At 24.8% G+C, this 115343-nt stretch carries 98 protein-coding genes, 5 tRNA genes and 1 other RNA gene; 36 read left to right on the top strand and 68 right to left on the bottom strand.

Translation table 11 applies throughout. The features are described 5' to 3' along the window. Window positions 1-119: 119 nt before the first annotated feature. Window positions 120-1505 (top strand): class II fumarate hydratase, encoded by a 1386-nt coding sequence (gene fumC / locus H0H55_RS00515; RefSeq protein WP_185861361.1) that lies wholly within the window; start codon window positions 120-122, stop codon window positions 1503-1505. 5 nt (window positions 1506-1510) lie between these two features. On the opposite strand, the gene H0H55_RS00510 is transcribed toward fumC, so the two are convergent. Continuing rightward, on the bottom strand, window positions 1511-2284 hold the full coding sequence (locus H0H55_RS00510; protein ID WP_185861360.1) for a TatD family hydrolase: 774 nt from the start codon (window positions 2282-2284) through the stop codon (window positions 1511-1513). A gap of 44 nt (window positions 2285-2328) precedes the next feature. On the opposite strand from H0H55_RS00510, the gene fabD reads away from it, so the two are divergent. Genes fabD through H0H55_RS00495 form a run of 3 tightly spaced genes read left to right on the top strand, consistent with a single transcriptional unit; the run spans window position 2329 to window position 5446 of the window. Next, window positions 2329-3189, top strand: a complete 861-nt coding sequence (gene fabD, locus H0H55_RS00505; protein ID WP_185861359.1) for an ACP S-malonyltransferase — start codon at window positions 2329-2331, stop codon at window positions 3187-3189. Between the two features lie 19 nt (window positions 3190-3208). Continuing rightward, a complete protein-coding gene (locus H0H55_RS00500; protein ID WP_185861358.1) occupies window positions 3209-4138 on the top strand; it encodes a GYDIA family GHMP kinase in 930 nt (309 codons plus the stop codon). Window positions 4139-4183: 45 nt separating this feature from the next. Continuing rightward, a complete protein-coding gene (locus tag H0H55_RS00495) occupies window positions 4184-5446 on the top strand; it encodes a citrate synthase (RefSeq protein WP_185861357.1) in 1263 nt (420 codons plus the stop codon). On the opposite strand, the gene H0H55_RS00490 is transcribed toward H0H55_RS00495, so the two are convergent. The 3 genes from H0H55_RS00490 to H0H55_RS00480 all read right to left on the bottom strand — a co-directional run bounded on the left by H0H55_RS00490 (window position 5447) and on the right by H0H55_RS00480 (window position 7559). Then, window positions 5447-5530 (bottom strand) — tRNA-Leu (locus H0H55_RS00490). It lies immediately after the preceding gene. Window positions 5531-5551: 21 nt separating this feature from the next. Further along, entirely contained in the window at window positions 5552-7096 is a 1545-nt protein-coding gene (locus H0H55_RS00485) for an Rne/Rng family ribonuclease (RefSeq protein WP_185861356.1), read from the bottom strand. Window positions 7097-7265: 169 nt separating this feature from the next. After that, complete coding sequence (locus H0H55_RS00480; RefSeq protein ID WP_185861355.1) at window positions 7266-7559, bottom strand: HU family DNA-binding protein; 294 nt, start codon at window positions 7557-7559, stop codon at window positions 7266-7268. Between the two features lie 82 nt (window positions 7560-7641). Here H0H55_RS00480 and mutY point away from each other — a divergent pair, with 82 nt between their 5' ends. From mutY to H0H55_RS00450, 6 genes are all read left to right on the top strand, one after another. After that, the gene (gene mutY, locus H0H55_RS00475) at window positions 7642-8691 is read left to right on the top strand and encodes an A/G-specific adenine glycosylase (RefSeq protein ID WP_185861354.1); all 1050 of its coding nucleotides are present in this window, start codon (window positions 7642-7644) and stop codon (window positions 8689-8691) included. Between the two features lie 70 nt (window positions 8692-8761). After that, window positions 8762-10090 carry a gliding motility-associated protein GldE gene (gene gldE, locus H0H55_RS00470; RefSeq protein ID WP_185861353.1) on the top strand — a complete coding sequence of 443 codons (1329 nt, stop codon included), beginning with the start codon at window positions 8762-8764 and terminating at the stop codon, window positions 10088-10090. 177 nt (window positions 10091-10267) lie between these two features. Then, the gene (locus H0H55_RS00465; protein ID WP_238784170.1) at window positions 10268-10774 is read left to right on the top strand and encodes a tetratricopeptide repeat protein; all 507 of its coding nucleotides are present in this window, start codon (window positions 10268-10270) and stop codon (window positions 10772-10774) included. 12 nt (window positions 10775-10786) lie between these two features. Beyond that, window positions 10787-11269 carry a 6,7-dimethyl-8-ribityllumazine synthase gene (gene ribH / locus H0H55_RS00460; RefSeq protein ID WP_185861550.1) on the top strand — a complete coding sequence of 161 codons (483 nt, stop codon included), beginning with the start codon at window positions 10787-10789 and terminating at the stop codon, window positions 11267-11269. Further along, the gene (gene mutL, locus H0H55_RS00455) at window positions 11270-12991 is read left to right on the top strand and encodes a DNA mismatch repair endonuclease MutL (RefSeq protein WP_185861351.1); all 1722 of its coding nucleotides are present in this window, start codon (window positions 11270-11272) and stop codon (window positions 12989-12991) included. Window positions 12992-12994: 3 nt separating this feature from the next. Beyond that, window positions 12995-13693 (top strand): rhomboid family intramembrane serine protease, encoded by a 699-nt coding sequence (locus H0H55_RS00450; RefSeq protein WP_185861350.1) that lies wholly within the window; start codon window positions 12995-12997, stop codon window positions 13691-13693. A 2-nt stretch (window positions 13694-13695) separates the two neighbouring features. Here the strand turns inward: H0H55_RS00450 and lepB are convergent, their stop codons facing one another. Both lepB and dapB read right to left on the bottom strand, forming a co-directional pair. Next, window positions 13696-15177 carry a signal peptidase I gene (gene lepB, locus H0H55_RS00445; protein WP_185861349.1) on the bottom strand — a complete coding sequence of 494 codons (1482 nt, stop codon included), beginning with the start codon at window positions 15175-15177 and terminating at the stop codon, window positions 13696-13698. 10 nt (window positions 15178-15187) lie between these two features. Next, entirely contained in the window at window positions 15188-15898 is a 711-nt protein-coding gene (gene dapB, locus H0H55_RS00440; RefSeq protein ID WP_185861348.1) for a 4-hydroxy-tetrahydrodipicolinate reductase, read from the bottom strand. Between the two features lie 111 nt (window positions 15899-16009). Between dapB and H0H55_RS00435 the strand changes: the two genes are divergently transcribed. Then, a tRNA-Leu gene (locus H0H55_RS00435) sits at window positions 16010-16094 on the top strand. 13 nt (window positions 16095-16107) lie between these two features. On the opposite strand, the gene ilvA is transcribed toward H0H55_RS00435, so the two are convergent. From ilvA to atpB, 15 genes are all read right to left on the bottom strand, one after another. Further along, a complete protein-coding gene (ilvA, locus tag H0H55_RS00430; RefSeq protein WP_185861347.1) occupies window positions 16108-17376 on the bottom strand; it encodes a threonine ammonia-lyase in 1269 nt (422 codons plus the stop codon). A gap of 24 nt (window positions 17377-17400) precedes the next feature. Beyond that, window positions 17401-18453 (bottom strand): ketol-acid reductoisomerase, encoded by a 1053-nt coding sequence (gene ilvC, locus H0H55_RS00425; RefSeq protein ID WP_185861346.1) that lies wholly within the window; start codon window positions 18451-18453, stop codon window positions 17401-17403. Window positions 18454-18467: 14 nt separating this feature from the next. Beyond that, a complete protein-coding gene (locus H0H55_RS00420) occupies window positions 18468-18776 on the bottom strand; it encodes an ACT domain-containing protein (RefSeq protein ID WP_185861345.1) in 309 nt (102 codons plus the stop codon). Window positions 18777-18794: 18 nt separating this feature from the next. Beyond that, window positions 18795-20489, bottom strand: a complete 1695-nt coding sequence (gene ilvB, locus H0H55_RS00415; protein ID WP_185861344.1) for a biosynthetic-type acetolactate synthase large subunit — start codon at window positions 20487-20489, stop codon at window positions 18795-18797. A gap of 3 nt (window positions 20490-20492) precedes the next feature. Beyond that, on the bottom strand, window positions 20493-22178 hold the full coding sequence (ilvD, locus tag H0H55_RS00410; RefSeq protein ID WP_185861343.1) for a dihydroxy-acid dehydratase: 1686 nt from the start codon (window positions 22176-22178) through the stop codon (window positions 20493-20495). 313 nt (window positions 22179-22491) lie between these two features. Next, window positions 22492-23718 carry a tRNA 2-thiouridine(34) synthase MnmA gene (gene mnmA, locus H0H55_RS00405; protein ID WP_185861342.1) on the bottom strand — a complete coding sequence of 409 codons (1227 nt, stop codon included), beginning with the start codon at window positions 23716-23718 and terminating at the stop codon, window positions 22492-22494. A 67-nt stretch (window positions 23719-23785) separates the two neighbouring features. Then, the gene (dnaJ, locus tag H0H55_RS00400) at window positions 23786-24904 is read right to left on the bottom strand and encodes a molecular chaperone DnaJ (protein ID WP_185861341.1); all 1119 of its coding nucleotides are present in this window, start codon (window positions 24902-24904) and stop codon (window positions 23786-23788) included. Between the two features lie 11 nt (window positions 24905-24915). Further along, window positions 24916-25485, bottom strand: a complete 570-nt coding sequence (locus H0H55_RS00395; protein ID WP_185861340.1) for a nucleotide exchange factor GrpE — start codon at window positions 25483-25485, stop codon at window positions 24916-24918. A 92-nt stretch (window positions 25486-25577) separates the two neighbouring features. Next, complete coding sequence (gene trpS / locus H0H55_RS00390; protein WP_185861339.1) at window positions 25578-26570, bottom strand: tryptophan--tRNA ligase; 993 nt, start codon at window positions 26568-26570, stop codon at window positions 25578-25580. 84 nt (window positions 26571-26654) lie between these two features. Then, window positions 26655-27527: an ATP synthase F1 subunit gamma gene (gene atpG, locus H0H55_RS00385; protein ID WP_185861338.1), complete on the bottom strand. Its 873-nt coding sequence runs from the start codon at window positions 27525-27527 to the stop codon at window positions 26655-26657. Window positions 27528-27536: 9 nt separating this feature from the next. Next, on the bottom strand, window positions 27537-29117 hold the full coding sequence (atpA, locus tag H0H55_RS00380) for a F0F1 ATP synthase subunit alpha (RefSeq protein WP_185861337.1): 1581 nt from the start codon (window positions 29115-29117) through the stop codon (window positions 27537-27539). Between the two features lie 25 nt (window positions 29118-29142). Next, a complete protein-coding gene (gene atpH / locus H0H55_RS00375) occupies window positions 29143-29673 on the bottom strand; it encodes an ATP synthase F1 subunit delta (RefSeq protein WP_185861336.1) in 531 nt (176 codons plus the stop codon). A 22-nt stretch (window positions 29674-29695) separates the two neighbouring features. Then, the gene (gene atpF, locus H0H55_RS00370) at window positions 29696-30184 is read right to left on the bottom strand and encodes a F0F1 ATP synthase subunit B (RefSeq protein WP_185861335.1); all 489 of its coding nucleotides are present in this window, start codon (window positions 30182-30184) and stop codon (window positions 29696-29698) included. Between the two features lies 1 nt (window position 30185). Beyond that, complete coding sequence (gene atpE / locus H0H55_RS00365) at window positions 30186-30413, bottom strand: ATP synthase F0 subunit C (protein ID WP_185861334.1); 228 nt, start codon at window positions 30411-30413, stop codon at window positions 30186-30188. Between the two features lie 14 nt (window positions 30414-30427). Continuing rightward, window positions 30428-31504, bottom strand: a complete 1077-nt coding sequence (gene atpB / locus H0H55_RS00360) for a F0F1 ATP synthase subunit A (RefSeq protein WP_185861333.1) — start codon at window positions 31502-31504, stop codon at window positions 30428-30430. 131 nt (window positions 31505-31635) lie between these two features. Here atpB and H0H55_RS00355 point away from each other — a divergent pair, with 131 nt between their 5' ends. After that, window positions 31636-32781 carry a trans-sulfuration enzyme family protein gene (locus tag H0H55_RS00355; RefSeq protein WP_185861332.1) on the top strand — a complete coding sequence of 382 codons (1146 nt, stop codon included), beginning with the start codon at window positions 31636-31638 and terminating at the stop codon, window positions 32779-32781. On the opposite strand, the gene cysS is transcribed toward H0H55_RS00355, so the two are convergent. Genes cysS through nadE form a run of 3 tightly spaced genes read right to left on the bottom strand, consistent with a single transcriptional unit; the run spans window position 32776 to window position 35819 of the window. Continuing rightward, window positions 32776-34248, bottom strand: coding sequence for a cysteine--tRNA ligase (gene cysS, locus H0H55_RS00350; RefSeq protein ID WP_185861331.1), 1473 nt, complete (start codon window positions 34246-34248; stop codon window positions 32776-32778). The genes H0H55_RS00355 and cysS overlap by 6 nt on opposite strands. An 11-nt stretch (window positions 34249-34259) precedes the next feature. Continuing rightward, the gene (folE, locus tag H0H55_RS00345) at window positions 34260-34952 is read right to left on the bottom strand and encodes a GTP cyclohydrolase I FolE (RefSeq protein ID WP_238784179.1); all 693 of its coding nucleotides are present in this window, start codon (window positions 34950-34952) and stop codon (window positions 34260-34262) included. 57 nt (window positions 34953-35009) lie between these two features. Beyond that, window positions 35010-35819 carry an NAD(+) synthase gene (nadE, locus tag H0H55_RS00340; RefSeq protein ID WP_185861329.1) on the bottom strand — a complete coding sequence of 270 codons (810 nt, stop codon included), beginning with the start codon at window positions 35817-35819 and terminating at the stop codon, window positions 35010-35012. Window positions 35820-35841: 22 nt separating this feature from the next. Between nadE and tsaB the strand changes: the two genes are divergently transcribed. The 3 genes from tsaB (at window position 35842) to H0H55_RS00325 (ending at window position 39314) form a co-directional block, all read left to right on the top strand. Further along, window positions 35842-36483 carry a tRNA (adenosine(37)-N6)-threonylcarbamoyltransferase complex dimerization subunit type 1 TsaB gene (tsaB, locus tag H0H55_RS00335; RefSeq protein ID WP_185861328.1) on the top strand — a complete coding sequence of 214 codons (642 nt, stop codon included), beginning with the start codon at window positions 35842-35844 and terminating at the stop codon, window positions 36481-36483. Between the two features lie 390 nt (window positions 36484-36873). Continuing rightward, window positions 36874-38613, top strand: a complete 1740-nt coding sequence (locus tag H0H55_RS00330) for a TrkH family potassium uptake protein (RefSeq protein WP_185861327.1) — start codon at window positions 36874-36876, stop codon at window positions 38611-38613. An 8-nt stretch (window positions 38614-38621) separates the two neighbouring features. Then, window positions 38622-39314: a potassium channel family protein gene (locus tag H0H55_RS00325; protein WP_185861326.1), complete on the top strand. Its 693-nt coding sequence runs from the start codon at window positions 38622-38624 to the stop codon at window positions 39312-39314. Window positions 39315-39336: 22 nt separating this feature from the next. Here H0H55_RS00325 and H0H55_RS00320 read toward each other — a convergent pair whose 3' ends face one another. From H0H55_RS00320 to H0H55_RS00295, 6 genes are all read right to left on the bottom strand, one after another. Beyond that, the gene (locus H0H55_RS00320; protein WP_238784169.1) at window positions 39337-40458 is read right to left on the bottom strand and encodes a hypothetical protein; all 1122 of its coding nucleotides are present in this window, start codon (window positions 40456-40458) and stop codon (window positions 39337-39339) included. Between the two features lie 83 nt (window positions 40459-40541). Beyond that, on the bottom strand, window positions 40542-41141 hold the full coding sequence (locus H0H55_RS00315; RefSeq protein ID WP_185861549.1) for a c-type cytochrome: 600 nt from the start codon (window positions 41139-41141) through the stop codon (window positions 40542-40544). A gap of 21 nt (window positions 41142-41162) precedes the next feature. Continuing rightward, window positions 41163-41639: a DUF3341 domain-containing protein gene (locus H0H55_RS00310; RefSeq protein ID WP_394798763.1), complete on the bottom strand. Its 477-nt coding sequence runs from the start codon at window positions 41637-41639 to the stop codon at window positions 41163-41165. Between the two features lie 52 nt (window positions 41640-41691). Continuing rightward, window positions 41692-43056, bottom strand: a complete 1365-nt coding sequence (gene nrfD, locus H0H55_RS00305; RefSeq protein WP_185861323.1) for an NrfD/PsrC family molybdoenzyme membrane anchor subunit — start codon at window positions 43054-43056, stop codon at window positions 41692-41694. Between the two features lies 1 nt (window position 43057). Then, window positions 43058-46045 (bottom strand): 4Fe-4S dicluster domain-containing protein, encoded by a 2988-nt coding sequence (locus H0H55_RS00300; RefSeq protein WP_394798762.1) that lies wholly within the window; start codon window positions 46043-46045, stop codon window positions 43058-43060. 2 nt (window positions 46046-46047) lie between these two features. Further along, window positions 46048-47367, bottom strand: coding sequence for a c-type cytochrome (locus H0H55_RS00295; protein ID WP_185861322.1), 1320 nt, complete (start codon window positions 47365-47367; stop codon window positions 46048-46050). A gap of 174 nt (window positions 47368-47541) precedes the next feature. Here H0H55_RS00295 and H0H55_RS00290 point away from each other — a divergent pair, with 174 nt between their 5' ends. From H0H55_RS00290 to H0H55_RS00270, 5 genes are all read left to right on the top strand, one after another. Continuing rightward, window positions 47542-48843, top strand: a complete 1302-nt coding sequence (locus tag H0H55_RS00290) for a M16 family metallopeptidase (RefSeq protein ID WP_238784168.1) — start codon at window positions 47542-47544, stop codon at window positions 48841-48843. 61 nt (window positions 48844-48904) lie between these two features. Next, the gene (locus tag H0H55_RS00285; protein WP_185861320.1) at window positions 48905-50284 is read left to right on the top strand and encodes a M16 family metallopeptidase; all 1380 of its coding nucleotides are present in this window, start codon (window positions 48905-48907) and stop codon (window positions 50282-50284) included. Then, window positions 50281-50601: an iron-sulfur cluster assembly protein gene (locus H0H55_RS00280; protein WP_185861319.1), complete on the top strand. Its 321-nt coding sequence runs from the start codon at window positions 50281-50283 to the stop codon at window positions 50599-50601. The genes H0H55_RS00285 and H0H55_RS00280 overlap by 4 nt, the downstream gene beginning before the upstream one ends. Before the next feature lie 10 nt (window positions 50602-50611). After that, a complete protein-coding gene (locus H0H55_RS00275; protein ID WP_185861318.1) occupies window positions 50612-51547 on the top strand; it encodes an SPFH domain-containing protein in 936 nt (311 codons plus the stop codon). 12 nt (window positions 51548-51559) lie between these two features. Further along, window positions 51560-51922 carry a DUF3127 domain-containing protein gene (locus H0H55_RS00270; protein WP_185861317.1) on the top strand — a complete coding sequence of 121 codons (363 nt, stop codon included), beginning with the start codon at window positions 51560-51562 and terminating at the stop codon, window positions 51920-51922. Here H0H55_RS00270 and H0H55_RS00265 read toward each other — a convergent pair whose 3' ends face one another. The 5 genes from H0H55_RS00265 to sucC form a co-directional block, all read right to left on the bottom strand. After that, window positions 51923-52558 carry an endonuclease III domain-containing protein gene (locus tag H0H55_RS00265; protein WP_185861316.1) on the bottom strand — a complete coding sequence of 212 codons (636 nt, stop codon included), beginning with the start codon at window positions 52556-52558 and terminating at the stop codon, window positions 51923-51925. It lies immediately after the preceding gene. A gap of 4 nt (window positions 52559-52562) precedes the next feature. After that, window positions 52563-54680 (bottom strand): ATP-dependent Clp protease ATP-binding subunit, encoded by a 2118-nt coding sequence (locus tag H0H55_RS00260; RefSeq protein ID WP_185861315.1) that lies wholly within the window; start codon window positions 54678-54680, stop codon window positions 52563-52565. Continuing rightward, a complete protein-coding gene (locus H0H55_RS03090) occupies window positions 54677-55009 on the bottom strand; it encodes a hypothetical protein (RefSeq protein ID WP_238784167.1) in 333 nt (110 codons plus the stop codon). Before H0H55_RS03090 ends, H0H55_RS00260 begins: the two co-directional genes overlap by 4 nt. Window positions 55010-55073: 64 nt before the next feature. Next, a complete protein-coding gene (locus tag H0H55_RS00255; protein WP_238784166.1) occupies window positions 55074-56171 on the bottom strand; it encodes a hypothetical protein in 1098 nt (365 codons plus the stop codon). A 10-nt stretch (window positions 56172-56181) separates the two neighbouring features. Next, complete coding sequence (gene sucC / locus H0H55_RS00250) at window positions 56182-57387, bottom strand: ADP-forming succinate--CoA ligase subunit beta (protein WP_185861314.1); 1206 nt, start codon at window positions 57385-57387, stop codon at window positions 56182-56184. A 94-nt stretch (window positions 57388-57481) separates the two neighbouring features. Here sucC and H0H55_RS00245 point away from each other — a divergent pair, with 94 nt between their 5' ends. The 3 genes from H0H55_RS00245 to H0H55_RS00235 are packed head-to-tail and all read left to right on the top strand — an operon-like array spanning window position 57482 to window position 59401. After that, the gene (locus H0H55_RS00245; RefSeq protein WP_185861313.1) at window positions 57482-58159 is read left to right on the top strand and encodes an ABC transporter ATP-binding protein; all 678 of its coding nucleotides are present in this window, start codon (window positions 57482-57484) and stop codon (window positions 58157-58159) included. Window positions 58160-58168: 9 nt separating this feature from the next. Then, window positions 58169-58843 (top strand): alpha/beta hydrolase, encoded by a 675-nt coding sequence (locus H0H55_RS00240; RefSeq protein ID WP_185861312.1) that lies wholly within the window; start codon window positions 58169-58171, stop codon window positions 58841-58843. Window positions 58844-58846: 3 nt separating this feature from the next. After that, window positions 58847-59401, top strand: coding sequence for a tetratricopeptide repeat protein (locus H0H55_RS00235; RefSeq protein WP_185861311.1), 555 nt, complete (start codon window positions 58847-58849; stop codon window positions 59399-59401). Here H0H55_RS00235 and H0H55_RS00230 read toward each other — a convergent pair. The 13 genes from H0H55_RS00230 to H0H55_RS00170 all read right to left on the bottom strand — a co-directional run bounded on the left by H0H55_RS00230 (window position 59398) and on the right by H0H55_RS00170 (window position 77287). Beyond that, the gene (locus H0H55_RS00230; RefSeq protein ID WP_185861310.1) at window positions 59398-60525 is read right to left on the bottom strand and encodes a type 1 periplasmic-binding domain-containing protein; all 1128 of its coding nucleotides are present in this window, start codon (window positions 60523-60525) and stop codon (window positions 59398-59400) included. The genes H0H55_RS00235 and H0H55_RS00230 overlap by 4 nt on opposite strands. Window positions 60526-60538: 13 nt before the next feature. Next, window positions 60539-61732: a 2-oxoglutarate dehydrogenase complex dihydrolipoyllysine-residue succinyltransferase gene (gene odhB, locus H0H55_RS00225; protein WP_185861309.1), complete on the bottom strand. Its 1194-nt coding sequence runs from the start codon at window positions 61730-61732 to the stop codon at window positions 60539-60541. 19 nt (window positions 61733-61751) lie between these two features. After that, window positions 61752-64457: a 2-oxoglutarate dehydrogenase E1 component gene (locus H0H55_RS00220; protein WP_185861308.1), complete on the bottom strand. Its 2706-nt coding sequence runs from the start codon at window positions 64455-64457 to the stop codon at window positions 61752-61754. Between the two features lie 43 nt (window positions 64458-64500). After that, complete coding sequence (gene alaS, locus H0H55_RS00215; protein ID WP_185861307.1) at window positions 64501-67182, bottom strand: alanine--tRNA ligase; 2682 nt, start codon at window positions 67180-67182, stop codon at window positions 64501-64503. Next, window positions 67172-67948 carry a lysophospholipid acyltransferase family protein gene (locus H0H55_RS00210; RefSeq protein WP_185861547.1) on the bottom strand — a complete coding sequence of 259 codons (777 nt, stop codon included), beginning with the start codon at window positions 67946-67948 and terminating at the stop codon, window positions 67172-67174. The genes alaS and H0H55_RS00210 overlap by 11 nt, the downstream gene beginning before the upstream one ends. 29 nt (window positions 67949-67977) lie before the next feature. After that, a complete protein-coding gene (gene ccsA / locus H0H55_RS00205; RefSeq protein ID WP_185861306.1) occupies window positions 67978-71151 on the bottom strand; it encodes a cytochrome c biogenesis protein in 3174 nt (1057 codons plus the stop codon). 35 nt (window positions 71152-71186) lie between these two features. Then, on the bottom strand, window positions 71187-71966 hold the full coding sequence (locus H0H55_RS00200) for an MBL fold metallo-hydrolase (RefSeq protein ID WP_185861305.1): 780 nt from the start codon (window positions 71964-71966) through the stop codon (window positions 71187-71189). Further along, complete coding sequence (gene recA / locus H0H55_RS00195) at window positions 71963-72952, bottom strand: recombinase RecA (protein WP_185861304.1); 990 nt, start codon at window positions 72950-72952, stop codon at window positions 71963-71965. The genes H0H55_RS00200 and recA overlap by 4 nt, the downstream gene beginning before the upstream one ends. 28 nt (window positions 72953-72980) lie before the next feature. After that, window positions 72981-74036: a lytic transglycosylase domain-containing protein gene (locus H0H55_RS00190; RefSeq protein WP_238784165.1), complete on the bottom strand. Its 1056-nt coding sequence runs from the start codon at window positions 74034-74036 to the stop codon at window positions 72981-72983. Between the two features lie 109 nt (window positions 74037-74145). Beyond that, a complete protein-coding gene (locus H0H55_RS00185) occupies window positions 74146-74364 on the bottom strand; it encodes a Sec-independent protein translocase subunit TatA/TatB (RefSeq protein ID WP_394798761.1) in 219 nt (72 codons plus the stop codon). 45 nt (window positions 74365-74409) lie between these two features. Continuing rightward, a complete protein-coding gene (locus H0H55_RS00180; protein WP_185861301.1) occupies window positions 74410-75432 on the bottom strand; it encodes a sugar phosphate nucleotidyltransferase in 1023 nt (340 codons plus the stop codon). A gap of 10 nt (window positions 75433-75442) precedes the next feature. Further along, a complete protein-coding gene (locus H0H55_RS00175; protein ID WP_185861300.1) occupies window positions 75443-75832 on the bottom strand; it encodes a dUTP diphosphatase in 390 nt (129 codons plus the stop codon). A 3-nt stretch (window positions 75833-75835) separates the two neighbouring features. Next, a complete protein-coding gene (locus H0H55_RS00170) occupies window positions 75836-77287 on the bottom strand; it encodes a lipopolysaccharide biosynthesis protein (protein WP_185861299.1) in 1452 nt (483 codons plus the stop codon). A 115-nt stretch (window positions 77288-77402) separates the two neighbouring features. Between H0H55_RS00170 and clpP the strand changes: the two genes are divergently transcribed. Beyond that, window positions 77403-78074 (top strand): ATP-dependent Clp endopeptidase proteolytic subunit ClpP, encoded by a 672-nt coding sequence (gene clpP / locus H0H55_RS00165; protein ID WP_185861298.1) that lies wholly within the window; start codon window positions 77403-77405, stop codon window positions 78072-78074. On the opposite strand, the gene H0H55_RS00160 is transcribed toward clpP, so the two are convergent. The 6 genes from H0H55_RS00160 to H0H55_RS00135 all read right to left on the bottom strand — a co-directional run bounded on the left by H0H55_RS00160 (window position 78072) and on the right by H0H55_RS00135 (window position 82640). Continuing rightward, window positions 78072-78145: transfer RNA gene (locus H0H55_RS00160), tRNA-Arg, on the bottom strand. The genes clpP and H0H55_RS00160 overlap by 3 nt on opposite strands. 17 nt (window positions 78146-78162) lie before the next feature. Beyond that, window positions 78163-78237: transfer RNA gene (locus H0H55_RS00155), tRNA-Pro, on the bottom strand. Window positions 78238-78252: 15 nt separating this feature from the next. Continuing rightward, a tRNA-Ser gene (locus tag H0H55_RS00150) sits at window positions 78253-78337 on the bottom strand. 51 nt (window positions 78338-78388) lie between these two features. Beyond that, window positions 78389-80410 (bottom strand): HD family phosphohydrolase, encoded by a 2022-nt coding sequence (locus tag H0H55_RS00145; protein WP_185861297.1) that lies wholly within the window; start codon window positions 80408-80410, stop codon window positions 78389-78391. Between the two features lie 119 nt (window positions 80411-80529). Continuing rightward, window positions 80530-81048, bottom strand: a complete 519-nt coding sequence (locus H0H55_RS00140; protein WP_185861296.1) for an Lrp/AsnC family transcriptional regulator — start codon at window positions 81046-81048, stop codon at window positions 80530-80532. Window positions 81049-81590: 542 nt separating this feature from the next. Next, entirely contained in the window at window positions 81591-82640 is a 1050-nt protein-coding gene (locus H0H55_RS00135; RefSeq protein ID WP_185861295.1) for a hypothetical protein, read from the bottom strand. A gap of 31 nt (window positions 82641-82671) precedes the next feature. Between H0H55_RS00135 and tsaD the strand changes: the two genes are divergently transcribed. Further along, window positions 82672-83700 (top strand): tRNA (adenosine(37)-N6)-threonylcarbamoyltransferase complex transferase subunit TsaD, encoded by a 1029-nt coding sequence (gene tsaD, locus H0H55_RS00130; protein ID WP_185861294.1) that lies wholly within the window; start codon window positions 82672-82674, stop codon window positions 83698-83700. Between the two features lie 23 nt (window positions 83701-83723). On the opposite strand, the gene gcvP is transcribed toward tsaD, so the two are convergent. Next, complete coding sequence (gene gcvP / locus H0H55_RS00125) at window positions 83724-86603, bottom strand: aminomethyl-transferring glycine dehydrogenase (protein WP_185861293.1); 2880 nt, start codon at window positions 86601-86603, stop codon at window positions 83724-83726. A 61-nt stretch (window positions 86604-86664) separates the two neighbouring features. On the opposite strand from gcvP, the gene mdh reads away from it, so the two are divergent. Next, on the top strand, window positions 86665-87582 hold the full coding sequence (gene mdh / locus H0H55_RS00120; protein ID WP_185861292.1) for a malate dehydrogenase: 918 nt from the start codon (window positions 86665-86667) through the stop codon (window positions 87580-87582). Between the two features lie 16 nt (window positions 87583-87598). On the opposite strand, the gene H0H55_RS00115 is transcribed toward mdh, so the two are convergent. Further along, window positions 87599-88228, bottom strand: coding sequence for a thiamine diphosphokinase (locus tag H0H55_RS00115; protein WP_185861291.1), 630 nt, complete (start codon window positions 88226-88228; stop codon window positions 87599-87601). Continuing rightward, the gene (gene lptB / locus H0H55_RS00110) at window positions 88212-88958 is read right to left on the bottom strand and encodes an LPS export ABC transporter ATP-binding protein (protein ID WP_185861546.1); all 747 of its coding nucleotides are present in this window, start codon (window positions 88956-88958) and stop codon (window positions 88212-88214) included. Before lptB ends, H0H55_RS00115 begins: the two co-directional genes overlap by 17 nt. 34 nt (window positions 88959-88992) lie before the next feature. On the opposite strand from lptB, the gene H0H55_RS00105 reads away from it, so the two are divergent. Next, on the top strand, window positions 88993-90243 hold the full coding sequence (locus tag H0H55_RS00105) for a peptidylprolyl isomerase (protein WP_238784164.1): 1251 nt from the start codon (window positions 88993-88995) through the stop codon (window positions 90241-90243). On the opposite strand, the gene H0H55_RS00100 is transcribed toward H0H55_RS00105, so the two are convergent. From H0H55_RS00100 to folK, 7 genes are read right to left on the bottom strand one after another with little or no spacing between them, the layout of a single operon-like run. Then, window positions 90233-91990 carry an ABC transporter ATP-binding protein gene (locus tag H0H55_RS00100; protein ID WP_185861290.1) on the bottom strand — a complete coding sequence of 586 codons (1758 nt, stop codon included), beginning with the start codon at window positions 91988-91990 and terminating at the stop codon, window positions 90233-90235. The two genes, H0H55_RS00105 and H0H55_RS00100, sit on opposite strands and share 11 nt — an antisense overlap. Then, window positions 91987-92733, bottom strand: a complete 747-nt coding sequence (gene truA, locus H0H55_RS00095) for a tRNA pseudouridine(38-40) synthase TruA (RefSeq protein ID WP_185861289.1) — start codon at window positions 92731-92733, stop codon at window positions 91987-91989. The genes H0H55_RS00100 and truA overlap by 4 nt, the downstream gene beginning before the upstream one ends. Before the next feature lie 13 nt (window positions 92734-92746). Continuing rightward, window positions 92747-93925: an aspartate aminotransferase family protein gene (locus H0H55_RS00090; RefSeq protein ID WP_185861288.1), complete on the bottom strand. Its 1179-nt coding sequence runs from the start codon at window positions 93923-93925 to the stop codon at window positions 92747-92749. A gap of 18 nt (window positions 93926-93943) precedes the next feature. Then, window positions 93944-95605, bottom strand: coding sequence for an OstA-like protein (locus H0H55_RS00085; RefSeq protein WP_185861287.1), 1662 nt, complete (start codon window positions 95603-95605; stop codon window positions 93944-93946). A gap of 18 nt (window positions 95606-95623) precedes the next feature. Continuing rightward, window positions 95624-95995 carry a RidA family protein gene (locus H0H55_RS00080; protein WP_185861286.1) on the bottom strand — a complete coding sequence of 124 codons (372 nt, stop codon included), beginning with the start codon at window positions 95993-95995 and terminating at the stop codon, window positions 95624-95626. 6 nt (window positions 95996-96001) lie between these two features. Further along, window positions 96002-98146: a putative LPS assembly protein LptD gene (locus H0H55_RS00075; RefSeq protein ID WP_238784163.1), complete on the bottom strand. Its 2145-nt coding sequence runs from the start codon at window positions 98144-98146 to the stop codon at window positions 96002-96004. 29 nt (window positions 98147-98175) lie between these two features. Continuing rightward, window positions 98176-98682, bottom strand: coding sequence for a 2-amino-4-hydroxy-6-hydroxymethyldihydropteridine diphosphokinase (folK, locus tag H0H55_RS00070; protein WP_185861285.1), 507 nt, complete (start codon window positions 98680-98682; stop codon window positions 98176-98178). Window positions 98683-98754: 72 nt separating this feature from the next. On the opposite strand from folK, the gene H0H55_RS00065 reads away from it, so the two are divergent. The 7 genes from H0H55_RS00065 to lnt all read left to right on the top strand — a co-directional run bounded on the left by H0H55_RS00065 (window position 98755) and on the right by lnt (window position 106422). Then, window positions 98755-99795 (top strand): rod shape-determining protein, encoded by a 1041-nt coding sequence (locus H0H55_RS00065; protein ID WP_185861284.1) that lies wholly within the window; start codon window positions 98755-98757, stop codon window positions 99793-99795. Between the two features lie 11 nt (window positions 99796-99806). Further along, window positions 99807-100640, top strand: a complete 834-nt coding sequence (gene mreC / locus H0H55_RS00060; RefSeq protein WP_185861283.1) for a rod shape-determining protein MreC — start codon at window positions 99807-99809, stop codon at window positions 100638-100640. Between the two features lie 62 nt (window positions 100641-100702). Continuing rightward, the gene (locus tag H0H55_RS00055; RefSeq protein WP_238784162.1) at window positions 100703-101149 is read left to right on the top strand and encodes a hypothetical protein; all 447 of its coding nucleotides are present in this window, start codon (window positions 100703-100705) and stop codon (window positions 101147-101149) included. Next, entirely contained in the window at window positions 101146-103050 is a 1905-nt protein-coding gene (mrdA, locus tag H0H55_RS00050) for a penicillin-binding protein 2 (protein WP_185861281.1), read from the top strand. Before H0H55_RS00055 ends, mrdA begins: the two co-directional genes overlap by 4 nt. Beyond that, complete coding sequence (gene rodA, locus H0H55_RS00045; protein ID WP_185861280.1) at window positions 103034-104278, top strand: rod shape-determining protein RodA; 1245 nt, start codon at window positions 103034-103036, stop codon at window positions 104276-104278. The genes mrdA and rodA overlap by 17 nt, the downstream gene beginning before the upstream one ends. A gap of 43 nt (window positions 104279-104321) precedes the next feature. Next, window positions 104322-104723: a transfer-messenger RNA gene (gene ssrA, locus H0H55_RS00040) on the top strand. A 58-nt stretch (window positions 104724-104781) separates the two neighbouring features. Beyond that, complete coding sequence (lnt, locus tag H0H55_RS00035; RefSeq protein WP_185861279.1) at window positions 104782-106422, top strand: apolipoprotein N-acyltransferase; 1641 nt, start codon at window positions 104782-104784, stop codon at window positions 106420-106422. Here the strand turns inward: lnt and H0H55_RS00030 are convergent. Then, on the bottom strand, window positions 106401-107954 hold the full coding sequence (locus tag H0H55_RS00030; protein ID WP_185861278.1) for an NAD(P)H-hydrate dehydratase: 1554 nt from the start codon (window positions 107952-107954) through the stop codon (window positions 106401-106403). The genes lnt and H0H55_RS00030 overlap by 22 nt on opposite strands. Window positions 107955-108058: 104 nt before the next feature. Between H0H55_RS00030 and H0H55_RS00025 the strand changes: the two genes are divergently transcribed. After that, the gene (locus tag H0H55_RS00025; protein WP_185861277.1) at window positions 108059-109240 is read left to right on the top strand and encodes a dihydrolipoamide acetyltransferase family protein; all 1182 of its coding nucleotides are present in this window, start codon (window positions 108059-108061) and stop codon (window positions 109238-109240) included. Window positions 109241-109244: 4 nt separating this feature from the next. Continuing rightward, window positions 109245-109736, top strand: a complete 492-nt coding sequence (locus H0H55_RS00020; protein ID WP_185861276.1) for an inorganic diphosphatase — start codon at window positions 109245-109247, stop codon at window positions 109734-109736. Here the strand turns inward: H0H55_RS00020 and aspS are convergent. Genes aspS through nusA form a run of 3 tightly spaced genes read right to left on the bottom strand, consistent with a single transcriptional unit; the run spans window position 109728 to window position 115343 of the window. Beyond that, on the bottom strand, window positions 109728-111440 hold the full coding sequence (gene aspS, locus H0H55_RS00015; protein ID WP_185861275.1) for an aspartate--tRNA ligase: 1713 nt from the start codon (window positions 111438-111440) through the stop codon (window positions 109728-109730). The genes H0H55_RS00020 and aspS overlap by 9 nt on opposite strands. Before the next feature lie 11 nt (window positions 111441-111451). Further along, window positions 111452-114049, bottom strand: coding sequence for a translation initiation factor IF-2 (infB, locus tag H0H55_RS00010; protein ID WP_185861274.1), 2598 nt, complete (start codon window positions 114047-114049; stop codon window positions 111452-111454). A 40-nt stretch (window positions 114050-114089) separates the two neighbouring features. Then, window positions 114090-115343: a transcription termination factor NusA gene (nusA, locus tag H0H55_RS00005; protein ID WP_185861273.1), complete on the bottom strand. Its 1254-nt coding sequence runs from the start codon at window positions 115341-115343 to the stop codon at window positions 114090-114092.

Below are 115343 nucleotides of genomic sequence, written 5' to 3'. Positions count from 1 at the left end.
AAATAGTATACACCAAAAACCAGATACAGTTATAAATAAAAAAAATAAAAATCCTAAAAATTTAATAAGCATGATTACAATTTTTATATTTTATATAATTTCGTAAAAAAAATAGAATAATGACATATAGAATAGAAAAAGATACTTTAGGATTTGTTAAAGTTCCTATTAATAAATATTGGGGAGCACAAACAGAAAGATCTAGAAAGAATTTTAGAATCGGACCAGAAGCTTCTATGCCTATAGAAATTATTCATGCATTTGCTTTATTAAAAAAAGCAGCTGCTCATGTTAACTTTGAATTAGGTATTTTATCTAAAAAAAAGAAAGATATGATATCCTTAGTTTGTGACGAAATTATAGATAAAAAATTAAACGATCAATTTCCTTTAGTTATATGGCAAACTGGATCAGGAACTCATACCAACATGAATATTAATGAAGTTATATCCAATAGAGCTCATGTTTTAATGGGAAAGAAACTAGGAAATTCTAAATCTTTTATTCATCCTAATGATGATGTAAATATGTCACAATCATCTAATGATACTTTTTCTACGGCTATGCATATAGCCTCTTATCAAAAATTAGTCAAAAAAACTATTCCTTCTATTCAAGAATTAAAAAGGACTTTGGAAAAAAAATCAAAATCATTTCATAACATTATTAAAATAGGAAGAACACATCTGATGGATGCTGTCCCTATCACTCTAGAACAAGAATTTTCAGGATATATTACTCAAATAGATCATGGATTAAATGTTATAAAAAAAACTTTAAGTCATCTTTCTGAATTATCAATAGGAGGAACAGCTGTTGGAACAGGATTGAATGCTCCTAAAGAATATGATAGAAAAGTCACAGAATATATATGTCAATATACTGGATATCCTTTTCAAGTAGCAAAAAATAAATTTGAAGCATTATCATCTCATGATGCAATAGTGGAATCTCATAGTGCTCTTAAACAAATAGCAGTTTCTTTAATTAAAATATCAAATGATATTCGTCTTTTAGCTTCTGGACCACGTTCAGGAATTGGAGAAATTTTTCTTCCTGAAAATGAGCCTGGATCTTCTATCATGCCTGGAAAAGTCAATCCTACTCAATGCGAAGCTATTATTATGGTCTGTACTCAAATTATGGGGAATGACGTCACTATTTCTATAGCGGGATCTTCAGGAAATTTTCAATTGAATGTAGCTAAACCATTAATGGCATATAATTTTTTGCAATCTTCTCAATTAATTGCAGATGCTTGTAGTTCATTTTCCTCTTTTTGTGTAAAAGGAATAAAACCAAATCATCAAAGAATTAAAGACTTATTGGAAAGGTCTTTGATGTTAGTTACAGCACTCAATAGTCATATTGGATATGAAAAATCAGCAGAAATTGCAAAATTTGCTTATGCAAATAATACTACATTAAAAGAAGAAGCTATCCGATTAGGATATTTAACTCATGATGAATTTGAAAAATTAGTGAATCCATATAAAATGGTGTAGAAAAATTATTTTCTAAAAAATAATTTTTCTACATTCGAATGAATTATATTGGATATTATTTCTTCTGATGTAGAATAAATTTGTGACAATTTTTTTAAAATTATTCTTAAATTTTTTGGTTCATTTCTTTTTCCTCTAAAAGGATGTGGAGAAAGATAAGGTGAATCAGTTTCTAATACTATATGATTCAAACTTATTTGATGTAAAAATTGACTAACATGATTTTTTTTAAAAGTGATTATTCCTCCAATTCCTAATTGGATTCCCAAATCAATTATTTTTTTCGCCTGTTCTAAAGTTCCTGAAAAACAATGAAGAACTCCTCTTATATAAGAATTTTTTTCTTTTGATAAAATATGAAAAACTTGGTCAAAAGCTTCTCTGCAATGTATAACTATAGGTAATTTTTTTTGCTTTGCCCATTGTATTTGAGTCTGAAAAGCATATTTCTGCTCAGAAAAAAAATTTTTTTTCAAATGAAAATCCATTCCGATTTCTCCAATTGAGATAAAGGAATGTTTATATAACCATGTTTCAATATTTTTCAATTCTTTTTTTAAGTTATCTGGATTAACTTGATTAGGATGTAATCCTATCATAGAAAAACATATATTAGGATATTTTTTTTCTAATTCTAATATACGAGGAATAGTGGAACTATCTATAGAAGGAAGAAAAAATCTATTAATTCCTTTACGAAAAGCTTTTTGTATTACAGAATTAATATCTTCATCAAATTCTTTCATATATAAATGGGTATGTGTATCAGTAATTTTCATGTAAAAGTTAATTTTAAATTTTTATTTTTAAATCAAAAAATTTTATGAAAGCTTATTTATTTCCAGGTCAAGGATCTCAATTTGTAGGAATGGGAAAAAACTTATATAAAAATTCTCATATGGCAAAAAAATTATTTCAATTATCTGACGAAGTTTTAGGTTTTCGAATGACATCTATAATGTTTGAAGGATCTATAGATATTTTAAAAAATACGAAATATACACAACTATCAATTTATATATATTCAGTTATACTAGCAAAAACATTAAATAATTTTGAACCAGATATGGTAGCTGGACATTCTCTTGGAGAATTATCTGCTTTAGCTGCAATTAATGTATTTTCTTTTGAAGATGGATTAATATTAGTCAATCAAAGAGCTTCAATTATGCAAGATATTTGTGAATCTATTCATGGAGGAATGGCTGTTGTATTTGGACTAGAAGATAATATTATAGAAAATATTTGTAAAAATGATCATGGTATTATAGTCCCATCTAATTATAATAGTCCTAAACAACTAGTAATTTCTGGAGAAATTCAAGCTTTAAAAAGAGTTTGTTCTGATCTAAAAAAAATAGGAGCTAAGAAAATATTGGTTCTTCCTGTTCACGGAGCTTTTCATTCTCCAATTATGAAACCAGTTCAAAAAAAATTTCAAAAAATTGTTAATCAAATTTTTTTTCAAGATTCTAAGTGTCCAATATATCAAAATGTAACGGCTTTACCTGTAACAAAATCTGATGATATTAAAAAAAATATTGTAAAACAATTGACATTTCCAGTTAGATGGAAACAATCCATAAAAAATATGATGAATAATGGAGCAAGCTCATTTACAGAAATAGGTCCAGGAAATGTTTTACTAGGTTTAATTAAAAAAATTTCAAGAAGTTCTTCATAAAAAAAAATATAAATCTATAATGTATAGATATAAACATTTTTTTTATAGTCATGGAAAGCTGTTATTAACAGGAGAATATTTTATTATGCATGGAGCCAGTGGATTAGCTTTGCCTACAATTCAAGGACAATCACTCACTATTTTTGGAGATCATTTTTCATCCGTTTTACATTGGAAAAGTTACGATGAAATAAATCAACTTTGGTTTGAAGGAATATTTCAACTTCCTTCTTTAGATATTTGTTACGAAACAGAAAAAAATACTGCCATTAAATTGAGAGATTTATTATTGAAATCTAGAAAAATTCAAAAAAATTTTCTTCCTAATTCATTAGGAATATATGTTAAAACACAATTAGAATTTCCAAAAAATTGGGGATTAGGCAGTAGTTCCACTTTAATTAACAACATAGCGAAATGGGCTAAAATAAATCCTTCCATGCTATTAGGAAACTATTTTCCAGGTAGTGGATATGATATAGCTTGTGTTTCAATTTCAAAACCAATAATTTATAAATTATTGAATAAAAAACCACATATCCTACCTATAAAATTCGATCCTCCGTTCAAAGATAAACTTTTTTTTCTACATCTTAATAGAAAACAAAATACTTGTGATGAAATACAATATTTTCGTTCTAATATTTCTCATATATCTAATGATAATATTGAATCTATATCTTATATAACTCAAAAAATTCCTTATTGTAAAACATTGAAGGAATTCGAAGAATTATTATTACAACATGAAAATATTGTATCAAAAATACTTCAAATCCCTACTATTAAAGAAACATATTTTCCAGATTATCTAGGATTAGTAAAGAGTTTGGGTGCTTGGGGAGGAGATTTTGTTTTGATAAGTTTTAGAAAAGGAATGAAACATTATTTTTCTCAAAAAGGATTTCATACTCTGATTTCATTTGATGAAATGATTTTTAAAATATAAAAGTTATTTATATATAATTATATATATTTAAAAAAATTTATTATTATGTGCAGTTTCGTAAATTTTAATATCAATGGATATCATTATAAACTTCCTGTAATTTATGGAACTTTTTGTGATAAAGCTATTAATATTTCTCAATTGAGAGAAAATACAGGTTTTATTACATTTGATCCAGGATTTAAAAACACAGGAATTACTAAGAGTTCTATTAGTTTTATAGATGGTGAAAAAGGGGAACTTCTATATAGAGGATATCCTATTGAACAAATTATTAATAAGTGTTCATTTATAGAAACAAGTTATCTGATTCTGAATGGAGAACTTCCTGATACTGCACAATTAAAATATTTTTCTGAAAAAATAAAAAAATTGAATCATATTCATGTAAAAATCAATCAAATACTTGATCAAATTCCTAATTCTTATCATCCTATGGGAATTTTATCTTATTTGACTTATATTTTAGATACATTTATTAATTCTTTGGAAGAAAAAGAAGAAGAGATGTATCTTCATTTATTAGCTAAATTGCCTATGTTAGCTGCTTTAACTTATAGAAAAAAAATAGGATTACCTCCACTTCCTACTTATGCAGATTATCATCTTGATTATATATCTAATTTATTAAAGATGTTTTTTTCTATTCCTAACAAATCTTATAAACAAAATCCAATTATTGTAGATGCTTTGAATAAAGTTTTAATATTACATGCTGATCATGAACAAAATTGTTCCACAACTACTGTTCGTTTATTAGGTTCTGCTCATGCTGGTTTATTTTCATCTATATCTGCAGGGATGAGTGCTCTTTGGGGAAAACTACATGGGGGAGCGAATCAAGCTGTTATTGAAATGTTAGAAAACATTTTAAAAAGTGGAGGAAACATAAAAAAATGGATAGAAAAAGCAAAAAACAAGAAAGATCCATTCCGACTTATGGGATTTGGACATAGAATTTATAAAAATTTTGATCCTAGAGCGAGGATAGCTAAAAAAGTAGCAGAAAATGTAATTCAAAAATTGGGGATTTCTGATCCAATATTTGAATTAGCAAAAAATATTGAAGAAAATGCTCTTAAGGATTCTTATTTTGTAGAAAAAAAACTTTATCCTAATATTGATTTTTACTCAGGAATTATTTACCAAGCTATTGGTATTCCAAAAGATATGTTCACTGTTATGTTTGCTTTAGGTAGGTTATCAGGATGGATTGCTCATTGGAAAGAAATGAAATTTAATAGAGAACCTATAGCAAGACCTAGACAAATTTATATAGGATATAAGAAAAGAAATATAGAAAATTAGTGCGGGCGAAGGGATTCGAACCCTTATGCCTAAACAGGCATCAGATCCTAATTCTGACGTGTATACCGATTCCACCACGCCCACTTTTTTGAAAAGTATAATAAATTAATGAAAATAAAAAGAAGATGATATAATTTCTTTTTTTTTATTAAAAATTTGATATTCTGTGTATTCAAACGAATCTCTTGGAATTATTTTAATCCATTTTTTATATTTTAATAACCATTTTTGTTGAATAGAAGGAAGTCCTTTTTTTAAATAAGCTGCAACAAAAGAATGAATGTGTAATTGTATTCCTTTATGATTTTTAGTAATGGTTTTTAAAACAAATTCTAAATAATGAATATAATCTTCAGGAGAGTTTTTATACTTTTTATTATTAATATTCATTTTTTTTAATTCGGGTCTTACTCGATGACGAGTAAATTGAACTAACCCGAATTTATTAGGAGGTAAAATTTGATGTTTTGCTCTATCATTTTTCATTTTTTCTTTTAAATGTTCATATAGTTGTTTTTTTTGCATTGAATCAGACATATCTATAAAATCTACTACAATTATACCACCCATATCTCTCAATCTAAGTTGTCTTGCTATTTCTGTTGCTGCTGATAAATTAATTTTTAATATATTATCAATTCTTTCTGATTCTGTACAATTCTTCATCATATGATTATTCATTCCACTATTAACATCTATCACATGTAAAGCTTCAGTATGTTCTATAATGAGATAAGCTCCATTATCGAGAGGTACATTTTTTCCTAAAAAAATTTGTATTTTTTTCTCTATCCCATATTTTTTAAATATGGGAACATTTCCTTGATAATATTTAATTATACTAGTTTTTTTTGGAGCAATCAAAGATAAATATGAACGAATTTCTTGACAAATCAAACTGTTATTACAACAAATAGATTTAAAATTATCATTAAATATATCTCTTAATAAACAATAAATTTTACTAACTTCACTCAATACCCGAACAGGAGGTAAAAATTTCATTAAATTGTTTAATGTTTTTTTCCATTTATTAATTAAAAAAATCAATTCTTCATTCAAAATTTCTTCTATTTCATTAGAAGCAGCCGTACGAATAATAATTCCAAATTTATGTGGTATTATTTTTTTAATGTAAGAAATCAATCTATTTTTTTCTTTTATATTTTTTATTTTTTTAGAAATAAAAATTTTTTCTGAAAAAGGTATAAGAATTAAGTTTCTTCCTGGAAGACAAATTTTTGTAGTAAGTTTTGGCCCCTTATTAGAAATAGGCTCCTTAGAAATTTGAACTAATATTTTTTGTCCAATATGCAATATACAATCTATAGAGTTTTTTTTTTCTTGTATGTTTACATTATTATGATTAATAGATTTTTTTTTGATGTGATTTGTAGAAATCATATTGAGCATTTGATCTATTTGAAATCCAATATCATCATAATGTAAAAAAGCTCCCTTTGAATGTCCTATATCTATAATAGCAGCATTTAACCCATATAAAATTTTTTTAACTATTCCTAAATATATGTCTCCTACAGAGAATTTTTTATTAAAAATATCTCGATGAAGCTCCAATAATTTTCCTTCTTCTAATAGAGCTATTTTGATTTCTTGTTCTTCTGCATTTATAATTAACTCTTGATTCATACATAAAAACAAGGAAAAAAGTTTTAAAATTACAAAAAATTAATTTTTATTTCTTTTTATGCCTATTTTTTCTATTTCTTTTTTTCCTTTTATGGGTTGCGATCTTACGTCTTTTTCTTTTTTTTCCGTTTGGCATATTGGCATAATTTAAAATTAGTAATTTATGTATTTACTTTTTAATAGGAACATTTTTTTTCACTAATTCTGTGAAAGATTTTGCCGGTTTAAATGCTGGTATATTATGCGCAGGAATTACAATAGATATATCTTTGGATATATGACGTCCAAGTTTTTTCGCCCTATATTTAATGATAAATGATCCAAATCCTCTTAAATAAACATTTTCTCCCGATGTCAAACTTTGTTTTATTTTTTTCATAAATGTTTCTATCACCTTTTGTGTATCAATTCTCTCAGATCCAGTTTCTGATATGATTTCTGTTATTATATCTGCTTTTGTCATGTTAAATCATTATATCGAATAACAAAATTCGGTTTCCTAAATATACCAATTTTTTATAAAATTGCTCTAAAATTAAATTTATATGGATTTTTCTAAAAAAATAATAAATTGGTACAAAATAAATCATAGAAAACTTCCTTGGAGAGAAACTAAAAATCCATATTATATATTAGTTTCAGAGTTTATGTTGCAACAAACAAGAGTATCAAAAACAATAGAATATTATTTAAACTTTATAAAAAGATTTCCAAGTTTAAAAAAATTAGCTCAAGCAGAAGAAAAAGATGTATTGAAAAAATGGGAAGGATTAGGATATTATTCTAGAGCAAAATATTTACATTCTTTTGCGATCAAATTAAGTAATGATAAAAAATTTTTTCCAAAAAAATATCAAGAATTGATTAAATATAAAGGAATCGGTCCATACACAGGAGCAGCTATCGCATCTATATGTTTTCAAGAAGCTATACCTGCAGTAGATGGAAATACTTGCAGAGTATTTTCTAGATATTTAGGAATTTACAAAAATGTTGCATTGATTTCTACGAAAAATATGTTGCAAGTTATTATTTCAAAAATTATAGATACTGAACAGCCAGGAATTTTTAATCAAGCAATTATGGATTTAGGTTCAATTTTATGTACTCCAAAAAATCCTAAATGTTTTTTATGTCCAGTTAAAAATTCTTGTTTTTCTATTAAAAATAAAACTGTACATAAATTACCTATAAAAAAAATAAAAAAGTTTATAAAACATAGATTTTTTTATTATCTTTTTATATGTGATCAAAACAATAATATTTGTATAAATAAAAGATCAAATAAAGATATATGGAGGGGCCTTTACGATTTTCCTTTAATAGAATCGAAAGTAAATCTTTCCATTCATGAAGTAATTGATAAATTTTGTAAAAAAATTCGGGTTTTTGTTTCTATTTCTAATACTTTTAGTTATAATATTGAACACAAGCTCACCCATCAGATTTTATTAATTCGATTTTTAAATTGTAAAATATTACAAAATAAAAATATATTTTTTGATAATTTTTTTTTTATACCACATAATAAAATAAGTGAATACCCTTTTCCTAGTCCGGTTATTTTATTTTTAAAACATGAAAAAGTAATTTAGTTTTTATTTTCAATGAATTCTAGTATAAATTTTACATTTTTTCTAAAAATTATTATCAAAATTTAATCTCTTGGAAAAAGAATCTTCGACGAATATTTTTTTAGAAAAAACTTTATATTTAGTTTTTTATTTTGCAGTAATAATAATACTGTTATTATTTTCTGCATTAATATCTGGATCAGAGACTGCGTTTTTTTGTATTGAGAAAAAAACTATTGATAGAGAGAGAAGAAAAAACTCTTGTAGAGGAAATATCGTGTTTAAAATTTTACGCGAGAAAAAGAAACTCTTAGCAACAATATTAATATCTAATAATTTCTCTAATATTGGAATTGTCATATTAAGTTCCTACTTAATCACAGAATTTTTACAAGACAAATATTTAATTATATACAAACAATTTTATGTCCCTATTAATTTTATTTTAGAAGTGGGGTTTCTTACTTTTATTTTACTTTTATTTGGAGAAATAATTCCTAAAATATATGCTAGTAAAAATAATTTCCGTTTTGCTATTTTTATGGCAAAACCTTTAATGATTCTTAGTCAAATATTAAATCCAATCAGTAAAATTATAATTTTAATTTCAAAATCTATAGAAGAAAAAGTAAGAAGAAAAAAAAATACTATCTCTGTAGATCAACTTTCCAAAGCTTTAAAAATTACATCATCAAATAAAAAAAATATTAAAGAACGTCAATTTTTACAGAGAATTATTGATTTTGGAAATACAGAAACACATCAGATTATGACTCCAAGAATAGATATGTTTTCTTTAAATAGTAATACAAATTTTTCTGATGTTTTAGAATTAGTTCGTAATCAGGAATATTCTCGTATTCCTATTTATAAAGATAGTATTGATGATATAGAAGGAGTTCTTTTTGCTAAAGATCTACTTCCATTTGTTAATGATGAAAATTTTAAATGGAACAGATTAATTCATAGTCCTTTTTTTGTTCCGAAAAAAAAAAAGATAGACGATCTTCTAAGTGATTTTAAAAAAAGGAAAATACATTTAGCTATTGTAGTAGATGAATATGGAGGAACATGTGGATTAGTTACTCTTGAAGATGTGATAGAGGAAATAGTAGGAGATATTACTGATGAATTTGATGAAGAAGATATGTCTTATTCTAAATTAAATCAAAATAATTATTTATTTGATGGAAAAACATCTTTAATTAATTTTTATCGTATTATGAACATTAAAGAAGAAGTTTTTTTTGAGAATAAAAAAGGAGAGGCAGATACTTTAGGGGGGTTTATCATGGAAATAAACAAAGAATTTCCGAAAAAAAAACAGAAGATTAATTTTTTAAATTATTCTTTTATTATAAGAAGTATTGATCATAAAAGAATTAAAACTATAGAAGTAATAAGGAAAAAAATGAGTTAGATAATGTATATATTAAAATGAAAAAAATTAAATTTATATTTATTTATTACATAACAACATAAGTTTTGTGACATGATAAAAAACATGATTTTTTTTTCTATTATATTATTAATTATAGTAACTGGATCATATTTTTTTTTCAAAAAATTTTTTTTGTATTCATCAGAAAAAAAAGCGATGGAAGAGTTAAATTATGCTCAACAATATTTATCTCAAGGAGAAATAGATAAAGCTTTAAATAGGAAAAAAATTAAAATCAATTATTTAGGATTTTCAGGTATAGCTTCTCAATTTCCTTTGACTAAAGCAGGAAACATTTCAAAATTTTATGCAGGAATTTGCTATTACAAATTAGCTAATTACAAAGAATCCATAAAAATGATGAAAAGTTTTTCCGCAAAAGATGAAATTTTATCCTCTATGAAATACGGTATTATAGGAGATGCTTTTATTCAAATAAAAAATAAGAATGAAGCTTTAAAAAATTATATTATAGCAGCAAATGTAAGAGATAATAAAATTACGACTCCTCTTTATTATTACAAAGCAGCATTATTAAATTTTTCTATGAAAAAATATAAAAGTTCTAAATTTTTTCTTCAAAAAATAGAAAAAAAATATCCTCATTTTTTCTATAAAAAAAATGTTGAAAAATATCTTATGTTTATTGACAATAAGTTATAAATCATTATGTCTATGAAAACAGCTCCTTTTTATTCATTAGATAAAAAAAAAATAAAAAATGCAAACTTAAAATTTGCTATCGTTGTATCCTTATGGAATAGAGAAATCACGAGCAGATTATATAAAGGAGCTTATAATACTTTAATTCAATCAGGAGTATTAAAGGAAAAAATTCAAACTTGGGAAGTTCCTGGAAGTTATGAATTAATTTATTCTTCTAAAAAAATAGCTCATTCTTACAATTTTGATTCAATCATTGCAATAGGATCTTTAATAAAAGGAGAAACTCCTCATTTTGAATATCTATGTCAAGCTATTTCGCATGGAATTAAGGATATTAATATCATATATGATGTTCCTGTTATATTTTGTATTCTTTCTGATATAAATGAACAACAATCTTTTGATCGATCAGGTGGAAAAAATGGAAATAAAGGAATAGAATGTGCTAAAACAGCTATATATATGTCTTTATTTAAAAGATCTATAAAATAAATGAAAAATATTATTCAATTTTTACCTGAAAAAGTAATTCAACAAATAGCGGCTGGAGAGGTCATACAACGTCCTTCTTCTGTTTTAAAAGAACTTTTAGAAAATGCAATAGATGCAAATGCTAAAATAATTGATGTATTTATTAAAGATTCAGGAAAAACATTGATTCAATTGGTAGATGATGGAATAGGGATGAGTATTGATGATGCTAAAATGAGTATTCAAAAACATGCAACTTCTAAAATTAAAAAAACTGATGATATTTTCAAAATTAAAACAAAAGGTTTTAGAGGAGAAGCTTTAGCTGCTATAGCACTTGTTTCTCAATTAGAAATTCAAACTAAAAATAGAGAAGATTTGCTAGGAATTCATCTTTTTATAGAAGAAGGAAAAATAAAAAAACAAATTCCTACAAATATACTGAGAGGGACAAGAGTTTCAGTAAAAAATATTTTTTATAAAATTCCTGCTAGAAGACAATTTTTGAAATCTTCCAGAATAGAATTTCAACATATTATTTATGAATTCTATAAAATTGTTTTAGCTCACAGAGATATTACATATCGTTTTTATCACAATGATAAAATTATTTTTTATTTTAAAAAATCTTCTTTGATAGGAAGAATTAAAGAACTCTTTCAAACTAAAAATTTAGTTCCTATTTTTATAAATAAAAATAAAATTATAATAGAAGGATATGTTAGTGTTCCAGATATTTCTATAAAAAAAGGAGATCAATTTTTATTAGTCAATCAACGTTGTGTTACTCATTTATTTTTACATAAAAAAATAGTTCATGCTTATGATGGTTTTTTGAAAGATTTCAAAACAGCTTCTTATTTTATTTTTATTTTTATAAATACTCGTTTAGTAAATTGGAATATTCATCCAACAAAAAAAGAAGTAAAATTAGAAGAAGAAGAAAATATTGGAGAAATGATTCAACAAGAAATTAAAAATATTCTATTTTTTCAGTATAAAGTAAAAAAAAAAGAGTTAAAAAATTCTAATATTTTTTTATCTTGTCAATCACTCGAAAAAAACTATTTATTTGATAATTTTTTTTATAAACTTTCTGATAAAGAAAAAATTATTCAATTAGAAAACTTGTTTTATCAACTCAAGAAGTCTGATTTTGATTCATCTAATAATAATTTAAAAAATCAGTTATCTCATTACGTTAATCATAAAAAAAAAATAAAAACTTTACAGATTAATAAAAAATATATAGTTTTCGTATTCAATAATGAGTATATGATATTAGTAGATCAACACAGAGCACATCAAAATATATTATTTGAATTCTTTTTAAGAAAAAAATTTATTATCAGCCAACAATTTATTTTTCCTATACAAATAAAACTTTTGAAAATGGAATTTTTTTCTTTAAATAATATCAAAAATGATTTGATAAATTTTGGATTTCATTTATATATTTGTAATCAATCAGCTTATTTATATTCTTTACCTGAAAATATACAAAAAAATATGTTAGTTGAAATTATTAAAAATATTATAAAACATAATTTTATTAAAGGGGAAAAAAATAATAAAGAAAAACTAATTCAAATTATATCTCAATCTGCATCTATAAAATACGGAACACAGTTACATACTGAAAAAATGGAACGTATCATTAAAGATTTGTTTTCTTGTCGAAATCCAAATTCAACATATTCAGGTGATCCTATATTCTTTATATTAAATAAAAATCTTTTTTAAGAAGTGAATTTTTATACCAATTTTAATTCAGATGCTGTCAAACATTTAATTAGTATTAATATACTTGCGTATACAGCTGTTTTTGTTTTTTCACAATATAAAATAGAGAGTATTTTTTCTTTATATCATCCTTTAGATGAACGATTTGAGTTATATCAAATTTTGACTCATATGTTTATTCACTCTAAACGTCTTTTTTTGCACATAATTTTTAATATGTTAGCTTTATTTATGTTTGGTGGACAAATAGAAACTCTATTAGGAGTTAAAAAATTTATAATTTTATATTTTTTATCAGGTATTTTAGCTGCATTATTTCAAATTATTTTTAATACTGGTGTATTATATTATTTTGTTCAAACTTTAGACTTTTCACAAGCTAAAAAAACATTAGATTATTTAAATGAAGAACAAAAAATCAATCTTTATGCTTCTATGTATTCTCCTATGATGGGGGCTTCTGGAGCAGTAAGTGGAATAGTAGGTGCTTTTGCTAAATTTTTTCCTGAACATAAGATTTTTATCTTACCTTTTCCTTTTCCAATTGCGGTAAGAAAAGCTCTTATAATTTTTATTTTCGGAAGTTTTATATCTGCTGTTTTTAGTTTAGCTCCTGGAGTTGCTCATTTTGCTCATATTGGTGGAATTCTATCCGGTTATTTTATAGGAAGTTTTTTAATAAAAAATGAACATTATTATTGATTTTATGATTTTTCTTTTTTAAATAAAAAAGACATTAAATATGCAAATGAAAATAAAAAAAGTAAAGATAAATAAGAATGTTTATCATTTATTGTTCTCATAATACGGTTCCAACGAAATTTCCAATTAAATATATTTAAAGGATTTTTTCGATCCCAATCAATACTCATCCATATAAATATAGGTTTTCCTACTATATGATCTTCTGGTACAAAACCCCAATAACGAGAATCAGATGAATTATGTCTATTATCACCCATCATGAAATAATAATTATTTTTTACTCTATAATATTGTTTTGAAAACATATCGAATTGATCAACTTTTTCATAAGTAAAAATTTCATTATAAATATGAATGTTTTTTGAGTTTAATTTTATTAATTCTCCTTTTTTAGGAACGTGTAATGGTCCAAAAAAATCTCTATTCCAACCAGATTGATTTGGAAATATAGAATTTTCTTTAAAATGAATAGGAAGAATATATTTTTTTATAAAAACTATATTGTCAAATAAATTTTGTATTTGAGTGACTTTTTTATCGTTTAACATAATTTGATAAAAATATTCATCATTTTTTTCTTCGATACATTGAATATCTTCAATATCCATTTTATTATTAAGATATTCTATATTTAAAGGAATATTTACTGTTTTAACAAAATAAGCTTGTTGTTTTTCAAAAAAAGATTTTTCTTTTTTATGATTAACAAATAAAATACCTTCTTTAATAGAAATTAAATCTCCTGGTAAACCTACACAACGTTTGACATAATGATCTTTTCGATCTATTATTTTATGATTATAATCTTTAGGAAAATTAAAAACAACTATATCATTTCTTTTAATAGATTGTATGGCAGGAAAACGAAAGTAAGGAAATTGAAAAATAGAAACATAAGATTTTATATTTCCAATGATATTATTATGTGTAAAAGGTATAGAAATAGGAGATATAGGCATTCGTAATCCATAATGAATTTTACTGACTAGAATAAAATCTCCCACCAACAAAGTTCTTTCCATAGAAGAAGTCGGAATGACAAAAGGTTGAACTATATAAGTATGAATAATAAAAGAAAAAATAATAGCTAATAATATTCCCATATTATTTTCTTTTTTTTGAAAATTTTGATTTTCAATTTTTAGTGTATGAATATTTTTAAAATAATTTATATAAAAAATATATAGACCTGCAGATAATAAGAATAAAATGATATTTTTATTTGTTTTTTTATAAAAAGTGAAAATCAAATCCATCCATAAAATAAGAAATAACATTATGCTAGTTAATGGAATGAATAATAAAAAAATCCAAAAAATAGATCTTTTATAAATTTTTAAAAGAATAAAAATGTTGTATATAGGAATAAAAATTTTCCAACATTTTAACCCTAATTTTTTATAAAAACTCCATGTTCCTAAAATATGAATCAAATGTTCAAAAAATAAAAAAATTACACTTAAAATAAAATATTGGAACATACAAAGATATTTATATTCCTAAAACTTCTTTCATAGAAAAAATACCTTTTTTATTTTGAATCCATTCTGCAGCAATAACAGCACCTAAAGCAAATCCTTCTCTGTTATGAGCTTTATGTTTGATTTTGATCTCCTCTATTTTAGATTCATATTTTACAATATGTATTCCTGGTATATTATTGAATCTTTTTGATAAAATCAAAATTTGATTTTTTGTTTTTTTTTCATACAAACTCCATGTCTTTTTCATTTTATTATTAACTATATCTTTTGCTAAAGATATAGCTGTCCCACTAGGGATATCTATTTTTTCTTTGTGATGAATTTCTTCTATTGTTACTTCATAATCTCTAGAATATAAATGTAATAATTTTGATAATTTTTTATTAATTTCAAAGAAGATGTTCATTCCTATACTAAAATTTGAAGCATATAAAAAGGATCCATTTTTTTCCTTACATATTTCTTTAATAATTTCAAATTTTTTTAACCATCCTGTCGTTCCACTTACTATAGGAATATTATTTTCGATGCAAATTTTTATATTATTGAAAGCAGAATGAGGTTGACTAAATTCTATTGCTACATCTGAATTTGAATTTTTCAATAAGTTTATAGAAGGAGTTTCATCATGACATAATGAAATTTTATGATTTCTAATTTGAGCTATTTTTTCTACAGATTTTCCCATTTTTCCATATCCTATTATTGCTATATTCATATGATTTAATTTGAATAGAATTCATCCGAAGGGAAATTATATTTTTTTTGATGAAATATCAAATAAATTTTATATTTGAACTAATAAGCGACATAAATATTTTGATATGACGCCCACGTGGTGGAAATGGTAGACACGCCACTTTGAGGGGGTGGTATCCGATTCGGATGTGCTGGTTCAAATCCAGTCGTGGGTACAAAGTTTTTTTTTTATATAAGGATGCGAAATAAATCTGGATTTTTATTTAAATATTGAAAATGAACTTTATATTTTTTCATTCTTCCTATTAATCCAGAAAATTCATTTTTTTCTGACAATTCTATTCCAATCACGGCTGGTCCTTCTTCTTTTGAATTTTTTTTAGAATATTCAAAATAAGCAATATCATCTTTTGGACCTAAAATATTGTTCACAAATTCTTTTAAGGCCCCAGCTCTTTGTGGAAATTTGACAATAAAATAATGTTTTTTTTCTTCATATAAAAGAGATCTTTCTCTAATTTCTTCTGTTCTAGTGATATCATTATTTCCTCCACTTAAAATACATACAATAGTTTTTCCTTTTATTTCATTAGAATAAAAATCTAAAGCAGCTATTGAAAGAGCTCCAGCAGGTTCAGCGACAATAGCTTCTAAATTATATAAATCTAAAATTGTTGTACAAACTTTTCCTTCCGGAACTGTTATGATATCAAATAATATTTGATTGCATATGTTAAAATTTAATTTTCCCACTTTCTTTACTGAAGCTCCATCAATAAATCTATCTATTGTTTTTAATTCAACAATTTTTCCTTTTTTTAAAGAATAACTCATAGATGGAGCTCCTTTAGGTTCTACTCCTATAATTTTAGTTTTAGGACTTATTTCTTTAAAATAACTACCTACACCAGATACTAATCCACCTCCACCAATAGGAATAAAAACATAATCTATCCTATCTGAAATATTTTGTTTTAAAATTTCTAAACCTACAGTTGCTTGTCCTTCAATAATTTTAATATCATCGAAAGGATGAATAAAAATTTTTTCATTTTTTTTACAATCTTTCATTGCTTCACTACTAACTGCATCAAAAGTATCTCCAATAAGAATAATTTCTATATACTTTTTTCCAAACATTTTTACTCTTTCTACTTTTTGTTTAGGAGTAGTACTAGGCATATAAATTTTTCCCGATATTTTTAATATATTGCAAGAATATGCCACACCTTGAGCATGATTTCCAGCGCTAGCACAAACAATTCCTTTTTTCAGTTCTGAATAAGATAAACTTTTTATTTTATTATAAGCTCCTCTAATTTTATATGAACGTATGATTTGTAAGTCTTCTCTTTTTAGTAAAATATTAGCTTGATATTTTTCTGATAAAAGATAATTTTTTTGTAACGGAGTTTCATAAATGATATCTTTTAAAAGATTCTTAGCTTGAATTATTTCTTTATGAGAAGGAAAATATCCTTTAAATTTATTTTTCAATCTTTTAAAAATGAGTAAATTTATTTAATTCTGATCCTTTTTTTCCGGTCTAAGATTGCGAATCATAGATCCAACTTCCCATAATTCACTTTTTCTAAGATCTTGTAATTCTTTTTGCAATTTTTCTCTATAATTTATATGACTATTAGCTTGAATAATTCTTTTTGCTTCATGACCAGATAATACTTCATGATATAATTCTTGAAATACTGGAAAAGTAGCATCTCTAAATTTTTTCCACCAGTCTAAAGCTCCTCTTTGCGCAGTAGTAGAACAATTAGCGTACATCCAATCCATTCCTTTTTCTGATACTAATGGCATCAAACTTTGAGTTAATTCTTCTACAGTTTCGTTGAAAGATTCTGAAGGAGAATGTCCTTTTTCTCTTAATGTTTGATATTGTGCAGCAAAAATTCCTTGTATAGCTCCCATCAAAGTCCCTCTTTCTCCTACTAAATCGGAATATACCTCATTTTTAAAATTTGTTTTAAATAAATATCCAGATCCTATTCCTATTCCAATAGATAAAGTTTTTTCTAAACTATTCCCACTATAATCCTGATAAATAGCATAACTAGAATTAATTCCTTTTCCTTTTTTAAAAAGTCTTCTTAAACTAGTTCCTGATCCTTTAGGCGCTACTAAAAAAATATCTATATTTTTAGAAGGATATATTTTTGTTTGATTACAAAAAGTTAATCCAAATCCATGTGAAAAATATAAAGATTTTCCTTCAGTTAAATATTTACTAAGAGTAGGCCAAAAAGAGATTTGACCTGCATCTGATAATAAATACATAAGTATCGTACCTCTTTCAGCAGCTTCTTCTAAAGAAAAAAGATTTTCTCCTTCTATCCATTCATCTTGTAACGCTTTTTTCCAAGAATTAGAACATTTTCTTTGTCCTACTATTACTTGAAATCCATTATCCCTTAAATTTAGAGACTGTCCAGGACCTTGAACTCCATAACCTAAAACAGAAATAGTTTCTTTTTTCAAAATTTCTCTAGCTTTCCATAATGGAAATTCATCTCTTGTAATGATAGTTTCTTCTATAGATCCAAATTTAATTTTCATGATTTTTATTTTATTTAATATGTTGCTAGTGGTAAATCAATTTTTTTACATGAATTTTTTCTAGAATTTAGTTTCTCTAATTTAGAATAGTAAACATGAATAATTCCAATTAATTTTTCAATTAATTTTTTTATTTTAAACAATTGTTCTTCCTTACATTCTAAATCAATAATATATTGGATATTACTAATTGTTCCATTTTCATTATTCGATACATTAATGTGATTGGTTTTCAAATTTCTTCTATTTAATATAATAAGAATTCTGCTTAATAATCTTATTTCTTTTTCTCCTAAAATTATTATTCTGAATTTATGCTTCATAATGCTATATATTTAAAATTATGTTAAACGAATTTCATCTACAGATGCTCCTGCAGGAATCATAGGAAAAACATTATCTTCTTTTTTAATTACAATTTCTAGTAAGAAAGCTGTTTCATGATTTAATGCTTTCTTTATTGATTCTCCTAATTCCTCTCTTTCTTTCACCTTTTTTGCTTTTATATCATAAGCATTAGCTAATTTGATAAAATCTGGATTCACTAATTCTGTACACGAATAACGTTTATTGAAAAAAAGTTGTTGCCACTGACGTACCATTCCCAAGAAATTATTATTTAATAGTATAATTTTAACGGGAATACTATTTTGCAAAATAGTTCCCATTTCTTGTATTGTCATTTGGATTCCTCCATCTCCTACAACACAGATTACTTGTCTATTTTTGGATCCTAATTGAGCACCTATTGAAGCTGGTAAAGCAAAACCCATAGTTCCTAATCCTCCAGAAGTAATTTGACTTTTTTTGCAGGTAAAATTAAAATATCTTGAAGCTATCATTTGATGTTGTCCTACATCAGTTACAAGGATTGCGTTTTTTTGTTTATATTGGTTAATCCATTTAATTACTTCCCCCATCGTAATTTCTCCTTGTTTTGGATTGATATCTCTTTGTATAACTACGTTTTTTTCTTTTTCTTTAAGATGAAAAAATTGATCAATCCATTCTTTATGAATAGATTGATTAACGTAAGAAACCAGTTTTTTTAAAGAAATTTTACAATCTCCTAAAATTGGAATATGACATAAAATGTTTTTGTTTATTTCCGAAGAATCTATTTCTAAATGAATAATTTTAGCTCGTCTAGCATATTTTTTAACATCTCCAGTTACACGATCATCAAATCGCATTCCTACTGCAATGATTATATCACATTGATTAGTTAAAATATTTGGAGCATAATTTCCATGCATGCCTAACATGCCAACATACAAACGATGATCACTATCCAATGCTCCTAATCCTAACAGAGTACTCGCTACTGGAATTCCAGTTTTTTCAACAAATTCTTTAAATTCTTCTTCTGCTTCAGCTAAAATGACTCCTTGACCTACAAGAATTAAGGGTTTTTCCGCTAAGTTGATTAGATTTGCAGCTTCTATTATTTTTTTATCTTCTATACAAGGATATGGATGAAAATTTTTAATATGTTTACAACGTGTATAGTGGAATACAGCTTTTTGAAGCTGAGCATCTTTAGTAATATCTATTAAAACAGGTCCTGGTCTTCCTTTTTTAGCAATAAAAAAACCTTTTTTGATTGATTCACAAATATCTTCAGTTTTTAAAACTTGAATATTCCATTTGGTTACAGGGATAGAAATATCCATAATATTTGTTTCTTGAAAAGCATCAGTTCCTAATAAATGAGAAGAAACTTGTCCAGTAATACAAACAATAGGAGTACTATCTATCAAAGCATCGGCTAATCCAGTAATTAAATTGGTAGCTCCTGGGCCTGAAGTTGTAAAACACACACCAATTTGACCAGTAGCTCTAGCATATCCTTGTGCAGCATGAATTGAACCTTGTTCATGACGCATAAGAATATGCGAAATAGAACTTAAATAATCATGCAAAGAATCGTATATGGGCATAATAGCACCACCTGGATATCCAAAGATGTATTTTACCTTTTCATATAATAGGGTTTTTATTACGATTTCTGAACCATAGAAGAACTTTCTTTCCATATCCTAAAATTGATCTGTAACGCATCCTTCAGAAGCTTGGGATACCATTTTTGTATATTTATATAGATATCCTTTTTGTATTTTTAACAAAGGTGGACTCCATAATTTTCTCCTTTTTTGTATTTCTTCATATTCTACTTCAAGAGTAATAGTGTCATTTTCCGTATCTATTTTAATAAAATCATCATTTTGTACTAAAGCAATTAATCCTCCAGATTGTGCTTCTGGAGAAATATGTCCTACAACAAAACCATGTGATCCACCTGAGAATCTTCCATCTGTAATGAGTGCTACTTTTTTCCCTAAACCAGATCCCATAATATAAGATGTTGGTTTTAACATTTCTGGCATTCCTGGGCCACCCATAGGACCTACATATCGAATTACAATAACGATTCCAGGTAAAATTTTATTATTCAAAATAGCTTGATTTGCTTCTTTTTCAGAATTAAAAACATTAGCCTTTCCACGGAAAATTGTTCCTTCTTTTCCAGTTATTTTGGCAACAGCCCCTTCTGGAGATAAATTTCCATATAAAATTCTGATATGTCCATTTTTTTTGATTGGACGGGCTAAGGAATGAACTATTTTTTGATTAAAAGTTATATTGGGAATATTTTTCATATTTTCACATAATGTTTTTCCAGTAACGGTTAAACAATCTCCTGATAATATTCCTTCATTTAATAAATATTTTATAATAACAGGCATTCCTCCTATATACATATGTATATCTTCCATCAAAAAAATTCCACTAGGTTTTAGATTTCCAATGAGAGGGACTTGATTACTAATTTTATGAAAATCTTTTAAAGAAAAATCAATATTTGCTGATTTAGCAATGGCTAAAAAATGTAAAACTAAATTAGTAGACCCACCTAAACACATAGCTAATTTGACTCCATTTTCTATAGAAGTTTTTGTTACTATATCTTTAGGTTTGATTCCTTTTTCTAAAATATTTTTCATATATACAGAAATTTCTTCACATTCTTTTTTCTTGTTTTCACTAGTTGAAGGAGAAGATGAAGAATAAGGAAGCATCATCCCCATAGCTTCTAAAGCAGAAGCCATAGTATTTGCCGTATACATTCCTCCACAAGCTCCTGGACCAGGACAAGAATTCTTTACAATATTTCTATATTCATCTTCACTAATTTGATTCGTATTTTTTTTTCCTAAAGCTTCAAAAGAAGAAATAACATCTAATTTTTTTCCATTATAATAACCAGAAGAAATACTTCCTCCGTATACAATTATAGATGGTCTATTCAATCTTAACAAAGCTATCATAACTCCTGGTATATTTTTATCACATCCAGGTATAGCTATCACTCCATCATAATGATGAGAATTGACTACAGTTTCTATACTATCTGCTATTAATTCTCTAGAAGGTAATGAATACCTCATTCCTGATGTTCCCATAGTAATTCCATCACTTACTCCAATAGTAGTAAATTGAAATCCTACTAAATTTTTTTTTATAACCGATGATTTGATTCTTTTAGCTAATTTGTCTAAATGCATATTACAAGGATTCCCTTCGTACCAATTACTAACTATTCCTATTTGAGCTTTGCAAAAATCTGATTCTTTCATTCCTGCAGCATACAACATAGCATGTGCCGCTGGCAAATTAGGTTCTTTCGTGATTTTCTTACTAAAATCGTTAATTCTTTTTTTCATGAAAAATTTTAATAAATCAAAAAGCCCTACTTATCTATCAAGTAGGGATAAAAAAAATAACACCGAACTCGAATAGTTTTATGAAAAAAACTATACAAATTATGAATTATATAATGTGCAAAAATATGAAAAATATAGATTATATAAAAGCGTTTTTTATGGATTTATTTTTATAATATTATTATTATTTTGATGTATTAGTGAATATATTGTAAAGTTAATAATTAGAAATTACTTGAACAATACATTTTTAATTTTATATTAAAAAATCACGCTTTTTTTTGATAAAAAATTAAAAAATAAAAATTTATATTTATAAAATATATTCAATTTTTGAAAAAAATATAAAATATAAAATAATAGAAATTACTCCTGATCCTATCAATTCCTTTCCAATATACCAAGCGACAAATTGTCCTTCTGTTATAGCACATTGCATGGTTTCAAACTCAATAAACATTCCTTTTCTTATTTTATATAATTTTGATTTTTGTAATGGTTGTCTATAACGAATTCTACAAAATACATTCATTTTATCACCTTCCAAAAGAGTAAGATCTTTCCGTATCCAATGAATATTTTCTTCATGAATAAACAAAGATTTCCTATATAATCCTGGATGTTTTTTCCCCATACCTGTATAAACAATATTTTCTTTTACATCAGTATCTATAACAAAAAGAGCTTCCTGATAACCACCTAATGCTATCCCTTTACGTTGTCCCTTAGTAAAAGAATGAGCCCCTTGATGGTATCCAATTACTTTCCCATCTGATTTTCTATATTTTTTTTTTTTAGACAAAAAAAACAATTCTTCTTCTTTAGAAAGAAAATGTTTTTTTTCTTGATATATTGAGGAGTTAGAATTTATGAAAATTATTTTTCCTTTTTTTGGAATGATTTTTTTTTTAAGAAAATTGGGTAAATTAATTTTACCTACAAAACATAAACCTTGAGATTCTTTTTTATGAGCATTACGTAATCGATATATATCTGCTATTTTTCTAACTTGATTTTTAGTTAATAATCCTAATGGAAATAGTGATTTTTTCAATTGATATTGTGTTAATTGACATAAAAAATATGATTGATCTTTATTCAGATCTTTTCCAATTAAAAGACGATAAATTATTTTTCTATTTTTTACAATTTTTTCTTTATTCGCATAATGTCCTGTAGCAATGAAATCTGCTCCTAAATTAAGGGCTTTTTTCAAAAAAATTTTGAATTTTATTTCTTTATTACACAAGATATCTGGATTAGGAGTTTTTCCTAATCTATACTCGTTAAACATGTAATTAATGACATGTTTTTTATATTCATTTTTCATATCAACTACTTGAAAAGGTATATTTAATTGTTTAGCAACTAACATAGCATCAATGCTATCTTCTTTCCAAGTACATTTGTTAATATCTTCCTCTTCCCATTCCCAATTATGCATAAATAAGCCAATAACTTGATAACCTTTTTTTTTAAGAATTAATGCAGCAACACTTGAATCAACTCCGCCTGAAAGTCCAACTACTACTTTTTGCATAATGATAAAATTTATTATGTTATAGTTATGTGAATTGAAACAAAATTATTATAATCACGTTTAATATTTATGAGAACATTTCTCTGACTTTATCAAAAAAAGATTTTTCTGAATTTCCTGGATGAGGAATAAAATTTTCATTTTTTCTCATTTTTTCAAAAAATTTTCTTTGTTCTTCATTAATTTTTTTTGGAGTCCAAACATTCACATGAATTAAAAGACTTCCATATCCATATCCTTCAATATTAGGCAATCCTTTGTTTTTTAATCTAAGAGTTTTTCCTGACTGTGTTCCTGGATCTATTTTTATTCTCGCTTTCCCATTAATAGTGGGAACTTCTTTTATAGCGCCCAATATTGCATCTGAAAATGATATGTATAAATCATAATGAAGATTACTTCCTTCTCTTTTTAATTTTGCATGAGGGATTTCCTCAATTAACACAATCAAATCACCAGAAATTCCTCCAAATGGAGCTTCATTTCCTTTTTCAGAAACTTTCAATTGAATCCCTTCTGTTAATCCTTCGGGAATCTTTATAGTTACTAACTCCTCCTCTTTAATTAATCCATGTTTATTAGCTCCATAAGGAATATTTTCAATCACTTTTCCAGTTCCATAACATATTCCACATTGTGAAGTTGTTTGCATTCTCCCTAAAATAGTATTAGTGACTCGTGTTATCTGACCAGTCCCATTACAAGATGTACAATTTTTAAATTTTATGCCTTTAGCTGCTTTAAGTCTTTTAACTTTTACTTTTTTTTCAACTCCGTGAGCTATTTCTTCTAATGAAAGTTTGACTCTAATTCTTAAATCACTTCCTTTAATAGTTTTGTTTCTAGTTGATCTTCCAAATCCGAAATTGGAAAAACTTTCTCCAAATGCATCAGCGAAAATATCCCCAAAATTCGCAAAAATATCCTCCATGTTCATACCTGAACCTGATGCGCTTCCTTTTATTCCAGAATGTCCAAATTTATCATAACGTTGTCTTTTTTCTGTATTACTTAATACTTCATAAGCTTCAGCCGCTTCTTTGAATTTTTCTTCTGCTTTTTTTTTGTTATCTAAATTCTTATCTGGATGATATTTTATTGCTAGTTTTCGATAAGCCTTTTTAATTTCTTCTGGAGAAGCATTTTTAGAAACTCCTAATACTTCGTAATAATCTTTTTTCATCATGAAGATAAAAATTATTTTCCGGTAATAACTTTAGCATGTCGTATCACTTTTTCTTTTAAAATATATCCAGCTTCTATGATTTCTATAATTTTTCCTTTTAAATTTTCAGTTACAGCTGGTATTTGCGTTACAGCATCATGAAAATCCGTGTTAAAATCATCACCTTTTTTTATTTTGATTTTATTTAATCCTTTTTCTTTTAAAATTTTAATAAGTTTTTCCTGTATAAAAAAAATTCCTTTTACAAGATATTCATCTTTATCTTTATATTTTCTTAATTCTTTAATACATCGTTCAAAATCATCTAAAATCGGAATTAAATCTATAAGAATTTGCTCATGAACATTTCTAAAAATATCAAATCTTTCTTTTTGTATGCGTTTTTTAGAATTTTCAAATTCAGCAAAAAGACGTAAAAATTTATCTTTTTCTTTTTCTAACTCTTCTTTAAGAAATTGGATTTCTTTTTTTAATGAATCATCCACTTTTGTTTTTTCTTGACAAGAGGAAGACTCTACTTCCTCACATGAGGATGAGGATGAGGAGGACTGTTTGTCAGTGTTTATTTGATTGATATCCATAATATAAAAATATTTTCAACATAATTATATGGACTTTTTTTTGCAAAAGATTTGCCATAAATTATAATTATGTCATAATGACATTAAATAAATCAATTTATAGAATTGAATTTCAAATGTTTTCTAATGCAATTTAATCTTTCTTGAGCTATATTTTTTGCTTTTTTAGCTCCTAAAGCTAAAATATGATCCAAAAAAGATTTCTTTTTCATCAGAGAAAAAAATTTTTTTCTCTCATATGAGAATTTATGAATAATATATTCGTATAATGCAATTTTCGCTTCATAATATCCATATCCACCTTTTCTATATTTTTCTTTCATAATCTCTATCTTATCCAAAGGAGCTATTAAACTATATAACAACATAATATAATCAGTTTCAGGATTCTTTTTTTCTTCTACAGATTTATTATCTGTACGTATACCCATAATTTGTTTTTTTAAAATTTCATCTGAAGAAAAAATATCAATACAATTTTTTTTAGATTTACTCATTTTTTTACCGTCTGTTCCTAAAACAAACATATTTTTTTTTTGCAAAAAAGCATTAGGGATAACAAATAATTTTTTTCCTATTTTTTTATTAAAATAATTCGCTATTCGACGAGCGATTTCTATATGTTGTAATTGATCTTTTCCTACTGGAATAATTTCTGCATTATAAAGTAAAATATCAGCTGCCATTAAAATAGGATAAGTAAATAAACCTACACTTATTTTACCATGATCTATTTCCTTCATTTCTTTTTTAAAAGCATGAGCTAACACAAGTCTTTTATATGGATAAAAACAATTGAAATACCAGGCCAATTCAGTTACTAATGAAACATCAGATTGTCTATAAAATAAACAATTATCTATATTCAATCCAAAAGCTAACCATGCAGCTGCAATTTCATAAGTATTATTTTTGATTGTTTTTATATTTTCTATGTGAATCATAGAATGCAAATCCGCTATAAATATGAATGAAGAATGTTTTGTACTTTTATTAGCTATGGATACAGACGGAATAATCACACTTAAAATATTTCCCAAATGAGGGGAACCTGTACTTCTAATTCCTGTTAACATTTTTTCCATAATTATATTATTTTTTTTTGAAAAAAAATCAAAATGATTTGATTTATTTATATGAATTATGAATCTTGATCAGATCATTTTCTTTCATTTTAAAGATTCTGATCCACTAATAATTTCAAGTATTTCTTTTGTAATTGCAGTTTGTCTTTCTTTATTATAATTTAATATTAAATCATGTTTAATATCATAAGCATTTTCTGTAGCTTTATGCATAGATATCATTCGAGATGTATGTTCTGCTGTAGTAGATTCCAAAAAAGTTTTTAACAATTTCGTATTTAAAAATTTTGGAATTAATAAATTTAATATTTTCTTTTGATCAGGTTCTAAAATAGAGTAAATTTTCGATGTTTTTTTTTTCAGATTTTTAATAGAAATTGGAAGAAATTTTTCTATAATTGTTTCTTGAAGCAAAGATTTTTTTAAATGATTATATATTAAATAAATTGCAGAAAATTTTTTTTGAATAAAATCAGAAATTAACTCTGATGTTAAAGATTGTATTTTTTTATTCAAAAAATTATTTTCGATCAAATCTTGATTATACATATTATATTTTCCACATAAAAAATCAAATCCTTTTTTTCCAACAGATAAAAATACACATTCATTCTCATTGTACCCTTTTTTATGAAAAATAAAATTAATTTTTTCAAAAATAGAAGAATTAAAAGAACCACATAAACCACGATCAGAAGTAAATACAATAAATAATTTCATTTTTTCTTTTCCTATTTTTGTAAAATATTGATTGTTTGATAAATTTTCTTTATACTTTTCCATAAATAAGAGATCTAAGAGAATTGTTTCTATATAATCCAAATAAATTTTAATTTGAATAAGTAAATTTTTTATTTTCCGTAATTTCACTATAGAAATCATTTTCATTGCTTCTGTAGTTTTTATAACTGATTCTATAGATAATATTCTTCTTTTAATTTCTTTTGGATTAGACATAATAAAAATTTAGGAAAGGTATTTATCACTTAATTCTAAAACTGCTGTTTCTAATATATCAGATATTTTTTTGTCAAAAATTCCATTTCTTAAAGAGTCTAAAACATTTTCATGTTTTTCTTTCAAATAGAAAAGATATTCTTTTTCGAAATCTGAAATTTTATCAATAGGAATTTTTTGAAGCAAATTTCTAGTTCCAGCATAAATAATTGCTATTTGATCTGCTACATCATAAGGTCTATGAGGAGTTTGTTTTAATATCTCTATATTAATTCTTCCTTTTTTTAGTATATTCATAGTAGATGAATCCAGTTCAGAACCAAATTTTGAAAAAGATTCCAATTCTCTGAATTGAGCTTGATCCAATTTGAGAGTTCCAGATATTTTTCTCATAGACTGAATTTGTGCAGATCCTCCTACACGAGAAACAGATATGCTTTCATTAATTGCAGGACGAATTCCAGAATGGAATAAATCTTTTTCTAAAAAAATCTGTCCATCTGTAATAGAAATAACATTGGTAGGAATGTAAGAAGATATATCCCCTGACTGAGTTTCAATAATAGGTAATGCAGTTAAAGAACCTCCTCCTTTAATTTCTTTTCTAATAGAAAATGGAATATCATTCATTTTTTCAGCCATTTTTTGATCTTTTATAATTTTGGCTGCTCGTTCTAAAAGACGAGAATGTAAATAAAAAACATCTCCTGGATAAGCTTCTCGACCAGGAGGTCTTCGTAATAAAAGAGATATTTCTCTATAAGAAATTGCTTGTTTTGATAGATCATCATATATCACTAAAGAAGAACGACCTGTATCCCTAAAATATTCTCCTATTGCTGTTCCAGAAAAAGGGGCAAAAACTTGCATAGAAGCTGGATCAGAAGGAGTAGACGATACTATAATTGTATAAGGCATCGCTTCTTTCTTTTCTAAAATTTTTTGAATTCTTGCTATTGTAGAACCTTTTTGACTAATAGCTACATAAATACAATAAACAGGTTTGTTTTTGTCAAAAAATCTTTTTTGATTAATTATCGTATCAATAGCTATAGTTGTTTTTCCAGTTTGTCTGTCTCCAATAATTAATTCTCTTTGTCCTTTTCCTATAGGAATCATAGAATCTATAAATTTTATACCAGTTTGAAGAGGTTCTTGAACAGGTTCTCTGTAAATAACGCCTGGAGCTTTTCTTTCTAAAGGCATTTCAAATAATTTTCCTTTTATAGGACCTTTTCCATCTATAGGATTTCCTAAAACATTAACTACTCGACCCAACATATTTTCTCCTACTTTTATGGAAAAAATTTTTCCAGTTCTTTTTACTATATCTCCCTCTTTTAAATTTTTTGATGGATTGAGTAAAACGATACTTACATGATCTTCTTCAAGATTTAAAACCATGCCTTGGGTTCCATCATGGAATTCGACCAATTCTCCATAAAAAGCTGAATTTAATCCTAAAGACCTCACAACACCATCTCCTATTTGAACAACCACACCAGATTCTGATAATTTTGATTCAAATTGAAAATTTGATAATTCCTCTTTAATAATTGATGATATTTCAGAATATTTTAAATCTGACATATGTAAATGTAATAAAAGCTTTTTTTTAAAATATTTTTTTAATACGGGATAATTGTTTCCGAATACTAAAGTCCCATTCTTTATATCCTACACGAAATAGAAAACCTCCAATAATAGATTTATCAATTTTATTGATGATATGAAATTTTTTTTTATTAGATATTATTTTTTTTGCAATAAGATTCTGTACATCCGTTTTTAAAGGAAAAGCAGATGTAATAACAGATATTACGATTTTTTTTTGATCTTTTTCATATATTTCCTGATATCTTAAAAAGATTTCTTCTATAAGAGATTCTCTTTTTTTTATAATGAGTAAATTCATAAATTTAAAAAGCAAAACATCAAAAACATAAAATATCTTTTTAAATATTTTTATTTTTTTTTCAGAATTTAATAAAGAAGTATAAAGAATCTGATTTAGAATTATGTTCTTTTTCAATAAAAAAGATGTTTTCTTTACTTTTTGATAGAAAATTTCATGATCTTTCCTAGTAACAGAATATTCAAAAAGGATTCTAGCATAATGTTGAATAATTTTTTGATTTGAAAACATTTTATTCTACTAAACTCTTAATTTAATACAGTTTATCTACTAATTCTTTTATAAATTGATCTTGTTTATTTTTTTGATCCAACTCTTTTTTTAATATTTTTTCGGCTATTTGAATAGAAATATCTCCTATTTTATTTTTGAATTCTCGAATTGCAATTTCTTTTTCTATTTTTATATTTTTATTTGTTTCTTCTATAATTTTTTTCTTTTCTATTATGCCTTCCTCTTGAGCTCTTAATTGTATTTTCTCTTTTATCTGAATAGCTTCTTTCAAAATCATATCTCTTTTTATGCGAGTTTCTTTTAAAATTTTATTTTTTTTATTTTCTACATTTTTTAATTCTTCTTTTATTTCATCAGCTTTTTCAATAGACATTTTAATTTTTTTCTCTCTTTGATCAATAAAATTCATAATAGGTTTCCAAGCAAATTTTGAAAGAAAGAACATGAGTATTATAAATATTATTGTATGCCAAACAATTAAACCAATAGAAGGAGTTATTAAATCCATTTTATTTAAATACAGCTAATAATGTCGTAACAATTCCAAATAATGCTGCTCCTTCGATTAATGCAGATGCTATAATCATAGCATTTTGTATTTTATCTGAAGCTTCAGGTTGTCTAGAAATTGCATCCATTGCAGAACTACCAATTTTCCCAATTCCTAATCCTGCTCCTATCACTGCAAGACCGGATCCTAAAGCAGCTAAACCTGAGTAAGTTAAATCTATATCCATATTATTAATATTTTTTAATGCGTTTTATTATCAAAGTCATAATTCTTGACAGACATTCCTATAAGTAAAGCAGATAAAGTTGTAAAAATAAAAGCTTGTAAAAAGGCTACCATAATCTCTAACATGGAAATAAAAAAACCAAAAATTATGGAAAAACCAGCTATGAAAAAATTTTTAAAAATAAAAATAAGACAAATAAAACTTAAAATAATTATATGTCCAGCAGTAATATTAGCAAATAATCGAATGCACAAAGTTAATGGACGAATAAAAATTCCAAAAAATTCAATTGGAGCTAATAAAAATCTAATACCTATTGGAACATCTTTTGTCCAAAAAATGTGTTTCCAATAACTCATATTTGAATTTATATTGGTTACAATAAATGTCATCATAGCCAATCCTAATGTAATATTTATATTACCTGTTACATTTGGAAATCCTGGAACAATACCCATTAAATTATTAATTAATATAAAAAAAAAGGATGTTAACAAAAAAGGAAGAAAAATTTTATACTTTTTATTTCCAATATTAGGAATTGCGATTTCATCTCGTATAAATAGAATTAAATATTCTAAAAAAATTCCTAAACTCCATTTGTTAATTTGATAGTTTCGATAACTACGTCTCATTCGTATAAAAAGATAAAACAACAAAAAAGAAGAAATCAAAATAGATACTACATTTTTTGTGATAGAAAAGTCCCAAGGTTTATCATTATTTAATACTCCTATTCCTCTAGAACTAGAATAAGATAAAGATCCAACACTATCAGTTTGATAAATCGTTCCTCTAAACATCTTATAATACCCATATTTCCCCTTCACCACATTTCCACATGAAAATTGAGATGAAGAAAAAATTTCTAATCCATGATTCCACAATATAACTGGTAAATGAAGAACAATTCCATGTTTATGAGTTCCTGCGACATGCCATTCATGAGAATCACTGATATGATTCAAAATAGTACTAGCTACATCCATTTTATCTTCTTTCATATGATTAAAATCAGAAGATTCAGAAGATTCAACGAAAAAGGAAAAAAATAAAAATAAAAAAAAGAATATCGAATTTCTTGAAATCATTCACATTTAAAATAGAAAGATAGGAAACAAATTTATATTTTTTTCCTTTTTATAAAAAAATTTTTTTATAAAAATTGAATTTTCATTTTTAGTACATTTGTATACAATATTGATAATAAAATAACATAACGATGAAGGAAGAAACAAGGCTTATTCAAAATATTTTATCTGATCCTCTTACAGGTGCAATATCTACTCCAATATATCAAACATCAACATACGTACAGAAAGCTCCTGGAATTCATAAAGGATTTGATTACACTAGAACTAATAATCCTACAAGAAAGATATTAGAAAACTTAATAACAGACTTAGAATATGGTCATGCTAGTTTGGCATTTTCATCTGGACTAGCATCTGTGGATGCTGTATTAAAATTATTAAAAAATGGAAGTGAAGTAGTAGCTGTAGACGATATTTATGGAGGAACGTTTCGTATATTAAATTTGTATAAAAAATTTGGTATTCACACTAAATTTGTAGATACAACAGATGCAGAAAAAACAATTTCTTACATATCTGATAAAACAAAATTAGTTTGGTTAGAATCACCAACTAATCCTACATTAAAGATATCTGATATAGAATATATCAGCAAAGAATCAAAAAGAAAAAATCCAACAATCTTAATTGTTGTAGATAATACTTTTGCTTCTCCAGCTATTCAAAATCCTTTAAAATTAGGATCAGATATAGTTGTTCATAGTGCAACAAAATATTTAGCAGGACATTCAGATGTATTAGCTGGATTAATTACAGTAAAAGATATAGATTTATATGAAAAATTAAAATATATTCAAAACGCAACGGGAGGTGTTTTATCTCCTATTGATTGTTGGTTGACAATCAGAGGATGCCAAACATTATACTTACGCATAAAAAAACAATCTGAAAATGCCTTTCAAATTGCTTCTTTTTTAAAGAAAAATAATAAAATAGATAAAATTTATTATCCTGGATTGGGTCATCATAAAAATCATTTGATAGCAGGAAAGCAACAACGATATTTTGGAGGAATTGTTTCTTTTAGTCTGAAAAAAGATACAATAGAATCAGCTAAAAAAATTGTAACCTCCACCAACTTATTCAAGTTGGCAGAAAGTTTAGGAGGGACTAAAAGTTTAATTTGTCATCCTGCAACTATGACTCACAAATCGACTCCTTTAGAGGTTAGAATTCATGCTGGTATACAAAATTCTCTTATTCGTTTGTCTCTGGGAATAGAAAATGTAGAAGATCTGATAGAAGATATTGATCAGGCTTTAAAATCATTATAAAATTTTTTCATCATGTAATGAAACCCCTATGCAAGACAGTTCTTCTCTAATTTTATCTGAAATGATCCAATTTTTTTGTTTTCTTTCTTCTGTACGAAACTTGATTAATCTTTCTACAAGTATTTTTAGTTTTTTTGAATTTTCTTCGTGATCATTAATTTTTTGAAATCCTAAAATATCAAAAACAAAATAAATCATATATTTTTTTAATAAATTAATATGATCAATATTGTCAAGAGAATCATTAATAATACGAGAAGCTTGAAATAAATAAGTAATTAATAAAGGAATGTTAAAATCATCGTTAATGGCTTGATAACAATCATTGATCCAATTACATATGTCAAAAATATTGTGATCTTTAAATCTATTTTTTTTAGGATGAGGTTCAATATTATTTAATTTTTTCATAGCTGTCATGATACGATCATATCCTTTTTCAGCATCCATTAGTCCTTTATTGGAAAAATCCATAACATTTCTATAATGGGATTGTAGCATGTAAAATCTCAAAATACTAGGAAAGAAAGTTTTTTTCTTATCGAAAAGAATATCTTGAAACTCTAATAAATTTCCTGTAGATTTACTCATTTTCTTTCCATTTAAAGTTAACATATTAGTATGCATCCAATAGTGTGCAAAAGAGTTTGTGTTGTTGTAAATACCTATAGCTTGTGCTAACTCGCATTCATGATGAGGAAATTTAAGATCTATTCCTCCACCATGAATATCAAAATTTTCTCCTAAATATTTTGTACTCATAGTGGTACATTCTATATGCCAACCAGGAAATCCTTTTCCCCATGGAGAGGTCCAATTCATAATATGATTGTCAGGAGCTTTTTTCCAAAGAGAAAAATCCTGAAATTCATGTTTTTCATATAAATATTTTAATTTTTTATGAAGAAGCTGATCAATTTTATTTCTACTAAGAATGCCATAAGGATAAAATTTTCTGTAATTTCTTAAATTAAAATATACAGATCCATTTATTTCGTATGCTAGTTCTTTTTTAATTAACTCTTGAATCATATCTATTTGTTCTATAATATGACCTGTAGCTGTTGGTTCTATACTTGGAGGCAGCACATTTAGAATATTTAATAAATTGTGAAAAGAACGGGTATATTTTTGAACAATTTCCATTGGTTCAAGTCCTTCTATATAAGACCTTTTAGAAATTTTATCTTTCACCTCATTATTTTCATTTTCTAAATGTCCAACATCAGTAATATTTCTGACATAACGAACTTGATATCCTAAATGTTTTAAATAACGAAAAACAATATCAAATGATATAAAAGTTCTACAATTACCTAAATGTAGGTGATTATAAACCGTAGGTCCACATACATAAATTCCAACATATTTTTTATGAATGGGTTTAAAAAATTCTTTTTTTCCTGTTAAAGAATTATATATTTTGAGATGATTTCGATTTTCTCGTTGACAATTTTTTTGATCCATTTTCATTTCATTTAAGAAATTCCAATATGATGTAAAAATTCTTTTCTAATTTCTGAATTTTCTTTAAAAGATCCTGTTAATTCGGTCGTAACAGTGCGACTATCTATATCTCTGATTCCACGAGAATTTACGCATAAATGTTTTGCTTCTATAACACAGGCAACGTCTTGTGTCCCTAACATTTTTTTTAGATATTGAACTATCTGTATAGTTAAACGTTCTTGAACTTGTGGTCTTTTTGCATAAAAATTCACAATTCTATTAATTTTAGATAATCCTACAACTTTTCCATTAGAAATATAACCTACATGAGCTTTTCCCACAATCGGAAGAAAATGATGTTCACAAGTAGAATAAACTGTTATATTTTTTTCTATTAACATTTGTCTATATTTATATTTATTTTCGAAAATGGAAAGATGGGGCATATTTTTAGGGTTTAACCCACTAAATATTTCTTTTACAAACATTTGAGCAACCCGTTGAGGGGTCATACATAAACTATCATCATTCATATCTAAACCTAAAATTTTCATGATTTGAAAAAAATGTTGTTTGATTTTTTCAATCTTGTCTTCATCATTCATTAAATATACTTTTTCATGTAAAGTAGTTTCCGTATTGGTTGAGTTATTTAAAACAGAATTAGATTTTTGAGTCAATTTTTTTTTCTTTAAAATTTTTTTGTGTTTTTCTTCCATTATTTATAGAACATTATAGAATGAACTTAAGAAAAAAAAAGTTACAAATTTAATAAACAGTTAAATTTTATCAAGTTTTTTTATAATATCAGGTATTTTGCATTTAGGAATAGAAATCATTTTGTGTCTATTTTTTTCGTGTAAAATTTGATATTGTTTTAAAATTTTATTTTCCTTTTCAGAAAACGTATAATTTTTTTTTTCTATCATTTCCATAGCCCATTCTAATTCCTCATAAGTAGCACCTAATTGATCTTCATCAGATCGATGATCTTCCCATAGTCCGTCTGTTGGTTCTGCTTTTTGTATTTCATCAATAATATTTAATTTTCTAGCTAAAATACGAATTTCACTTTTATTCAAATCTGCTATAGGATTTAAATCTACACCTCCATCTCCATATTTTGTAAAAAAACCTACACCAAAATCTTCTACCTTATTTCCAGTTCCAACAACAAGATAATTTTTTACATTAGCATAATAATATAAAGTAAGCATACGAATTCGAGATTTAATATTTGCTAATGCGAGTGATAAAAAATATTTCTTTTTATTTTCAACATCATTATCATTAATTATATGACAAAAACTTGTAAATAAAGTAGACAAATCTTTTTTTAAATAATGAACGTTTTCAAATTTTTTTTTTAAAAATTTTGCATGTTTTATGGATAAATAATTTTCTTTTTTTTCCAAAATAGGCATTTCTAATATAATAGTCGGAAATTTTGTCATGGCTACCAAAAAAGACGTTACTGAGGAATCAATTCCTCCAGATATTCCAATAATAAAACCATTAGATTGAGATTTTTGAATATATTTTTTCAACCAATAAACAATATATCTAATGATTTTTTCCGATTTTATCATTTTATTTTTTATTTTTAATAATATGTCTTTAATTCTAAACTTAGAAACTTCTACCAAAAATTGTTCAGTCAGTATTGCTAAAAATGGAATTTGTTTAACTTCTGTAGAAGAATGTTTTCAAGAATATTCTCATTCAGAAAAATTACATACGTTTATAGAATATGCTATAAACATTTCTGGATTTCAGATTAAAGATTTAAAATCTATTTGTGTTAGCAAGGGCCCAGGATCTTATACATCTTTAAGAATAGGAGTGTCGGCTGCGAAAGGGTTATGTTCAGCTTTAGACATTCCTTTATTATCTATAGACACATTGACTATAATGATATCAAAAATCAATATAAAAGATGCTTTTTTTGTCCCCATGATACATGCTAAATCTGATTTTTTTTATACTTCATTATTTGATAAGTCAAAAAAAAGATTGGATCCTATTAGAATAAGAAAATTTGATTACGATTTTTTTCAAAATTTATTTTTAAAATATAAAAAAGTATATTTTATAGGAAATATACCTGTAATATATGAAAAAAAATTTCTATTTTCAAAAAATAGATTTTTGTATAAAATGCCATCTGCAATAGATATGGTTCTAGTTTCTTATAAAAAATTTTGTAAAAAAAAATTTAATAATATCGAAAAATTTATTCCTTTTTACTTATGAAAATAAGAATGTTTTACTCTTTTTATTTCAGATTTTATTTCAAATAAAAAACTCGTGTAAAACGAGAAAAAAATACAATCAATCTACTAATCTACTTTAATACAGTTAATTCACATAATTATTCAAAAATATTATGATTTATAAACTAGATTCTATATGAGTATAGAATATCAATTTTTATCCACTCTATAGAGTGGATATCATACACTATGATACTGTAATTAAAAATAAAATTGTTTATTTTACTGTCATGTTACTGAGTTTATACGAAATACATCAAATCAAAAAAAAAATCGGACACAATTATGATCCAATTGGATTTCAATATGCTAAAAAAATCTTAAGAGTAAAGAAAAATAGAAATATTACAAAATATTTTTTTTAAAAATCATGATCCAAATTAGATTACGAAGTTTTTTGGATATGATTACTCCAATCATATTTATTTATATAATTCTTTCTTTAGGGTGGAAAACTTTTCTATTTTTTAACGTAGAAATCCTTCTATCTATTATACTCATAATAAGTATTTTACATTTTTTAATCTTTTTCGATAAAAATATTGAAAAAGGTTATAAATCCATGATTTTTTTATCCTTTTTAATATTAATACTTCCTATTATTTTTTTATTTGTAAAAATCTTATTCTATAGTAGAAGAATAGATGAAAATTTAAAAATTCCTGCACTTATTAGTTTAATTATATATGTGTTGATTCGTATTACTTATTTCATGAGAATAATATATGTTAAAATTCATAATCCTGCTTTTATATTGATTACAAGTTTCATTTTTTTATCTATTTTAGGATCTATTTTGTTAATGCTTCCCGCATCCACAATCAAAACAATATCATTTATAGATGCTTTGTTCACTTCGACTAGTGCAGTATGTGTAACAGGATTAGTCGTATTAGATACAGCTAAAGATTTTACATATTTAGGAAAAATTTTTATACTTATCCTAATAGAATTAGGAGGATTAGGGATTTTAACTATAACTTCTTTTTTTAGTTATTTTTTTAGAGATGGTTTCTCTTTTAAAGAAGCTATTTTTGTTAGTAATTTTTTAAATACAAAAGCAACAAGTAACGTTCTTAGTTTAGCTGTCAAAGTAGTTATGTTTACCTTAACAGTAGAATTTATAGGGACAATTTTTATTTATTTGTCTATCAAGAATCAATCGGAAATGGAATCTGATAACCTTTTATTTTTTTCGATTTTTCATTCAATCTCCGCTTTTTGCAATAGTGGATTTTCTACCTTGAGTCAAGGATTGTATTCCCAATCTGTGAGATTTAATTATTTTTTTCAACTGATTATTGCTTTTTTACTCATATTGGGAGGAATAGGTTTTAATATTTTATTTAATTTTTTTACATATATATGGCTAACCATAAAAAAATATTTCTTAAAAATTTTTACAGATGAAAACTTTCGACGTCCTGCACATGTAGTTACTTTAAATACAAAGATTGTAATTTTGACTACTTTTTTTTTACTTTTTTTTGGAACTTTTTTTTATTATATAAGTGAATATCATTATTCTCTTTCAGAACATTCTTCATTTCATGGAAAATGGATTGTCTCATTTTTTTCTTCAGCTACATCTAGAACGGCAGGGTTTCATGTTTTGAATATGAACACTTTTACGACAGTTACTATTTTAGTAACTATTTTTTTAATGTGGATAGGAGCTTCTCCAGCTTCTACTGGTGGTGGAATCAAAACAAGCACTTTTGCATTAGCATTAATGAATATTATTTCTTTATCTAGAGGAAAAAATAGATTAGAAATACAAAGAAGAGAAATATCTTCTGAGTCTATTCGTTTGTCATTTTCAATTATTATGTTATCTATAATAATAACATATACAAGTATTTTAATCATAATTTTTTTAGATCCAAAAGAAGATATTTTATCTGTTTCTTTTGAGGTATTTTCGGCTTTTTCAACAGCAGGATTATCTTTAGGCATTACTTCAAATTTATCAAACGGAAGTAAATTAGTTTTAATATTTTTAATGTTATTAGGAAGAATAGGAGTTTTGAATGTCATGATTGGTATATTAAGAAAAAATTTTTATTATCATTATTATAGATATCCTAAAGGAAATATTCTTATTAATTAAATTTTAATATGAAAATTATAATTGTTGGGTTAGGAAATTTTGGAAGATCTTTAGCTCTTAATTTAACAGATAATGGACATGAAGTATTTGGTATAGATCATAAAATGGAAAAAGTAGATTTATTAAAAGATCACATTGCTAATGTCGTATGTATGGATGCAAATAATGAAGCAGCTTACAAAGTTTTGCCAATTCAACAAGCAGATTTAGGAATTGTAGCTATTGGAGAGAACGAAGGCTCTTCAATAGTCACTACAGCTATACTTAAAAAGTATAAAAATTTGAGAATTGTAAGTAGATCTTTATCTAAAATACATGATACAATATTAGAAGCTATGGGAATTAGTGATGTGATTCATCCAGAACAGGATGCTGCATTTCGACTAACCAAACAAATATCTTTTAATTATGCTTTAGATTATTTGAGAATAGATAATAAACATTCTATAGCAGAAGTATTTTCTCCATATTCTTTTAGCGGAAAATCTGTTAAAAGTTTAAAATTAACACAAAAATATTCTGTTTCTTTAATTACTGTGATACGAGACATAAATAATCCTATGTCATCTAAAGGAACTCCTACAAGAAAAGTTATTGGATTAGTTACAGGAGATACTATTTTACAAAAAGGAGATATATTAACTCTTTTTGGGTCAAACAAATCTATTATGAATTTCGTGAAAGATAAAAATAATAATTAATTATAAATAAAATTTATAAAAATCATATATAAGGATACTTATAATTTTTACTTTCCTTAAAAAAAGGGTTTCCTTCAGAAGAAAGAAATTTTCTTCTTTTAAAATTTAAAAATAAAATATAAATAAAAAATCCTCCTATTGTTAATAAAGAACCTATGATTTCTAGTATACAAAAATTGAATCCATTATTCACATCTGGAGCTATTAAATTATATATATCAATGTAATGGCCAATGAGTAATAATAAAGAAACTGAAAATACGATTTTATAATTTGATTTATTTTTACTGCTAATTAATACAAAAAAAGGAATGATAAAATTAGGAATTAGCATCCAAAAATGAATAGAATGATAAATTTTTTCTCTTTTTATGAAATATATAACTTCTTCTGGAATATTTCCATACCAATAAAGTAAAAATTGTGAAAACCAAAAGTAAGTCCATAATAAACTACCAGAAAATAGATATTTACTTAAATCATGCAGATGATTTTTATTAAAAAAAGTCAAATATCCTTTCTTATGAAGATAAATAGATGTAATTGTAATAAAACTTATACCTGTTATAATCCAACTGCTCAAAACATACCAACTAAATAAAGTGCTAAACCAATGTGGATTTAAAGACATAATCCAATCCCATATCATGAATATAGAAATGAAAGAGAAAAATATAATAAAAGCAACGGATTTAGAATATAATTTTTTATAATCATTTAAAGAATGTGATATATATAATTTATGAGATATTTTTTTAATACTTAAATAAAAAAAAATACATCCTAATACATAAATCATACTTCTTAATAAAAAAAATGGAATATTCAAAAATAATTTTTTGTTTACAAAAATTTTATCATATTTTGAAGAAATAGGATCAGATAAATGAGAATTCATCCAATGAAATATATGGACTATATCCATTGCATTTAATAACAAAACGATAAAAATCATCAAAATTCCATATGGAATAAAAGAAGATATTTCTTCCATAACGGGATGAAGAATCACGGACCAACCTGATTTAGAAATATTTTGTATTCCTAAAAATAATAATGCACCCAAAGATATAGATGTAAAATAAAAAATTGCAATATAGAATACTGTACAAGGATTATGATTTTTTATATATATTTTTTTCAAAAAATTATCTAAAAAAATAAAAATCAAACCTAGTATTATTATAAAAAAAATTTTTTTATTTATTTTTGATAATTGATACATGCTTACTTATTTTTTAAAAACATAACATATTCTGATACTCTCCATCTATCTATTTCATTTAATTGTGAAACATAAGAGTTCATGTTATTTTTACCATAGGTAACAACATAGTAAATACTACCAATAGTAATATCTCTATCTTTATAATTAGGAATTCCAAAAATTTTTTCATTTTTTACCAATTCTCCATTTCCATCTCCATTTTTTCCATGACATATAGAACAATTGATTTGATATAATTTTTCTCCTTTTTTTATTGAAATTTCTTTTTTTTCTTTGTTGTATATGTACAGTGGATTTTGAGTTATATTTTTGAAATCATTAAATCCTTTATTTTTGACATCTATTAAATTAGAAAATGAATGATTTCTAGATACAGTTCCTTTTACTGGTAATAATGAAGAAGTCTTTCCTTTTGAAAAAAAGGGTATTTCAATCTTTTTGATTTCTTTATTATGATTGAAATTAGGATCTGAATAAGGTTCATACGCATCTGAGTAATACATATCAGGCATATACACAATATTAGGTTGGGTTTTATCAAACCAACACGATTCCAAAAAAAACATTAATATTAAAATATATAAATATCTATTTATAATCATAATAATACATAATTAGATTTAACATTTTTTTATTAAAACCTCTGTCGCTCCATTTTCTTTTAATAGATTTACTAATTTTTTATCATTAGTTTTAGTCATAATCTCTATTAAAAACATATGATCAGTAGTTCTTGGATCCGGATTTTTTTGTTTTCGTCCTGGAAATAATCTACATTGAATTAAATAATTTATACACATAAAATGTGCAGAAAAAAAAATTGATAATTCAAATATAACAGGAATGAAAGAAGGAACATTTCTAATCCAAGAAAAAGAAGGTTTTCCTCCAATATTTTGAGGCCAATCAAAAATCATAGTATACCAAGTTAATACACAAGCTATAAAAAAACCTAACAATCCATATATAAAAGATAAAAAAGATAAATTTGTTTTTTTTAGTTTTAATACTTTAGTCAAAGTGTGAATAGGAAAAGGAGAATAAACTTCATGTATGTTATAATTATGATACTGTATAGTTTTAATACTATTGATCATCGTCTTATCATTATTATATAATGCATGGATACAATACATATTATTCATTTCATTATTTTTTATCAGATTTCAAGATTGTTTTTAATTCAGATTGTGAAATAACAGGAAAAACACGTATATATAATAAATACAGAATAAAAAATAATCCAATAGTTCCTACAAATATTCCTACATCTACAAATGAAGGGAGAAAACCAGTCCAAGAAGAAGGGAGATAATCATGGCTGAGATTCAAAACAATAATATCAAATCTTTCAAACCACATTCCAATATTGATGATTATGGCGATAACATAAGACCAAAAAAAACTTCTTCGCACAGATTTAATCCATAAAAATTGAGGAATAATAATATTACAAATAATCAAAGCCCAAAAAGCCCACCAAAATGGACCCTTAGATGCTTCTATAGAAAAATAAATAAATTTTTCGAAAGGATTTCCTGAGTACCAAGCAAGAATAAATTCTGAAATATAAGCTAATAAAACAATTCCTCCTGTTAATAATATAATCATATTCATGTATTCTATATGAGTTCTTGTAATATAATTCTCTAAAGAAAGAACTTTTCTCGCGACGCCTAATAAAGTTTGTACCATAGCAAAACCAGAAAATATAGCTCCTGCTACAAAATAAGGAGGAAATATTGTACTATGCCAACCTTTAATTACAGAAGTAGAAAAATCAAAAGAAACTATGGTATGAACAGAGAAGACCAATGGAGTACATAAACCTGCTAAAATTAAGGAAATTTCTTCAAATCTTTGCCAGTCTTTTGATGTCCCTCCCCATCCAAAACTAAGAATACTATAAATTTTTTTTTGAAAAGGATCTGAAATACGGTCTCGTATCATTGCAAAGTCTGGAATCAATCCCATGAACCAAAAAATTGTAGACACTGAAAAATAAGTACTTATCGCAAAAACATCCCACAATAATGGAGAATTAAAATTTGGCCATAGAGTTCCAAACTGATTTGGAATAGGCAAAACCCAATGGGCATTCCATGGTCTTCCCATATGAATTATGGGAAATAATCCAGCTTGGATTACTGCAAAAATAGTCATTGCTTCTGCTGAACGATTAATAGATAAACGCCATTTTTGACGGAAAAGCAATAATACAGCTGAAATTAAAGTTCCAGCATGACCAATTCCAACCCACCAAACAAAATTTGTAATATCCCAAGCCCAATTAATTGTTCTATTTAAACCCCATACACCTATACCTGTCATAATTGTGTATAGAATACATCCTAATCCCCATAAAAAAGCTAAAATAGAAATAAATAAAGAGAACCACCATAGGTTTCCAGCTTTATTTTTTATAGGATTGAATATATCATCCGTGATATTTTTTAATGTTTTTTTTCCTAAAATTAAGGGTTTTCTTATAGGTGATTCATAATGATTTAACATACTATTTCAGTTTGTCTATTTCATTTTTTTTATTATTTCTCACTTTTAATTGATAAGATACATTAGGTCTGATTCCTATAAAATCTAAAAGTTTGTAAGATCTATTATTATTGATTTTTTTGAAAATCAGACTATTATTATCATTAATATCACCGAAAGTGATAGCTTTTGTTGGACAAGAAATACTGCAAGCCGTTTCAAATTCTTCATCTTTGACTTTTCTGTTTTCTTTTTTTGCTATTCCTATCACATATTGTGTTCTCTGAATGCATAAAGAACATTTTTCCATTATACCTCTGCTTCTCACAACCACGTCTGGATTGAGTACCATTTTTCCTAAAGTATTATTCATATTAAAATCAAATTTTTGATTATTAGCATAATTAAACCAATTAAATCGTCTGACTTTATAAGGACAGTTATTTGCACAATAACGAGTTCCTATACACCGATTGTAAACCATCATATTTTGACCTTGTTTTCCATGAGAAGTTGCTCCAACTGGACATACGGTTTCACAAGGTGCATGTTCACAATGCTGACACATGATTGGTTGAAAAACAACCTTTGGATTTTCATAAATGTCTTTTTCTTCTTCATTGTTTTTTTTATTTGAAGAATAATACCTATCTATACGTAACCAATGCATGTCTCTGGATTTTTCTATTTCATTTTTTCCAACTACAGGAACGTTATTTTCAGAATGACATGCTACAATACAAGCTCCACATCCAATACAAGCATTTAAATCTATAGATAAATTAAAATGGTGACCGTTTTTTTCTTCTTTATTATTTTTTTTATTCCAAATCGAAATTTCTTCTGAAGAAAGAGTCCCCTCAATTTTTTCTTCTTTATTCCAAATTTCTTTAGAATTATTTAGAAATATGTTTAAATCTGTTTCTTTTACTAAATCTCTTCCTACTGTTGTGTGATGTAGTTGTATACAAGAGAATTTATGAATTTTACTTCCTTTTCTTATTTCTATATTTTTTTGTATAAGAATGAAATTATCATATATTCTATATGCATTTTTTCCGTTAACTATTTTATGTATTTTTCCTTTTTTTTGACCATAACCAAAAGCTAATCCTACGGAGCCAATAGCTTGTCCAGGTTGAATTAAAACAGGAACGTTTCTAATTATTATTTCATTATTTTTAATTAAATCAACGCAGTTTCCATTTAAGGATCCATCTACAGAATTCCAATTTTTTAATCCCATTTTATTTGCATCAAAATATGATATCGTTAAATAATTATCCCATGTTGTACGCGTAATTGGATCAGGAAGTTCTTGTAGCCAAGGATTATTATGTTGATATCCGTCTCCCATGCTGATTTTTGTGTATAATCTAAGTTCAAAATTATTTTCTATTTTTTTCTTTTCAATTATTTTTTTTCCATATTCTTGTATTTTATTCTGATTATTTTTTATTGGAAAATTATTAATTTTGTTTTTTTTTGTTTTTACCACTCCATAAAATAAAGCTTCATTAAAAGAAGAAACATTAGATTTTGGTATAATATTTTTCTCCCAAGTTTTTTTCAAATATTCGTAATAATTCTTTTCTTTCATTTCACTCCAAATCATTAAAGAATCTTGAAATTGCCTTGTATTGAAAATACATTGAATAGTAGGTTGAATTAATGTGTAAACGTTAGAAATAGGATAAGTATCGCCCCAACTTTCTAACCAATGAGGAATAGGAGCTAGTACATTTATTATTTCATTGGTTTCATCTTTATTCATAGAAAAAGAAACAGTTAAAGGTATTTTTTTTATAATTCTTTTTATTTTTTCTGAAATAGAGAATGGAAGACTGTAAATGGGATTTACATTGTGAATAAATAAACCTCCAATATGACCTCTTTCTAAATCTATCAAAAAATTTTTAAATTCATTATCATTACTTTCTTTCGAAAAAATATACTTGTCTTTTTGTAAAGCCAGACTATTAATTTTTTTGTTGATTAGAAAAGATAATTCATAAGACTCTTGATCTCCATCTGCAAGAATAACGCTTTTAGATCCCATTTTTGTTATTAGTGAAGCTATTTTTTCAGATATTTTATTTTTTGGATTTTTACCAAAAAAAATTTTTTGAAAAACTTCAAGCAACAGTTTTTTTATATCAGAAGGTTTTTTAGAAATACGAACATCTGCATTTGCTCCAGTTATCGTCATATTACTTTCTATTTGAATATGTTGCATCATTCCTTTTTTAGGGACTCTGTTTGAAACATAAGATTTAGCCATATTTTCTGGACTCCAATCTCCTAAAAAATCAGCATCGAATGAAACTATTAATTCTGATTTTTCTAAATGAAAAATGGGAAATCCACGAATTCCAAATATTTCTTTTGAAGCATCTAATGTTTTGGAGTATGAAATAGGATCATATGTGATCCATTTTGTATAAGGAAATTTTTTTTTAAAATCAAGAATCAATTTTTTTGTAGAAAAACTTGGAAAAGAACAAGAGAGAATAACTATATTTTTTTTTGTTTGAGATAAATATTTTAAATTTTGAATAATATAATTGTCTATTTCTTTCCAGGAACTTTTTTTTCCTTTTAAAAAAGGACTCTTTAATCTTTCCTCATCATAAAGAGATAATAAAGAAGATTGTATTCTAGCAGAGGTTTTATTAAAATATTTAGAATAAGAATTAGGTTCTATTTTTATAGGACGACCTTCTCTTGTTTTCACCAATACACTTCCTATATCAAAAGAATCAATCATAGTTGATGCATAATAATTAGGGATTCCTGGAGTAATTTCATCTGGTTTAACCACATAAGGAATAGATTTGATAACTGGACCTTTACAAGCTGCTAAAGTTACTGAAGCCGTGCTAAACCCTATCCACTTAAGGAAATCCCGTCTAGATGTTTTTCCTTTCATAAGATATTTGACGGGATTATAATTATCTAATGTTTTTTTTTCTTTATTTGATTTCATAATAGTTTTATTAATCTCTTTCATTTTCAATAATGACATTTTGCACATTCAGTCCCTCCAATCATATCAACAGTTATTTTATTTTTTCTTTTTTTAAAATATTCTTTATAATATTGATTTTTATTATTGATTTCCACTTCTTTATGACAAGATATACACCATTCCATGGTAAAATCATTAGACATTTCTACTGTATCCATTTTTTGAACTTCTCCATGACAAGCATTACAAACTAAATCTACTTTCCTTAATTTCTTAATTTTTTCTTCTCCTGTGATAATATGTTGAGAATGATCAAAATAGACGAAATCAGGCATATTATGAATACGTATCCATTGAATAGGATGAATTTTTTTAGAGTATTTTCTCGTTTCTGGATTCCATCCTACAGAATGATATATTTTTTGTATTTCTCTATTATATTCATCTCTACTTTTTCCTTTTTCCAAATAATCTCCATTATACTCGTTAATAGTAATATGACAATTCATGCAAACATTAGCTGAAGGAATACCAGATACTTTCCCATATTTTGCAGAAAAATGACAATATTGACAATCAATTTTATTAATTTCAGAATGAATTTTGTGAGAAAAATAAATAGGTTGATCAGGTTTATATCCTTTATTAACATCTATTTTCATTAAAAAATCCCATATTCCATATATACTTGATAGTAAAAAAAATCCTGTGAAACAAGAAAACAAGTACCATTTTCTTTTTTTATTTCCTAATATTTTATTATATAAAACATTTGTTATAAAATTTTTTTTACTAAAAATAGAAATTTTAGTCTCGTTTTCATTTGTATTTATTAACTTAATTAAAATTTGTATTTTATATAGAATCCAAAATAAAATAAAAGATAGAATGACAAGAAAAAAAATAATTAGTTTGATTAAGAATTGTTTTTCTTCTTTATCATTTTCATGATCATAATTATTGATTTCATGATTTTCCTTATTTTCTTTTTTTTTTATTAAATCTGGATTTTGTATGAAAAATAATATATCATCTATCTGTTGATCTGATAAATGTGGAAATGAATTCATTTCCACATTTCCATATTCTTTATAAATAGCTAGAGCTTCTTGATCTCCACTTTTTCTTAGAGATTTATTATTTTTAATCCATTGATGTAACCATTTACGACTTCTCTTTTCAGTAACTCCTTGTAAAGGAGGTCCTATCATTTTTTTTTCTAATTCTATAGAATGGCATGCTGTGCAATTTTTTTTAAAAAGTTGGATTCCATTTTCAACATCTCCTTTTATATTAGCAGATTTGAGAAATTTTACATTTCCTAAAAAAGAAAAGATGAAAATAAAAAACAAAATTTTTCTCATACTCCTAAATCTAATTATTTATAATGAATTCATAATTATTTATACAACAAAAATAGAATAAAAGAAAAAAATACCGTTTTTTTGGATAAAAAAAATTCGTAAATTTCTTCTGTTAATTTTTAACTAACTTTGTTGCATTACATGAATAGAATTTATTTTTTTTTATTAATAATTATGGTATTAAATTTTTCGAGTTCTAAAAACTCTGATTATAAAATTAAATTTTTCGAAGAAAAATTATCAAATGGATTGCATGTGATTTTGCATCAAGATCAGACTCATCCTTTAGTTTCTATTTCAGTTTTATACCATGTAGGTAGTAAAAACGAAACACCTGGTAAATCTGGATTTGCTCATTTTTTCGAACATCTTATGTTTGAAGGATCAAAAAATGTGAAAAAAGGAGAATATTTTAAATATATAGCTTCCAATGGAGGTAAAAATAATGCTTATACAAATCATGATGAAACTTGTTACTATGAGATATTACCATCTGATCGTCTACCACTAGCTTTGTGGTTAGAGTCAGAAAGAATGCTTCATGCTAAGGTGGATGAAGAAAGTATTAATATACAAAGAGAAGTAGTAAAAGAAGAAAAGAAAATGCGAGTAGATAATCAGCCATATGTAAAAGCAATTACTGAAATTATTCCTTCTTTATTATTTAAAAAACATCCATATAAATATCCAATTATTGGATTTGATCAAGATTTAGATAACGCTACAGAAAAAGATTATAAAGAATTTTATAAAACTTACTATGTTCCTAATAATGCTGTTTTAGTTATATCAGGTGATTTCGATATGAATGAAGCTAGAAGATTGATTAGACAATATTTTTCACCTATTCCTAAAGGGAAAATGAATTTTGGAATGAAAAAGATAGAAGAAGAACCTATCAAGAAAGAAATATTTTTTACTTATGTAGATAAAAATACTAAAGTACCTGGAGTATTTTTATCTTATAGAGTACCAAAACTAACAAGCAAAGATTCTTATATATTAAAATTCATTGATCACGTATTATCTTCTGGAGAAAGTTCTAGAATTATGAGAAATATTGTAAACAAAAGACAAATAGCTTCTTATGCAGGATCATTCTTAGACACAATGGAAGATTATGGTATTTTTATTATATATGGATTAGTAAATCCTGGAGTCACATTAGATGAATTAACAAAAATAATTGATGAAGAAATAGACCTTCTAAAAAAGGAAGGAATTACACCATATGAATTAGAAAAACAAAGAAATTATTTTGAAAAAAAATTTATTTCAGATAATTATTCTATGAGTGGAATAACAGCAAATTTGTCTCATTATTATTTGTATTATCATCATGCTAATTTAATTAATACTGATCTAGAAGTATATAAGAAAATAACGATAGAAGATATAAAAAGAGTTGCTAATAAATATTTAAATAAAAATAATAGAGTTCGTTTATATGATATTCCAGAAAACGATAAAAAATAACTTTAATAAGTTTTTAACAAAAATAGTCTTTACTGTAATAATTTTATTTCATACAATAATTATGTTCGCTTATACATTTAATAGGAATATACCGCCTAAATCTCTAAAAAGAAAAACCACAATCAATATTGAAAAACCTAAATTTTTTCAAATGAAAAATGGATTAAAAGTTTTAGTAGTAGAAAATCATAAACTTCCTTTGGTTAGAATTGGTTTAGAATTAGATTGTAAACCTTTTTTAGAGAAAAATAAGGCTGGAACAAAAAAAGTTTTTGGTCAAATGATTCGTTCCGGAACGAAAAATTATTCTAAAGAAAAATTAGACGATATGATTGATTACATGGGATGTAGTTTATATACTTCTTTCTCAGAAATATCTATCTTCACGATGAAAAAATATTTGGATAAATCTGTATCTATAATGAGCGATATTTTAATGAATAGCAAATTTGATAATTCTAAAGAATTAGATAAAATAATTAAACAAAGAATTACAGATATTGATCTTTCTGAAAAAGATTCAAATGCTATTTTACAACGAGTACGCAATGTTTTATATTTTGGTAAAAATCATCCTTATGGAGAATACGAAACTCGTGATACAATTAAAAATATTACTCTTTATGATTTGAAAAAATTGTATGATAAATATTATATACCAAATAAATCCTATCTTTCTTTCATAGGAGATATATCTCAAAAAGAAGCAGAAAAGTTGTGTGATCTTTATTTTTCTAAGTGGGAAAAAAAATATGAGATAGATGATCCTATTGTAAAAGAATATGTGATTCCATCTAAAATAGAAATAGATATAGTGGATATTCCTTCTTTAACTCAATCTACTATTTGTTTTGGAGGACCAGTTTGTTTTAAAAAAAGTGATCCTGAATATTTTTCTTCCATATTAGCAAATGGTATCTTAGGAGGAGGGCCTCAAAGTCGTTTGTTTTTAAATCTTAGAGAAAAAAAAGCTTATACATATGGAGCTTATTCTATTTTGAAATCTGATAAAAATATTGGGTACTTCTCAGTTTATACTCAGGTCAGAAATGAAGTAACAGAAAAAGTTATAAAAGACATTATAAAAGAAATTGTGAAAATAACGGAAAATAAAATTTCTTTAGAAGAATTAAATATTAAGAAAAAAGAAATCAGTGGGCAGTTTATACTCGATTTTGAAGATCCTAATCGAATTAGTGATCTTTTCATATGTGAATTAAAAAACAATCTTCCAAATGGATTTTATAAAAATTATTTAAATAAAATCGAATCAGTTACTATAAATGATATTTATGAATCATGCAGAAAATTTTTTTTCACAAAAAATGGTAGAATAATAATTGTTGGAAAAGCTAGTGATGTGGTACCTAAAATAAAAAAGTTAGGATATCCTATCCGTTATTTTGATCAATTTGGTTCTTTAATAAAGAAAGAAAAATGAATCAAGATTATTCTTCTTCGTTGGAAGAACGTATTATTTCTGTATTAAAAAGTATATATGATCCAGAAATTTCAGTAGATATTTATGAATTAGGTCTGATTTACGATGTGAAAGTTTTTGGAAAAAATAAAGTTAAAATCATAATGACTTTAACTACACCTAATTGTCCTGTAGCAGAAAGTTTACCATTGGAAGTAAAAGAAAAAGTCCAATCTATACAAGAAGTAAAAGAAGTAGATGTAATTTTAACGTTTGATCCACCTTGGTGTAAAGAATTTATGAGTGAAGAAGCTCGTTTAGAATTAGGATTATTATAAATTTTTTTATATGGATATTTTAAGTTTTTTATTTTATGGAATATTGGTTCTTTTAATTTTATCTTTTCTTTCTAGTTTTATTTTTATAGTGAATCAAGAAACGGCAGCTATTATTGAAAGAATGGGAAAATTTCATAGTATTCGTTATGCTGGATTAAATTTTAAGTTTCCTTATATAGATAATATAATAGGGAAGCTTACATTAAAAATTCAACAACTAGATGTATTAGTAGATACAAAAACAAAAGATAATGTTTTTGTTAAAGTAAAAGTATCAGTTCAATTTCAAGTCATTAAAGATAAAGTATATGAAGCTTTTTATAAATTAGATAATTCTCATGCTCAGATCAATTCTTATATATTTGATGTAGTTAGAGCAGAAGTTCCAAAAATGCGTTTAGATGATGTTTTCGAACGAAAAGATCATATAGCTCTTGCTGTTAAAGGAGAATTGGAAGGATCTATGTTAGATTATGGATATTCAATAATTAAAGCATTGGTTACAGATCTTGATCCAGATGAACAAGTTAAGCAAGCTATGAATCGTATCAATACAGCTGAAAGAGAAAAAGTTGCAGCTGAATATCAAGCAGAAGCTGAAAGAATTAAGATTGTAGCTAAAGCAAAAGCAGAAGCTGAAAGTAAAAAATTACAAGGAAAAGGAACAGCAGATCAACGTAGAGAAATAGCAAGAGGTATTTTAGAATCTGTTGAAGTTTTAAATAATGTAGGAATTAATTCACAAGAGGCATCTGCTTTAATTGTGGTAACACAACATTATGATACTATTCAATCTATGGGAGAAAGTGGGAATACTAATTTAATTTTATTACCTAATTCCCCAGGATTGGCTAGCGAAATGTTAAATAATATGATCACTTCTTTTAGTGTTTCTAATCAAATTGGAGAAAGTCTTAAAAAAAAGAACAATAATAAAAAAAAATAAATTTTAAATTTCATGGAAATCATAGGAATAGTTAAAAAACTTTTTGATATTCAAAAATTTGATAGCGGATTTCAAAAAAGAGAAATAGTTTTAACAACTGAAGAGCCTTATTCTCAAAATATATTGATTGAATTTGTTCAATCTAAAGTAGATTTATTAGAGAATATAAAACCAAAAGATAAAATAAAAATTTTTATCAATATTAGAGGTAGAGAATGGACAAATTCTGAAGGAAAAATCAGATATTTTAATTCTATTCAAGGTTGGAAAATAGAACATTATTCTAATTTAACAAAAACTCCAGAAACTTCAAATAAAAACCCTATTTCTTCTTCCTCTTTATCTTCTGATGATTTTGATGATTTACCTTTTTAATTATAACAAATTATTATTGAATAATTCTTGATATATAATATCTTTTTTTGGATCCCATTTTTTAGAAGGAGAATATTCTTTAGCATAAGAAATAATTTGAAAATGTAATTTTTTCCAATTCTTTTTTTTAAAAGCACGTTTTGCATCTTTTTCTGTTTGTTTTACATTTTTTCCATTACTTATTTTCCAACGAAACATCATTCGATGAATATGAGTATCTACTGGAAATACAAATTCATTAGATACATGAGATAAAAAAACAGATGCGGTTTTATGTCCTACTCCTGGTAAAGATTCTAATTCCGAAATAGTTTTCGGAATTATTCCGTTATATTTTTTTATTAATAAAAGGGATAAATTATAAATATTCTTAGATTTGATATTATAAAGTCCAATGTTTTTTATAAAATTTTTTATTTTTTCAATGGAAAAGTGAACTACATCTATAGGTGTTTTTATTTTTTTAAATAAAATTTTCGTTATTTTATTGACTCTTTCTTCTTTACTTTGAGATGTTAATATTATGGATATAAGCAAAGTATATTCGTTAATATAATACAGAGAGCTGTTCGCATTAGGATATAAAAAATTTAATATTTTTTCAATAATTTTTATTTTATTTGAAATAAGATTCATTTACTTATTCGGAAATAAATGCTTCAACATCATCATTATTTTTATTCATTTTTAATGAAATTTTATCTTTTTTTTTCAATTTTTCATGAATTATATATTCTGATATAGGATTTTTTATAAATCTTTCTATTACTCTTTTTAAAGGACGTGCTCCATGTTCTTGATCAAATCCTTTCTCTTTAATAAAATCTATAACTTCAGGAAATAATACCAATTCATACCCTAAATTCTTCATATGAAAAACTATTTTTTTTAATTCAATACAAGTGATTTTCGATATATCTTCTTTTGTTAAAGAATTAAAAATAATAATGTCATCTATTCTATTTAAAAATTCAGGAGAAAAGGTTCGTTTCAAAGATTGTTCTAATACATTTTTAATGTAATTATTTAATTTTCTTGCTTTAGTGTGAAAACCTATTCCTTGACCAAATTCTTTTAATCGTTGTGTTCCCGTATTTGAAGTACAAATAATTACGGTATTTTTAAAATTTATTTTTCTTCCAACACTATCTGTTACACATCCATAATCTAACATTTGTAGTAAAATATTAAATACTTCATGATGAGCTTTTTCTATTTCATCTAATAATATTACGGAATAAGGTTTACGACGTATAATTTCCGTTAACTGTCCTCCTTCTTCATAGCCAACATAACCTGGAGGTGCACCTATCAATCTAGATACAGAAAATTTTTCCATGTATTCACTCATATCTATACGAATTAATGATTCTTCTGAATCGAATAATTCCTGAGCAAAAATTTTTGCCAAATAAGTTTTTCCTACTCCTGTTTGTCCTAAAAAGATGAAAGAACCTATAGGTGAATTAGGATCTTTTAAACCAGTTTTATTTCTTTGAACTGCTTTGACGATTTTTTCTATAGCTTCATCTTGTCCTACTATTTTTTCTTTTAATCTATCTATCATTTTGCTCAATTTTTTCATTTCAGCTTGAGCTATTTTATTGACTGGAACTCCACTCATCATAGAGACTACTTCTTCAACATTTTCTTCAGATACAATTTCTTTATTTTTCTTTGAAGATTCTTCCCATTCTTTTTGAGCTTTAATTAATTTTTTCTCTATACGTTTTTCTGTATCACGTAAACGTGCCGCTTCTTCATATTTTTGACTTTTTACAACTTTAGATTTCTCTTTTCGAATACTTTCTAATTCTTTTTCTAAGATGACGATTTCTTGTGGAACTTTTATGTTTTTAATATGAACACGGGATCCTGATTCATCTAATGCATCTATTGCTTTATCCGGTAAGAAACGATCTACAATATATCGAACACTAAGATATACACAAGCTTTTATCGCTTCTTCTGTATAAATAACGTTATGATGACTTTCATATTTTCCTTTTATTTTTTTTAAAATTTCTATAGTTTCTTTTTCAGAAGAAGGTTGTACTATAATTTTTTGAAATCTTCTTTCCAAAGCTCCATCTTTTTCTATATACTGTCTATATTCGTTGAGCGTTGTTGCTCCAATACATTGAATATCACCTTTTGCTAAAGCTGGTTTAAATATGTTAGAAGCATCTAATGAACCTGTAGTACCTCCTGCTCCAATCATGGTATGAATTTCATCTATAAATAAAATTAAACCTGAATTTTTTTCTGATTCATTTATAATGGCTTTTATTCTTTCTTCAAACTGTCCTCTATATTTAGTTCCAGCAACTAAACTTGCTAAATCTAATACAATTACTCTTTTATTGTATAATACTCTAGAGACTTTTTTTTGTACAATACGTAATGCTAATCCCTCCGCAATAGCTGATTTTCCTACACCAGGTTCTCCTATAAGAAGAGGATTATTTTTTTTTCTTCTACTCAATATTTGAGATACACGTTCAACCTCCTTATCTCTACCTACTACTGGATCTAATTTTCCTTCCATAGCTATAGAATTTAAATCTCTTCCAAAGTTATCTAAAATAGGAGTTCTACTTTTTTGAGTGCCCCCTCCCCCTCCATAATAACTAGAACCTGTTCCACTTCCTCCAGATCCATAAGAAGAAGTAGAACTATCATTTTCAATATCTTCATCGGAATAAGTAGAAGAGAAAAAAAATTTTTTTCTATTGTTTGACGAATAATTATAAATCATAAATTAAAATCATTAAAAATATTTTTTGTTATTTCAGAACAAGAATTTTTCAAGTTCAATCGTTCTATTAATGTTTCTATTAATTTATTTTTTTTATATAAAAGATTATATTTTTTTATTGTATTTGAATTTCTTTTCACTATTTCAAGTTTTATATATAATTTTTTTTTAAAATATTTTACAAAATTTGTTTGAATTATTAAAAAATCACGATTTTTTAATTCATATGGAATAACAAAAAAAATTTTATTTTTTTCTATACTAAATTTGATTTCATTTTTAAAAAAATATAAATCAACAGGATTTAAATTTTTAGAAAATTTATGCACAAATTTTATCCAACTTTTATGTAAAAATTGAATTTTTTCATGATCCTGATAATTGAAAAATTTTTCATTTTTTTTTTTCTTCCACTTTAGTAGAAATAAAATTTTTATTTTTATAAATATCAAGTAAATAAGCCAATCTTATTAGGTAAATTTCGATTATTAATTTATGATTTTTATTGAATTTTTCACATTCGTTTTTCAAACGAAGACAAATGCTTAAAGCATTCATCAAAAAAATGATAGATATTTTTTTTGATTGTGCAATATAAGAATAGATTATATCTTTTTTAAATTTTAAGATAGAAATTGTTTCATGATTTTTAGATAGAAATAAATTTCTGAAATGTTTAGTTAAACCTATTATTAGGTCACAATAATTAATTTTTTCTTTTAAAATTTTATTTAAAAAAATAAATATTTTGTGTATCTTTTTTTCTAAAAGATAATCAACTATTTTAAAATAATATTGAATATCAATAATTCTTAACTTTTTGATAAGAAGTTCTTTTGATATTTTTTTTTCATTATGTATAATTAATTTATCAAATAAATAAAGAGCTTGACTGATAGATCCTCTAGCATGTTTGGATAAAATAAATAATGTTTCATTTTCTATTTCTATATTTTCTTTTTCTGCAATCATTTTTAAATGGAAAAAGATTTCTTTTGTACAAATACTTTGAAATTCATAAACTTGACAACGTGATAAAATCAATTTAGGAATTTCTTTTTCTTCAGAACCACAAAAAATAAATAATATGTGTGGGTATTTATTTTTTGTAAATTTGATAAAAAACTCAAAAAAATATTTTAAGAATATATGTATATTGTGAATTATGAGCACATAATATTTCCCAATTTTAGGAGTAAAACGAAATTTATTAGTAATTTTATAAATATATTCTAATGAAAAAAATCCATTAATCTCAAATCTGTTCGAAGAATCATCTTCAAATTCTGAAAAAGAATTTAATTCATTTGATAAAATTTGTGCACATGTATTTTTTCCTACACCTTTTGGGCCAAGAAAAAACAAAATTTGAGATAAACGATTTTCTTTGATTGCTTTTTTTAAGATAAAAATTGTATCTTTTTGCCCTATTATTTCGTTCCACTTTATAGGTTTATATTTTTCAGAAAGCAAAGAAAAAATTTTATCCATAAAACAAATCTTATCTCAAATGCAGCAGAATTTCTTGAATTTTTTCAGCGGCTTCTCTTAAAGAATCAGTTGAATAAATAGGCAACGAACTTTTTTTAATCAATTGTTTCGCAATTTCTTCATTTGTTCCTTGCAAACGAACAACCACAGGGATTTCAATATCCTGTTTAATTTTAGAACAATAATTTATGATTCCCTCAGCTACCGTATCACAACGTACAATTCCTCCAAATATATTGATTAATATTGTTTTTACAGATTTATCCTTTAATATTAAACGAAAAGCTTTTTCCACACGTTCTGTATCAGCAGAACCTCCTATATCTAGAAAATTAGCTGGTATACCTCCACAAGATTTAATCATATCCATAGTAGCCATTGCTAATCCAGCCCCATTCACCATACATCCAACATTTCCTTCTAATTTTAGAAAATTTAATTTAGCTTCATAAGCTTCTTTTTCAATCGTATTCATATCATTTCGATCATGCATTGAATTGTATTTTTTATGACGAAACAAAGCATTATTATCCAAAATTATTTTGATATCAACTGGTATAATTTTATTATCATATGTTTTTATTAAAGGATTTATTTCCAGTAATAAAGCATCATGAGATATATAAGCTTTGTAAAGTGAGGATAAAAAAATACAAAAATTTTTCAAAGAACTATTATTGTGCATTCCTAAATTAAATCCTATTTTTCTTATTTGAAACAATTGAAGTCCTAATATCGGATCTATTGTTTCTGTATAGATTTTATCTGGATTTTTTTTGGAAAAATCTTCTATATTGATTCCTCCTTCTTTAGAATAAAGAATTATATTTTTTTCTATCTCTCGATTTAATAAGATGGATAAATAATATTCTGCAGGAAGACTTAATTCTGAAAAATAAACATCTTCAGATAACAATATTTTTTTAACTAATTTTCCTTCTTTAGAAGTTTGTGGAGTTATTAAATATTTTCCTAAAATTTTTTTCGATTTTTCGTATACTTCATTCAAATTTTTTGCTATTTGAATACCTCCAGCCTTTCCTCTTCCTCCAGCATGAATTTGAGCTTTAATAACTAAAGATTTTTTTTTAGTTTTTTTAAAAATCATTTTAGCAACATTTACAGCCTCTTCTGGAGAAGTAGCAAGCATTCCATAAGGAACTTGAATAGAGAAAAGATTCAATATTTCTCGACCTTGGTATTCATATAAATTCATTGAAAATAATTTTAAAAATCAATTCTTAACTAAAATTCGTTTATTTTTGATTTTAGTTTTTGATTTTATGAGAATTTTATAAATTTACGAAAAAATGATTCAGGCTAAAAATATTTACAAAAATTTTGGAAAAGACGAAATTTTAAAAGGGGTGAACATAATGGTAAAAAAAGGTAGTATGGTTTGTATTTTAGGTGAATCTGGAGCAGGTAAAAGTACTTTGTTGCATATTTTAGGAACTTTAGAAAAACCGACTACCAAGAAAAAAATAAAAACGATTTTAAAGATTAATGAAAAGGATGTGTTGTCTATGACAGATGGAGAACTTTCTATTTTAAGAAATCAAAAAATAGGTTTTATATTTCAAACTCCTCAACTTTTTCCAGAATTCACTGCACTAGAAAATATTTGTTTACCAGGTTTTATAAATAACAAAAATAAAGAATATGTGAAAAAAAAAGCTAAGAATTTATTAAAAAAATTAAATATATATAAATATGAAAATTCAAAAATAGACGAATTGTCTGGAGGACAAAAACAGAGATTATCTGTAGCAAGAGCTTTGATTAATGATCCAAAAATTATTTTTGCAGATGAGCCTTCCGGAAATTTAGATGAAAAAAATGCGGATAAATTACATAATTTTTTTTCTTTACTTAATTATAAATTTAAACAAACTTTTTTAATTGTTACTCACAATTTGCAATTAGCAAATATGGCTGATGAAAAAATCAAAATAGAAAATGGAAAAGTGCAAAAAATGAATAGATAAAAATATTTTATGCTTTTAAAAAAACAACTTTCTATTAAACATATAATAAAAAAATCCGTAAACACAAGTAAAAATAAACAGGAGAATACATTATTCTTAATGATTCATGGATATGGAAGTAATGAAAAGGATCTTTTTTCTTTTGAAAAAGATCTTCCTGAGGATTTCTTTATAATTAGTATTCAAGGCTTTCATTGTCTTGGAGAAGACAAGTATTCTTGGTATGATATAGATTTCGATGATAAAAAAAAATTTATTAATTTAATACAAGCCAAAAATACCATCGAAAAAATATCATTTTTTATAGATGAAGCCATAAAAGAATATCAACTTAAAAAAAATCCAGTATGGATATGTGGGTTCAGCCAAGGAGCTATTTTAAGCTATGCCATTGCTTTGAAAAATTCTGATAAAATAAAAAAAGTAATTGCTTTAAGTGGATATTTAGAAAATAATCTTTTACCAGAAAAAATAGATCATTATACAGATTTGGACTTCTTTATATCTCATGGAAAATATGATCCTATAATTCCTATTAATTGGGTAAAAAAAGGCCTGAAATTTTTAAAACATAAAAAAATACTTTCTTTATATTACAAAGAATATGAATGTGGACATACTTTGAATGATTTAAACTATCAAGATTTAATTAACTGGATTGAAGAAAAACATATGAAAATTTGAACCATGAGTAAATATTCAAAAATGATATTATTTTTATTTATTTTTTTTGTATCTATTTTTTCATTTTTTCACAGGAATTATTTATGTGGATATATTTCTCTTTTATTAAGTTTTTTTCCTATTTTTTTCATTTTTAAAAATGAGTTTTTATTATTAGCTTTTTTTAAAATACAAAAAAAAGATATGAAAGGATTCAAAAAATATTTAAGATGCGTCAAGAATCCTAAATTGCAATTAACTAAAAATCAAATGGCTTATTATTATTTTTTAAATGGAATTTTGTATTCAGAAAATAATATTTTTCAATCAGAAAATTATATGCAAAAAGCTTTAGATTTAGGACTCAAATTCAAGCAAAACATAGCTATTGCCAAATTGAATTTGGCAATAGCATCTTTATCAAAGGGAAATAAGAAAAGAGCTGAGTTTTTATTATCAGAAGCAAAAAAAATGGATATTTCCGGTTTATTGCATGATCAAATTCAAATTATAAAAATACAAATGAAAAAAATAGGAAATGTAAACAGAACTAATCCTTACATTAGAAAGGAATTTTAATGCAAACGAATAATCCATAATCCTTTATTAATATATCCTTCTTGATCAGAGATTTTTTCGTACTGATATTTACTTATTAATCCTGAAAAATTTTTTTTATCTATAATTTTCAACAAATTCTTATTCTCAATAAGTCTACACAATATATCATAAGATAAATCAAATCCTAGTAATTGATATTTATTTAAATGAGACCCAAGTTTTTTCTTAAGTAAAAAGAACATTTTTCTTTTATTTTCATCATCATTGTTAAAATGATATTTTGTTGTAAATAAAAATTTATATTCCTTCAATAAGGAAATATTTTTATAATAAACGTTATTATAACCGATGCCAAAAGGAATAATTTTTTTATTTGTAAATTTTTTAATAAAATCAATAAATTTTTTTCCTAAAGAAAAATTTTCTCCTAAAAAAATGACAAAAAAAGGTGTTTTTTTTATAAAAGTATGAGAAAAATCATTCTTAAAATGAAAAACTTGGAAATTAAGATTCCATTGTAATAATTTTTTTTGTATAAAGCTTATTATTTTTTTTGATGGATCTTCTCCGAAAATATACAGAGTTTTTATTTTTTTCTTTTTATAACCAATCTTTATTTCTTCCAAAATAGGTTCTGCTAAATGAATATCTTTTACTTCTGCTTGAACAATATTAGGATAAGAATTTAAAGAATCAGAAGATATAAAAGGAGAAATAATGGGTATTTTTTTATTATTTATAGCAAGTTCTTCTAAAGAAGAACGAAAAAAAGGGCCTATAATCGCATGAATTTTAGATAAATTATATGAATGTATAAAATTTATGATTCTTTTCTTTTCATTTTTTGTATCAAATATTTTCATATTGATTTTTTGCTGTGGGTTCAAAAAATCAACAGCAATTTTAGCTCCAGAATAAAAGGATAAAGCTTGATCGCTAAGTCTCTTATTGTTTATATCTGTATAACTAAAAAATAAAGGTAACATAAAAATAACATTAATAGGAATAGGTGATTTTATAGAATCAGATTCATTTTCTTTTTCTTTTTTTTTTAATTTTTCTTTATTAAAATTAGGTTCTTGGTTATTCAGCCCTTCTAATAAAAGAATAAAGGAGAAAAAAATAATAACAATTTTCCTCATATTCAATTTTACCTTACAATTCTAATATTTTAGAAATATTTTCTTCATTTCCTTCCATAAAGAATTTGATAGGATCTTCTATTGCTTCTTTTACAGAAACTAAAAAACCTACAGATTCTTTTCCATCAATTATTCTATGATCATAAGATAAAGCCAAATACATCATTGGCTGTATTTCAATAGATCCATTAACAACAACAGGTCTTTCCATAATTTTATGCATTCCTAATATTGCGCTTTGTGGTGGGTTTATAATCGGAGTGGATAACATTGAACCAAAAACACCTCCATTAGTAATAGTAAAAGTTCCACCTGTCATATCATCTATAGATATTGTTCCATTATGAACTCGTGTGGATAATTTATATATTTCTTGTTCTATTCCACGAAATGATAAATGTTCAGCATTTCTAATTACAGGCACCATTAATCCTTTAGGACCAGATATAGCAATACTAATATCATAATATTCAAAATTAATTTTTTCTTCTCCATTGATCATAGCATTAATATCTGGATAAAGCTTAAGAGCTCTTACACAGGAAAGAGTAAAAAAAGACATAAAACCTAAGTTAACTCCATGTTTCTTCTTAAAAATATCTTTGTATTTTTTTCTGATCATAAGAATTTCTAGCATATTTACTTCATTAAATGTAGTAAGAGAAGCAGTTTGATTTTTTACATAAACTAATCTTTCTGAAATTTTTCTTCTTAAAGAAGAAAGAGGTGTTATTTTTTTTGATCTATACATTGTTGTTGTAACAGACCTATTCACATTAGAAATAAAAGGAGTTTTTTTTTCCTCTAAATGTAAAATGCAATCTTTTTTTGTAATTCTCCCATGTTTTCCAGTCCCTTGAATAGATTCGATAGAAATATTTTTTTCTTTCAAAATTTTTTTTGAAGCTGGAGAAGGTATCTTTTCAATATGATGTTCATGATCGATTTTTTCTTTTATTTCTTTTTTTTCTTGAGAAGAATCGATTAAACATAAAACATCTCCAATTTTGATTTTTTCACCTTTTTCCACCATTAAAGTTATTTTTCCACTTTCTTTTGCAGAAATTTCCAAAGTAGCTTTATCTGAATCTATTTCTGCTATTATTTGACCTTTATTAACATAATCTCCATTTTTTACAAGCCATGCAGAAATTTCAACTTCTGTAATTGATTCTCCTGGAGACGGAACTTTGATCTTTGTTATCATTTTAAATAATTATAATTTTTCAAAAAAAAGCTTTTTTTAAAATTTTTTTTTGGATCATTAAAAAATCCAGATAAGATCCTGTAGATGGACTAGAACTTTCAGATGGAGATATTAAATTAAATGAGATGACTTTTCCTAATTTTCTCAAAATAAAACTCCATAATCCCATATTTTCTGGTTCTTCTTGTACCCAAAAAATTTTTTTTTGATTCTTATATTTTTCTATAATTCTTTGTATTTTTTCTGTTTTCAATGGATAAATTTGTTCTATGCGAATTAATGCAGTTTTTTCATCTTTAATAGATTCTTTTTGATTTAACAAATCATAATATATTTTACCAGAACAAAAAATTAATTTTGTAATTCTTTTTACATCTTTTACATAAGGATCATCTAATATTTCCTGAAATAAACCTGTAGAAAGATCTTTTATTGTAGATAAACATTTAGGATTTCTAAGTAAACTTTTAGGAGTAAAAATTATAAGAGGCTTTCTATATTTTAATTTCATTTGTCTTCTAATTAGATGATAAAAATTACTTGGAGTACTGCAATTAACTACGAACAAATTATTATTAGCACAAAGTTGTAAATATCGTTCAATACGTGCAGAAGAATGTTCTGGTCCTTGTCCTTCATATCCATGAGGCAATAGTAAGACAATTCCATTTCTAATTTTCCATTTTTCTTCTCCAGAAGAAATATATTGATCTATTATAATTTGTCCTCCATTAACAAAATCTCCGAATTGAGCTTCCCATAAAGTTAAAACATGAGGGGAATACATAGCATATCCATAATCAAAACCCAAAACTCCATATTCTGAAAGAGGAGAATTAAAAATTTGAATTTTCCCTTGTTTTGTACAGATTTGATTAAGAAGAATAATTTCTTCTTCTTCTTCTGTTTTTATTACAGCATGACGTTGAGAAAATGTACCTCTTGCTACATCTTCTCCTGATAAACGAATATGAATTCCTTCATATAAAAGCGTTCCATAAGACAGTAATTCTGCCATACTCCAGTCCACCAATTCCTTTTTAATCATATCTAATCTCTTTTGAAAAATAAATTCTGTTTTTTTAAAAAATTTTTTATTCTTAGGAAGAGAAAAAATTTGATTAGATATTCTTATAATTTTTTCAAAAGAAAATCGCGTATCTATTTCTTCCAAAACTTTTTCTTTGATTATAGGAAAATCTTTCCATTCTTCTTCTAAAAAAGAATTTAATACGTTCCACTTAATATTATTTGATTCACGATATTTCGTATCAAGAATATTTTCATATTCTTTTTCCATATTTTTTACATCATTATTATTAATAATTTTTTCTTTTTCTAATTTTTTTCTGTATAAATTGTAGGAATTAGGATGTTTCGATATAGTTTTATATAAAGAAGGTTGAGTAAATCTAGGTTCGTCTCCTTCATTATGTCCATATTTTCTATATCCCAATAGATCTATGAATACATCTTCATGATAATGCATTCTAAAATCTACCGCAAAATAGATTGCGCGTACAACAGATTCTACATCATCTGCATTAACATGTAATACTGGGGCCATAATAGTTTTAGCTACATCAGTACAATATATACTAGAACGACCTTCAGTGTAATTCGTGGTAAATCCTATTTGGTTATTTATTACAATATGAATTGTTCCTCCTGTTTTATATCCTTTTAATTTAGATAACTGAAGCACTTCATACACAATTCCTTGACCGGACAATGCTGCGTCTCCATGAATCAGAATAGGAATAATTTTTTCAGAATTAACGTTTCTATTATAAACAATATCTATTTTAGCACGTGTGATTCCTTCTACAATGGCATCAACAGATTCCAAATGAGAAGGATTAGGAACTAAATTCATTTTAACATATTTTCCTTTTCTAGTTTTTCTTTTTTTAGAAAATCCTAAATGATATTTCACATCGCCAGAAAAATTTTTTTCTTTATATTTTTTTCCTTGGAACTCGATAAATATTTGAGAATAATTTTTTTTAAAGAAATTAGAAAGGATGTTAATACGACCTCTATGTGACATTCCAATTATAAAATCTTCAGTTAGATATTTTTCAGATGCATATGCTATCATTTCTTCCAATGCAGGTAATGCAGATTCATTTCCTTCTATAGAAAATCTTTTTTGTCCTACAAACCTATTGTGAATAAAATTTTCAAATGCAATAGCCTCATTTAATTTTTTCAAAAAAAATTTTTTCTCTTCTGTAGAAAATTCGATTTTTTCTTCATAAAACCATTTTTCAATCCATTGAATTTTTTCTGGATTAGAAATGTACATATATTCGATTCCTATCGATCCACAATAAATTTTTTCTAAACGATTAATTATATTTTTTAATGAAGTTTTTCCTAATCCTATTATCTTTCCAATTTCAAAATATATATCTAATTCTTTTTCAGATAATCCAAAATTTTTTAAATCTAAAGAAGGAAAATGTTTTTTTTTCTTTTTTATAGGATTTGTATTCGTGAAAAAATGACCTCTTTTTCTATAATTGTGAATTAAATTATATACTAAAAATTCTTTTTTATTAATTTCATTTTTTATTTTATAGTTTTCTTTTCCAAAATCAAATCCATGAAAAAAAGCACTCCAACTTGATTCTATTGAATTAGGATCTTCTTTGTATTTTTTGTATAGGAATTCTATATGTTTAAAATGGAAGGTATTTAGAAAAGAATATCTATCATTCATACACTATCTTTTTATTTCAAATTTAAACATTTTAAATATCTATCTAAAGTTTATTTTTTTTTAAAAAACTTTTATATGCTAATGCTTCTTTTAAAACTAAATTTAATCCATTTTTTTTTACCCCCATAGCTGTAGCAAAAGAAGAATTTCCCCAATGTTTTCCATGTATATAAGAAGCCATTGTACATATGATTTTATGAGCATGAATATTATGATTTCTAATAATAGATTCAGAAATAGATATAAAAACAATTACTTTTTCATTTGTCAAAAATCCTACAATCATAAATAAGTTATGAATTTCATGTTTTAAATCTAAAACTATTTTCTTCATAATATTTATTTCCTTTCTTTTATGAGGATCTATATCAATTTCGCATATATATTTTATAGATGCTATTTCTATAGTTTTTAAAACGTATTCTTTTTTTAACAGATTAATTTTTTGTAAAGAAATTTTTGATATTTCTTGTTTTAATTTTTCATTATGACTTTTTAAAAGTGAAAAACTTTTTATCGGAGATTCTGGATATTTCATTATCTTTTTTAAAGATTGAAATTGATCACGAATATATTTTAAATATTGAATTGCTTTTTTTGAAGTTATAGCCTTAATTCTACGTATTCCATGCGATATAGAATATTCTGATAATATTTCAAAAACCTGAATTAATCCAGTATGTTTAACATGTGTTCCAATACATAATTCAGAACATTCTCCAAATGTAATAACTCGAACTTCCTTTTTATATTTATTTTCAAACATTTCATTCATTTTATCAAAATGAGTATTTTTTCTAGCTTCTTGTAAAGAATGATATATTTTTTCTTTTAATAAAAAATCAGAGAAAATTAATTCTTGAACTAAATTTTCTATCTTTTGCAATTCCTGTATGGTTATTTTTTTATAATGAGAAAAGTCAAATCTTAAATATTCATATCCTATATAAGAACCTTTTTGTTGAACATGACTTCCTAAAATTTTTTTCAAAGAAAAGTGTAATAAATGAGTAGCAGTATGATTTTTTTCAATTTTTGATCTTATATTTTTATTTACTATGGCTTTAAAAGAAGAAAAAATATCTGAAGGTAATTTTAGAACACAATGTATAATAATAGAATTTTCTATTTTAGTGTCAAAAATATCAATTCTTTCAATTTTATTTTCTATAATGCCTATATCTCCCACTTGTCCTCCACCTTCAGGATAAAAAGGGGTTTTAGAAAAAACCAATTCATAATAATGAGTTTTTTTTAATTTATTCTCTATTTTTCTATATTTAGATATAAAAACATCGCATTCCATAGAATTATATCCTACGAAAATTGGATCTTTATCGAAATGATTATGTACTTCTATCCAATCTTTTTTTATAACTGAATTTTTTTCTTTTTTTGATCTTTCTTGTTGTTCTAACAACTTATTTTGAAATGATTTTTCATCAATAAATAAATTATTTTTTTCAACAAAAATTTTAGATAATTCTACTGGAAATCCATAACTATCATATAACTGAAAAATTTTTTTTCCATCAATAATTTTTTTATTTTTTTCTTTATGTTCAGAAATTATATATTGAATTTTCTTACTTCCTTTTTCAATTACATTAAAAAATGATAATTCCTCTTCTTTAATAATCTCTTGTATATATATCTTTTTCTTTTCTAATTCTGGGAAAGAATTTTTCATTCCTTTTACTAAAGAATCTACAAATTTATAAATAAAAGGTTCCTTTTTGGATAAAAAACGTGTTGCAAAAATAATAGCTCTTCTGAGTATTCTTCTTATTACATAACCTGCTCCGTTATTTGATGGCAATAATCCATCAGAAATAGAAAAAACAATAGCTCTCAAATGATCTGCTATAATTTGTATAGATACTTTTTGATAGAAATTTTTTTGATTATAAATATTTCCTAAATAATATTCTATATCCTGAATAATAGGATAAAAAATATCAGTTTCATAACTAGATATTTTTTCTTGTAAAATCATACACAATCTTTCTAATCCCATTCCTGTATCTACATGTTTCGTATAGAGTTTCTCTAATGTTCCATCTGATTTACGCGTAAATTCTATAAAAACAAGATTCCAAATTTCTATAACTTGAGGATGTTTTTTGTTAATCAGGAACCTTCCAGGTAATAGTTTTTTTTCTTTTTCGTTTCGAAAATCTACATGAATTTCTGAAGAAGGACCACAAGGTCCTGTTGATCCCATTTCCCAAAAATTTTCTTTTTTTCCAAAAAAAAGAATATTATTTTCATGAACTAAAGCTTTCCAATATTTAAAAGTTTCTTTATCCATAGATAATTTATCTTTTTTATCTCCAACAAAAACAGATACATAAATATTTTTATTTGGAATATTATATATTTGAATCAATAATTCCCATGCCCATTCTATAGTTTCTTTTCTTGAATAATCTCCAAAAGACCAATTTCCTAACATCTCGAACATTGTATGATGATAATTATCATATCCAACATTTTCCAAATCATTATGTTTTCCAGCAATTCTAAGACATTTTTGAATATTTGCTATTCTTTTATATTCAGGTTTTAAATGACCTAAAAAATAATCTTTAAAAGGATTCATTCCAGCATTAACAAAAAGAAGGGTAGGATCTTTTTCAGAATAAATGGGAAAAGAAGGAATAATTTTATGTTTTTTTTTTTCAAAAAAACTGAGAAATGTATCTTTTATTAATTTATATCTCATGATAATGATTATTATTCTTTCTATATTTAGGAGATTGTTCAATAGCATCCATAATTTTTTCCATTATAGTATCTGTTGTCTCTTTTTTCAAATCTAATTGAATAGGTTTTTTGAATTTCATTTTTTGCAAAACTCCTTTTCTTTTAATTCGAATTCCTTTTTTATCATAAGCTTTATGAAATCCATCTATTACAATGGGAACAACAATAGGATTATACTTTCTGATTACATGAACAATTCCTCTTCGTCCGGGAGCAAAGGCTTGAGTAGTTCCTTGTGGAAAAGTGATTAACCAACCATCATTTATAGCTATACCCATACGAGTGATTTCAGATACATCTACGGAACGATTAATTTTTTTATTTCCTTCTCTCCAAGTTCTTTTTACTGTAATCCCTCCTGAATAAGTAAATAATTTAGTCAAAAAATTATGATCCATTGTTTCTTTGGCTGCTACATAATATAAATTTACTTTAGGATTTAAAAGATAAATCGGATTTTTAATACTATTAATAAAACCATTTTTTATGCTGCAAAATACATGAAACATAGCGAAAACATCTGCAAAATAAGTTTGATGATTAGATACAAAAAGAACTTTCTTATCAGGTAATTTTCTGATATATTCAGTCCCTTCTAAATGTAACTGATTAAATCCATTATAACGATTGTAAGAAATACATCCAAAAGTAAAAATTAAAAAACGTTTTATAAAATGCCAATTTCCAAATGCATCTCTAAAGAGGGTACTTTTTTTTTTATTCAAATATTTTCTCAAAAAATCAGAATGAAAATTCACTGTTTGTTTATATTTTTATGAAATTTGAATGAATAATAAGATAAAGTTGCGATAATTAATAAAATTATAAAACTATAATATACCCAATCAGGTATAGAAGTAGGATCTCCTTTCGCATAAGAATGCAGTCCAGATAAATAGTAATTTACACCAAAAAAAGTCATTAGAATGGAACTAACTGATAATATACTGAATAAATTAAAAGTGTATATACTTCTTAAATGTGGAATTAGACGAATATGTAATACAAAAGCATAAATCATAATGCTAATTAAAGCCCAAGTTTCTTTAGGATCCCAACTCCAATAACGCCCCCAACTATTATTAGCCCAAACAGAACCTAAAAAGGTTCCTATGGTTAACAAAAAAAGTCCTATAGTCAAACATATTTCATTAACAATAGTTAATTTTTCAATATGAATATGAATCATTTCACTATAATTATAAAAACACATTTTTAATATAAAAAAAATTAATACTAAAATTCCTAATAAAGCTCCTGTTAAAAAAAAACCATAACTGGATGTTATTGTTGCTACATGTATTATCAACCAATGAGATTTTAAAACAGGAGCTAGATTAGTTATTTCTGGATCCATAGCGTTTCCATGATGTGCAATCATGAGTAAGAAAGAAGAAATTAAAGATGTGATTCCTGTAACAAATTGATTTTTACAGAATAAAAATCCTATACCAATTAAACACCAGCTAATAAAAATTGATGATTCATATCCATTAGTCCATGGGGCATGTCCGGAAATATACCATCTAGAAATTAATCCTAATAAATTTATAATAAATAGAAAAAATAAAATAAAAATAAATATTTTAGAAAAGAAATACATGTATTTTTTTTCTAAAAAAATCATCAAAAAAGAATTAATAATAATAATTGCTCCAAATAAAGCATATAAAAAAGATAATCTATAAAATAGATTTAATTTGTTATAAATAATTTCTGTAGATATTTTATTTTCTGAAGGTAAAATAGATTTAGCATGTTTAATTTGATATAATCGTATTTTTTCAATTTCGTTATCTGCAATATTCCAATTTTTCTCATTTTGAGAAAATAACAAAGATTTAAGATAATTATTAAACATAGATAAACCTAAAGGATTCAGTTTATTTGAATTTGAAATGATCCAACTAGACCAAGTGTGATTTGTATCATGAGGAATAGGAAAAATACGTATATATTTTCCTTGAAAAATTTCATGTATTATTCCTACACGTTCACTCAGATTAATAACAGCTTTGTCATATTCATTTCTTTGAATAGGATTTTTAGAGAAAGCTCGTTCATAATCTTCTTGAAAAAGATATTTTAGTTTTGAAGTTTTCGAATCGATCAAATAGAGATCTATAAGAGAAACATAAAAATGTTTATTTGCTTTTACTTTATTTAAAAATTGATATCCCCCTTTTTTATCAACTTTAATAAAAGGAATTTTTGTCCAAAAAATATTATCTTGATGTATAGATATGAACCATTGATTAGCATTTAAATTTTGTATAGAATCTTTTTTATGTATTTTTCTAAGTAATTCAATAGCAATCGTATTAATAGGCTTGATCCTTCCTTTATAATCTTGTACTAATAAACGTCCAAATTTTTCACTATGTCTTTTAGGAATATGAATCACATCAGAAACATTTTCTAAAAGAATTTTTTTTTCATGGGGAATTTTGGAAGTTTGAGAAAATCCAAAATGATGAATACTGAATGAGAATAATAAAAAAAATAATATCGAATATCTTTTATAAGATAAAGATTTCAACTTCTTTTTAAGAAAACTAAATCTAGTTCCTTTCCAAAATACAGTAAGAAACATTCCTATACTCATAATAATATAACCTATATAAGAAAAATATGTTCCTAAATAATCATTATTAACATAAAAATGAGTACCTCTTTTATCAGGATCATATCCAAATTGAAAAAATCTAAATCCTTTATAATTCAAAACATTATTCATATAAATTAAATAATCATTTTTCTTATTATTATCAATTAATGTTACATAACTCATAAAATGAGATGGAAATTCGGAACCTGGATAATTTTTGATTTTAAATTTTTTTAATTTTAAAAAAAAAGGAAGATTACAAAAAATAGATCCATATCCGATGGATATTTTATAATGATTATTGAAAAACAGAGGAGAACTCATATTTGTCGCATTTTTTCCTCCTAAAAATGTGATCAATTTATATTGATTTTTGAAAAAAATTTTGACAGTAATAGCATTTAATTCATTATTTTCTTTATCTTTTTCACGATTACATGATTGTACGTATTTTAATTTTCCTTTTACTATTCCATCAGGAATAACCCATTGCATTATTTCATGATTTTTATTAATATCAACTTGATATAAATTTCTTAATTTCAGTATGTTAAAATTATTTTTTAATAAAAATCCGATTTTTTGATTGACCATGTCAATGATCTTTCCTGAAAAAGATGATTTAACATAAAGTTTATTTTTTATTTCGAAAATACTAATCCCAAAAGGGATTTCTTTATTAAAAGAAAATAAAACACCATTTACATTAATTATTTCTTTATTTTTTAGAAAATATTCGGTTCTTCCTTTTTGATTATTTGAAACTATTTTTATAATTTTTTCTTCTGGTTGTTCTTTTGATAGAATTATTTTCGCACATGGAATATAATCCACAACTTTTACTTTTAAAGGATTTTCTTGAAAATTAAATTTTCCTTCATATTCATTATGAAAAGAAGATAAAATATAAGGATCATGATAAAATCTAGTATAAGAATCTTTACTTATTTTTAATTTGATGTAATTCTTTTTAGAAAGAATTTTTTCATTAATTTCACCCTCTCTTATAGACATCGTTCCTTCAAAACTGAAGTATCTAGAAAAAATTCCTCCTAGAAAAATTAATATAAATGATAAATGAAAAATAAACAAAGGTAATTTTTGATAATTCCATAATTTATATTTCCAGACATTTCCAATTAAATTTATTATAATAAAAAACATAATAGTTTCAAACCAAACAGATTCATAAATAAATATATTTGCTACATCTGTAGAATATTTTTTTTCTATAAAAGTAGCTACAGCCATAGATAAAGCAAATAACAAGAATAAAAAAGCAGTGATTTTTGGAGAAAAAAAAATTTTTTTTACTTGCATTTACTTATAATGTTTGAGATTTATATTTAATTGATTCATATATATATAATTAAATTATCATAGGCTAAATATACATTCTTGGGTAATTGTTTTTCAATTTCTTCATGAAATCCAAATGTATGACTAATATGAGTCAAATAAGCTTTTTTAGGACAAATTTTTTGAATAATCTTTAAAGTTTCATAAAGCATGATAGAAAAAGAATTGTCTGTCCCCTTTCTCCCCTTTCTTAATATATTTAAAACTAAAATAGTTAGTCCTTTTAATTTTTGTATTGTATAAATAGGAATAGAACTAGCATCTGTTATATACGCAAAATTTTCTACACGAAATCCTAAAATAGGAAGATATCCATGCCATATAAATAAAGGAAAAATTTTAGAATTCTCTACAAAAAATTCTTTTTTATAATCATCTAATTCATGAACGGAAATTCTACAAATGTTTGATTTTTTATCTTTATGAAAAAGATAAAAGAATCTTTTTTTTAAATTTTCTATAACTCTACGTAATCCATAAATAGGAATAGGTTTATTCATTTTAAAATGAATGGGTCTTATATCATCTAATCCTCCTATATGATCATGATGTTCATGTGTCATAAAAATTGCATTTAATTTTTCATAATTATTTCTTAACATTTGATAACGAAAATCTGGTCCACAATCTATTAAAAAATTATTTCCATTTTTTTCAATTAAAATAGAACTTCTAAGTCTTTTATCTTTTAAATTTTTAGATAAACATACTGGATGTTTAGACCCAATAAGAGGAATTCCCTGAGATGTTCCGGTCCCTAAAAAAGTAATTCTCATATAATATTTTTATATATATTTTCTTGTATTTTATTTATAATATTTTGTTTTTCTTTTAAAAATTCTTTTACAGAATCTCTTCCTTGTCCTAATTTGATATCTTCATAACTAAACCAAGATGCATTCTTTTTAATAATTCCTAAATCTACTCCTATATCTAAAATTTCTCCAATTTTTGAAATTCCTTCTCCATACATAATATCAAATTCAGCTATTTTAAAAGGTGGAGATAACTTATTCTTTACAACTTTGACTTTTGTTCTATTTCCTAATATTTTTTCTCCATTTTTTATATGATTTCCTTTTCGTATATCCAATCGTATTGATGAATAGAATTTTAAAGCATTACCTCCGGTAGTCACTTCTGGATTTCCATAAACTCCTATTTTTTCTCTTAATTGATTGATAAATATAAGTATGCTTTTAGATTTTCCTATACTAGAAGTTAGCTTTCTCAAAGCTTGAGACATTAATCTTGCTTGTAATCCTATTTTAGAATCCCCCATTTCTCCTTCTATTTCACTTTTAGGTGTTAAAGCTGCTACAGAATCAACTACTATTATATCCATTACACCAGATCTAATTAAGTTATCAACAATTTCAAGAGCTTGTTCTCCATTATCTGGTTGAGATATTATTAATTCTTTTACGTCTACTCCTATTTTTTTCGCATAAATAGGATCAAAAGCATGTTCTGCATCAATAAAACTAGCAAAACCTCCACTTTTTTGAGTTTGAGTTATAGCATGTAAAGCTAGAGTTGTTTTTCCAGAAGATTCTGGTCCAAATATTTCTACAATACGACCTTTTGGAAATCCTTTGATTCCTAAAGCAATATCTAAACTTAAAGATCCAGAAGAAATAATTTCTAAATTTTCCATATTAGAATCTCCCATTTTCATGACAGTTCCTTTTCCATATATTTTATCCATCTTTTCCAATACAAGTTGTAAGGATTTTCTTTTTTGTTCAATTTTTTCGTTCATAATTTTGAAAATTAATTTTTTTTTTCTCCTAAAAAAACCTTCTTTTTTTTTTAAAAAGAAAAATTTTATTTTTAGGAATTCTTAATTTGTTACCGGAAGGGATTCGGTCTACAAGATATTTTGGATTAAGGAAAATTAAATCTTGATAAGAAATATTTAGATTATAAGCTAAAAATTTTAAAGAAATTTTTTCTTTTACAGGAATTAACATAGTTTCTTTATATTTATATTTGTGAGTATAGAATGGAATATTATGTTCTCTGTAAAAATTCATGATATAATTGATAGCAATAAATTTAGGAATATAATTTTGGGTTTCTTTAGGAAAAAATTCCCATAATTCCCAGAAATTCTTTTTATTGTGACTGTGACGTTGTAATATTTTATCCACTGTTCCGGGTCCTGCATTATAAGCAGCTAGAACTAATTCCCAATTTCCTATTTTTTTATATAAAAATTTTAAATATCGGCAAGCTGCTTCTGTAGATTTTATAGGATCATTTCTTTCATCGTAAATCTTATTAATATGAAGATTGTATATTTTTCCAGTTCCAGGCATAAATTGCCAAATCCCTTTAGCTCCTGCTTTAGAAGTTACAATAGGATTTAGATTTGATTCTATAATAGCTAAATATTTTAATTCTTTCGGAAGACGATATTTATCAAATTTTTCTTCAAACATAGGAAAATAAAACTCTGATAATGAAATGATTTTTCCTATATATTTTTCCATACGAAGAAAACTCTCTACAGAGGCATGTACAATAGTATTGTATCTTAATATTTTAATTTGAGATTTTTGATTTAGAAAATTGAGTTTCATTCTTAGTTCTTCAGAACTTATATTGGTAATAAGAATATTTTTTCTATGATGATGATTATGAAATAATTTCTTTTCATGTTCATGAAAAGATTTTCTTTTTATTTCTAACATTTTATCCCATAATTTCTCCGTATGTATATTATTTAAATCTAATTTTTGACTATAAATTTTTTTATGAAAATTGATTACATTTTTTTGTTCTAAAAATGGTTTTGATGCAGATTGAATTACCAAGCTTTTTAATATAAATACAAAAAACATAATATTCCTTGTCGTTTTCGTTCCCATTACAATATTGATTAGTTTCTAAAATTTTAGAAAAAAAATACTAATAAATAAACGAAAAATGCAGAAAGAAAAATTTCAAGTATTATTTTTTCTCAGGTTCTGAATCTTTTTTTTCTTCTTCAGATTCAGAAGCTTCAGAGGCTTTTTTGAATTCTTTTAATCCAATACCTAACCCTCTCATCAATTCTGGAATTTTTTTCCCTCCAAATAATAAGAGAGCAAGAATGACAATAACCACAATTTCTGTGGTACCAAAAGTACCAAGTAGCATAGAAAAACAAGAAATAAAATCCATGTACATGGAATTTTTTTTTCAAATATATATAAAAAATTATGAATCTTTAATTTATCTGTAACTAGAATAGTCACTCAAACTGACTTTCTTATATTTTTCTCCTATGTAAATAGAATGATTTCCTATAATTGAGTGACCTAAATTTGCATATTGAATTACTGTATAATCTTGAATTAAAGATTTTTTTATGTTGCTATTTTTTATTTTTGAATATTTTCCTATTGAAACATAAGGACCTATAATACTATTTTCAATAGTAGTATTTTTTCCTATTGAACAAGGTTTAAGAATCAAACTATTTTTTATAATAACTTTTTCATGAACTAATTCTGAATTTTTTGCTTCAATAGATAATATTCTTGAATTTGAAGATATAGTTCTTTCTTGATTTCCAAAATCCATCCATTCTTGAACTTGTTGATTCACGAATTTATTTCCTTTTTTTCTCATATTTTCTAGAGCAGATGTCAATTGATATTCTTCCTTATTTTTTATATCATAATCTAATAGAATTTGTAATTCTTTTTTTAAAAGAAAACTATTTTTAAAATAGTAAAGACCTACAATTGCGAGATTTGATATATAATTATTAGGTTTTTCTATAAAATGAGTAATTATTCCTGATGAATCACATTTTACAATTCCAAATAAATGAGGATTTTTAACTTTTTTTGTCCATATAATATTGTCTACTTGATGAGTTATTTCTTGATCAAAAGAATTGTGATAGAATAAAGAATCAGAAAAAGCAACAATAATCGGTTCCCCTGTTAAAGATTTTTTAGCTTTTAACAACGCATCAGCAGTTCCAAGTGGAATAATTTGATAATATAGAATGGGATTCACATTTAAATCATGAGATAAATTGATTAATTTTTTTTCTACCTCTCGACCAAAATTTCCTATAATAAAAATAATTTCTTGTATGGAAAAAACTTGAATGATTTTAGATAAACTATCCAACAGTCTTTTTAAAATTGTTTTTCCCGCAATAGACATTAATGGTTTAGGAGTATTTAAAGTATGTGGAAGAAGTCGTGATCCTTTTCCAGCCATGGGAATTATAATTTTCATATCTATTCTTTTATATTCCAGTACTTCCAAAACTATTATTACCTCTTATACTTTGATTTAAAATTGAACATTTTTTCCATTTTATTTTAACATTTTTAACTATATCTAATATTATTAATGCTTGATAAGGTTCAATTATTATGTTTTGAAAAAAAATATTAATTACAATTATTTTTATTTCAACTTCTTTATATTTATATAAAGAATGTTTTTTATTTTTTGTGAGATGAATTATACAAATAGATTGTAGAAATTTTTTTCTAACAAAAAAAGAATATCTGATAGATTTTGAAATTTTAACAAAAACACCTGTTGATATCAATTTTCTTTCCAAAGAATTAATGAAAATAGATTTTTTTATATTAGCAATTAAAGTCGATTGACAGATTTTTTGATACAAAATTTATTTTATTAAATTAATCAATCTTTTTTTTTCAAAAACAAAAATAATTATTAAATATAAAAATTGTAATAAAAAACTTAATCGAAGTTGTTTTTTTATTAAAAAAACAATAAAAAGTGAAAATAAAAAATGAATTATTATGTTTTTTATTTTTTTACCACAAAATTTGAAAAAATTTTTCTTACCCCAAAAATATAGAACTATCAACATAGTTCCATAAGATATAAAAGTACCCCAAGCAGGAATTATAAAAAGATTATTAAAAATGAAAATAAAAACGGCATTAAATAAAAAAGTAATTAATACACCGACCAAAGATATATAAGTTCCAATAATAGGTTTATCTAAAATTTTATAAAATATAGATAAATTAGTATAAATTCCTAAAAATAGATTTCCCATCATTATTACGGGAATAATAGAAATCGCCATATGATATTTCTCATCAATCAAAAATTTCATAAATATGTTAATATTTCCACATATTAATACATAAAAAATTAATCCAAATAAAATAAATACATAGGTGATTTCTTCATAATAATATATTGCATCGGTATCTTTAGATTTCTTAAAAAAGAAAGGCTCAATTCCTAATTTAAAAATTCTAATATATAGATTCATAAAAGTGGCTATTTTATAACAAGCGGAATAAGATCCATTAATTTCATCAGAAATCAATCTTTTAATCAAAATTTTATCCAAATTCTCATTAATAGAAAAAGCTACAGTTCCTAACATAATGGGAATACCATAATTTAACATATTAATCGCAAGATTTTTATTAAATTTTTTAATAGTAAATTTCTGAAAAAGAATAGGAAATATTAAAAATAAATTACTCAAAGAAGAAATCATATTTGCAAAAAATACATAACCTATTTTATCTGTAAAAGAATTAACCCATATAAAAAAAAAAGTTTTTTTATCGTAAGTATTGTTATGACAAAAAAATAGATACATTATTATAAATGATTGTATTAATATATTTATTATATTTATTGCAGAATATTGGATGGGTTTATCATTTACACGAAGCCAAGCCATGGGAATGATACAAATTGTGTCAAAAAATATAATAAAAAAAAACATTAAAAAATATTCTGAATGATTTTGATATCCAGTGATGGAAGATATATATTTTGTTAGAAATATGGATGTTATTAAGAAGAAAGAACTTATGATCAATTGTATTATAAAACCCGTTGAAAAAACAGTTTCTTTACTGTAATTTTTTTTATACAAAAATCTAAAATAAGTATTTTCTAATCCGAAAGAAAGAAACCCTATAATCATAAAAGATAGGGCATACATATCTGTGTAAAGAGAAAATTCTTCTTTTTTAAAGGAGAGAGTAAAAAATTTTAAAAAAGCATAATTAATAATTCTAGGAAATAGAAATCCTATAGAGTATATAATTGTTTGTGTTACTAATTTTTTATATGAGATCAATACTTTTTATATTAAAATTTCTAATTTCTACATTTTTTTTATGCATGAATCAACTTTTTTTTGTAAAATTTTTAGATGGAAGAAAGTAAATTTGATAAATTTTTAAATCAAAAAAATGGATTATCATAATCAATCAAAAGAATTTATGTTATATGCTATAAAGCATAAAAAAATTAATAGCTTGACAATTGATGAATATATTAAATTTATGACTCCTTATATTGTTGAGGAGAGAAAATTAAATGTAGCTCAAATGGATGTTTTTTCTCGTTTAATGATGGATCGAGTTATTTTTTTAGGAACGGCAATAGAAGATCAGGTCGCAAATATAGTACAAGCTCAGTTATTATTTTTACAATCTGTAGATCCTGCTAAGGATATACAAATATATATCAATTCTCCAGGAGGAGATGTTTATGCTGGATTAGGTATATACGATACTATGCAAATAGTGGAACCTGATGTTGCTACTATTTGTACTGGAATAGCTGCATCTATGGCTGCTATATTGCTTTGTTCAGGAGTAAAAAATAAAAGATCTGCATTAAAACATTCTAGAATTATGATTCATCAACCCATAGGAGGAACACAAGGTCAGGCTTCAGATATTGAAATAACAGTTCGTGAAATATTAAAATTAAAAAAAGAGCTTTATGAAATTATATCGAATCATTCAGGACATCCTATTGAAAAAATAGAAAAAGATTCAGACCGAGATTATTGGATGACTTCCACAGAAGCTAAAGAATATGGAATGATAGATGAAGTCCTAGAAAGAAAAAAATGATCACGACAGGATTCGAACCTGTAACCTACTGCTTAGAAGGCAGTTGCTCTATCCTTTTGAGCCACGTGATCTTCAATAAAGATAAATATCGGGGTAGCAGGATTTGAACCTACGATCTCCTGGTCCCAAACCAGGCGCGATAACCAAACTACGCTATACCCCGTTTTCTTTTTTTTTGCGGAGAATGTGGGATTCGAACCCACGCGGTATTTACATACCGACAGTTTAGCAAACTGTTCCGTTAACCACTCCGGCAATTCTCCAATCTTCAAAAAGATACAAATCTAAAGGAGATCTATTAAATAAACAAATAATTATGAATTCGGATATTCTATTCTGGTATGATAAATATTTTTTAATTTTTTCTTTAAAACTTTTTTGACTTTTTCTATTTCTTTGAAAGTAATGTCTGCGTTAGAAAATTGATTATCTATTTTTTGTTTTTTTATGATATTTTCTACTATATTTTCCAGATCTGCATTAGATGGATTTTTTATACTTTTTGAAGCCGCTTCTACAGAATCAGCTATCATAACAATAGCAGTTTCTTTTGAAAATGGTTTTGGACCAGAATATTGAAATTTCTTTCTATCTACTTTTAGATTTGGATATATTTTTTTTTGTTTTTCATAAAAATAATGAACAATACTATTTCCATGATGAGTCCGTATAAAGTCAGTAACAGGATCAGGTAAATGATATTTTTTTGCAAGTTCTACTCCTATTGATACATGTTCTAAAATAATTTTTGCACTTTCTTTTGGACTTAATTTTTGATGAGGATCAATAATATTGTGTTGATTTTCTGTAAAAAATTTAGCATTTTCAATTTTTCCTATATCATGATAAATTGCTCCTATTTTTACTAATAAAGAATTAGCTTCAATTGCTACAGCTGCTTCTTCTGCAAGATTTGCTACTGTTAAAACATGCTGTAAAGTTCCTGGAGCTTTTTTAGATAATAATCTTAATACAGGAGTATTCGTATCGGATAATTCTAACAAAGAAATATCTGAAGTTAAATTTAATAATTTTTCAAAAAGAAATATTAATGGATGAACAAATAAAATTAATATTCCACTAAAAAAAAATAAGTAAAAAGTATAGAAAGAAATCTTTTCTAAAGATCCTTCACGTATTAAAGTAAGCAAACTAAAGGTAATAATATAAGTAATCATTATTTTTGCAGAAGCAAAAAATAAATTTTCCATTTTATAAATGTTTTTTTTTGTAAAAAGAACTAAAAAACCTGCAGTAATTTGAAGGAAAATAAATTCAAAACGATTTGGTGTAATTAAGGATAACAATAAAATTGTTATTAAATGAATAAAAATACTCAAGTTAAAATTGAAAAAGGCACGTATACTTATAGGTAGGATACAAAAAGGAATTATGTATAATATTTTAGAATGATATTTTAAAATTGTAATTGTTATTAACGATATGAATAATATATTTATAATTAAAAAATTTACTTCTCTATTATTTTGAAATATTTTATTTTCAAAATAAAAAATATATAATATGAATATAACAAATATCATGCTTATTATTAAAAAATATCCTGTAATAAGACAATAGTATTTTTTTTTGTTCCATATTTTTTTTTCATATTCTTTTTTGAAAGAAGATAAAATTTGAAATTTTTTTTTATTTATAATCTCATTATTATTAATAATATTATCTCCTTTTATAAAAAAATATTGGTTTTTCTTTATAGATTGCATTTTTTTTTTCAAAAAAAAATCAGTATAATATTGACTGTAAAATAAATTTGGAGTAATATTTTTTTTTAAAATTCTTTTTATAATTTTTGAACGATAATTTTTTATCCTAAAATTTTTGTCAATAACATTGTTCACTTTAGTATGAGTAAAAATTTTTTTGGATAAAATTTGTGTCCATTTTTTATCTTTTTTTAAAAAAATTGTATAATCTTTTTTTTTCAAATTCTTATAATCTTTTATATATCCATGTTTGTATATTGTATTGATTATTCTATAAATTATTTTGTAATAGTGTCTATTTTTTTTTATGAAGAAATTTTTTTTTAGATTTTTTTTTAGATTTTTTGCTACTTTATTATTTTTAATACAAAATATTTCTTGATTATTTTTTATATTTTGAATTTCCAAATCTATATCCTGACTACTTTTTGGAACAAAAAAATTAAATGGGGAGAATAAATCTCCATGAGACCAAATTTTTCCTTCTAAAAATTCATATTTAAAAATTTCTTTTTTTGGGAATAAAAATGTCAATAATAAGATTGCAATAGTTATAACTAAAATTTTATATGCAATGTTTTTATTATAAAACTTGAAGTAATTAGCCATCACCTAAAAAAATTGGAGTATATGCAATTTTTTCGTAAGGATGAATTTTTTTCTTTAAAGAAAAAGAAGATATTTCACATTGAAATGATATATAATAATAATTAATAGTTTTTATATTATTATATTGTTTTTTTATAAGATGTTTTATTTTTTTGTAATATGTTGGACAATAATCGATTTTCATCATTTATACTTTCTTCTAAACAAATAGTAGATTCTGTTCTAAGTACTCCTTTGATTTCTCCTATTTTAGAAATAACGTCTCTTGCATCTGAAGGATCTTTAGCTATAATTCTACAAAAAAGATTATATTTTCCTGAAGTGATATATAACTGGACTATATTTGGAATTTTTTTTAATTCTTCTTTTACTAATTTAGATTCACGAGAATCTGATAAAATCCCTACAAAAGCTATCAGATGAAAACCTAATGACTCATATCCTATAATTAAAGTACTTCCCTTTATGATTCCTGCATCTTCTAATTTTTTTACTCTAACATGAACTGTTCCAACAGATAATGGCTTGATTTCTTTACTAATTTGTTTGCTAATTTCGGTATAGGGGGTTCTAGCATTTATATTTAATTTTTTGACAATAGTATTGTCAATTTCGTCTGTATTATATCTTAGGATCATTGTTTTATATTTTTATTATATTTTTCGAATAAAGGTATTAAAAATACCAAGATACAAAACTTTATTTTGAAGAAATAGATTCTTGTTTTTCAGTTTAAATTCGATGTTTCTATAATAGAAAAAATTTCATAATTTCACTTACATTTTTTTCTTTTTTGATTGGAGTCGGAGTAAAAAAAAACTATATAAACAATGATTTTTATAATAAGCAGAATAATTTACATTTTTGTTATGATAAAAAAATTTTTATAACATGGTTTTTTTTACAATAAACTTTCCTCATCCTAATATTTGATTTTCTTTTAAAAAAAAGTAAATTTTTTTGCATTTATCAATCCCATTGAATGAGTATAGTAGTTTTGGATGTGAAAAAAAATCATCAGCATGGATCTATAAAAATAAAATAAGAAGTATAAGCAGATAAAATCTGCAAAATTTATCAATAAATTTGTATTTTTTTCCTGTAATTCTTCCTCTTACTTTACTTTATTTGAATTGAATTTTTGATTTATAATTAATATAAAATTTTCCTCCTAATATGTTTAGGAAAGATTGAATTGGATATAAACTTTTAAAAAATCTATTTTTTTCAATTTTTGATTTATATAAATAGCATGAATTTGACTTGAATATAATTTGTTTTTGTATGAATCTTTTATCAAAACGTTGTAAAAGAATAATACTTTTTTTTTATGGTAAAATTGACCATAAATAAAACATCGAACGAATATTTTATAGTCAAAATTCCATTTTTTATAAAAAAAAATACCTAAATCTGAACCTAATTTTGATCCTTCAAAAATTTTACACCGCATGTCTATTTTTGGTATTTTATTTTTTTTATCTTGAAATAAAGTTATATATCCTTTTAAATAACTATTAGGTGTTTTTAATAAAAAATTATTAACTTCCAGTCTTTTGGAAGTGGAATAATATATTAAATTACAAAATAGGTTTTTTATAAAAACATTTTTTTTTCTAAATAATCCTTTTGATTGAAGAGATGAAATGGAAGCTTTAATTTGATAATTATCAATACGAATATTTCTTATATAGCTGGAAAAGGAAGATTGAAATTCTTGATTATAATTATTATAATTTTTGTATTTTATATTAGATTTATTGATTATTAATTTAGAACAGGTCATAAAGTAGTTCTGACTGAATTTTTTATGGATCAGAAAATTTTTTATAAAAAAAAGAATGTTATTTTCTTTTTCTCGTAAATATTTTTTTATAAAAAAAGAAGGATTGTCAACGACAATATTTTTTATGATTAAATATTGTGAATTTATAAAAATAAAATAAAGTAAGTTATGAATATGTATTTTACATTTAGAAAAATGAATAAAAGAAAAAGAATGGTGATCCAAAATTTTGACATCATAAAAAACAAGTTCTTTTTTTAAGAAATTAATAGAAGCATGTTTTATAATAATTCTTTCATGAAAGTGATTTCTGACTTTTTTAAAAAAAGTATTCAAAATAAATGTGGATACTTTTTCTTCTATTTTTTGTTTATTATAAATAGAAAGAAAAAATAATCCTAAAAAAAAAATAAGGATTCTTATTTTTTGAAATTTTAAAAACATAATTCATTTTCAAAGATATTGTTATTTTTTTATGAAAAAAAAACCAATAATTATTGGGATTGAGTCTTCATGTGATGATACAGGCGTTTCTATTGTGAGAAATAGAGAAGTGTTATCTAATATTATTATTCATCAAAAAATTCACAAGAAATATGGAGGAGTTGTTCCTGAATTAGCTTCAAGATTACATGATATGAATATTACAAAAGCAGTTAAACAAGCTATTTATTCAGCAGAAATTAATCAAGATCAAATTGATGCAGTTTCCTTTACTTTAGGACCAGGACTAATAGGCTCCTTATTAGTTGGAACTTCTTTTGCAAAATCATTTTCTATGGGGCTCGGAATTCCTCTATTAACTGTTAATCATATACAAGCTCACATATTATCTCATTTCATACAAAAAAATATTAATAATTCTTATCCAGAATTTCCATTTTTAGGTTTAATTATTAGTGGAGGACATACTCAAATTATAAAAGTAAATGATTTTTTTAAAATGGAAGTATTAGGATCTACTTTAGATGATTCTGTAGGAGAAACTTTAGATAAAATTGCTAGAATATTGGGATTTTATTATCCAGGTGGTCCTGTAATAGAATTTTTTTCTAAAAATGGAAATAATAAAAAATTTGTTTTTTCAAAACCTGTAGTAGGTGGATTAGATTTTAGTTTTAGTGGATTCAAAAGTGATGTATTACAATTTATAAGAAAAGAATTAAAAAAAAATGCATTTTTCATAAAAAAAAATTTATCTGATATTTGTGCTTCTGTCCAGAAAATTATAGCTGAGATCCTTTTAGAAAAAATACAAAAAGCTATTTTAAAAACTGGTATTTATAGAATTGCTTTGGCTGGAGGGGTCTCTGCTAATTATGAAATTACACGAACATTTATGTCGTTTGCAAAAAAAAATAAAAAATGTGAAATTTTTATTCCTAAAAAAGAATATGCTACTGACAATGGAGCCATGATTGCTATTACAGGATTACTTAAATATGAAAGAAATTTATTTGACTCTATTCATGTTACTCCATATTCAAAATTCGAAACATTTTGATTATTTATATTTAATTGAACCTTTTATATACATGTGCATATTAAATTTCTATCTCCATATCCATCATCAATACGACTGACTGGAGGCCAAAATTTTCTATTTTTAATCCAATCTAAAGGATAAGCTGCTTTTTCTCTACTATAAGGATAATTCCATTCATTTTTAGTCAAAATACTGATACTATGTGGAGCATTTTTAAATACATTATTTTTTTTGGAAAATTTCTTATCCTCAATTTCTTTAATTTCTTGTCTTATCTTGATAAGAGTTTCAATAAAACGATCTAATTCTTCTTTAGATTCACTTTCAGTAGGTTCTATCATCATACATCCTTCAACAGGAAAAGATATAGTAGGAGCATGATATCCATAATCCATCATTCGTTTTGCGATATCCATAACATCTATATCCACATATTTAAAAATTCTACAATCTATAATTAATTCATGTGCGACAGTATTATTTTCCCCCACATATAATATGTTATAAAATTTTTTTAATTTTTCTTTTATATAATTAGCATTTAACACAGATATTTCTGTACACTTTCTGAGACCATCCGGTCCTAACAAACGAATATAAGCATAAGAAATTGTTAAAATTAGAGAAGAACCATATGGAGAAGAAGATATAGTTAATATTTTTTCTTTACTATTTTTTTTTTGTTGAAAAGGATGATTTGGTAAGAAAGGTTTTAAATGTGAAGCTACACAAATAGGCCCCATACCAGGACCACCTCCTCCATGTGGAATAGCAAAAGTTTTATGAAGATTCAGATGACAAATATCTACTCCTAAATCTGCTGGTTTAATCAATCCAACTTGAGCATTCATATTTGCTCCATCCATATAAACTTGTCCTCCATTTTCATGAATAATATCTATAATATCCTGAATATTACTTTCATATATACCATAAGTAGAAGGATAAGTGATCATTAATACAGATAATGAATCTACATTTTCTTTTACTTTTTTTAATAAATCATTTTTATCAATAGATCCATCATTTTTTGTAGATACTAATATCACTTTCATTCCAGCTATATTTGCTGAAGCAGGATTTGTTCCATGGGAAGAAGAAGGAATTAATGCTATATTTCTTTTATATTCTTGTAATGAATAATGATAATGTTTTATGACCATAAGACCAGCATATTCTCCTTGAGCTCCTGAATTAGGCTGTAATGAAATACCAGAGAATCCAGTAATTTCTTTCAAATATTTCTTTAAATTTTTAATAATGAAATGATACCCCATTGCTTGTTGATAAGGAGCAAAAGGATGCATATTTTTCCATTCATGCTGACTTAAAGACAATAATTCTGTGGAAGCATTTAATTTCATAGTACATGATCCTAGAGGAATCATAGAATGAGTTAAAGAAATGTCTTTTTTCTCTAGTCTTTTTATATAACGTATCAACTCATTTTCTGAATAAAATTTAGAAAAAATTTTATTTTTGAAAAAATTAGAAGTTCTTTTTAAAGAAACAGGGAATTTATATTTATCAATATCCGTATGATACTTTATTTTTTTATTTTTGACACTACTTTCTACTTCAGAAAAAATTGATAAAATATGGTTTATATCTTTTTTAGAAGATGTTTCATCTAAAGTAATAGTTAGATAATTTTTATTTATATATCTAAAATTAGTTTTTCTACGTTCCGCTATTTTTTTTATTTTGTTTACATTTTCTATTTTAATTCTAATAGTATCAAAATAGCAAGTATTTACTTGAAAAATAGAATTGATATTATTAATCAATAAAAATTCTAATTCTTTAGCATATTTATGAATACGTTTTGCTATTTTTATTAATCCATTCTTTCCATGATATAAAGCATACATAGAAGCCATTATAGCGGGTAGGACTTGTGATGTACAAATGTTAGAAGTAGCTTTTTCTCTTTTGATATGTTGTTCTCTTGTTTGTAAAGCCATACGAAAAGCTTTCTGATTTTCTCGATCTACAGATATTCCAATAATTCTACCAGGAAGGAAACGTTTATATTGTTCATGAGTAGAAAAGAAAGCAGCATGAGGCCCACCATAACCCATAGGAACACCAAAAGATTGACTGGATCCTATAACAACATCAGCACCCCATTCTCCAGGAGGTTTCAATAGGGATAAAGATAAAATATCTGTCGATACTATTACCGATATTTTATGATATTTGGCATATTCAATTGTTTCAGTATAATCATATATTTCTCCTAAACTAGAAGGATAAGATATTATTAATCCAAATATTTTTTTATTATTGTATTTTGTTTTTAAATTGTGATGAGAATCATATATGAAATGAATCCCTAATCCAAAACATCTTGTTTTTAGAACATAAAAAGTTTGTGGCAGAATTTCATTAGAAATAAAAAAATAGTGATTGTTATCTATTTGTTTCTTTTTAATTTTTTCTTGGTAAATCATAAACATAGCATCAGCTGCAGCTGTTGATTCATCTAACATAGAAGCATTACTTATTTTCATTCCTGTTAAATCTGAAATCATAGTTTGAAAATTAATTAAAGCTTCTAAACGACCTTGAGATATTTCTGATTGATATGGAGTATAAGGAGTATACCAATTAGGGTTTTCTAAAATATTCCTTTGAATAACACTTGGAGTGATAGTATTTTTATATCCTAACCCTATATAAGAACGATAAATTTTGTTTTTTTTACTTATTCTATAAATATGATTTAAATATTGATATTCGGAAATGGAATTTGGAATATTTAATTTTCTTTTTAAACGTATTTTTTTTGGAATGGTTTTATTCACAAAATCTTTCATAGAAAAATATTGTAATTCTTTCAACATTTTATTAATTTCATTACAGGATGATCCTATATGTCGAGAAGAAAATTTTTCTCTTTGAATGTTATCCTCTTTCATACTAAAATAAAAATTGTATTTATATTTAAAAATTACAAATTTATCTAAATAAAAAAATAAAATGAAAATAACCATTGTTGGTGCAGGAAATGTGGGAGCTTCTTGTGCAAGTTTATTAGCTCAAAAAAATATAGTAGAAGAAATTGTTTTGTTAGACATTAAAGAAAAAATTTCAGAAGGAAAAAGCTTGGATATATCTCAAATGCTTTCTGTGATTAATTCAAATACCAAAGTGATTGGAATTACAAATGACTATTTAAAATCGAAAAATTCGGAAATTATTATTGTTACTTGTGGAATTACAAGAAAACCTGGCATGAGTAGAGATGATCTTGTTAAGATCAATGCAGAAATTATTCGTTCTGTAATAAAAGAATCTATTTTTTTTTCTCCAAAAACTAAATTGATCGTTGTATCAAATCCATTAGATATTATGACATATGTGAGTTATATAACGGCAAAAATTGATTCCTCTCGTATAATTGGAATGGCTGGAATATTAGATACTGCTAGATATCGTTTTTTTTTATCTAAAAAACTAAACATATCACCTATTGATATACAATCTTTATTATTAGGAGGACATGGGGACACAATGGTTCCTTTATACAGATATACATCTGTATCAGGAATTCCTATAAAAGAATTTTTGTCAGAAGAAGAAAATGATGTAATTATAGAAAAAACAAAAAAGGGAGGAGAAGAAATCGTTAATCTATTAGGAACATCTGCTTGGATGGCCCCTAGTGCTTCTGTAGTGCAAATGGTAGAAGGTATTTTAAAAGACTCTAAGCGTATCTTTTCATGTTCTGCTTTTTTAAAAGGAGAATATGGATTTAAAGATATATGTTTAGGAGTTCCTGTGATTCTAGGAAAAAATGGAATAGAAAAAATCGTAGAATTGCAATTAAATCAAGAAGAAAATCAGATTTTGAAAAAATCTGCAAACTATGTGAAAAATATGATCAAAAAATTGTAAGTAACATATTTCTCTATTATTTTTCTATAAAGATTAATAATTCACCTTCTTTGTAATCTATTTTTATTTCATTACTAAGAGCTTCATTTCTAATTCCTATATTTTTTCCTATTTTTAAAAATCCTTTTTTTATAGAATATTTGAGACCATAAGTAGATAATTCTTCTACTTTTGGAAATGGGAAAAGAGATATTTTTTTATTTTTTTTTTGATAAAAAGAAGTTTTTTTTTCAGAAAAAAAATAAAAATGATATTTATCATGAAATATAATAGATAATTTATTTTTATATTTTAAAGCTGCAGATAGATTTCCCAAAAAATGATCTTGTTCCATTCCACTTCCTCCCCATACATTTATGTTAAAAAATCCTTTTTTATAAATAATATTTAAAGCTTTATCAAAATCAGTGAATCTTTGATCAGGAGTTTTCAATAAATGGGTTTTTAAATAAATATTATTTTCTATAGAATCTAAATCCCCAATAACATAGTCTACTGAAATTCCGAATGTCTTTAAATAATAATAAGCTCCATCTACGGCAAATATTTTTTTATAAAAATAAAATTCCTTTTTTAACTCTAAAAAAGGAGGAATTTCCCCATTTAGAAATAATCCTACTTCTGGTCCATTAAATCGATGATTCATTTTTGATTTGACAATTGATAATTCGATTTCCCAAATAAATTTTTTTTATTACAGAATCTTGCATAATTTCTGTTGTATATCCACACTTGATTATTGTTCCATCAAACATTAAATAAATACGATCTGTTATTGTAAAAATTTCCTGTACATTATGATCTGTAATTAAGATCCCTATATTTTTCCTTTTGAGAGATAAAATTATTTTTTGTAATTCTTCTATAGCAATTGGATCTATTCCAGAAAAAGGTTCATCTAAAAGAATAAATTTAGGATTTATAGCTAAACACCTAGCAATTTCTGTACGTCTTCGCTCTCCTCCAGAAATAAGATCTCCACGATTATTTCTGATTTTTTGTAATCCTAATTCTTCAATAAGTTTTTCTACTATTATTTTTCTTTTTTGATTTGAAATTTTTTGCATTTCTAATATGCATAAAATATTATCTTCTACAGATAATTTTCTAAATATAGATGGTTCTTGAGATAAGTACCCTATTCCTTTTTTAGAACGTTTATACATTGGATAAAATGTAATATCTTGATTTTCAAGGTATATTTTTCCTTTATCTGGTTTAATTAAACCGACAATCATATAAAAAGAAGTTGTTTTACCTGCTCCATTAGGGCCTAACAATCCCACGATTTCTCCTTGATTTAATTGAATTGAAACATTTTTTATTATATATTTATTTTTATATTTTTTATATATGTTTTTAATATTTAAAGTCATAGTCATATTATCAATAATAATTAAAAAAAATGAGATGAAAAACTTGATTTATTTTTTTATAATGTTTTTTTGTATTTCTTCATTTTCTTATGGTTTAGATAAATTAAATGGTTTAGATAAATTAAGTGGAATTTCTGCAATAATTGGAAATGATATCATTTTAGATTCTGAAATTCAAAGTATTGATAAAAACAAATCATTTTGTCACAATAATGTTTTAAATGATATTATAATTCAAAAGTTAATACTTTTTTATGCAAAAAAAGATAAGAGTATACAAATTACTGATCAAGAATTACAAATGAAAATTCAAGAATTTTTATCAAAAGCTAGAAAAAAATATATAAATCAAGAAGAATTTTTAATACAACTTGAAAATAAAAATTTTTTAAAAGAGTTAAATGAAAAAATAAAAAACCAACAGTATATAGAAAAATACTATAATAAAATAACGGATGATATAGATGTTTCTCCAAAAGAGATAAAATATTTTATGAAAAAACATGCACCTTATACATCCAGAAAAGTATGTATTTCTTACGTAATTTTTTATCCTAAATTAAGTGAAATTCATAAAAGAAAAACAATTGATTTTTTAAATCAAATCAAAAAAGAAATACATTCTGATGCTGATTTTGCTATAAAAGCTATTTTATTTTCTGAAGACGATGATTCAGCATTCAAGGGGGGACTTGTCAAAGGAATACAAATCGATCATCTTTCAAAAAAATTTTCAGATTTAATTTCTTACTTAAAAGAAGGTGAAATATCTGAACCTTTTGAAACAGATTTAGGACTTCATATTATAAAATTGGAAAAAAAAATAAAAAATAAGGCTGATTTTAGACATATTTTAATTAAACCTAAATATGAAATAAATAAAATAAAATCGTTTGCAGAATTATTTAGAAAAAAAATTGTTAATCAAAGAATTAATCTAAATCAAACTCAAACTTTAGATTTTTTAAAAAAAAATAAAATAGGAGATGTTATTATCAAACATCAAATTTGGTTTGATGAAAACCAACTTTCAGAAAATATGAAAAAAGCATTACTTTTTATAAAAAAAGGAAAAATTACTAATCTTTATAAAGAAACTATAAATGGAAAAGAAATATTTATAATTTGTCAACTTTTAGATGAAAAACCTCCTAAACCTATTTCTTTGGAAGAAAATTATAATTTATTAAAAAAATTTGTAAAAAATGTAAAGAAAAAAGATAAAATACAAAATTGGTCAAATGAAATATTAAAAAAAACTTATTATATGAAAATCAATTGTTAATTTTTTTTTGAAAAGATTTTTGGTATAATCCAGCATAATATCCATTCAATTGAATTAATTCTTGATGTGTTCCTTTTTCCACAATATATCCTTTATCAATAGCTAATATTTTATCGGAATTTTCTAATGTGGAAAGACGATGAGTGATGATAATTGAAGTTTTATGCTTTGTTAAAAGATCTGTAGCATGATAAACCATTTTTTCCAATTCATTATTTAATGAGGTAGTTGCTTCATCTAATATCAGGATAGAATAAGGATGCATTTGAACTCGTAAGAAAGAAATTAATTGTTTTTCTCCAAGAGATAATAAACTTCCTCTTTCTTTGACTATGAATTTATATCCATTAGGTAAAGATGTAATAAAATTATGTATTCCTATTTTTCTTGCCATATTTTCTATTTGATTCATGCTAATAGATGGATCTCCTAAAGTAATATTATTGATAATAGAATCATTAAATAAAAAAGTATCTTGTGTAACTACTCTGATATGAGATCTTAAACTTTTTAATTCTACATCTTGAATAGAATGTCCATCAATCCAAATACTTCCTTTTTTTATTTCGTATAACCTAGAAATCAAATGAGTGATCGTAGATTTTCCAGACCCTGTTGATCCTACTATTGCAACTTTTTCTCCTGGTCTAATTTCAAAAGAAACTCCATTCAATACCATTTCATTGTTTATATAAGAAAAATAAACATTATTAAATACAATATGTCCCCTTAATTTTTTTAAACGTAAATTTCCTTTATTAATAACAAATTCTTCAGAATTTAGTATGGAAAATATACGCTCTATTCCAACTATTCCTCTCTGTATAATGTTAAATCTATCAGCCATTTGCCGCATAGGACGAAAAAGGAGATAAATAAAGAAAATAAAAGCAATAATTTGACCAGGTTTAACATTTTCTACTTCAATTGCATGAAATCCTCCATAAAATATAATAATACTTATTGTGACTGCGGAAATGATTTCTACTATGGGAAAAAAAATAGAAAAATAAAAAATAGTTTTAAAATGAGCATTCATTAACTTACTATTAATAGATTTGAATTTTAAATATTCTTTTTTTTCTTTATGAAAAAGTTGAATGATAGACATTCCTATAATATTTTCTTGTAAAAAACTATTTAAACGTGAAGTTTGAACACGTTCTTCATAAAACGTTTTTTTCAATGTTTTTTGAAAAAAACGAGTGACAATATACATCAAAGGAATAGTTAAAAAAACTATAAAAAAGAGTTTTTTATGAACTGTATACATCATAATGATAATCATAATAATTCTCAAAAAATCTCCAAAAACTAACAAAATTCCATCATTAAATATGACTGTTATAGTTTCTATATCTGACACAGAATAGGATACTAATTTTCCTATTGGAGTTTTATTAAAAAAAGAATTATTAAAATGTAATAATTTTTCAAATAAAAGAATTCTGATTTTTTTTATTACATTTTGTGCTAATATATTAGATAAATACAATAGAATAAAATGAAATATACTTTCTAAAAAAAGAAGGAAAACTATTAATATTAATAGATTTTTCAATCCTAAAAAATCTTTATAAAGAATATGAATATCTATAGCTTTTTGTATTAATTTAGGACGATAAGCTGAAATGAAGGAAATTAATATGGAAGTTATAATTGTTGATATTAATATCAGTTTATAATCTAAACTAATTATAACAAGTTGTATTAAGGAGTATTTTTTTTTATTCAAATTTTCTTTCATAAAAAAATATCTTCTGGATAGAGAATTTTTGTTAAAAATAAACCACATGCAGGAACTATCAATTTGCAAAAATTAGAATTTTTTAATTCTATAATTTTTACAAATTCATCTATATTAATTTTATTTCTTCCCACATCAACAAGTGAACCAACAATAGCTCTAACCATCGATCTTAAAAATCGATTAGCTTCAATAGTAAAACATAAAACATTTTTTTTTTCAGACCAAGAAGCGTGATAAATTTCACATATATTATTTTCTTTTTCATTAGTTCTTTTTTTTTTACAAAAAGAACTAAAATCTTTATATTTTAAGAGTTTTTTTGAAGCTGTATTCATTTTTTTAATATTTAGTGGATAGAAACAGTACCAAGAAAAATCTTCATAGAAGATATTTTTTTCACGCGTCAAATAATATTTGTATGTTCGTTTAATAGCATCAAATCTTGCATGAATATTTTTTTTGACTGGAAAAATATTGAATACTTTAATAGATTTAGGTAAGAAAATATTTAACCGGTTTACAAAATCATTTTTAATTATTTTTTCATAATCAAAATGAGCAAACATTTGTTTAGCATGGACACCTGTATCCGTTCTACTAGCCCCTATAACATTTATAGACGTTTTTAATAATTTTGATAAACAATATTCTAGTTTTTCTTCTACTGTGATTACTTTTCTTTGAATTTGCCATCCAAAAAAATACTTACCATTGTAAGCTAATTCAATAAAAAATCTCAATTACATTATTTTTTTAAAGTCTATTTAAACTTTCAATAATAATAGAACATCCTTTTTGGATTTCTTCTTTTGTTATAGTTAATGGAGGGGATATGCGTAAAAAATTTCTATGAAATAAAAAAGGAAATAATATTAATCCTTGTTTTATACAATTTTGTAAAACTTTTTCTACTATATCTTTATTTTTTAATTCAAAAGATAAAAAAAGACCTTTTCCATGAATATTTTGAATTTCATTATGAACTAAATATTTTCTAATACACTTTTCTTTTACTAATACTTGTTCCATTATATTGGAATTGATTAATTGATCTAAAGTAGCTAAAGAAGCAGAAGCGGAAACAGCATTTCCTCCAAAAGTGGTTAAATGTCCTAAAGGAATAAAAGTTTTCATTATTTCTTGAGATGATACAAATCCACTAATAGGCATGCCTCCTCCCATTCCTTTTCCCATTACTAATATATCAGGAATAATATCATAATGTTCAAATGCAAAAAGTTTTCCTGTTCTTCCAAATCCAGTTTGGATTTCATCAAGAATCATTAAAGCATTTTTTTTATTGCACTGTTTTTTTACCTCTTTTAAAAAAGAACAATTAGGTAAGATAACACCAGAAGAACATTGAATAGTTTCCAAAATAACACAAGCCGTTTTTTCCGTAATAGTATTAATTAATTCTTCTATATCATTAAACGTAATAAATTTAACTAATGGTAATAAAGGTCTGAAAGGTCTTTTATAATCTTCATATCCCATGATACTTATAGAACCATGAGTACTTCCATGATAAGACCATTTACAAGATATTATTTCTTCTTTTCTTGTATAACATTTTGCTAATTTCAAAGCTCCCTCTACAGCTTCTGTTCCAGAATTAACTAAATAAGTAGTACTAAGTGGATATGGAATATTTTCTGATATTTTTTTACAAAGCCTTACACAAGGATCTTGTATAAATTCTCCATAAACCATAACATGTAAGTATTTATCCACTTGTTTTTTTATAGATTCTTTGATTTTTTTGTTTCCATGTCCTAATATGTTGACGGAAATACCTGATACAAAATCTAAATATTTTTTACCATCTTTTCCATAAATATAACTACCTTCAGCACGATCTACTATAATACTCATGGGATATGGATTAATTTGAGTTTGATATCGAAAAAAATCTTTTTTTAATTCTTTCATAAGAATTTGATTCTACTTTTATCTTATCATAGCTTTAATTTCTTTTTTTTCTAAAAAGTTTTCTTTTCTATATTTATCTATTTCTTGATCAACAAAGGATTTTTTATCATTTTTTGGTTTATATTTTTCTTTCCAAGAAAATTTAGGAAGATAAAAAATCTTGTTAGGAGTTTCTTTGTTGATTGGAATTAATTCTGAACATGTTTCTTTGGCACAAGAAATTTTTCTTATTTTTTTTAATTTATCTAAATAAATAGATAAAATATCACAACGTAATCTATTAATCATTTTTATTTCTTTGTCGTATTTGATAAAAATAATACCATGGATGTTTCCTTGAAACATTATTTTTTCCAAAACATTTGTTGTATCAAAAAATATAGTCATCATATCTCCTTCTATTTGATTAAATTCTTTTGAATTTATTTTTTCTATATAAAAAGCATTTTTAACAATTTTGATATATTTAATAAAATCATTTTTTAAATGAACACAGATATTTTTTCCAGTAATTTGTTTATTTTTACCAAAAAAAAATATAGGATTTCCATTTAATTTTATATAATCATTTGATGATTCATAATTGAAAAAATCACACTTTCCTTTGATATTAATAGATTCAAAAAAGATTTTCATAGAAAAAGATTGAATGGAATATGTATAATTTTTATGAATATTTATTTTTAAAATACTTGAATAAATAAAAACTGAATTATTATTCAGTTTTTTGATGATTATTGGATTTTCTTTTAAAATTAAAAAACCAGAATGAAAATCAAATTTTCCATATCCACTTATTAAAAAATATTTTTTCTTGAAATCTTCTAGAAGAATATTTCTTATAAATCCATATTTTTTTTTCTGATCAAAAAATAAGTATTTTCCTTTTATAATTTGATCATTATAATGAATACTTACATATTTTTCAAATAAAAATATTTTTTTTTGAAACAAAAATAGTGCTTTTTTAGCATAAAGAAAATTATTAAAATTTGTATTCTGCATTATGACAACCGTATTATTAAAATTGATTTGATTTTTATTAAGTAAATATTCTAATGTGTTTGCATATGCAGTATAATTTTTGCTAATTAATTTAATTTTATGCTTTAATTCTATCTTATTTTTTTTAATATAAAAAAAACCTTCTTTACTGCATATAATATAATCTCCATAATGAATCATACTTTTTTTTTTGTAGGAAATACAATGTAATCGGAAATTATATTCTAATAAATTAGTAGTTAATTTGATTTTATCAAAAAACAAAACAACATTATCAACAGCTTGAAGTAATTTTTTATCAAAATTATAATTTATTATTTTTGATTTTAATTTTATTTTTCCTTGATATAAAATTACATTTCCTGATAATTGAAAATTAAAAAAATCTCCTACTATATTTTTAGATATTATTTTATTTTTTTCAGATTCTAATCTTACATTTCCATATCCATGAAACTTATTATTTTTTTTGTTATATGTAATTTTATCACAAAAAAGATGGTATTTTTTATATTTTAAATGAACATTTCCTATTAAAAAAAAATTTGAATTATGGTCATAATTTTGTATAATGTCAGAATGAATGATTTGTATTTTTACAGGTGTTTTTCTTTCATTAGAAAATGAAAATGAAAACGTTTCAAAAATAAAAAAAATTATAAATACATATTTCACAATTTATAATATGAATAATTAATTTTTACATGCTATTAAAGATATTTCAATATTTGCATTATTAGGAAGACCGGAAACTTGTATAGTTTCTCTAGCTGGATAATTTCCATGAAAAAATTTTTGATACACATTATTGATTTTAGGCAAAAAACTCATCTCCTTTATAAAAACGGAAGTCTTTATAACATTTTGAAATCCTATTTTATTCTTTGAAAGAATTATTTCGATATTTTCCATTACTTTTTTTGTTTCCATTTCTATATCCATTTTTTGAGTATCCATATTTTTTGCTATTTGACCTGAAATGAATAAAAAGTCTCCAGCAATCACACATGTATTATACGGTCCATAAGATGGAATTTTCTCTATTGAAAATTTTTTTGTTATCATGATTAATTAGTTTTTCTCATTATATTGTATAATATTTCTAAAATTAGGATCTTTTAATCCTATAAAAAAAGACCATGAACGATTTTTGATCCAATTCAAACTCATTTCGAAACTTCTCAAATCTCTATTAAAAATAATATTTGCTAATATTATTTTATTTTTTAATACATCATAATCTGTATTAAAATTGATTTTCCAATATTTTGTGATATTTACAGATCCATTCAAATTTAAAAAAGTATTAAATAATTGTTGTTTTTTGAACAAATTTTTTTTGTAATTAAGATGAAAATCAATTTTTAAATTGATTGGAATTGGATATTTTGCATAATTTTTTTGATCAAAAAAAAAGTAATCATAACGATTTTTTCCCTTTTTTTGAAATTTATCTTTTACAGGAATCAAATTGATTTCATGCTTAGAAGAAAGATAAAAATCAAAATATGTTGTCTTATTTTTTTCAAAATTTATTCCTGATTTATATTTTGCTTTAAAATTTTTTATCAGATCTATATTACCCATGATATGGAAATTTTCCCATTTAATTAAACTATCGTTAATCATAAATGAGGTATTGATTTCTTTTAAAATTTCTACTTTTTTATAATGATTCCATGAATTTTTTATTATCCAATCATTATTTAAAATAAAATTTATTCTTTTTTCAAAATGATTTTTTACGTTATAAAAAATAGGAGGATAGTATATCATATGAAAAAATAAAATCGGTTTTATTTGATGTTTTAATAACATAGTATTTTTTATTTTCCAAATTTTATGGAATGGAATCGATACTACATTTGTTGATAAATTTATTTTTTGAAAACTAGAAAAATCAAAATATGGAAAATTCCACATGTAAAAATCCTCATATAAAATTTTAGAGGAAATTCTTAAATAAGGGTCAAAAAAAGGAAAATAAGCAGTGACACTCATATCATGATTCAATTTAGGATAAAAATCCTTAGTTTTACAAAAATTTGTCAAATTTTGAAAATCAAATCTATTTTCAAAATTTATTCGATTTACAAAGTATTTTTTATTTAACAATATATTATATGTATGCAAAATGAATTCTGGAATAATAAATTGAATTTCCTTTTTTTCATGATTTTGAATCATATAAAAATCGATAAACCATAAATAGTTAGAAAATTTTTTTCTTATGTTGATATAAGAAAAAATTGCATCTTTATGAAAAAGATTATCATAATTAACATTTGCATGAAAATTTATTTCGGAATCAGATTTGAAATCTGAATTATGTTCCCACTGAAATAGAAAATCTTTTTCTTTTTGATTATAAAAATTATAATTAATCAATCCATGATCAACATGTTTGAATTTATATTTTATGCTTGTTTGAATTTTCCATTTTTCAATATTATATATTGATGTTGTGATGCTAAAATTTAAAAAATTAGAAATCGGAAAAAATAAACCAAAATCTTCCATGTATATTCTTTTATTTTGAATACCGAATTTTGGATATATAATACCATAAGATGGTTGTTTTGATTTCGAAGGTATATATAAAAAAGGTAAAAAAATAGGCATTGGTACTCCATACCAATAGAATAAAATTGGTCCAGAAAAAATGGATTTTTTTAAAAAAGAATATTTCAAATAATTTGTTTTTAAATAAAAATCAGGAAAATCATCTTTTTTTTTTAAAAAAAAAGGATCTGATATGTATGTAATTTTTTTCATCAAAAAATCATTTTTTCTTTTAATTATATCATGAGCAATTATAATATGATTTTTTTCTTTTACATATAAATCTTTTGCTTCTCCTATTTCATTATTTAAATTAAAATGAATTTTACTAAAAAAAAATTCTCGATTTTCGGTTCTTAAAAAAACCGATTTTTCGTTTGATTTTGCATATAAATCACCATTTTTCCAATTAAATTCGATATAATCAGCTTCAATTTTTGAATTTTTATATTCTATTGAAGCTTGTCCTTCTAAATATGATTTTCCTTCTTTAATATCATGTTCTTGTATATTTGATCTGTATTTTATAATATCTTTTAAAAAAGATAAATCGTTTTTTTTATCGTTTTCTTTTTTTTCATTTCCGTAAAAAATGGAAGTAGAAGTATAAGAAATAAGTAATATGATATAAAAAAAAATTCTAATTTTTTGCAAGTTTTTGATTTTTTATTTCGTAAAATTCATTACAAAATTTTTTTTACATGTAATTTATCTATGCATAATCCTAACATTTCTAATATAGTTAGATGAAATATTGGATGATTTTTATTCTGATCAATTTCACACATAGGTTCTAAAACAAATCTTCTTAAATGTAACAATGGATGTGGAATTGTCAAAATGGAACTATGTATAATGATATCATCATAAAACAAAATATCTATATCTATTTCTCTGTTTTGATATTCTTTTTTTTTTTTTTCGAAAAAATTTTTTTTTCTCCCTATTATAAATTCTATTTTTAAAATTTTTTTTAAAATATCAATAGGAGAATAATTTGTTTTGATATGCAAAACTCTGTTATAAAAAACAGGAGAATTTTTCATATTCCATGCCTCACTTTCGAAAATCGATGAAGTTTTAATAACTTCACCGATTTTTTTAGATATTAAAATTAAAGATTTATCTAAATATATTTTTTTATTTTCTTTGTTACTTCCTTGTAACAAGAATACATCATGTTCTTTCAAAAGAAAAAATTATTATAACATATTTAATATACTGAAAAACTGTATTTTTATATAATATTATTAATTAATTTAATGGGATTAGTAGTAGATTTTATGAAGAATCTTTTTACTCAAGAAATAGCTATAGATTTAGGAACAGCAAATACATTGATTATGCATAATAATAAAGTTATAGTTGATTTACCTTCAATAATAGCTATAGATGTAAGGACTAAAAAAGTGTTAGCAGTAGGGGAAGAAGCTAAACAAATGCAAGGGAAAACACATGAAAATATAAAAATATATAAACCATTAAAAGATGGGGTAATTGCAGATTATCAAGTAGCAGAATTAATGATTAAAGAATTTATTAAAAAAGTTCCAGGAGTAAATAACAAATTTTTTACTCCATCTTTAACAATGGTTATTTGCATTCCATCAGGAATAACGGAAGTAGAAAAAAGAGCAGTTAAAGATTCTGCACAACATCTAAATGCTAAAGAAGTTTATTTAATTGAAGAACCTATGGCGGCGGCTATTGGTTCAGGTATCTCTGTCACAAAACCAGAAGGAAATCTGATTATAGATATAGGAGGCGGAACTACAGAATGCGGGGTTATAGCTTTAGGTGGAATAGTCTGTCAGAAATCTATCAAAATAGCTGGAGATGTATTTACTAATGATATAGCCTATTTTTTACGTTCTAAATACAATCTGTATATTGGAGAACGAACTGCCGAAAAAATAAAAATAGACATAGGAGCTGCTATGGAATCCATAGAAAATCCTCCAGAAGATATTCATGTACAAGGGAGAGATTTGCCCACAGGAAAACCTAAAGAAATGAACATTTCTTATAAAGAAACAATACCAGCTTTAGATAAATCAATATTACGAATTGAAGATGCAGTTATGGAAACTCTTTCTCGAACTCCACCAGAACTTGCCGCAGATATTTATAAAACGGGAATATATATGGCAGGAGGAGGTTCTCTTTTAAGAGGTTTAGATAAAAGAATTTCAAATAAAACAGGTCTTACTGTTTCTTTAGTGGAGGATCCTTTGAGAGCAGTAGTAAAAGGAACAGGTGTTGCGTTAAAAAACATTGATAAGTTTACATTTCTAATGAAATAGGGTTGAATTTTATGCGTGAATTTTTTAGTTTTTTTTTTAAATGGCGTTTACTGATCTTTTTTTTATTATTGGAATCCACTGCTATTTTCCTTTCTTTTTCAGATTCAAAATTTCATCAATATATTTATGCTGGTTCTTCAAATTTCATGATTGGAAAAATTTATGAAAACATTTATAACTTACGTAGTTATTTTTCACTAAAAATTGAAAATCAGAAACTTTTAAATGAAAATAAAAGATTACATAATAATCAAATATCTTCTAAAATAAAGAAAATATCTAAGGATATTCAAATAAACGATGTTCATTATTTACAACAATATACTTTTACTCCAGTACAAATCATAAATAATAGTATTCATGAACAAGCTAACTATATCACGATTAATAAAGGCAGTATAGATAAAATCAAACCAGATATGGGAATTATATTACCCAATGGAATTGCAGGAATTATTATAAAAACTTCACCACATTTTAGTATTGCAATTTCTATTTTAAATCCAAAAATTAAAGTTAATGCAAGATTAAAAAGAAATAAATATTTTGGAACTTTAAGTTGGGATGGACTGGATCATGAATATGTCGTTTTATATGATATTCCAAGATATTCTAGTATACATAAAGGAGATATTGTAGAAACGGATGGAAAATCAGCTACCTTTCCTGAAGGAATTACAATTGGAAAAGTCCATTCTTATAAACTAGATGAAGAACATGCCAATTATGTTATAAAAGTAAAACTCATGGCCAATTTTTCAACAATAGAAAATGCTTATGTTGTAAAAAGTTTGTTTAAAAAAGAATGGGATGACGTTCAACTTTATAAAGTTGAAAATAAATAATGAATTTCATTAAAGACTTTATGATTTTTATATTTTACATTTTGATTCTTTTTTTAATTCAAATGTCAATAATAAATTGTTTGGTTTCAGGCATTCATTCTTATATATATATTCTTTTTATATTAGTATATCCATATAATTCAAATCAATTTATATTTTTGTTTTTATCGTTTTTGATAGGATGGATCTTTGATCATTGTATGAATACTGGAGGGATTCATGCTTTTTCTTCTACTTTATCTGCTTTTTTAAGACTGAAATTTTTACAATTTTTTGATGGAAAAAATTTTGTAAATAAGAATAATTTTTCAATTCATGAATTGTCTTTTATTAGGAAAACACTTTATATATTTTCATTAGTCATTACACATCATTTTTCTTTATTAATATTAAAAATATTGAAGGAAACTAATTTCAACCAAATTATTTTATTTAGAACAATATTTAGCAGTATTTTTACAACTATTTTATGCATTATATATTTTTTTTTCAGAAAAATTAAACATTGAAAAAATTATATAAATTTTATATTTTATTAAGTTCTGTGGGTCTGATTTTGATAATCAGACTGTTTTATATACAAATCTATACAGAAAAGTATATTCTGAATGCTTTTAATACCTCTATTAAACAAGAAATCATTATTCCTGAAAGAGGATCTATTTTCGATAGAAATGAAAATTTATTGGTTTTCAATAAATCTATTTATGAATTAATAGTTATTCCTATTCTTATAGATGAACATTTTGATATTATAGAATTTTGTAATCTTGTAGGAATTGATAAAAATATTTTCTTTAAAAATTTAGATAAAGCAAAAGCCTATTCTAAATATTTACCTTCTGTTTTTTTACCTTTTATTTCAAAAGAAAAATTCGCTACTATACAAGAAAAACTTTATAAATACAAAGGTTTTGATTGGACAAAACGTTCTTTAAGAGATTATAAAATAGAAAGTTCAGCTAATATTTTAGGATATATAGGGGAAGTGACTCAAAAAGATATAAAAAAAGAATCTAGTTATTATCAAATGGGAGATTTTATTGGTTGGGCTGGAGTAGAAAAATCTTATGAAAAAATTTTAAGAGGAAAAAAAGGAATAAAATATTGGTTAAGAGATAGAAAAGGATGTATTATAGGAAGTTATAATAATAGTAAAAATAATATTAAAGCTATAAGTGGAGATGATATTTCTTTAACTATAGATTTGAATTTACAAAATTATGCAGAACAATTAATGTATCAAAAAAAGGGAGGAATTGTAGCCATAAATCCTAAAAATGGAGAAATTTTATCATTGGTATCTAGTCCGATTAATAATCCTAATTTATTTGTAGGAATCAATCGATCTAAAGAATTTAAAAAATTGATAAAAAATACAATAGATAATCCTTTATTTGATAGAACAACACAAGCTCGTTATCCTCCAGCTTCTCCATTTAAATTAATTACTGAATTAGCAGGACTTCAAATGGGAGTAGTAAACACTAATACTACTTTTATATGTTATAAGGGATTTAAATATGGAAAAAAAAGAATCCATTGTCATTCTGGAATTCATGGATTACCTATAGGAATAGAAACAGCTGTTGCTGTTTCTTGCAATAATTATTTCGCACAAGTTTATAAACGTGTTATTGAAAAATATCCTAAAAATTTGACAAAAGGAGTTAATGAATGGAGTGATATTGTTAAAAGTTTTGGTTTTGGAAATTACTTATATAACGATTTAGCGACGGGAGAAAAAGGGATTATTCCATCTGGTGATTATTATAATAAAAAATATGGGAAAAAAAAATGGAATGCCATAACAATTATTTCTAATAGTATTGGACAAGGTGAAATTAATGTAACTCCTATACAGTTAGCTAATATGGTTTGTGCTATAGCGAATCGTGGATTTTTTTATACTCCACATATAGTAAAACGAATTAATCATCAAACTATATCTAATCCAAATTATACTACAGCTAAACAAACCAAAGTTAAAAGAAAACATTTTGATTTAATTATTAATGGAATGGAAAAAGTTTTCATGATTGGAACAGGTAGAAATTTTAAATCATCTGATATTAGAATGGCCGGAAAAACAGGAACAGCTCAAAATTTTATTCAAGTCAATCACAAAATGATTTCTTTACCAGATCATTCAATTTTTATATTATTCGCTCCAGTAGAGGATCCTAAAATTGCTATTTCTGTTGTGATAGAAAATGGAGGATTTGGTTCTCGTTGGGCTGGCCCTATCGCTAGTCTTGTTGCGGAAAAATATATTAAAAATCATGTGAATAGAAAAAATCTTGAAAAAAAAATCATGACTTCAGGACTTCAAAAAACATATAATTCTATAGCAAGAATGAAAAAATTAAATGACTTTTACATAAAAAATTATATTGACAAAAAGAAATAAAATATTGCTTAAAAATATAGATTGGATCGTTGTAATTTTTTATATCATTATAATTTTTTTTGGATGCATCAATTTATATTCTGTTTCTCCAGAGAAAGCAGAAAAACAATTAATATGGATTTTATTGAGCTTTATTTTCATATTTTTTATTTTTTTATTTCAACCTATTCATTATAAACATATAACTCCATTTTTATTCATATTTACGTTATTTCTTCTGATTGGAGTATTTTTTTTCGGAAAAAATATAAATGGATCAAAATCTTGGTATGTTTTTGGACCTATTAGTTTCCAACCATCTGAATTGGCTAAAATATCAACATCTTTAATCATAGCTCATATTATGAGTCAAGAGAATAATATAGAGAATAATAAAAAAACACTTCTATATATATCTATTATATTAGTGTTACCTGCTTTTTTAATATTTTTACAACCTGATCCTGGTTCTTCTATAGTTTTTTCTTCTTTTCTTCTGACTCTGTATAGAGAAGGATTATCTATATCTTTTATATTTTATTTTTTATTTTTTATTTTTTTATTTGTTGTTTCATTAAATTTGTCTCCTTGGATTATAGTTTTATTTTTATTCATAATTTTTATTCTTCTCTTTTTTTTTAAGAAAAAAATATCATTGATTGATTTATTCTTTTATATATTTTTATTTGTTAGTTTTTCAGTTTGTTCTATTTTATCTCCATTTCTCTTTCAAAAATTTTTAAAACAACATCATAAAGATAGAATCAATATTTTATTTAAAAATGAATTTGATAGAAAATATAGAGATAATGTAGGATATAATTTATTATATTCTAAAACGGCTATTGGTTCTGGAAAATTTTTTGGAAAAGGATATCAAAAAGGAACTGTAACAAAAGGAAAATTTGTTCCTGAACAACATACTGATTATATTTTTTGTACAGTAGGAGAAGAATGGGGGTTCGTAGGAAGTATTATTTTGATAATATTTTATTTATTATTTATTAGTCGTATTTATTTTTTATCTGAGAGACAAAAAGATGTATTTGGAAGAATTTTTGGATATTCAGTTGGTAGTATTCTTTTTATTCATCTGATTATTAATTTAGGTATGGTTATGGGTCTTTTTCCTACAATAGGAATTGTTTTACCTTTTTTTAGTTATGGAGGATCTTCTTTTTGGTCTTTTACTGTTTTATTATTTATCTTTGTTAGAATAGATGCATCAGATCAAACTAGTTTGATTTAATTTTGTTCTAAAGAAAATAGAAAATAAAAATTAATTGTTATGAGGGGCTGATTTTGGATTTGACAGCAAGACTAAGTAATAAAGGAAAGCATATCGTGTCACGTAAGGTATTACACGAAAATCAAGCGTTACAAAATATACAAATGGCGAAAAAGAATACGCTTTTGCTGCTTAATGATAAATCATTATAGCTGAGTCTGCAAAAAATGCAGAAGCAAAATATCTCTCAGTAATTTTTTCCTTATAATTGCTGATTTAGAGGTACTAAAAATTAAGGATAAGAAAATAGATGATTCTTAAGTTTTCTGAAATTATATTTTGAATCTTAAATTTTTTTTCAAGATCCAAAACTTGAATGAAAATGAAAAATATTTTTTGGATAAATATGTAGAAATCTTTTATACTACTTGTTTGGACGCGGGTTCGAATCCCGCCAGCTCCATATTATAATTTTATAAAAAATAAGAAAAATTGAGTTTTTTATATATAGTGTATTATCTGGAATGTTTCTAGGATTTGGATGGCCTACTGAAGGTTCTCCCATGTATTTATTTATCGCTTTTGTTCCTCTATTGTATATAGAAAATTATTCGAATCATTCTTTTTTTAAAATTTTATTATTTTCTTTTATCACTTTTTTAACATGGAATGCCATTTCTACATATTGGTTGTCTTATGCAAAAAGAACTAATGGTAGTTTCGCTATAGAAGCTTATTTAAGTCCTGTGTTACTTAATGCTTTATTTATGTCAATTATTTTTTCTTTTTATTCATGGATTAAGAAACATGTCAAAGAAAAAAGAATAGGGTATGTATTTTTAGTTTGCTTGTGGATTTCATTCGAAAAAATGCATTTTGAGTGGGAACTATCTTGGCCATGGCTAAATTTAGGAAACGGTTTTGCTAATCGTACGGAATGGATTCAATGGTATGAATATACTGGAATTTTAGGAGGATCCATATGGATATGGATAGTGAATATTGGATTTACGGAATCCATTTTACAATATGAAAAGGATAAGAATATTATATCCTTATACAAAAAAATATTTTTTAATATAGGAATAATTTTTGTCATGATTTTTATATCAAATTTTATATATATAAAATATAAAGAAGATTATGACCGTCCTGCAAATATATTAATTCTGCAGCCTAATATTGATCCATACCGTAAGAAATATTCTATTTCTACAGATGAATTAATTTCAAAATTAAAAAGATTAATAGATAAAAAAATATCTAAAGAATCTATGATTATTATAGCTCCTGAAACTACCTTTCCAGGGAAAGGAAATAAAATACCAATAAAAAATATAAATCAAAATAAAATTATTTCTGAATTTCAGAATTATTTAAAAAGTAAATCTCCAAATACAGTATTTATAACAGGAGTAGAATTACTCACTTTCTATCATAAAAATAGAAGTAAAACTTCCATTCCTATTTTTTCAAAGAAAACAAAAAGTATACAATGGATAGATATTTTTAATTCAGTAATTAAAATAGGAGCTAATCAAAATATCGAACTTCATCATAAATCTAAATTGGTTCCAGCAGTAGAAACTTTTCCTTATAAAAAAATTTTTTCACCTATATTAGGAAATATATTACTTAATTTTGGAGGAACTGTCATGGAACTTGGAAAAGAAAGTTCTCCTTCTGTTTTTCAATATCCTCATTTAGGAATTAAAATAGCTCCTATTATTTGTTATGAATCTGTTTTTGGAGAATATGTTTCTAATTTTTTTAAAAAACAAAATGTGGAATTAATAGTTATTATTACTAATGATGGATGGTGGGGTTTATCACAAGGACACAAACAACATCTGTATTATGCCCGTATTAGAGCAATTGAAAATCGAAAATATATAGCTCGATCTGCAAATACAGGGATTTCTTGTTTTATTAATGAAAAAGGAGAAATTGTAACCTCTTTACCTTATGATAAAGAAGGTTTTTTATACCAAAAAATATATCTCAATAAAAAGGAAACTTTTTATATTAAATATGGGGATTGGATTTCGAAAATTTGTTTTTTTACAACAATCATGATTATATTATACACAATTATATATAATATTGGAAATTACTTGTTTCATTCAAAAAAAATGAAAACGAATCAATTCCAAATTTTAATTTGAAGATAAGCTTTTCCTATATGATTAACAATATCATTAGCAATGATAGCTTCTTGACTTAATTTTTTTGATGCAATATCTCCTGCTAATCCATGTAAATAAACACCCATTATACATGATTCTTTTGAAGAATAACCTTGAGATAATAAACTCATGATCATACCAGTAAGCACATCTCCACTTCCAGCTGTTGACATTCCTGCATTTCCTGTACTATTAAAATATAGATGACCGATAGGTGTTGAAATAACGGAATGTGCTCCTTTTAATACTATGAAAATTTTATATTTTATAGACATTTTTTTTAAAAAAAATAATTTTTCATAATCATTTTTCCATGATATACATAATAATCTTTGAAATTCTTTTGGATGTGGAGTCAGAATTGTTCCTTCTGGAAGGATATCTAATAATTCTAATTTATGAGATAATATATTTATGGCGTCTGCATCAATTACCATAGGTATTTTTTTATTTTTTAATTTTAATAAAAGAGATTCTACAGCATACCTAGTTTTAGGATGAAATCCAATTCCCATACCTATTCCTATTGCATTGATATTCTCATTATCAAGATCTAAATCAATATTACTAATCCAATGTTTGTTCTTATCTGTATTTACAATAGCTTCTGGAAGTGTATTTTGAATCATTTCATATCCGCAATTAGGTACATATATACTTAATTTTCCTATTCCAGTACGAAAGCTAGCAATTGCGGAAAGTATAACAGATCCTATCATGCCAAAACTTCCTCCTACAATTATTCCATGACCATAATTTCCTTTATGTGAAAATTTTTTTCTTCTCTTTTTTTTATATATAGCATGAATACACATATTATCTATGTAAAAATTATCAGTTTGTATTTTTTGAATGAAATCATCTTTCCATCCGATATTTATTAAATACCATTTTCCAATATAATCTTCATAATTTGGTAGTAATAAAGGTAATTTTGGAATTTGGAAAGTTAAAGTATGAGTAGCCTTGATTATTTCTTCAAAATTTTCATTATCTTTTTCAATAAAAAGTCCAGATGGAATATCTATTGATATAACTGATTTAAATTTTTTTTTATTTATATAGTGAAAAAAAGATTTCCAATATTTATTATTAATAGGACGATTGAATCCTATTCCAAAAATAGCATCGATAAGATAACTTTTTTCATTTAGAATAGGGAATTCTTCATTTTCATTAATTTTTTGATAATTTATTTTATGCTGTAATATTTGATTTTTTTTTATGAAAAATTCATTTGAAAAATGATTAGAAATGTTAACTATATATACAGAAACTGTTGCTCCATATGAACGTAACATCTCAGACAAAAAGAGTCCATCTCCTCCATTATTTCCATTTCCTACTAATACTATAAATGGAATTTTTTTAACTTGAAAATATTTATGACGAATAATCCAATTAAAACAATTTTTAGCGGCTCTTTCCATCAACTGAATGGAAGATATTGATTCGGAATCAATACAATATTGATCTGCTTTTCTAATTTGATTTAAAGAAAGAATTTTCATTTTTTAAAATGAATTTATTATTTTTGATTTTATAAGTTATAAATTTTATATTTTTAGATTGTGAAATCTGATTAGTATCTGCAAATATAAAACGATTAATCTAGATGTCCGAGTATAATTTGACCCTTCCAGCCATGGGTGAAAGTATAGCTGAGGCTACTATCATTCGTTGGTTAAAAGAAGAGGGAGATTCTATAAAGAAAGAAGATCTTTTGGTAGAGATAGCTACCGATAAAGTCAATTCTGAAATATCTTCCCCTGTAAACGGTATATTAAAAAAGAAATTATTTTCGCCTAATGAAGTTGCTAAAGTGGGGAGTTTTATTGCTATTTTAGAAACAGAAGAAAATTTATCTTTTGATGATTTACCAATAGAAAAAAACAAAAAACGTTTTTATTCTCCTCTTGTCCGTACTATTGCTAAAAAGGAAGGAATCAGTTTTTATGAATTGGAAACAATAGAAGGAACTGGAGAAAAAGGACGTATTACTAAAAAAGATATATTAAAATATATTCGTATTAAAAAAAATAATATTCCTAATAGGATTATTGATATAAACAATGATAAAAATGAAGAAGAAATAATTGAAATGGATAGAATGCGTAAAATTACTGCAGAACATATGATGAGAAGTAAAAATATTTCTGCACATGTTACTTCTTTTGTTGAAGCGGATGTGACTAATATAGTCAAATGGAGAGATAAAATAAAAGAGACCTTTCAAAAAAATACAGGAGAAAAATTGACTTTAATGTCAGTTTTTGTAGAATGTGTGGTAAAAGCTATAAAAGATTTTCCTATGATCAATATTTCTGTAAATGGAACAAGTATAATAAAAAAAAGAAATATCCATATAGGATTAGCGACTGCTTTACCCAATGGGAATTTAATTGTTCCTGTTATAAAAAATGCAGATTCTTATAATTTAGTAGGATTAATAAAAATTATTAATGATTTAATAAAAAGAGCGAAATCTAATCAATTAAAACCTGAAGAAACTCAAGGTGGGACTTATACTATTAGTAATATAGGTAGTTTTGGAAATTTTTTTGGTACACCAATTATACATCAACCACAAGTTGCAATTATGGCAATAGGTTTCATTCAGAAAAAATTATCTATAATAGAAACTCCAAAAGGAGATTTAATAGGAATAAGACATAAAATTTATTTATCTCATTCCTATGATCATCGTGTTATAGATGGGGTTTTAGGTGGATGTTTCGTTAAAAAAGTCGCTTTGTATTTAGAAAAATTTAATTGTAATATCACAACACAAAATTAAAATTATGAAAATTAGCTTTGATGCACTCATTGAAATTCCTAAAGGAAGTAGAAATAAATATGAATTTGATAAAAAAAATAATCTAATTCGATTAGATCGAGTATTGTACTCTCCTATGAGTTATCCAACGGATTATGGTTTTATTCCAAAAACTCTTTCTCTAGATGGAGATCCATTAGATGTATTAGTTTTTTTAACAGAACCTACAATTCCAGGTTGTTTGATAGAAGTGAAACCTATAGGAATTTTTTTTATGATAGATGAAAAAGGAGAAGATGAAAAGATTATTTGTGTTCCCGTTGCAGATCCTAATTATAATATTATAAATAATATTGATGAAATCGCATTACATACAAAAAAAGAAATAGAACATTTTTTTTTAGTTTATAAAGACTTAGAAAACAAAAAAGTAAAAATAGGAAATTGGAAAGATCAAGAGGAGGCTATTTCTGTATACAAACAATCTTGTTTGCGATATAAGAATCATTTAACGTAAGTGTAATTCTTTCAATTTTTCTTTTTCTAAAAAGTATGGAGCATTTGTCATCATATCTTTTCCATAATTATTTTTTGGAAAAGCAATGAAATTTTTTATATTTTTATTTCCTTCTAAAAGATTCACTAGTCTGTCTAATCCGAAAGCTATTCCTCCATGAGGAGGGACTCCATATTCAAAAGCTTTTAGAAAAAAACCAAATTTAGATTCTATTTCTTTTTGAGATAATCCTAAATGTTTAAAAATTAAATTTTGTATATTTTTGTTATGAATACGTATCGATCCACTTCCTATTTCTATTCCATTTATAATTAAATCATAAGATTGAGAACGAACATTTTTTGGATTTTTTTTCAAAAAATGAATATCTTCTTCTTTTGGACTGGTGAAAGGATGATGTACAGATTTATATTTATTGGATTTATCTTCCCATTCTAAAAGTGGTAAGTCTTTTATCCATAAAGGTTTAAAAATTTTAGAATTGTTTAGATTCAACAAATCTGCTATTTTAAGTCGTATTTTTCCAAGTTTTTCTCGAGTTTCTTTTTTTTCACCATAAGAAAAAAATAATAAATCACCGGGACTAGCTTTAAAATGTTGAACAAAAATTTTTATAATCTCCTTATTTAAAAAATTTTTTTTAGAAAAAAATAAAGTTTTATTATATGAGTATTTTATCCAGAAAAAATTCTTGTTTTTTGTTGTTTTTAAAAAAGAATTCATTTTATCATTATCATGAATGTTATAGCATTTTTTAATTTGAATTCCTATCACTAATTCTTGTGTTTTTAAAAAATTAATATTTTTGGTTTTAACTAAATTATTAAACTCCAAAAAAGACATATCAAAACGAATGTCAGGGGTATCTGTTCCATACATTTTAATAGCATCAGAATAAGAAATAGAAGGAAAAGAATCTAATTTAATGTTTCTAATTTTTTTAAATATATGTTTTATGAAATACTCAAAAAATTTTAATACATCATATACTTCCACAAAAGACATTTCACAATCTATTTGTGTAAACTCAATTTGTCTATCAGAACGAGAATCTTCATCCCTAAAACATTTGACGATTTGAAAATATTTGTCTATTCCTCCAATCATCAATAATTGTTTAAATAATTGTGGAGATTGTGCTAATGCATAAAATTGATTAGGATGTATTCTGGAAGGAACTACAAAACTTCTAGCTCCTTCTGGAGTATAATTTATCAACATAGGAGTTTCTATTTCTAAAAATCCATTATCAGAAAGAAAATTACGAATTTCCATAGTTAAATTATGACGAATCATCAAATTTTTCTTCATAATATTTCTTCTAATATCAAGATATCGATAAATCATTCTAATTTCTTCATTTCCATCTGTTTCATTTTCTATAGTAAATGGAGTTGATAGTGATGGATTTAACAAATCTATATGTGATACTAAAATTTCTATTTCACCTGTAGGAATGTTGTAATTTTTAGATAATCTTTTGACTACTTTTCCTTTTATTTTAATTAAAAATTCTTTACCTAGAAAGGTATTTTCTTTCATTAATTTTTTAGAAATAATTAATTGTGTGATGCCAAAATAATCTCTAATGTCTATGAATAATAAAGATCCTAAATTTCTTATTTTTTGAATCCATCCAGACAATATTACTTCTATACCAATATCTTTTAAACCTAATTCTCCACAATTATGTGTTCTGTACATGATTTTTTGTTTTATTCAGATAATTCTTCATAAACTTCTATAAGATCTCCAGGTTTAAGATTATAATAATTTTTTATTCCTAATCCACATTCATACCCTTTTGAAACTTCTTTTGCATCTTCTTTAAAACGTTTAAGAGAAGTAAATTCTCCATTATTATGAATAACAATCCCTTCTCTAATTAGTCTTACTTTTGCTTGACGTAATAATTTTCCTTCTATGACCATACATCCTGCTATGATTCCTATTTTTGGAATTTTAAAAATCTCTCTAATTTCAGCATTTCCTAATATTTTTTCTCTTATTTCAGGAGATAACATTCCATCCATTGCTTCCTGAATATCATTAGTAACGTCATATATAACTGAATAAGTACGTATTTCTATATTTTCTTTTTTTGCTATATTTCTAGCTCCAATATTAGGACGAACATTAAACCCTATAATAATAGCATCTGAAGCACTTGCTAACAAAACATCAGATTCTGTAATCTGACCTACACCTTTATAAATAATATTGATCATAATAGTATTTGTAGATAATTTCTGAATAGCATCAGCAATAGCTTCTACTGATCCATCCACATCTCCTTTAATAATAATTTTGAGTTCTTTAAAATCGCCTAATGCTATTCGTCTTCCGATTTCATCCAATGTAAGATGTTTTTGAGCTCGTATATTTTGTTCTCTTTGCAATTGTTCTCTTCTAGAAGCAAGTTGTTTAGCTTCTTTTTCATCTTTAAATACCTTAAATTTATCTCCAGCTGTAGGAGCTCCATTTAACCCTAAAATGGTAATAGGTTTTGATGGTCCTGCTGATAAAATTGATTTTCCTCGTTCATCTAAAATATTTTTTACTTTTCCATGATGACTTCCTGCTAAAACATAATCTCCTACTTTTAATGTTCCTCCTTGTATAAGTAAAGTTGTAATGTATCCTCTTCCCTTATCCAAAGAAGCTTCAATTACAGTTCCTATTCCAGGTTTATCTGGATTAGCTTTTAAATCCAATGATTTAGAAACTAAAATAACTATTTCCAATAGTTTATCTATTCCAGTTCCTAATTTTGCAGATATTTCCTGAGTTGGATACTTTCCCCCCCATTCTTTTACTAAAAAATTTAAATGAGCTAATTGTTCTCTAATTTTATCCGAATTTGCATTAGATTTATCCATTTTATTAAAAACAAAAATAATAGGAACACTAGCTGCTTGAGCATGACTAATAGCTTCTTTAGTTTGCGGCATGATCTGATCATCCGCTGCTATAACTATAATTGCTATATCTGTTATTTGTGCCCCTCTTGCTCGCATAGCAGTAAAAGCTTCATGACCAGGTGTATCTAAAAAAGTAATACTTTGACGATTGGAACATTCGACGCTATAAGCTGCTATATGTTGAGTAATCCCACCTGCTTCGCCTGCAATCACATTAGTATTTCTTATATAATCTAGTAAAGATGTTTTCCCATGGTCAACATGTCCCATAACAGTGATAATAGGAGGTCTAGGTTTTAAATTTTCTTCTAAATCTTTATCATCTTGAACTGCTTCTTCTAAATCCATTCCAATAAATTTGACATTGAATCCAAATTCATCTGCAACTAAAGTTAATATTTCTGCATCTAATCTCTGATTCATAGTAACCATTATCCCCAAAGACATGCAAGAAACAATTACATCAGTAGCATTAACTTTCATCATAGAAGCCAATTCATTGACAGTGGTAAATTCAGCTAACTTAAGAACTTTTTCTTCTTTTTTTATTTCTATTTGATTTTGTATAAGCTTTTTTTCCTTTTTAGACTGACGTTTCTCTTTTCTAATTTTCGAAGCTTTTGACTTGATTCCTTTAGAAGATAATTTTTCTAAAGTTTCTTTAATTTGTTTTTTTATTTGTTCATCAGTAATTACCGATTTTTGTGTATTTCTTTTATTTTTAGATTTATTTTTATCTATCTTTCTTTCATTTACATGAGAAAATTTTTTGAAGGAAGATTTTTTCTCTTTATTTTGTTTTTTTTCTGTAGAAACATCTTCAAAAAAAATTTCTTTTTTAATTCTTTTTCGTTTTTTTTTGATTTCTGATTTTGTTCTTCTTTTTTCAAATTGAGATAAATCTATTCTATCTCCCGTTAGCATAACTCCATCTAATTTCTGATAAATAGTATCAATATGCTCAGGTTTATTGTTATTTTTTAATTGATTTTCTATTTTTTTTTCTTGATATAAGTTATTTTTTTTTTCTTCTTTATTCGCATATCTTTTATCTAATGTATCAATATCTATTTTCCCTATTTTTTTGAATTTAATTAGGTTTTCTGATTTTGCACGTATAATTTGATAACTCTGAATATGTTTTGATTTTAATAATTCCTTTTTTATTTTGTCTTTTTCCATTCTTTTTTGCAAAAAAACTTTTTCAGACGCATCTCGTATTTCCTTATAAGTTTGAAATTCTCTAACAAGAGATTTATACACTTGTTCTTCTATTTTTGCGTTAGGATTATTTTCTATTTCTATTCCTTTTTTTTTTAAAAAACTAATTACTCTTTGTAAGGAAATATTAAATTTGGTGAGTACTGTTTTTAATCTGATTTTATCAGTCATATCAAAATATAATAAGAAAAGAAATAAAGATATTATAAAATTATGTATTTGTGTTGAATTCTTCTTCAAATTCTTTTCTCAATATAGTAAATACTTTATTTATAATCTTTTCTTCGAGATTAGTACGTTTTTTTAAATCATTTTTTCCATAATTTAAAACAGATTTTGCAGTATTTAAACCTACTTTATGAAATCTTTCTAAAACTTCTGATTCAATTTCATCAGAAAATTCTGTTAATTCTACATCATCTTCATAGGGAAAATCTCTAAATATATGAATTTTATACCCTGTTAATTGACTAGCTAATTTTATATTTTGACCTCCTTTTCCGATTGCCTTTGATATTTCTTCAATTTTGACATATACATTAACATATTTATATTCTTCATTTACTTCCATCATAGAGATTTTAGCAGGACTTAAAGATCGTGTAATATATAGCTGTATATTAGAGGTATAATTGATAACGTCAATATTTTCATTTTTCAACTCTCTCACAATAGGATGAATTCTAGATCCTTTCATTCCGACACAAGCTCCAACTGGATCTATGCGATCATCATAAGATTCCACAGCTACTTTTGCTTTTTCTCCTGGAATACGTGCTACTTTTTTTACTGTAATTAAACCATCAGAAACCTCTGGGATTTCTAATTTAAAAAGTTCTTCTAAAAAAGATTCATCTTTTCTAGTGAGTATAGCAAAGGGTCGATTATCTTTCCAATCTACTCTTTTAATTAAAGCTCTAACTGGATCTCCTTTTCTGAAAAAATCACTTGGAATTTGTTCTTGTTTTGGTAACACCATTTCATTTTGTTCATCATCCCTCATGATGATTTGTTTCGGTAAAATATGATAGACTTCAACATTAATAATTTCTCCTATTTTATTTTTAAATTTCTTATAAGTATTTGTGTTATCATATTCGTTAATTTTAGAGAGTAAATTTTGTCTTAGAGATAAAATGCCTCTTCGTCCTAAAGATTGTAATTCTACCTTTTCTGTTACTTCTTCTCCTATTTCAAAATCAGGTTCTATTTTTCTTGCTGCAGAAAGTTCTATTTCTTTATTCATATTTTTTATTTTTCCATCTTCCACTACTATCCGATTTCTCCATATTTCTAAATCCCCTTGGTCTGGATTGACAATAATATCGTAATTTTTCGATGATTCATATTTTTTTTTTAAAACACATCGAATAGATTCTTCTAAAATGGCCATCAGACTCATTCTATCTATATTTTTTTCATATTTAAAATTTAAAAAGGAATCTATTAAAGCTTCATTATCCAT

The sequence above is a fragment of the Blattabacterium cuenoti genome, assembly GCF_014251795.1.
Lineage (GTDB): Bacteria > Bacteroidota > Bacteroidia > Flavobacteriales > Blattabacteriaceae > Blattabacterium > Blattabacterium cuenoti_AB.
Note: the sequence above shows the minus strand (reverse complement) of the source record. Positions and strands in the feature narration are given on the sequence as shown.

Excerpts from the sequence above, each read along its gene's own strand:
- fumC (WP_185861361.1), top strand. The coding sequence starts at position 120 with ATGACATATAGAATAGAAAAAGATACTTTAGGATTTGTTAAAGTTCCT.
- H0H55_RS00510 (WP_185861360.1), bottom strand. The coding sequence starts at position 2,284 with ATGAAAATTACTGATACACATACCCATTTATATATGAAAGAATTTGAT.
- fabD (WP_185861359.1), top strand. The coding sequence starts at position 2,329 with ATGAAAGCTTATTTATTTCCAGGTCAAGGATCTCAATTTGTAGGAATG.
- H0H55_RS00500 (WP_185861358.1), top strand. The coding sequence starts at position 3,209 with ATGTATAGATATAAACATTTTTTTTATAGTCATGGAAAGCTGTTATTA.
- H0H55_RS00495 (WP_185861357.1), top strand. The coding sequence starts at position 4,184 with ATGTGCAGTTTCGTAAATTTTAATATCAATGGATATCATTATAAACTT.
- H0H55_RS00485 (WP_185861356.1), bottom strand. The coding sequence starts at position 7,096 with ATGAATCAAGAGTTAATTATAAATGCAGAAGAACAAGAAATCAAAATA.
- H0H55_RS00480 (WP_185861355.1), bottom strand. The coding sequence starts at position 7,559 with ATGACAAAAGCAGATATAATAACAGAAATCATATCAGAAACTGGATCT.
- mutY (WP_185861354.1), top strand. The coding sequence starts at position 7,642 with ATGGATTTTTCTAAAAAAATAATAAATTGGTACAAAATAAATCATAGA.
- H0H55_RS00465 (WP_238784170.1), top strand. The coding sequence starts at position 10,268 with ATGGAAGAGTTAAATTATGCTCAACAATATTTATCTCAAGGAGAAATA.
- ribH (WP_185861550.1), top strand. The coding sequence starts at position 10,787 with ATGAAAACAGCTCCTTTTTATTCATTAGATAAAAAAAAAATAAAAAAT.
- mutL (WP_185861351.1), top strand. The coding sequence starts at position 11,270 with ATGAAAAATATTATTCAATTTTTACCTGAAAAAGTAATTCAACAAATA.
- lepB (WP_185861349.1), bottom strand. The coding sequence starts at position 15,177 with ATGTTCCAATATTTTATTTTAAGTGTAATTTTTTTATTTTTTGAACAT.
- dapB (WP_185861348.1), bottom strand. The coding sequence starts at position 15,898 with ATGAATATAGCAATAATAGGATATGGAAAAATGGGAAAATCTGTAGAA.
- ilvC (WP_185861346.1), bottom strand. The coding sequence starts at position 18,453 with ATGAAAATTAAATTTGGATCTATAGAAGAAACTATCATTACAAGAGAT.
- H0H55_RS00420 (WP_185861345.1), bottom strand. The coding sequence starts at position 18,776 with ATGAAGCATAAATTCAGAATAATAATTTTAGGAGAAAAAGAAATAAGA.
- ilvB (WP_185861344.1), bottom strand. The coding sequence starts at position 20,489 with ATGGAAAGAAAGTTCTTCTATGGTTCAGAAATCGTAATAAAAACCCTA.
- ilvD (WP_185861343.1), bottom strand. The coding sequence starts at position 22,178 with ATGAAAAAAAGAATTAACGATTTTAGTAAGAAAATCACGAAAGAACCT.
- mnmA (WP_185861342.1), bottom strand. The coding sequence starts at position 23,718 with ATGCAAAAAGTAGTAGTTGGACTTTCAGGCGGAGTTGATTCAAGTGTT.
- dnaJ (WP_185861341.1), bottom strand. The coding sequence starts at position 24,904 with ATGATGAAAAAAGATTATTACGAAGTATTAGGAGTTTCTAAAAATGCT.
- H0H55_RS00395 (WP_185861340.1), bottom strand. The coding sequence starts at position 25,485 with ATGGATATCAATCAAATAAACACTGACAAACAGTCCTCCTCATCCTCA.
- trpS (WP_185861339.1), bottom strand. The coding sequence starts at position 26,570 with ATGGAAAAAATGTTAACAGGAATTAGAAGTACAGGTTCCCCTCATTTG.
- atpG (WP_185861338.1), bottom strand. The coding sequence starts at position 27,527 with ATGTCTAATCCAAAAGAAATTAAAAGAAGAATATTATCTATAGAATCA.
- atpA (WP_185861337.1), bottom strand. The coding sequence starts at position 29,117 with ATGTCAGATTTAAAATATTCTGAAATATCATCAATTATTAAAGAGGAA.
- atpH (WP_185861336.1), bottom strand. The coding sequence starts at position 29,673 with ATGTTTTCAAATCAAAAAATTATTCAACATTATGCTAGAATCCTTTTT.
- atpF (WP_185861335.1), bottom strand. The coding sequence starts at position 30,184 with ATGGATTTAATAACTCCTTCTATTGGTTTAATTGTTTGGCATACAATA.
- atpE (WP_185861334.1), bottom strand. The coding sequence starts at position 30,413 with ATGGATATAGATTTAACTTACTCAGGTTTAGCTGCTTTAGGATCCGGT.
- atpB (WP_185861333.1), bottom strand. The coding sequence starts at position 31,504 with ATGATTTCAAGAAATTCGATATTCTTTTTTTTATTTTTATTTTTTTCC.
- H0H55_RS00355 (WP_185861332.1), top strand. The coding sequence starts at position 31,636 with ATGAAGGAAGAAACAAGGCTTATTCAAAATATTTTATCTGATCCTCTT.
- cysS (WP_185861331.1), bottom strand. The coding sequence starts at position 34,248 with ATGGATCAAAAAAATTGTCAACGAGAAAATCGAAATCATCTCAAAATA.
- nadE (WP_185861329.1), bottom strand. The coding sequence starts at position 35,819 with ATGATAAAATCGGAAAAAATCATTAGATATATTGTTTATTGGTTGAAA.
- tsaB (WP_185861328.1), top strand. The coding sequence starts at position 35,842 with ATGTCTTTAATTCTAAACTTAGAAACTTCTACCAAAAATTGTTCAGTC.
- H0H55_RS00330 (WP_185861327.1), top strand. The coding sequence starts at position 36,874 with ATGATCCAAATTAGATTACGAAGTTTTTTGGATATGATTACTCCAATC.
- H0H55_RS00325 (WP_185861326.1), top strand. The coding sequence starts at position 38,622 with ATGAAAATTATAATTGTTGGGTTAGGAAATTTTGGAAGATCTTTAGCT.
- H0H55_RS00310 (WP_394798763.1), bottom strand. The coding sequence starts at position 41,639 with ATGATCAATAGTATTAAAACTATACAGTATCATAATTATAACATACAT.
- nrfD (WP_185861323.1), bottom strand. The coding sequence starts at position 43,056 with ATGTTAAATCATTATGAATCACCTATAAGAAAACCCTTAATTTTAGGA.
- H0H55_RS00300 (WP_394798762.1), bottom strand. The coding sequence starts at position 46,045 with ATGAAAGAGATTAATAAAACTATTATGAAATCAAATAAAGAAAAAAAA.
- H0H55_RS00295 (WP_185861322.1), bottom strand. The coding sequence starts at position 47,367 with ATGAGAAAAATTTTGTTTTTTATTTTCATCTTTTCTTTTTTAGGAAAT.
- H0H55_RS00290 (WP_238784168.1), top strand. The coding sequence starts at position 47,542 with ATGGTATTAAATTTTTCGAGTTCTAAAAACTCTGATTATAAAATTAAA.
- H0H55_RS00285 (WP_185861320.1), top strand. The coding sequence starts at position 48,905 with ATGTTCGCTTATACATTTAATAGGAATATACCGCCTAAATCTCTAAAA.
- H0H55_RS00280 (WP_185861319.1), top strand. The coding sequence starts at position 50,281 with ATGAATCAAGATTATTCTTCTTCGTTGGAAGAACGTATTATTTCTGTA.
- H0H55_RS00275 (WP_185861318.1), top strand. The coding sequence starts at position 50,612 with ATGGATATTTTAAGTTTTTTATTTTATGGAATATTGGTTCTTTTAATT.
- H0H55_RS00270 (WP_185861317.1), top strand. The coding sequence starts at position 51,560 with ATGGAAATCATAGGAATAGTTAAAAAACTTTTTGATATTCAAAAATTT.
- H0H55_RS00265 (WP_185861316.1), bottom strand. The coding sequence starts at position 52,558 with ATGAATCTTATTTCAAATAAAATAAAAATTATTGAAAAAATATTAAAT.
- H0H55_RS00260 (WP_185861315.1), bottom strand. The coding sequence starts at position 54,680 with ATGATTTATAATTATTCGTCAAACAATAGAAAAAAATTTTTTTTCTCT.
- H0H55_RS00255 (WP_238784166.1), bottom strand. The coding sequence starts at position 56,171 with ATGGATAAAATTTTTTCTTTGCTTTCTGAAAAATATAAACCTATAAAG.
- sucC (WP_185861314.1), bottom strand. The coding sequence starts at position 57,387 with ATGAATTTATATGAATACCAAGGTCGAGAAATATTGAATCTTTTCTCT.
- H0H55_RS00245 (WP_185861313.1), top strand. The coding sequence starts at position 57,482 with ATGATTCAGGCTAAAAATATTTACAAAAATTTTGGAAAAGACGAAATT.
- H0H55_RS00240 (WP_185861312.1), top strand. The coding sequence starts at position 58,169 with ATGCTTTTAAAAAAACAACTTTCTATTAAACATATAATAAAAAAATCC.
- H0H55_RS00235 (WP_185861311.1), top strand. The coding sequence starts at position 58,847 with ATGAGTAAATATTCAAAAATGATATTATTTTTATTTATTTTTTTTGTA.
- H0H55_RS00230 (WP_185861310.1), bottom strand. The coding sequence starts at position 60,525 with ATGAGGAAAATTGTTATTATTTTTTTCTCCTTTATTCTTTTATTAGAA.
- odhB (WP_185861309.1), bottom strand. The coding sequence starts at position 61,732 with ATGATAACAAAGATCAAAGTTCCGTCTCCAGGAGAATCAATTACAGAA.
- H0H55_RS00220 (WP_185861308.1), bottom strand. The coding sequence starts at position 64,457 with ATGAATGATAGATATTCTTTTCTAAATACCTTCCATTTTAAACATATA.
- alaS (WP_185861307.1), bottom strand. The coding sequence starts at position 67,182 with ATGAGATATAAATTAATAAAAGATACATTTCTCAGTTTTTTTGAAAAA.
- ccsA (WP_185861306.1), bottom strand. The coding sequence starts at position 71,151 with ATGCAAGTAAAAAAAATTTTTTTTTCTCCAAAAATCACTGCTTTTTTA.
- H0H55_RS00200 (WP_185861305.1), bottom strand. The coding sequence starts at position 71,966 with ATGAGAATTACTTTTTTAGGGACCGGAACATCTCAGGGAATTCCTCTT.
- recA (WP_185861304.1), bottom strand. The coding sequence starts at position 72,952 with ATGAACGAAAAAATTGAACAAAAAAGAAAATCCTTACAACTTGTATTG.
- H0H55_RS00190 (WP_238784165.1), bottom strand. The coding sequence starts at position 74,036 with ATGTTTTTTGTATTTATATTAAAAAGCTTGGTAATTCAATCTGCATCA.
- H0H55_RS00185 (WP_394798761.1), bottom strand. The coding sequence starts at position 74,364 with ATGTACATGGATTTTATTTCTTGTTTTTCTATGCTACTTGGTACTTTT.
- H0H55_RS00180 (WP_185861301.1), bottom strand. The coding sequence starts at position 75,432 with ATGAAAATTATAATTCCCATGGCTGGAAAAGGATCACGACTTCTTCCA.
- clpP (WP_185861298.1), top strand. The coding sequence starts at position 77,403 with ATGGATTATCATAATCAATCAAAAGAATTTATGTTATATGCTATAAAG.
- H0H55_RS00145 (WP_185861297.1), bottom strand. The coding sequence starts at position 80,410 with ATGGCTAATTACTTCAAGTTTTATAATAAAAACATTGCATATAAAATT.
- H0H55_RS00140 (WP_185861296.1), bottom strand. The coding sequence starts at position 81,048 with ATGATCCTAAGATATAATACAGACGAAATTGACAATACTATTGTCAAA.
- H0H55_RS00135 (WP_185861295.1), bottom strand. The coding sequence starts at position 82,640 with ATGTTTTTAAAATTTCAAAAAATAAGAATCCTTATTTTTTTTTTAGGA.
- tsaD (WP_185861294.1), top strand. The coding sequence starts at position 82,672 with ATGAAAAAAAAACCAATAATTATTGGGATTGAGTCTTCATGTGATGAT.
- gcvP (WP_185861293.1), bottom strand. The coding sequence starts at position 86,603 with ATGAAAGAGGATAACATTCAAAGAGAAAAATTTTCTTCTCGACATATA.
- mdh (WP_185861292.1), top strand. The coding sequence starts at position 86,665 with ATGAAAATAACCATTGTTGGTGCAGGAAATGTGGGAGCTTCTTGTGCA.
- H0H55_RS00115 (WP_185861291.1), bottom strand. The coding sequence starts at position 88,228 with ATGAATCATCGATTTAATGGACCAGAAGTAGGATTATTTCTAAATGGG.
- lptB (WP_185861546.1), bottom strand. The coding sequence starts at position 88,958 with ATGACTTTAAATATTAAAAACATATATAAAAAATATAAAAATAAATAT.
- H0H55_RS00105 (WP_238784164.1), top strand. The coding sequence starts at position 88,993 with ATGAAAAACTTGATTTATTTTTTTATAATGTTTTTTTGTATTTCTTCA.
- H0H55_RS00100 (WP_185861290.1), bottom strand. The coding sequence starts at position 91,990 with ATGAAAGAAAATTTGAATAAAAAAAAATACTCCTTAATACAACTTGTT.
- H0H55_RS00090 (WP_185861288.1), bottom strand. The coding sequence starts at position 93,925 with ATGAAAGAATTAAAAAAAGATTTTTTTCGATATCAAACTCAAATTAAT.
- H0H55_RS00080 (WP_185861286.1), bottom strand. The coding sequence starts at position 95,995 with ATGATAACAAAAAAATTTTCAATAGAGAAAATTCCATCTTATGGACCG.
- H0H55_RS00065 (WP_185861284.1), top strand. The coding sequence starts at position 98,755 with ATGGGATTAGTAGTAGATTTTATGAAGAATCTTTTTACTCAAGAAATA.
- mreC (WP_185861283.1), top strand. The coding sequence starts at position 99,807 with ATGCGTGAATTTTTTAGTTTTTTTTTTAAATGGCGTTTACTGATCTTT.
- H0H55_RS00055 (WP_238784162.1), top strand. The coding sequence starts at position 100,703 with ATGTCAATAATAAATTGTTTGGTTTCAGGCATTCATTCTTATATATAT.
- lnt (WP_185861279.1), top strand. The coding sequence starts at position 104,782 with ATGTTTCTAGGATTTGGATGGCCTACTGAAGGTTCTCCCATGTATTTA.
- H0H55_RS00030 (WP_185861278.1), bottom strand. The coding sequence starts at position 107,954 with ATGAAAATTCTTTCTTTAAATCAAATTAGAAAAGCAGATCAATATTGT.
- H0H55_RS00025 (WP_185861277.1), top strand. The coding sequence starts at position 108,059 with ATGTCCGAGTATAATTTGACCCTTCCAGCCATGGGTGAAAGTATAGCT.
- H0H55_RS00020 (WP_185861276.1), top strand. The coding sequence starts at position 109,245 with ATGAAAATTAGCTTTGATGCACTCATTGAAATTCCTAAAGGAAGTAGA.
- aspS (WP_185861275.1), bottom strand. The coding sequence starts at position 111,440 with ATGTACAGAACACATAATTGTGGAGAATTAGGTTTAAAAGATATTGGT.
- infB (WP_185861274.1), bottom strand. The coding sequence starts at position 114,049 with ATGACTGATAAAATCAGATTAAAAACAGTACTCACCAAATTTAATATT.
- nusA (WP_185861273.1), bottom strand. The coding sequence starts at position 115,343 with ATGGATAATGAAGCTTTAATAGATTCCTTTTTAAATTTTAAATATGAA.